Source organism: Oceanobacillus sp. AG, assembly GCF_009746545.1.
Classification (GTDB): Bacteria; Bacillota; Bacilli; order Bacillales; family Amphibacillaceae; genus Oceanobacillus; species Oceanobacillus indicireducens.
The window spans coordinates 1-82,281 of the sequence record NZ_WOWT01000019.1 but is presented as its reverse complement, the minus strand read 5'-3'; the positions used below and the strand labels follow the sequence as shown (position 1 = coordinate 82,281).

General features: G+C 39.3%; 81 protein-coding genes, 6 tRNA genes, 2 pseudogenes, 1 riboswitch and 1 other annotated feature. Of the genes and pseudogenes, 69 read left to right on the top strand and 20 right to left on the bottom strand.

Annotated features, from left to right (window positions below):
- Nucleotides 1–143: 143 nt before the first annotated feature.
- Nucleotides 144–278 (bottom strand): YqzM family protein, encoded by a 135-nt coding sequence (locus GN217_RS11580; RefSeq protein WP_156856836.1) that lies wholly within the window; start codon nt 276–278, stop codon nt 144–146.
- A gap of 781 nt (nt 279–1,059) precedes the next feature.
- Between GN217_RS11580 and holA the strand changes: the two genes are divergently transcribed.
- Nucleotides 1,060–2,070 (top strand): DNA polymerase III subunit delta, encoded by a 1,011-nt coding sequence (gene holA, locus GN217_RS11575; RefSeq protein ID WP_340454864.1) that lies wholly within the window; start codon nt 1,060–1,062, stop codon nt 2,068–2,070.
- A 45-nt stretch (nt 2,071–2,115) separates the two neighbouring features.
- Here the strand turns inward: holA and rpsT are convergent, their stop codons facing one another.
- Nucleotides 2,116–2,382 carry a 30S ribosomal protein S20 gene (gene rpsT / locus GN217_RS11570; RefSeq protein WP_156856834.1) on the bottom strand — a complete coding sequence of 89 codons (267 nt, stop codon included), beginning with the start codon at nt 2,380–2,382 and terminating at the stop codon, nt 2,116–2,118.
- 217 nt (nt 2,383–2,599) lie between these two features.
- On the opposite strand from rpsT, the gene gpr reads away from it, so the two are divergent.
- The 37 genes from gpr (at nt 2,600) to GN217_RS11385 (ending at nt 41,266) form a co-directional block, all read left to right on the top strand.
- Nucleotides 2,600–3,691, top strand: coding sequence for a GPR endopeptidase (gene gpr, locus GN217_RS11565; RefSeq protein ID WP_156856833.1), 1,092 nt, complete (start codon nt 2,600–2,602; stop codon nt 3,689–3,691).
- An 85-nt stretch (nt 3,692–3,776) separates the two neighbouring features.
- Nucleotides 3,777–4,922 carry a stage II sporulation protein P gene (gene spoIIP / locus GN217_RS11560; protein WP_156856832.1) on the top strand — a complete coding sequence of 382 codons (1,146 nt, stop codon included), beginning with the start codon at nt 3,777–3,779 and terminating at the stop codon, nt 4,920–4,922.
- A 14-nt stretch (nt 4,923–4,936) separates the two neighbouring features.
- Nucleotides 4,937–5,257, top strand: a complete 321-nt coding sequence (locus GN217_RS11555; RefSeq protein ID WP_156856831.1) for a hypothetical protein — start codon at nt 4,937–4,939, stop codon at nt 5,255–5,257.
- Nucleotides 5,258–5,570: 313 nt separating this feature from the next.
- Nucleotides 5,571–7,379: a translation elongation factor 4 gene (gene lepA, locus GN217_RS11550; protein ID WP_156856830.1), complete on the top strand. Its 1,809-nt coding sequence runs from the start codon at nt 5,571–5,573 to the stop codon at nt 7,377–7,379.
- A gap of 296 nt (nt 7,380–7,675) precedes the next feature.
- Complete coding sequence (hemW, locus tag GN217_RS11545) at nt 7,676–8,875, top strand: radical SAM family heme chaperone HemW (protein ID WP_156856829.1); 1,200 nt, start codon at nt 7,676–7,678, stop codon at nt 8,873–8,875.
- A gap of 57 nt (nt 8,876–8,932) precedes the next feature.
- On the top strand, nt 8,933–9,964 hold the full coding sequence (gene hrcA, locus GN217_RS11540; protein ID WP_156856843.1) for a heat-inducible transcriptional repressor HrcA: 1,032 nt from the start codon (nt 8,933–8,935) through the stop codon (nt 9,962–9,964).
- Nucleotides 9,965–10,065: 101 nt separating this feature from the next.
- Nucleotides 10,066–10,626, top strand: coding sequence for a nucleotide exchange factor GrpE (grpE, locus tag GN217_RS11535; protein ID WP_156856828.1), 561 nt, complete (start codon nt 10,066–10,068; stop codon nt 10,624–10,626).
- Between the two features lie 29 nt (nt 10,627–10,655).
- Entirely contained in the window at nt 10,656–12,488 is a 1,833-nt protein-coding gene (gene dnaK / locus GN217_RS11530) for a molecular chaperone DnaK (protein WP_156856827.1), read from the top strand.
- Nucleotides 12,489–12,642: 154 nt separating this feature from the next.
- Nucleotides 12,643–13,767 carry a molecular chaperone DnaJ gene (dnaJ, locus tag GN217_RS11525; RefSeq protein WP_156856826.1) on the top strand — a complete coding sequence of 375 codons (1,125 nt, stop codon included), beginning with the start codon at nt 12,643–12,645 and terminating at the stop codon, nt 13,765–13,767.
- 64 nt (nt 13,768–13,831) lie between these two features.
- Nucleotides 13,832–14,776 carry a 50S ribosomal protein L11 methyltransferase gene (gene prmA, locus GN217_RS11520; protein ID WP_156856825.1) on the top strand — a complete coding sequence of 315 codons (945 nt, stop codon included), beginning with the start codon at nt 13,832–13,834 and terminating at the stop codon, nt 14,774–14,776.
- Nucleotides 14,777–14,795: 19 nt separating this feature from the next.
- On the top strand, nt 14,796–15,560 hold the full coding sequence (locus GN217_RS11515; protein WP_156856824.1) for a 16S rRNA (uracil(1498)-N(3))-methyltransferase: 765 nt from the start codon (nt 14,796–14,798) through the stop codon (nt 15,558–15,560).
- 159 nt (nt 15,561–15,719) lie between these two features.
- Nucleotides 15,720–15,896 carry a 30S ribosomal protein S21 gene (rpsU, locus tag GN217_RS11510; RefSeq protein ID WP_156856823.1) on the top strand — a complete coding sequence of 59 codons (177 nt, stop codon included), beginning with the start codon at nt 15,720–15,722 and terminating at the stop codon, nt 15,894–15,896.
- A 19-nt stretch (nt 15,897–15,915) separates the two neighbouring features.
- On the top strand, nt 15,916–16,362 hold the full coding sequence (locus tag GN217_RS11505; RefSeq protein ID WP_156856822.1) for a GatB/YqeY domain-containing protein: 447 nt from the start codon (nt 15,916–15,918) through the stop codon (nt 16,360–16,362).
- A 225-nt stretch (nt 16,363–16,587) separates the two neighbouring features.
- Nucleotides 16,588–17,919, top strand: coding sequence for an NfeD family protein (locus GN217_RS11500; protein ID WP_156856821.1), 1,332 nt, complete (start codon nt 16,588–16,590; stop codon nt 17,917–17,919).
- 27 nt (nt 17,920–17,946) lie between these two features.
- Nucleotides 17,947–18,930 carry a flotillin-like protein FloA gene (gene floA / locus GN217_RS11495; protein ID WP_156856820.1) on the top strand — a complete coding sequence of 328 codons (984 nt, stop codon included), beginning with the start codon at nt 17,947–17,949 and terminating at the stop codon, nt 18,928–18,930.
- Nucleotides 18,931–18,963: 33 nt separating this feature from the next.
- Entirely contained in the window at nt 18,964–19,521 is a 558-nt protein-coding gene (locus GN217_RS11490; protein ID WP_156856819.1) for a hypothetical protein, read from the top strand.
- 113 nt (nt 19,522–19,634) lie between these two features.
- Nucleotides 19,635–19,922, top strand: a complete 288-nt coding sequence (yqfC, locus tag GN217_RS11485; protein ID WP_229782596.1) for a sporulation protein YqfC — start codon at nt 19,635–19,637, stop codon at nt 19,920–19,922.
- Nucleotides 19,923–19,933: 11 nt separating this feature from the next.
- Nucleotides 19,934–21,151: a sporulation protein YqfD gene (gene yqfD, locus GN217_RS11480; RefSeq protein WP_156856818.1), complete on the top strand. Its 1,218-nt coding sequence runs from the start codon at nt 19,934–19,936 to the stop codon at nt 21,149–21,151.
- Nucleotides 21,152–21,153: 2 nt separating this feature from the next.
- On the top strand, nt 21,154–22,122 hold the full coding sequence (locus GN217_RS11475; RefSeq protein WP_156856817.1) for a PhoH family protein: 969 nt from the start codon (nt 21,154–21,156) through the stop codon (nt 22,120–22,122).
- Nucleotides 22,123–22,167: 45 nt separating this feature from the next.
- Nucleotides 22,168–24,336, top strand: coding sequence for an HD family phosphohydrolase (locus GN217_RS11470; protein ID WP_232334414.1), 2,169 nt, complete (start codon nt 22,168–22,170; stop codon nt 24,334–24,336).
- On the top strand, nt 24,336–24,800 hold the full coding sequence (gene ybeY / locus GN217_RS11465; protein ID WP_156856816.1) for an rRNA maturation RNase YbeY: 465 nt from the start codon (nt 24,336–24,338) through the stop codon (nt 24,798–24,800). Before GN217_RS11470 ends, ybeY begins: the two co-directional genes overlap by 1 nt.
- Nucleotides 24,778–25,152, top strand: a complete 375-nt coding sequence (locus GN217_RS11460; protein ID WP_156856815.1) for a diacylglycerol kinase family protein — start codon at nt 24,778–24,780, stop codon at nt 25,150–25,152. Before ybeY ends, GN217_RS11460 begins: the two co-directional genes overlap by 23 nt.
- A gap of 629 nt (nt 25,153–25,781) precedes the next feature.
- On the top strand, nt 25,782–26,684 hold the full coding sequence (era, locus tag GN217_RS11455; RefSeq protein ID WP_156856814.1) for a GTPase Era: 903 nt from the start codon (nt 25,782–25,784) through the stop codon (nt 26,682–26,684).
- A gap of 96 nt (nt 26,685–26,780) precedes the next feature.
- On the top strand, nt 26,781–26,924 hold the full coding sequence (locus GN217_RS11450) for a YqzL family protein (protein WP_156856813.1): 144 nt from the start codon (nt 26,781–26,783) through the stop codon (nt 26,922–26,924).
- A gap of 34 nt (nt 26,925–26,958) precedes the next feature.
- Entirely contained in the window at nt 26,959–27,705 is a 747-nt protein-coding gene (recO, locus tag GN217_RS11445; RefSeq protein WP_156856812.1) for a DNA repair protein RecO, read from the top strand.
- 56 nt (nt 27,706–27,761) lie between these two features.
- Nucleotides 27,762–27,934, top strand: a binding site (T-box leader).
- A gap of 69 nt (nt 27,935–28,003) precedes the next feature.
- Nucleotides 28,004–28,891 carry a glycine--tRNA ligase subunit alpha gene (glyQ, locus tag GN217_RS11440; RefSeq protein WP_156856811.1) on the top strand — a complete coding sequence of 296 codons (888 nt, stop codon included), beginning with the start codon at nt 28,004–28,006 and terminating at the stop codon, nt 28,889–28,891.
- Complete coding sequence (gene glyS, locus GN217_RS11435; RefSeq protein ID WP_156856810.1) at nt 28,884–30,959, top strand: glycine--tRNA ligase subunit beta; 2,076 nt, start codon at nt 28,884–28,886, stop codon at nt 30,957–30,959. The genes glyQ and glyS overlap by 8 nt, the downstream gene beginning before the upstream one ends.
- Nucleotides 30,960–31,044: 85 nt before the next feature.
- Entirely contained in the window at nt 31,045–31,677 is a 633-nt protein-coding gene (ccpN, locus tag GN217_RS11430) for a transcriptional regulator CcpN (protein WP_156856809.1), read from the top strand.
- Nucleotides 31,678–31,694: 17 nt separating this feature from the next.
- Nucleotides 31,695–32,510 (top strand): pyruvate, water dikinase regulatory protein, encoded by an 816-nt coding sequence (locus GN217_RS11425; RefSeq protein ID WP_156856808.1) that lies wholly within the window; start codon nt 31,695–31,697, stop codon nt 32,508–32,510.
- A gap of 457 nt (nt 32,511–32,967) precedes the next feature.
- Entirely contained in the window at nt 32,968–34,785 is a 1,818-nt protein-coding gene (dnaG, locus tag GN217_RS11420; RefSeq protein WP_156856807.1) for a DNA primase, read from the top strand.
- 39 nt (nt 34,786–34,824) lie between these two features.
- The gene (rpoD, locus tag GN217_RS11415; protein WP_156856806.1) at nt 34,825–35,940 is read left to right on the top strand and encodes an RNA polymerase sigma factor RpoD; all 1,116 of its coding nucleotides are present in this window, start codon (nt 34,825–34,827) and stop codon (nt 35,938–35,940) included.
- Between the two features lie 140 nt (nt 35,941–36,080).
- The gene (locus GN217_RS11410; RefSeq protein ID WP_156856805.1) at nt 36,081–36,629 is read left to right on the top strand and encodes a hypothetical protein; all 549 of its coding nucleotides are present in this window, start codon (nt 36,081–36,083) and stop codon (nt 36,627–36,629) included.
- A 90-nt stretch (nt 36,630–36,719) separates the two neighbouring features.
- The gene (locus tag GN217_RS11405; protein WP_156856804.1) at nt 36,720–37,112 is read left to right on the top strand and encodes a c-type cytochrome; all 393 of its coding nucleotides are present in this window, start codon (nt 36,720–36,722) and stop codon (nt 37,110–37,112) included.
- A 69-nt stretch (nt 37,113–37,181) separates the two neighbouring features.
- Nucleotides 37,182–37,925, top strand: coding sequence for a tRNA (adenine(22)-N(1))-methyltransferase (locus tag GN217_RS11400; RefSeq protein WP_156856803.1), 744 nt, complete (start codon nt 37,182–37,184; stop codon nt 37,923–37,925).
- The gene (locus GN217_RS11395) at nt 37,891–39,006 is read left to right on the top strand and encodes a Nif3-like dinuclear metal center hexameric protein (protein WP_156856802.1); all 1,116 of its coding nucleotides are present in this window, start codon (nt 37,891–37,893) and stop codon (nt 39,004–39,006) included. The genes GN217_RS11400 and GN217_RS11395 overlap by 35 nt, the downstream gene beginning before the upstream one ends.
- Before the next feature lie 34 nt (nt 39,007–39,040).
- Nucleotides 39,041–40,357 carry a DEAD/DEAH box helicase gene (locus tag GN217_RS11390; RefSeq protein WP_156856801.1) on the top strand — a complete coding sequence of 439 codons (1,317 nt, stop codon included), beginning with the start codon at nt 39,041–39,043 and terminating at the stop codon, nt 40,355–40,357.
- Between the two features lie 18 nt (nt 40,358–40,375).
- Complete coding sequence (locus GN217_RS11385; protein WP_156856800.1) at nt 40,376–41,266, top strand: deoxyribonuclease IV; 891 nt, start codon at nt 40,376–40,378, stop codon at nt 41,264–41,266.
- 140 nt (nt 41,267–41,406) lie between these two features.
- On the opposite strand, the gene GN217_RS11380 is transcribed toward GN217_RS11385, so the two are convergent.
- Nucleotides 41,407–41,691 carry a DUF2624 domain-containing protein gene (locus GN217_RS11380; protein ID WP_156856799.1) on the bottom strand — a complete coding sequence of 95 codons (285 nt, stop codon included), beginning with the start codon at nt 41,689–41,691 and terminating at the stop codon, nt 41,407–41,409.
- 135 nt (nt 41,692–41,826) lie between these two features.
- Here GN217_RS11380 and GN217_RS11375 point away from each other — a divergent pair, with 135 nt between their 5' ends.
- Nucleotides 41,827–42,144, top strand: a complete 318-nt coding sequence (locus GN217_RS11375; RefSeq protein ID WP_156856798.1) for a hypothetical protein — start codon at nt 41,827–41,829, stop codon at nt 42,142–42,144.
- A gap of 20 nt (nt 42,145–42,164) precedes the next feature.
- Here the strand turns inward: GN217_RS11375 and GN217_RS11370 are convergent, their stop codons facing one another.
- A complete protein-coding gene (locus GN217_RS11370) occupies nt 42,165–42,503 on the bottom strand; it encodes a hypothetical protein (RefSeq protein ID WP_156856797.1) in 339 nt (112 codons plus the stop codon).
- Nucleotides 42,504–42,671: 168 nt separating this feature from the next.
- Between GN217_RS11370 and GN217_RS11365 the strand changes: the two genes are divergently transcribed.
- The 12 genes from GN217_RS11365 to phoU all read left to right on the top strand — a co-directional run bounded on the left by GN217_RS11365 (nt 42,672) and on the right by phoU (nt 50,562).
- Nucleotides 42,672–43,301: an NfeD family protein gene (locus tag GN217_RS11365; protein ID WP_156856796.1), complete on the top strand. Its 630-nt coding sequence runs from the start codon at nt 42,672–42,674 to the stop codon at nt 43,299–43,301.
- Between the two features lie 204 nt (nt 43,302–43,505).
- Nucleotides 43,506–45,134, top strand: a complete 1,629-nt coding sequence (locus tag GN217_RS11360) for a Na/Pi cotransporter family protein (protein WP_156856795.1) — start codon at nt 43,506–43,508, stop codon at nt 45,132–45,134.
- A gap of 189 nt (nt 45,135–45,323) precedes the next feature.
- On the top strand, nt 45,324–45,584 hold the full coding sequence (locus tag GN217_RS19540; protein ID WP_156856794.1) for a P-loop NTPase family protein: 261 nt from the start codon (nt 45,324–45,326) through the stop codon (nt 45,582–45,584).
- A 293-nt stretch (nt 45,585–45,877) separates the two neighbouring features.
- A tRNA-Asn gene (locus tag GN217_RS11350) sits at nt 45,878–45,952 on the top strand.
- A gap of 1 nt (nt 45,953) precedes the next feature.
- Nucleotides 45,954–46,027: transfer RNA gene (locus GN217_RS11345), tRNA-Met, on the top strand.
- Nucleotides 46,028–46,106: 79 nt separating this feature from the next.
- A tRNA-His gene (locus GN217_RS11340) sits at nt 46,107–46,182 on the top strand.
- Between the two features lie 18 nt (nt 46,183–46,200).
- Nucleotides 46,201–46,277 (top strand) — tRNA-Ile (locus tag GN217_RS11335).
- Nucleotides 46,278–46,298: 21 nt separating this feature from the next.
- A tRNA-Ser gene (locus tag GN217_RS11330) sits at nt 46,299–46,391 on the top strand.
- Nucleotides 46,392–46,603: 212 nt separating this feature from the next.
- A tRNA-Phe gene (locus tag GN217_RS11325) sits at nt 46,604–46,679 on the top strand.
- Between the two features lie 174 nt (nt 46,680–46,853).
- A complete protein-coding gene (sodA, locus tag GN217_RS11320; RefSeq protein ID WP_156856793.1) occupies nt 46,854–47,465 on the top strand; it encodes a superoxide dismutase SodA in 612 nt (203 codons plus the stop codon).
- Between the two features lie 175 nt (nt 47,466–47,640).
- Nucleotides 47,641–49,788, top strand: coding sequence for a peptidoglycan D,D-transpeptidase FtsI family protein (locus tag GN217_RS11315; RefSeq protein ID WP_156856792.1), 2,148 nt, complete (start codon nt 47,641–47,643; stop codon nt 49,786–49,788).
- A gap of 117 nt (nt 49,789–49,905) precedes the next feature.
- A complete protein-coding gene (gene phoU / locus GN217_RS11310; RefSeq protein ID WP_156856791.1) occupies nt 49,906–50,562 on the top strand; it encodes a phosphate signaling complex protein PhoU in 657 nt (218 codons plus the stop codon).
- A 172-nt stretch (nt 50,563–50,734) separates the two neighbouring features.
- On the opposite strand, the gene GN217_RS11305 is transcribed toward phoU, so the two are convergent.
- Complete coding sequence (locus tag GN217_RS11305) at nt 50,735–51,352, bottom strand: MltG/YceG/YrrL family protein (protein WP_156856790.1); 618 nt, start codon at nt 51,350–51,352, stop codon at nt 50,735–50,737.
- A gap of 28 nt (nt 51,353–51,380) precedes the next feature.
- The gene (locus GN217_RS11300) at nt 51,381–51,608 is read right to left on the bottom strand and encodes a hypothetical protein (protein ID WP_156856789.1); all 228 of its coding nucleotides are present in this window, start codon (nt 51,606–51,608) and stop codon (nt 51,381–51,383) included.
- Nucleotides 51,609–51,783: 175 nt separating this feature from the next.
- On the opposite strand from GN217_RS11300, the gene rpmG reads away from it, so the two are divergent.
- From rpmG to GN217_RS11275, 5 genes are all read left to right on the top strand, one after another.
- Nucleotides 51,784–51,933 carry a 50S ribosomal protein L33 gene (gene rpmG, locus GN217_RS11295; RefSeq protein WP_021291115.1) on the top strand — a complete coding sequence of 50 codons (150 nt, stop codon included), beginning with the start codon at nt 51,784–51,786 and terminating at the stop codon, nt 51,931–51,933.
- Nucleotides 51,934–52,576: 643 nt separating this feature from the next.
- Nucleotides 52,577–54,130: a rhomboid family intramembrane serine protease gene (locus GN217_RS11290; RefSeq protein ID WP_156856788.1), complete on the top strand. Its 1,554-nt coding sequence runs from the start codon at nt 52,577–52,579 to the stop codon at nt 54,128–54,130.
- Between the two features lie 352 nt (nt 54,131–54,482).
- Nucleotides 54,483–54,701, top strand: coding sequence for a YqgQ family protein (locus tag GN217_RS11285; RefSeq protein ID WP_156856787.1), 219 nt, complete (start codon nt 54,483–54,485; stop codon nt 54,699–54,701).
- Entirely contained in the window at nt 54,694–55,665 is a 972-nt protein-coding gene (locus GN217_RS11280) for an ROK family glucokinase (RefSeq protein WP_156856786.1), read from the top strand. The genes GN217_RS11285 and GN217_RS11280 overlap by 8 nt, the downstream gene beginning before the upstream one ends.
- 192 nt (nt 55,666–55,857) lie before the next feature.
- Nucleotides 55,858–57,786, top strand: coding sequence for an LTA synthase family protein (locus GN217_RS11275; RefSeq protein WP_156856785.1), 1,929 nt, complete (start codon nt 55,858–55,860; stop codon nt 57,784–57,786).
- A gap of 362 nt (nt 57,787–58,148) precedes the next feature.
- Here GN217_RS11275 and GN217_RS11270 read toward each other — a convergent pair whose 3' ends face one another.
- Complete coding sequence (locus tag GN217_RS11270; RefSeq protein ID WP_156856840.1) at nt 58,149–58,325, bottom strand: DUF2759 family protein; 177 nt, start codon at nt 58,323–58,325, stop codon at nt 58,149–58,151.
- Between the two features lie 167 nt (nt 58,326–58,492).
- On the opposite strand from GN217_RS11270, the gene GN217_RS11265 reads away from it, so the two are divergent.
- On the top strand, nt 58,493–59,116 hold the full coding sequence (locus GN217_RS11265) for an MBL fold metallo-hydrolase (RefSeq protein WP_156856784.1): 624 nt from the start codon (nt 58,493–58,495) through the stop codon (nt 59,114–59,116).
- Nucleotides 59,117–59,408: 292 nt separating this feature from the next.
- On the opposite strand, the gene GN217_RS11260 is transcribed toward GN217_RS11265, so the two are convergent.
- The 9 genes from GN217_RS11260 to comGA form a co-directional block, all read right to left on the bottom strand.
- Nucleotides 59,409–59,651, bottom strand: coding sequence for a DUF2626 domain-containing protein (locus GN217_RS11260; protein ID WP_156856783.1), 243 nt, complete (start codon nt 59,649–59,651; stop codon nt 59,409–59,411).
- 76 nt (nt 59,652–59,727) lie between these two features.
- Nucleotides 59,728–60,426 carry a helix-turn-helix transcriptional regulator gene (locus tag GN217_RS11255; RefSeq protein WP_156856839.1) on the bottom strand — a complete coding sequence of 233 codons (699 nt, stop codon included), beginning with the start codon at nt 60,424–60,426 and terminating at the stop codon, nt 59,728–59,730.
- 256 nt (nt 60,427–60,682) lie between these two features.
- On the bottom strand, nt 60,683–61,042 hold the full coding sequence (locus GN217_RS11250; protein WP_156856782.1) for a hypothetical protein: 360 nt from the start codon (nt 61,040–61,042) through the stop codon (nt 60,683–60,685).
- Nucleotides 61,032–61,487 carry a competence type IV pilus minor pilin ComGF gene (locus GN217_RS11245; RefSeq protein ID WP_198042641.1) on the bottom strand — a complete coding sequence of 152 codons (456 nt, stop codon included), beginning with the start codon at nt 61,485–61,487 and terminating at the stop codon, nt 61,032–61,034. Before GN217_RS11245 ends, GN217_RS11250 begins: the two co-directional genes overlap by 11 nt.
- Nucleotides 61,435–61,776 (bottom strand): type II secretion system protein, encoded by a 342-nt coding sequence (locus GN217_RS18705; protein ID WP_198042640.1) that lies wholly within the window; start codon nt 61,774–61,776, stop codon nt 61,435–61,437. The genes GN217_RS11245 and GN217_RS18705 overlap by 53 nt, the downstream gene beginning before the upstream one ends.
- On the bottom strand, nt 61,745–62,191 hold the full coding sequence (comGD, locus tag GN217_RS11240; protein ID WP_156856780.1) for a competence type IV pilus minor pilin ComGD: 447 nt from the start codon (nt 62,189–62,191) through the stop codon (nt 61,745–61,747). The genes GN217_RS18705 and comGD overlap by 32 nt, the downstream gene beginning before the upstream one ends.
- A 2-nt stretch (nt 62,192–62,193) precedes the next feature.
- Complete coding sequence (gene comGC, locus GN217_RS11235; RefSeq protein WP_255454386.1) at nt 62,194–62,496, bottom strand: competence type IV pilus major pilin ComGC; 303 nt, start codon at nt 62,494–62,496, stop codon at nt 62,194–62,196.
- A gap of 15 nt (nt 62,497–62,511) precedes the next feature.
- On the bottom strand, nt 62,512–63,567 hold the full coding sequence (locus tag GN217_RS11230; RefSeq protein WP_156856779.1) for a type II secretion system F family protein: 1,056 nt from the start codon (nt 63,565–63,567) through the stop codon (nt 62,512–62,514).
- Entirely contained in the window at nt 63,512–64,516 is a 1,005-nt protein-coding gene (gene comGA / locus GN217_RS11225; RefSeq protein ID WP_232334412.1) for a competence type IV pilus ATPase ComGA, read from the bottom strand. The genes GN217_RS11230 and comGA overlap by 56 nt, the downstream gene beginning before the upstream one ends.
- 144 nt (nt 64,517–64,660) lie before the next feature.
- On the opposite strand from comGA, the gene GN217_RS11220 reads away from it, so the two are divergent.
- Nucleotides 64,661–64,843, top strand: coding sequence for a YqzE family protein (locus tag GN217_RS11220; RefSeq protein ID WP_156856778.1), 183 nt, complete (start codon nt 64,661–64,663; stop codon nt 64,841–64,843).
- Here the strand turns inward: GN217_RS11220 and GN217_RS11215 are convergent.
- A complete protein-coding gene (locus GN217_RS11215) occupies nt 64,840–65,625 on the bottom strand; it encodes a YqhG family protein (protein WP_156856777.1) in 786 nt (261 codons plus the stop codon). The two genes, GN217_RS11220 and GN217_RS11215, sit on opposite strands and share 4 nt — an antisense overlap.
- 1 nt (nt 65,626) lies before the next feature.
- A complete protein-coding gene (locus GN217_RS11210; RefSeq protein ID WP_156856776.1) occupies nt 65,627–67,279 on the bottom strand; it encodes a DEAD/DEAH box helicase in 1,653 nt (550 codons plus the stop codon).
- Between the two features lie 137 nt (nt 67,280–67,416).
- Nucleotides 67,417–67,510, top strand: a riboswitch (glycine riboswitch).
- A gap of 193 nt (nt 67,511–67,703) precedes the next feature.
- On the opposite strand from GN217_RS11210, the gene gcvT reads away from it, so the two are divergent.
- Genes gcvT through gcvPB form a run of 3 tightly spaced genes read left to right on the top strand, consistent with a single transcriptional unit; the run spans nt 67,704 to nt 71,649 of the window.
- Complete coding sequence (gcvT, locus tag GN217_RS11205) at nt 67,704–68,825, top strand: glycine cleavage system aminomethyltransferase GcvT (RefSeq protein ID WP_156856775.1); 1,122 nt, start codon at nt 67,704–67,706, stop codon at nt 68,823–68,825.
- 12 nt (nt 68,826–68,837) lie between these two features.
- Nucleotides 68,838–70,187 (top strand): aminomethyl-transferring glycine dehydrogenase subunit GcvPA, encoded by a 1,350-nt coding sequence (gene gcvPA, locus GN217_RS11200; RefSeq protein WP_156856774.1) that lies wholly within the window; start codon nt 68,838–68,840, stop codon nt 70,185–70,187.
- On the top strand, nt 70,180–71,649 hold the full coding sequence (gene gcvPB, locus GN217_RS11195) for an aminomethyl-transferring glycine dehydrogenase subunit GcvPB (protein ID WP_156856773.1): 1,470 nt from the start codon (nt 70,180–70,182) through the stop codon (nt 71,647–71,649). Before gcvPA ends, gcvPB begins: the two co-directional genes overlap by 8 nt.
- A 64-nt stretch (nt 71,650–71,713) precedes the next feature.
- Here the strand turns inward: gcvPB and GN217_RS11190 are convergent, their stop codons facing one another.
- Nucleotides 71,714–72,085: a rhodanese-like domain-containing protein gene (locus GN217_RS11190; protein ID WP_156856772.1), complete on the bottom strand. Its 372-nt coding sequence runs from the start codon at nt 72,083–72,085 to the stop codon at nt 71,714–71,716.
- A 331-nt stretch (nt 72,086–72,416) separates the two neighbouring features.
- Between GN217_RS11190 and GN217_RS11185 the strand changes: the two are divergent.
- The 5 genes and pseudogenes from GN217_RS11185 to GN217_RS11165 form a co-directional block, all read left to right on the top strand.
- A pseudogene (locus GN217_RS11185) lies at nt 72,417–73,211 on the top strand (ribonucleotide reductase N-terminal alpha domain-containing protein); the annotation flags it as partial.
- Nucleotides 73,212–73,533: 322 nt separating this feature from the next.
- Nucleotides 73,534–75,303, top strand: a pseudogene (locus GN217_RS11180) (vitamin B12-dependent ribonucleotide reductase); the annotation flags it as partial.
- A gap of 467 nt (nt 75,304–75,770) precedes the next feature.
- Nucleotides 75,771–77,033, top strand: a complete 1,263-nt coding sequence (locus tag GN217_RS11175) for an MFS transporter (RefSeq protein WP_156856769.1) — start codon at nt 75,771–75,773, stop codon at nt 77,031–77,033.
- A 458-nt stretch (nt 77,034–77,491) separates the two neighbouring features.
- Nucleotides 77,492–77,914, top strand: coding sequence for a transcriptional regulator MntR (mntR, locus tag GN217_RS11170; protein ID WP_156856768.1), 423 nt, complete (start codon nt 77,492–77,494; stop codon nt 77,912–77,914).
- Between the two features lie 162 nt (nt 77,915–78,076).
- Nucleotides 78,077–78,964, top strand: a complete 888-nt coding sequence (locus GN217_RS11165) for a patatin-like phospholipase family protein (RefSeq protein ID WP_156856767.1) — start codon at nt 78,077–78,079, stop codon at nt 78,962–78,964.
- A 38-nt stretch (nt 78,965–79,002) separates the two neighbouring features.
- Here GN217_RS11165 and GN217_RS11160 read toward each other — a convergent pair whose 3' ends face one another.
- A complete protein-coding gene (locus tag GN217_RS11160) occupies nt 79,003–79,386 on the bottom strand; it encodes an SA1362 family protein (protein WP_156856766.1) in 384 nt (127 codons plus the stop codon).
- 419 nt (nt 79,387–79,805) lie between these two features.
- On the opposite strand from GN217_RS11160, the gene GN217_RS11155 reads away from it, so the two are divergent.
- The 3 genes from GN217_RS11155 (at nt 79,806) to efp (ending at nt 82,047) form a co-directional block, all read left to right on the top strand.
- Nucleotides 79,806–80,312, top strand: coding sequence for a YqhR family membrane protein (locus tag GN217_RS11155; protein ID WP_156856765.1), 507 nt, complete (start codon nt 79,806–79,808; stop codon nt 80,310–80,312).
- Nucleotides 80,313–80,402: 90 nt separating this feature from the next.
- The gene (locus GN217_RS11150) at nt 80,403–81,467 is read left to right on the top strand and encodes a M24 family metallopeptidase (protein WP_156856764.1); all 1,065 of its coding nucleotides are present in this window, start codon (nt 80,403–80,405) and stop codon (nt 81,465–81,467) included.
- A 19-nt stretch (nt 81,468–81,486) separates the two neighbouring features.
- On the top strand, nt 81,487–82,047 hold the full coding sequence (efp, locus tag GN217_RS11145; RefSeq protein ID WP_156856763.1) for an elongation factor P: 561 nt from the start codon (nt 81,487–81,489) through the stop codon (nt 82,045–82,047).
- The last annotated feature ends 234 nt before the right edge of the window (nt 82,048–82,281 follow it).

The window sequence follows — 82,281 nt, the reverse complement described above, 5'->3', positions numbered from 1 at the left end:
AATTTTATCAAAAGGTGTCCTTTTTGTTTACAAAAATAGCGACAAAAAAGGCGTGGGATCTATACTTTTTAGTGTAGATCCCACGCCTTAATTTTTTGTTTACTGGAGTTTTGTCCCAGCCTCTTTTGGAATGCTTTTATTTTTTAGTTACCGATAACGTTAAACACGACCCCAATCGCAAAAATTAGGAAAAAGAATAAAAATGAAAACACAAAACCAAATCCTGAATCGATCACGTCATTGTTTTTAGATTGTGGATTATTTTCAAATTCGTTCATCATACCCCTCCTTGTCATCCAACACTAGTATAAGATAAAAAGAATGAAAAATCCACTTGTAATATAAGTTGCTCTATTTTCGCATCTAAATACTAAAAGTAGTTTATCCTATCAAGCACTCGAAGGGATGGGGTATATCACAATCCATAAAATAAACCACAGAAGCTTTCATACGGCGTAAGTGCAACTCTTACCTGGAGGTTCGCAGTCCAGACACCTCTCGCTTTCCGCAGGCGGCTGGTGAGCCTCCTCGGGCTGTCGCCCTGCGGGGTCTCACCTATGCCTATCCTCCTGCAGGAGTCTCGAGGTGTCTGGACTGCTCCGAGGAAGGCCCTAGTTTGGAACACTATTTTTCATTTTAGGAATTAGATCGCTTATCATAGTGGTGGGTTAGTTTCCATTAATAATAACCCTCTCTACCAGTTCAGTTGCCCGGCGGACGGTGACTCCAACGGGAAAAGCACGAGTCCGAAGACCCCGCAGGAAGCGTTTTTCTTCCGAGGAGGCTGAGGCCGTGCCCGTGGAAAGCATCCGTCCGCCGGGCAACTGTACGGTAATTAGAACGCCAAAAAAACTGAAAGAGCTAGACACTTACGCTGTATGAAAGCGATTAATAGACTTTTTGGATCTTATAAAGGGAATTTCCTAGTTATTTCAGGCTGCGAAGGTTGAGTAAGTTGCTGGAAGAAATAAAATTAGTTCTTTGATATATTGTGCTTCATTGTTATGATACAATCAAAAGTAGTAACATACATAACTGGAGTGGTTCTGCGTGTCATATATGGATGTATTGAAACAAATTAAGAAAAAACAAATCGCACCAATTTATTTTTTCTATGGATCCGAAAGCTTTTTCCTCCAACAATTGAAACAGCAATTAATTGAAAAGGTAGCGGCAAATGACGAGGACAGTTTAGCTGTCTATGACCTGGAAGAAGTACCAATAGAGGCGGCGATAGGGGATGCAGAAACGTATCCATTTTTTAGTGAACGGAAATTGGTTATTGCTGAAAATCCGGTCTTTTTAAAAGCGAAACCTGATAAATTAACTTTCGAACACGATCTGCTTGCACTTGAACGGTATTTAGCAGCACCTGTTGATTATACGGTTCTTGTCATCATAGCTCCATATGAGAAAATTGATGAACGAAAGAAAATAAGTAAGCTGCTGAAAAAGCATGCAGCTGTTGCGGTTTGCAATCCAATCAAAGATAATGATTTAAAACAATGGGTAAACTCTATCGCAAGCCAATTGCAAGTGACAATTAAGGATGAAGCGTATGAAATAATGGAGGCTGAGCTATCGAACAATCTGCATCAATTGGAAAATGAACTGCAGAAGCTAGCGCTTTATGTTGGTCCGAACGGTGAAGTAACAAAAGATATTGCCGAAGAGCTTGTCTCTCATACGACGAATAGTTCGGCATTACGTTTAGTAGACGCAGTGATTGAAAAGGATTTACATAAAGCAATCAGGATTTTTAAAGATCTATTAAAAATGAAAGAAGAGCCGATTGCGATGATCTCTTTAATCGCGTTCCAATTTCGTTCGATATTACGGGTGAAATTATTAAAGCAGCAGGGATATAGTCAGTTTCAAATGCAAAAACAGCTTGGCGTGCACCCTTACGTTGTAAAAATTGCTCTAAACCGGGAACGTCAATTCACTGTAGATAAGTTAGAACGCATTATCATTCAGCTGGCAGACACAGATGCAACGATAAAATCAGGAAAAATGGAGAAAGAGATGGCATTTGAATTGATGCTATATGATTTAATTGAAACAGCATAAAGGAAAAATTAAAAAACGATCCAGCGCGCTTGGATCGTTTTTTATTTATGCACCTAGATTATTCACTTTTTTAATTAAACGAGTTTTATGACGCTCTCCATTATTTTTGTGAATAATACCTTTTTGGACAACTTTATCAATCTTCTTGATTGTTGCGTTTAGTGCTGTTTTAGCATTTTCCACATCATTTGCTTCTACATACTTTTCTACCTGTTTAATGGCAGTACGCATGTCAGATTTTTTTGCTAGGTTCAGTGAACGTTTCTTATCATTAGTACGCACACGTTTGATAGCAGATTTAATATTAGCCATGATGACACCTCCTATAGAAGAATTGGGTGGTTAATAAAAGCATTTTTATTTTTCAACCATCTCTTCGTATCGCTTTTTCATTAACAAAGTAATTTTACCAAACTAGGCTTAAGTTTTCAACAGAATTATTATATTATCTTTTGTGCATGAATCATAGCACTTTCGTTCATTCTAAGGATAACAGGAAAAATATTTGTAATTACTGGGAGGAAGCGGAATGGACGATAAGAAAAATTATCAAGTTCGTACAGACTTAGCGATAGAAGCAAGGGATATGTATGTAGAGCAAGAAAAACCAGCGAGTGAGATTCAAGGGATCATCGTTAAAGACAGAGACCAAGATGGGGTAAGGATTTCTTACGTGGATATAGATGCAGCGGGAGCAAAACAAATTGGAAAAAAAGAAGGTGCATATGTCACGATTTATGCGGATGGAGTCAAGACACAGGATACAAAAAGGCAAAAGGCAGCGGCAGATATTCTTGCGATGGAACTTCGTAACTTATTAAAGAAGAACGATGTTCCGCAAGATGCGGAAGGGTTAATTGTAGGTCTTGGGAATTGGAATGTTACACCAGATGCGCTCGGACCAATGACAGCTGAAAAAATCTTAGTCACAAGCCATCTTTTTAGGCTTGATTACGAGACTGTGACAGAGGGTTATCGCCCAGTCGCCGCCGTCACTCCTGGAGTCATGGGAGTGACAGGAATTGAAACGAGTGACATTGTGCAAGGGATTGTTGAGAAGTTTGATCCAGATTTTGTCATTGCGATTGACGCACTTGCCGCTCGGTCGATTGAAAGAGTAAATGAAACGATACAATTGTCTGATTCGGGGATTCACCCCGGCTCTGGGGTAGGGAATAAACGAAAAGAACTTAGTAAAGAAACACTCGGAATCCCGGTTATATCAATTGGAGTACCGACGGTTGTTGATGCGGTAACGATTACGAGTGATACAATCGATTTTTTATTGAAACATTTTGGAAGGGAATGGAAAGAAAAAGATTTACCAAGTAAAGCATTAACGCCGGGTGGACTTGCATTTGGTTCAAAGAAGTTTACGGAGGAAGATCTTCCTGATTCTGAACAACGTAAGACAGTACTTGGAATTGTAGGGGGGTTAACAGAGGAAGAGAAGAGGCAGCTAATTTCCGAGGTTCTGACCCCGATTGGTCATAATCTGATGGTTACGCCAAAAGAAGTAGATGGGTTCATGCTCGATATGGCTCATCTGTTAGCAGAAGGAATAAACCATGCCCTGCATGAGAATATTGATGGAAGTGAATCTGCGAGCTTTACAAGATAATTACTATATTTACTAGAAAACATGGTTCTACCAACTAGATTTCTGTCATAGAGTTAATTGTACAGGAAATCAGGGGGGTAGAATCATGTTTTATTCTAAAAATAATCGCTCATTTGGACGAGTACGAAAGCTTTTAGCTTTAGCAGCAAGCTTTTTCCTTATCTTTGTCATTGTTGGTTATATGACAACAACGCCACCTGCCAACCGATTATCTTCCAGTATGATTTCAAAGTGGACTAGTGATATTGACGGTTCCGTTTTTCTGAATTTATTAGGCATGGAAAATAGAGCGCTCATGCTTCATTACGAAGAACATAATCAACTACATACACTTTCCAAAAGTTTATTTCAATTAGTGACAAGTATTAAACCGCAAGATTTCCGAAGTTTACTTGGTAATGAATTACCCGGGTTTTCAAGATACGACAGAGAAATACTAATTGCGGGAGAAGGAACGGATTATTCCAATTTACCAGTTGAATCAAGTTTCCCACTGGAAGATGTATTAGAGGAGAGGCAAGCTGTTTATGAAGAAAAAGAGGAAACAGAAGAAGCGCCGCCGGAAGAAGCGGAAGATTTACAGGATACGGTGTTTATTTATAACACACATAACCGGGAAGCGTTCTTGCCGCATTTACCTGATGTGGATGATTCTAACCTTGCCCATCACGGGGAGATAAATATTACAAAAGTTTCTGAGCGAATGAAGGAAGATTTGGCTAAAAAAGGAATCGGAGCAATTGTAGACGATACAGATATTATTGGTGAGGTGCTTTTGGATAGAGGTTGGGAATACTGGAAGTCGTATGACGCATCGCGAGAAGTTGTAGCGGAAGCATTCTCCCAGCACGGAGACTTGAAATATGCATTTGATATCCACCGAGATAGCATGCCGCGAGATGTTACGACAAAAGAAGTGAATGGAGAAATCTATGCCCGTATTATGTTCGTTATTGGGCAAGATAATCCTTCCTTTCAAAAGAATTTCGAACTGGCTGAAAGTCTGCATAATAAACTAGAAGAAAAATATCCCGGGTTAAGTCGAGGAGTCGTTCCTCAAGGCGGGGCCAATAATAATGGCGTCTATAACCAAGACCTGTCAGAAAATCTATTGGTTCTTGAAATCGGCGGAGTTGATAATACATTAGAAGAAACATATCGGACGGTTCAAGCGCTAGTTGACGTTTTCAGTGATCATTACTGGGATGCCGAAGCTGTACAAGGAAACTAAGGGGGGGAGAGAAAATGCGTTTCATTACCATCTTATTATTATTTGCCGTTTGCTTTTTGGGGGGCGCTTTATATGGAGTCAACCAGGAGAGAAGCGCTTATGAGCAGCAACCAAGAGAGGTTGCAGAAGTGCGGGAAGAGCAACCAAATATTGAGGCAGAGGAACGGCGGGCGGTGGAAGTCGGAAACACATACGAACCTATCGAAGAAACTACACTCACCCCAACCGACTCCACTCCAGCCTATAAAGCGGCCTCAGCACTTGAAACAATCGTAAACTTCTTCTATGAAATCGTCGTCGAACTACTATACCAAGTATCGAGATTGTTTTACTGAAGAGTAAAAGCTTCTTTTCGACTTTGCAGGCCCATACACCGAGACTCTTAGGGGATGGAGGAGCAGCGATGAGAACGCGTAAGGGAGTAGGCTTATTAGGCTTCTTGGGATATGCGAAGGTAGTGTGTGGCGGATGTGGATTTCAGGAAAGCTGATGCATTAAAGTTTTGAGTGTAAATAGCGCTTGGCATACGTTTGTTCTTGAATATCCTTGTCTCTATTGCTATAATCAATGCTAGCATTTATCACCAAATTTATATGCCCGGTAAAGGAACAATCAAGCTAAATCGGGTTGTAGGAGTGAACAACAGGAATGGTGAAAGAACAAAGAAACGTACGTAATTTTTCTATCATTGCCCATATCGATCACGGAAAGTCGACGTTGGCTGACCGTATCTTAGAAAACACAAAGGCAATTTCCAAACGAGAAATGAAAGAACAAATCCTCGATGGAATGGACTTGGAGCGTGAACGCGGAATAACGATTAAATTGAATGCCGTTCAGCTCGAATATACAAGTAAAAAAGGCGAGGATTTTACCTTTCATTTAATCGATACACCAGGGCACGTCGATTTCACATATGAAGTATCGCGGAGTCTTGCAGCTTGTGAAGGGGCAATTCTAGTTGTGGACGCCGCACAAGGAATTGAAGCCCAAACTTTAGCAAACGTCTATCTTGCCATGGAGAATGACCTGGAGATCATTCCAGTCATTAATAAGATTGACTTACCGAATGCGGATACAGATAGAGTGAAGCAGGAGCTGGAAGATGTGTTGGGCGTCGATCCAGATGAAGTTATTCTTGCATCGGCTAAATCTAATATTGGAATTGAAGACATTTTAGAACGGGTAACAGAAGTAATTCCACCGCCAGCTGGTAATCCGGCTGACCCTTTGAAAGCACTTATTTTCGACTCGCTTTATGACCCTTACCGGGGTGTAGTTGCCTACGTTTGTATTAAGGAAGGTTCCATGAAAGTCGGAGATAAAATTAAAATGTTCTCGACAGATAAAGAATTCGAAGTGAATGATGTCGGTGTGTTTAAGCCGAAAATCACATCTACAGATGAATTAGTAGTAGGGGATGTTGGTTATTTTACAGCTTCAATGAAAAATGTTGGAGACACGCAAGTCGGGGACACTGTTACGTTAGTCAACCGTCCGGCAAAAGAAGCATTACCAGGATACCGCCGCTTGAATCCGATGGTTTTCTGTGGTCTTTATCCCGTAGAATCCAATAATTATAATGACCTGCGAGAAGCGCTGGAACGTTTAGAATTGAATGATTCTTCCTTGCAATATGAAGCTGAGACTTCCCAAGCTTTAGGCTTCGGTTTCCGTTGCGGATTTTTAGGTCTGCTTCATATGGAGATTATTCAAGAACGGATTGAAAGGGAGTTCGGCATTGATTTAATCACGACAGCACCTAGTGTTATTTTCGAAGTCATGAAGACGAATGGCGAGAAACTCGTTGTCGATAATCCCGCAGATATGCCAGATCCTCAAGTGATTGAGTCAATAAGCGAACCTTTTGTAGAAGCAACTATCATGGTACCGAATGATTTCGTTGGTGCAGTTATGGAAATTGCCCAGAGGAAACGTGGGCAATTTATTAATATGGACTATTTAGATGATATTCGAGTGAATGTTATTTATCATATTCCTTTATCTGAAATCGTTTATGATTTCTTCGATCAGCTAAAATCGAGCACAAAAGGCTATGCTTCCTTTGATTATGAATTTATTGGTTATAAAGAATCCCAACTTGTTAAGATGGACATCTTGTTGAACCATGAAACAATCGACGCACTATCCTTTATCGTGCACAGGGACTTTGCGTATGAACGCGGTAAACAAATTGTTGAAAAACTGAAGAAACTTATTCCTCGTCAACAGTTTGAAGTTCCGGTTCAGGCGGCGATTGGAAATAAAATAGTTGCTCGTTCGACGATAAAAGCCGTTAGAAAAGATGTTACAGCGAAACTTTATGGTGGAGACGTCAGTCGGAAACGGAAACTATTAGAGAAGCAGAAAGAAGGTAAGAAGCGGATGAAAATGGTCGGATCCGTGGAAGTACCTCAAGAAGCGTTCATGGCAGTATTAGAAATGGATGATGAATAGATGACATTAACAAAGGCGGAAGCGCCCGTTTAGCAACGTACAAACTGGAGCACTCCGGAATGAGATAAAGGAAACACAACGAACGGAGTGAGTTGATGTTGACTTATCGATTGGAGGAGTGTGAAGTTTGATAGTTGCTGGGCGCTGGAGCCGGACGTGGCCAGCCCTGGATATCTTATTTATCCACAGCATTTATGTTTTATAGTTTCCTATGTGATAAGAAAAGCTTGAAAGCGAAACGCTCTCAGGCTTTTCCTTTTTGTCCAGATTCTTCAAATAAAGAAAAGAGGTACATGATGAGTTCCATACAATCAGCATATATCCATATTCCGTTTTGTAAACAGATGTGTCATTATTGCAATTTCGTTAAATATTTTTATACGGAGAAACGTGCAACAGAGTATTTACAGGCACTAGAGAAAGAAATCGAGAGCTATATTCCTGGAGATGGGAATAAACTTCGTACCATTTATATCGGTGGGGGAACACCGACCGCATTGGATAAAGAGCAATTAATTTGGATGTTTGAGATGTTACACCGGAAGTTCGATATAGCCGGATTAGAAGAATTCACCATTGAATTAAATCCCGGGGATATAGACGAAGAGAAAGCGGATATATTAAAAGCGTACGGGATCAATCGAATTTCATTTGGCGTTCAAGTGATGGACGATGACATGTTGAAACAGCTGGGCCGGGCCCACCGAGTACAAGATGTTTATCAAACCGTAAATATTCTTTCGAAAAAAGAATTTACGAATATAAGCCTTGACTTAATTTATGCACTCCCCAATCAGTCGGTAGAACAATTTCAACGATCATTGAAGGAAGCGCTACAATTTAAGTTACCGCATTATTCCACTTACGCCCTGCAAATCGAACCGCAAACCGTTTTTTACAAACGGCATAAAAAAGGACTGTTGCATCGACCACGTGAAGAAGATGAGGTAACGATGTACCAAATGTTAAAAGAGTCGATGGCAGCAAACGGAGTGAAACAATACGAAATCAGTAATTTTGCAAAGCCAGGGTTTGAAAGTAAGCATAACTTAACATACTGGAATAATGAGTATTATTATGGATTTGGTGCGGGGGCATCTGGATATGTTCCAGGTAAGCGAATTGCCAACCTTCGTCCATTACCTATTTATATCGAAAAAGCAGGAAGTGGAGAAAAGCCGATCCTTGAAATTGATAAGATCGGAGTAAGGGAGGAAATTGAAGAGGAATTAATGCTCGGACTCCGGAAAAATGCCGGATATGATGAACGGATTTTCCAGCATAAATTTGGTCTTTCTTTAAAAGACTTTTACAGCGAACAGCTTAAGAAGTTGATAGGACAAGGATTACTCACCGTAAAACAAGGTGTTTGGAAATTAACGGATGAGGGGATGCTACTAGCAAATCTTGTATTTGAAGAATTTATCCTTGACGATCAAGAACTCGAAGAAAAAATGAGGAGAGCTAAGTTTATTGACAAAAACCTGCCGATTTGATAGTTTATAAATAGAATTAGCACTCGAGAAGTTGGAGTGCTAACAGAGGTGAACATCATGCTGACTGAGAGGCAACTATTATTATTACAGGTTATAATTGATGACTTTATAGACACTGCCCATCCTGTTGGTTCGCGGGTGCTAGCTAAAAAAGGAACCATTCCTTTTAGTGCTGCAACAATCCGTAATGAAATGGCGGATTTGGAAGAACTTGGATTTCTTGAGAAGATGCATTCATCATCTGGACGAATTCCATCTGAAAAAGGGTATCGTTACTATGTCGACCATTTAATTAAACCAGTTTCTCATAATAAATATCGTGGAATCGTCAGCAAGTTAGTGCAAGAAGGCATCTATGAATTTGAGCAAATTGTTCAGATGTCGGCTGAGATTTTATCAGAGCTGACGAGTTATACAGCAATCATTCTCGGTCCTGAAATTTTTGAAACCCAATTAAAGCAACTGCAGATTGTGCCACTTTCTTCGCAGACTGCTGTTGCGATATTGATTACAAATACGGGACATGTCGAACACCGAATGGTTTCATTGCCAGAAGCAATTAATGCTTCTGACTTGGAAAAGCTCGTAAATATTATTAATCAGAAGCTGGTCGGGATTCCGATTGTGAAGCTCCAAAATATATTTTATACTGAAATGGCGGACATTATGAAACGCTATCTGGATGATTACGAAAACTCTTTGAAGTATTTAAAAGCGATTTTTTTAACGGATTATCCAGTGAAGGTATATGTGAGCGGCACATCGAACATGCTGATGCAGCCTGAATTTAATGATATCGACAAAGTACGCTCTTTTTATACTTTGATGGATAAAGAAGATGAGCTCATTAAGTTACTTAAGGATTCGACCCCAGGTATTGAAGTGACGATTGGGAATGAAAATGAAGTAGAAGCAATTAAAGATTTCAGTTTGATCACTTCATCCCTCCGTCATGAGGAAGAGCAGATTGGTACAATTGCACTGCTCGGTCCGAAACGAATGGAGTATCGTAAAGTTATTTCGTTACTAAAAGGATTGTCGAATGAAATGACAAATACCTTATATATGTGGTATAAGGACAAAGAGTGAGCAGTTTCGATGCGTGGCAGGGGAAGGCACCTGTGTCTATAATTCCCTACCACCATTTCTGCTGGTTTTTTACGGAAATATAGTGAGTGGAGGTGTCGCTTGTGGCAGAGAATAAAGAGCAAGCACAAGCAAATGAAGAAATAAAAGCAGAAGAGGCGGATGTTGTCGAAGAAGCTGAGCAAGAAGTTATTACGGATGAAGAAACAGCTGCTAATGATGATGAATTTGCAGCACTTCAAAAAGAGAAAGATGATTTATACGATCGCTTACTTAGATTGCAGGCAGAATATGATAACTTCAAAAGACGTACGCAAAAGGAAAAAGAAGCTGAGCGGAAGTATAAGGCTCAAGATATCGTGAATGACTTGCTACCAGTGCTTGATAACTTTGAACGAGCCCTACAAGTAGAACAGACGGAAGCTACGAGTAATCTGATTGAAGGGATTTCCATGGTTTACCGTCAATTGCAAGATGTCCTGACAAACAATGGGGTGGAAGTTATTGAGACGGAGGGTAAAGAATTCGATCCAAACTTGCATCATGCTGTGCTGCAAGTTGAAGATGAAGCTCACGAATCAAACCACATTGTTGAGGAATTACAAAAAGGGTATATGTTAAAAGATCGCGTGATCCGACCATCTATGGTTAAAGTTAATAAATAAGTGATTCAGTCAAGGAGGAAATGAGAAGTATGAGTAAAATAATCGGTATTGACCTAGGTACTACAAACTCTTGTGTGGCAGTAATGGAAGGTGGAGAATCTGTTGTAATTCCGAACCCGGAAGGTAACAGGACAACACCATCTGTTGTTGCGTTTAAAAATGGTGAAAGGCAAGTCGGGGAGATTGCAAAACGTCAAGCAATCACGAACCCGGATACAATTCAGTCCATTAAGCGCCATATGGGTACAGACTACAAAGTAAAAATTGAGGATAAAGAATATACACCTCAAGAAGTTTCTGCAATTATTTTACAGCACATTAAAGCATATGCAGAAGACTATACTGGAGAAAAAATTGATAAGGCAGTTATTACGGTACCAGCTTACTTCAATGACTCAGAGCGTCAAGCTACGAAAGATGCTGGAAGAATCGCTGGCCTTGAAGTAGAGCGTATTATTAATGAGCCAACTGCAGCGGCTTTGGCATATGGAATTGATAAAGAAGATGAAGATCAAACAATTCTTGTATTCGACCTTGGTGGAGGTACATTTGACGTATCCGTCCTTGATATCGGTGATGGAACGTTCGAAGTACTTGCTACAGCAGGAGACAACCGTCTAGGTGGGGATGATTTCGACCAGGTTGTTATTGATTACATGGTGGAAGAGTTCCGTAAAGAAAACGGCATTGATCTTTCACAGGATAAAATGGCTACACAGCGTTTGAAAGATGCTGCAGAGAAAGCCAAAAAAGAATTATCTGGAGTTTCCCAAACACAAATCTCACTACCGTTTATTACAGCAGGAGAAGCTGGGCCATTACATTTAGAAATGACGTTATCTCGTGCGAAATTTGAAGAACTTTCTTCTAATTTAGTAGAACGTACAATGGTTCCGACACGTAAGGCATTATCAGATGCTGGATTCTCAGCAAGTGATATTGATAAAGTTCTTCTAGTTGGTGGTTCTACTCGTATTCCTGCAGTTCAAGAAGCAATTAAGAAAGAAATTGGTAAAGAACCTTCTAAAGGAGTTAACCCTGATGAAGTGGTTGCGCTTGGGGCTGCTATCCAAGGTGGGGTATTAGCTGGTGATGTTAAGGACGTATTATTACTGGACGTTACACCACTATCACTTGGAATTGAAACAATGGGCGGCGTAACAACGAAGCTGATTGAAAGAAATACAACAATCCCAACAAGCCACTCTCAAATATTCTCTACTGCTGCAGATAACCAAACAGCTGTAGACATTCATGTACTTCAAGGGGAGCGTGAAATGGCAGCAGATAACAAAACGCTTGGACGTTTCCAACTAACGGATATTCCGCCAGCACCTCGTGGTGTCCCGCAAATCGAAGTTACATTTGATATTGATGCAAACGGAATTGTAAACGTACGTGCAAAAGATAAAGGTACAAATAAAGAGCAATCGATCACAATCCAGTCTTCTTCTGGTCTATCCGATGAAGAAGTAGATAAGATGGTAAGAGAAGCTGAAGAGAATGCGGAAGCGGATAAACAGCGCCGTGAGGAAGTAGATCTTCGTAACGAAGCAGATCAACTCATATTCACAACAGATAAGACAATTACTGATCTTGGTGATAAAGTATCTGAAGAAGATAAAGCCCAAGCAGAGTCTGCTAAAGAAGAGCTTAAAAAAGCTTTAGAAGGTACTGATATTGAAGATATTAAAGCGAAAAAAGAAGCACTTGAGCAGCATGTACAGCAACTTTCTGTTAAATTATATGAGCAAATGCAACAGGAGCAACAAGCAGAAGGCGGTGCAACGGAAGCGTCTGGAGATGACGATGTCGTTGACGCAGACTATAAAGAAGTAGATGACGAAGAAAATAATAAATAGATTTTAACGAAAAAGTCAAAGTCAGGATTCTCTTGACTTTGACTTTTTTCAGGATAATTACAGCGAACTTAATTTATCCCCTTAGTTGCTATTACTTTGGGGAAAGTGATATGATGAAACGTATGTTAAAGTTCGGCAGGAGAGTGATTAAACTTTGAGTAAACGAGATTATTATGATGTTCTAGGAATAGATAAAGGAGCATCTAAAGATGAGATAAAGAAAGCGTACCGTAAGTTGGCAAGAAAGTATCATCCAGATGTGAGTAAAGAACCGGATGCCGAAGAGAAATTTAAAGAGGCGAAGGAAGCCTATGAAGTATTGAGTGATGACACGAAAAGGGCGCAATACGATCAGTTCGGTCATGCTGGTGCTTCCGGGCAAGGTTTCGGCGGATTTGGAAATGCACAAGACTTCGGAGGTTTCGGTGATATTTTCGATATGTTCTTTGGAGGCGGTGGAAGAAGCCGTGATCCGAACGCACCAAGACAAGGTGCTGATTTGCAATATACAGTAACACTAGAATTTGAAGAAGCTATATTTGGTAAAGAACTCGATATAACCATTCCAAGGGAAGAAGAATGTAGTACTTGTCATGGAAGTGGTGCCAAGCCTGGAACAACGCCGGAAACCTGTTCCCACTGTCATGGTTCAGGACAGTTAAACCAAGAACAGAATACACCATTTGGCAGAGTTGTTAATCGCAGAGTTTGTCATTACTGTAATGGGACAGGTAAAATCGTTCGAGAAAAATGTTCAACCTGTCATGGTGACGGCCGCGTGAAGAAGAGCCGTAAAATCCACATTTCTATACCTGCTGGGATTGATGAAGGACAACAGATCCGTGTTGCAGGAAAAGGAGAAGACGGTGTTAATGGAGGGCCACCAGGAGATTTATACGTTGTCGTTCGTGTGAAACCACATGATTATTTCGAGCGGGATGGCGACCATATTTTCTGTGAGCTCCCACTAACATTCACACAAGCAGCTTTAGGAGATGAAGTCGAAGTACCTACTGTTCATGGGAAAGTTAAGCTGAAGATACCTGCTGGTACACAAACAGGTAAAACATTCCGTTTACGTGGTAAAGGTGTCGCAAACGTTCGCGGTCGCGGTCAAGGAGACCAGCATATTCAAGTTCGTATCGTAACACCGACGAAATTAACTGAGAAACAGAAAGAACTTCTAAGAGAATTCAATGAAATCGGTGGTAATGATTCAACCGAAGAACAAGACACCAATTTTTTTCAGCGTTTTAAAAAAGCATTTAAAGGTGATTAATAGATGTTGCGGTTTCCCGCAACATCTTTATACATATCGAATCCAATAGGTTAGGATGGATAAAATGAACTGGACAGAAATTTGCATTCATACAACGAACGAAGCAATTGAATCCATTTCCTATATATTGCAAGAAACTGGAGCAAGCGGATTAGTTATAGAAGATCCACTTGACTTGGTAAAAGCGAAAGAAGCACAATTTGGCGAAATATATGAGCTGGATCCACAAGATTATCCGGATGAAGGTGTCCGGATTAAAACTTATTTACCTGTCAATAGCCATTTAAAAGACACGATTAATGAAATTACAAAAAGGATTAATGCATTAGCAACATTTCACGACCTAGGAAAAAATGAAATTGTCTTAACTGATGTTCATGAAGAAGATTGGGCAACGGCATGGAAAAAATACTATAAGCCTGTTCAAGTGACTGATACGATAACTATTAAACCGATTTGGGAAGAGTATCGACCTGCAAATGAACATGAAGTCATTATTGAAATGGATCCCGGAATGGCATTCGGTACAGGTACTCACCCGACAACTATCTTAAGTATCCAAGCACTAGAAAAGTATTTAAAGGCGAAAGACAAGGTTATTGATGTCGGCTCCGGTTCTGGAATTTTAACAATCGCTGCTGCTAAATTAGGCGCGGCAAAAATCCATGCATTTGATTTGGATGAAGTTGCGGTGAAGAGCAGTAAGGCCAATATTCAATTAAATGACTTGGCGAGCGAGATTACCGTGGAGCAAAATGATTTATTAAAAGGAATACACTTAGATGCTGACGTCATCGTTTCTAATATTTTAGCTGAAATCATTGTGAAGTTTATTAACGATGCATGGAATAATTTAAAGGCAGGCGGTTACTTTATCACTTCCGGAATTATTAAGGATAAGCAAGAAATGGTTCTTGGAGAATTAAGAAGACAAGGTTTTGAAGTTATAGAACAGAATGAATTGGAAGATTGGATTTCTATTATAGCAAGAAAGCCCAAGCAATCTTGATGGTCGGTAGGTGAAAGGCATGCAAAGATATTTTATCCTCGAAGATGAACAATGGTCAGACGAAGCGGTAACGATTATAGGAGATGATGTTCATCATATTTACAGAGTCATGCGGAGTCAACCGGGTGATCAAATTATTTGTACAGGACGCAATGGAGCTACAGCGATTTGTGCAATTGAAGCAATATCTAGCAACCAGGTAACCGCGAGGATTATGGAATGGGTTCGGCAAGATGTTGAACTGCCGATCAATGTGACGATTGCACAAGGATTGCCAAAAGGGGATAAATTTGAGTTGATTCTCCAGAAAGGAACTGAGCTTGGTGCAACTTCTTTTATCCCCTATAAGGCGGAACGCTCGATTGTTGTTTGGGATGAGAAAAAAATGCGCAAAAAACAGCAGCGTTTTGAGAAGATTGTCAAAGAAGCTAGCGAACAGAGTCATCGTTCCCTAATCCCAACCATTCAAGATTCTGTAACTTTGAAACAACTGCTTGAACTTAGTAAACAATATGATGCTTGTATTTTCGCTTATGAGGAAGAAGCTAGATCAAGTGATTTTCAATCTTTTGCAACAGTGTTAAAGAAGCTGCAACGGGGAATGAACCTTATCATTTGCATCGGTCCAGAAGGCGGCTTTTCCGAGAATGAAGCTAAAGCTTTAACGGAACGCGATTTTCAGGCAGTTCGTTTTGGACCAAGGATTCTTCGTACAGAAACAGCAGCAATATATGCTTTAGCTAGTATTTCTTATCATTTTGAGGAATTAGAGTGGGATACGTAAGTGGCAAAGGAATGACAGAACAAGAAATCTATTAAATCTTTTCTTTTCAAAACTTTAAGTTGACCAGCACGCCTGCTTATATTATAATTTAGGAAGCATGTGACTTGATTTTCATATGTAGAAATTTTTGTTTTTTGCTTCGGAGGGAGGGAAACAAGCATGTCAAATTCAACTCGCGTACGTAAAAACGAGTCTCTTGAGGATGCTCTTCGTCGCTTCAAGCGTAATGTATCGAAAAGTGGTACATTGCAAGAATATCGCAAGCGTGAACACTATGAAAAACCTAGCGTAAGACGGAAGAAAAAATCGGAGGCAGCAAGAAAGCGTAGATACTAAGAAGAGGGTGTTAGCGTAAATGACTCTACTTGAAAAGCTTAATCAAGATATGATTCAAGCGATGAAGAAGAAGGATAAAGATACCCTTACTGTAATTCGCATGGTAAAGGCTTCGATTCAAAATGAATTGATCAAGCTAGGAAAAGAACATCTTTCGGAAAATGAAGAACTAACAATTTTGTCCAGAGAGCTCAAACAAAGAAAAGAATCCCTCCAGGAATTTACTTCTGCGGATCGAGCAGACCTTGCTGACAAGGCTCAGTTTGAAATAGAAGTGTTAGAGCAGTATATGCCGAAGCAACTGTCTATAGAGGAAACGGAGAAAATTGTAGAACAAGCTATTCGAGAAGCCAATGCAACATCGATGAAAGATATTGGAAAAGTAATGGGGAAAGTAATTCCATTAACCAAAGGTAAAGCAGACGGCTCTCAAGTAAAGCAAATTGTTGAAGAAAAATTGAAATGAAAGACGAGTTAGCATGCTAATCAGTCTTTTATACCCTTAAAATGGTCCCGATCATCATCTTGGTGATATCGGGACCATTTTTTAGTTCTATACAAATTTTCATAACTGAAGGATATGTGGTAGTATTTTAGTAGGAAACGGTATCTTCTGCAAAAAAATTTAAAAAGTGAAACATATGATTGTTTTTATCCGTATAGTAAGATACCAACGAAGGGGGTGTTTAAATTGCCTGCCAAAAAGATCCTGCACTACATATTATTAACATTACTTGTAATCTTCATTTTTCTACCAACTTTTACGAACAAGGCTCACGGGGAAGGAACTGGAAAGCTTGTTTATGTTATTCCAATTGAACGCGAGGTGGAACGAGGACTTGAAGCGTTTTTAAAACGAACGACTAATGAAGCGATTGAGTCAAATGCCGACCATATCATATTTGAAATCAACACACCTGGAGGGAGAGTGGATTCTGCCGGACAAATTGCAGAACTATTACAAGGTCTGGAAATCCCGAACACTTCATTTATTGTAAACGAAGCACTTTCAGCAGGCTCCTATATTGCCCTTAACACCGATACTATTTATTTCAGGCCACATGCAACGATGGGGGCGAGTGGGGTAATTACCGGGGATGGAAATGCTGCCGATGAAAAGGCGCAATCCGCTTGGTTAGCAGCCATGAGAAGTGCTGCTGAATCAAAGGGGAGAGATCCGTTATATGCTGCTGCAATGGCAGACCCATCCATTGATTTGCCTGAATACGGGGCACCTGAAGGTAAGTACCTTACACTTGGTCCAAATGAAGCGGTGGAAGTAGGCTATGCGGAAGGAATTGTCAATCATCGTACAGAGTTATTGGCAGAGCTTGATTTGACAAATGCGACGATCGTTGAAACAGAAACGACGCTTGCGGAAGAAGTAGCAAGATTTTTAACTCACCCGACTGTCATTCCGATCTTGCTTTCAATCGCAAGTCTTGGACTCGTTCTTGAGCTGTATTCTCCTGGATTCGGTATACCTGGAACAATGGGAATTATCGCACTTATCCTATTTTTCTATGGGCATATTGTCGCTGGACTAGCTGGAATGGAAGCCATTATACTATTAGTTGTCGGAATCATTCTCATCGTTTTGGAATTCTTTTTATCAGGTGGTATTGCCGGTCTGTTGGGAATCAGTGCAGTATTAGGCTCCTTATTCATGTCAGGTTATGATCTCGGTCATATGGCACTTAGTATTAGTATTTCGTTTATTATTGCGGTTATTGCTGCGATATTCCTATACCGAAGAATTGGGGCGGATAAAGGCTTGTTCCGCCATATCATATTAAAAGACCAGACAACAACGGAACTTGGGTATGTATCAAGTGTAAACCGTCTCGAGTTGATCGGTATGGAGGGGGTGGCGCTCACTCCTTTACGTCCATCTGGAACCGGCTCATTCGGTGATGAATATCTCGATATTGTGTCAGAAGGCAGCTTTATCGACAAAGGGAAAAAGATTAAAATAACGAAAGTAGAAGGAATGCGAATTGTGGTTCGAGAGATAGTAGAATAAAAAATTATTGTTTTAGGAGGAGTTTTTATGGGTTTTGATGTTTTACCACTTATTATTATTGCCGTGATTATTATTGCACTTGCAATCCTATTCACGTTCATTCCAGTCACACTGTGGATCAGTGCACTCGCAGCAGGTGTTAAGGTGAGCATCTTCACACTAATCGGGATGCGTTTACGTCGGGTTGTGCCGAGCCGGGTGATTAATCCACTTATAAAAGCACATAAGGCAGGACTTAATGTATCAATCAATCAGCTGGAGAGTCACTATCTTGCTGGCGGTAATGTTGATCGTGTTGTAAATGCGCTTATCGCATCACACCGTGCGAATATTGAACTTCCTTTTGAAAGAGGAGCAGCGATTGACCTTGCTGGCCGTGATGTTTTAGAAGCGGTACAAATGAGTGTTAACCCAAAGGTGATTGAAACCCCGTTTATAGCAGGTATTGCCATGAACGGAATTGAAGTAAAAGCTTTGGCACGAATTACTGTAAGAGCGAACATTGACCGTCTAGTCGGTGGTGCAGGTGAAGAAACAGTAATTGCCCGTGTTGGTGAAGGGGTTATTAGTACAATTGGTAGTTCTAATACACATGAACAAGTACTGGAAAATCCTGATTCTATCTCCCACACTGTACTTGCTAAGGGGTTAGATGCAGGAACAGCTTTTGAAATACTTTCAATTGATATTGCCGATGTTGATATCGGTAAGAACATTGGTGCGACACTACAGACCGACCAGGCGGAAGCAGATAAGAAAATTGCTCAAGCGAAAGCGGAAGAGCGCCGAGCCATGGCTGTTGCTCTAGAACAAGAGATGGTTGCAAGAACTCAAGAGATGCGCGCGAAGGTTGTGGAAGCTGAAGCAGATGTTCCGCGTGCCCTTGCAGAAGCACTACGTTCAGGCAATATGGGTGTCATGGATTATATGAATTACCGCAATATTGGGGCGGACACGGAAATGCGCGATACAATCGGTAAACTAACGGAAGACAATGATGATAACAATTAATCACTTCTTTGTTTCCTGTAAAGGAGGGAAGTAATGGGCGAGATTTTCGAATTTATCTTTGAAAATATGTTCCTGGTTATTTTGATCATCTCAGGAATTATCGGAATGCTTTCAAGTAATAAAGAACAACAGAAAAAACAACAACAACAGCGCCCAAATCGGCCACAGCAGTCACAGACTAGACAGCAAGGGCAACCAAGACCAGCTACTCGGAAAGAAACCGTACGAGAGCGCCCTAAAGAGGTTGTGCCGACTAAAATAGAGCCAAAACCGAAAGAAGCAACGGTAACCCTCGCTACACCAAAGAGGATGGAAGAAGAACAGCCGGATCAAATGGAACGATTACAGGAAAGGTATAGGGGAGCCGCAGATATAAACATCACGGATGGGAATATAGATGACTTCATCAGCCGTCAACAAATGGAAGTATTGAAAAGCTTATCGGAGGAGCAGAAAGTATTAAAGAAAGATATCCGCCGGAGCTTGAAGAAGAAAGGTTTGATCAACGGAATTATTATGGCCGAAGTATTAGGTAGACCTCGTTCCATGAAACCTTACCAGAGTGTCACATCTGAACGTTATAAAAGATAAAAAAAGCCATTAGCACATCGATTTACTCGGTGCAAAGCTAATGGTTTTTTGTTTTTATCAAGGTCTTAATCATTTTAGTCGTTCATACATATAGAGAAGAGGGGGATGTATCCGTGAAAAAATGGCATCTGAAGTTCCGCAACTTAATGGTTAACTATTTAGCACTTCCTTCCGATATTTTGCTGGAGTTGCCGCGACTTACGATAATCGGCAACTTCCACCTGTATATTGAGAATCATAAAGGACTAGAGACATATTCCGAGACAGAATTGAAATTAAAAACGACGAATGGATATGTACAAATACTCGGTACTTCCTTTGTCTTGAAACAAATGCTCCCAGAAGAAATTTTGTTAGAAGGAGAAATTGAGGAAATAAAATATATACCTAGTTCATTGTAAAAGGAGGACATATGAAATCTGTAAAAGGATCCTATCTATCAGGAGTTGTAGAGATTCAAGTCACAGGTGACCACCCGGAGCAATTCTTGCAACAATGCGCGCGGAATGGAATTATGCTTTGGGAAATAAAAAAAGTTCATGTTAACCAATGTACAGCAAGCGTGTTGCTTAAAGATGTGAAGGAAATCCGCAAACTTCGGCGTGGAAGCAAATTTAAAATCCATTTTTTGAATAAACATGGATTACCTTTTTTTAAGAAAAGAGTCGGCAGAAAAAAACCTTTGTTAATCGGTCTTCTGCTTAGTTTATTATTATTCTTTATCCTCTCCAATATGGTATGGCAAGTAACGGTAACAGGAGTTCCGGAAGAATTGGAAAATAAAATCAAGGAACAATTAACTAGTTATGGTGTTTATCCAGGAGCGTTTACTTTCTCAATCGAATCTCCTAATCAAATCCAACAATTATTGCTCGAAGATGTGCCGGAATTGCTTTGGATTGGTGTGGATAAAAAAGGGACAAGTTTTTATCTTGAAGGGGTGGAAAAACTCATCATCGAAAAGGAAGAGCCAGCAGGTCCAAGGCATTTAGTTGCTGGTAAGAGCGGTGTTATCCAATATATGTATGTGAAAAAAGGAATGCCTGAAGTAACGGTCAATGATGTGGTCGAGAAGGGGGATGTACTTGTTTCTGGAGCAATTGAAAAGCTGAATATCATTGACGAGGAAGAAGATAAGCAGGAATTCGAATTGGTTGCTGCAGATGGTGAGATTATCGCAACAACTTGGTATAAAGCGGAAGTGAACGTCCCTTTAACAGCAGAGCATGTTGAATTAACTGGCAATACGAATGAAAAATACCGAATTAAATTCGGTTCATTATCTATTCCGATTTGGCCACCCACTCGTTTTGAACATTTTGAACATGAGTTGATAGAAACAGATGAATATCAATTAGATATTTTTGGATGGCGTCCTCCGATCTACTTTACAGCTGAAAAGAGGCTCGAGAGTACTCCTTGGTACAGTGAGAGAACACGAGAAGAAGCAATACAGGCCGGTATTCGCCAAGCTAAAAAAGATTTGCAAAGAAGGCTTGGGAAAGATGCTGAAATTATCACGGAAAAAGTTTTGCATGAAACCATCCGTCATGGTAAAGTAAAACTAAGCTTGTACATCACGGTAGAAGAAAATATAGCTGTTGAACAACCGATAAACCAAGGAGATTAAGTATGGCAGGAAATTTAACTGATATTGATTTACAATTACAAGATCCAACCGAAGCGCTAGCTTTATTCGGAAACAATGATAAGCATTTAAAACATCTGGAATCCCTTTTGGATATCCGTATTGTTTCACGCGGAGAGAAAGTACAAGCTTCAGGCAGTGTGGAAGCGGTTGAAGTACTAAAACAAGTGCTGTTTTCTTTACTTTCTTTAATTCAAAGAGGCATATCGTTTTCGGAAAGAGATATCGCCTATGCGGTAGAGATGGCTAGAAAAGGAACGATCAATCAATTTGAAGCATTATTTGAAGATGAAATTACGAAGAATATGAAAGGAAAGTCCATTCGTGTAAAGACATTAGGCCAAAAAGTATACGTGGACCGGATACGGGCAACAGACTTAGTATTTGGCTTTGGTCCTGCTGGAACGGGTAAAACGTATTTAGCCGTTGTGATGGCTGTCGATGCGTTGAAGAAAGGTCTTGTGAAGAAGATTATTTTAACAAGACCTGCTGTTGAAGCAGGTGAAAGCCTTGGTTTTCTACCAGGTGATTTAAAAGAGAAAGTTGACCCGTATTTACGTCCGCTTTATGACGCGTTGCACGATGTTTTAGGAGTTGAACATACGGCAAGGTTAATTGAGAGGGAAGTTATTGAAATTGCCCCGCTTGCTTATATGCGTGGAAGAACATTGGATGACGCTTTCGTTATTTTAGATGAAGCCCAAAATACAACACCTGCTCAAATGAAGATGTTTTTAACTCGACTAGGCTTCGGGTCAAAAATGGTGATTACTGGTGACATCACACAGATTGATTTACCAAAAGGAGTGCACTCCGGTCTTCGGATTGCGGAACAAATCCTCCAGAATGTAGAGGGTATTTCTTTTGTGTACTTGAAAGGATCCGATGTTGTTCGTCATCCGCTCGTTCAGCGGATTATCCATGCATATGAAAATAATGATACGAATCAGTAAGACCTGCTCTGTAGGTCTTATTTTCACTTAGGGGGTAAGAGGAAAGTGAAAAAGAAAAAGAATTTTTTCCAAAAAGTAGAGAAATGGCTGGGAAATAGAACAAGTTTATTTTTAATTGTCGTTGCAGTGTTCATACAAAGTATTTTCTTCTTTTTCATTTCCTTAAATAATGTCTATACGGAAACGTATGACTTACAACGATTTGCTACAGCGAATACGACGATCCGTTCACCGGTAACGATTGAAAATGAAGTGGAAACAGAGAGAAAGACAAGGGAAGCGGTCCAGCAAATCGGTGACAGATATTCGATATCCGAACAGGTCAATAACGAAAGAATCGGTTATAGTGAGGAGTTATTCGATGCAGTTCTTTCCTTAAACGATGAATCGAATAAGACCAAGGACAAAGATAAACAGGTGAAAGAAGGAGAAAGCGAAGAGGAAGCTGCCGAACTATCGACGGAGGAGAAAATTGACCGATTAAGACAAGTCCTCTCCGAAGAAATTGTACTAGAAGCGAGTGCCGATTCCTTTCGTACATTAATTAATCAACCGCGGGAGGAAATCGAAAAGGCTAAAAAGCTTTTTATCGCTAGTGTAAAAGAGGTAATGGAAGAGGGAGTCCGAACAGAGAATCTGCAATCGGCTAGAGGCATTGTCGAAGATGAAATAAAGTATTCAGAACTCGATCCTGTTCTTAAAGATGCGCTTATCGAGTTTGCAAACTTTATCGTAACAGAAAACTCATTTTTCGATTTGGAAGCGACGAATGAAGCACGAAAAATTGCTGCCAGCAATGTCGATCCGGAAATGATAAAAGCCGGGGAGATCATAGTCAGTGAAGGTCAAGTGATTACGAATGAAATATATGAACAGCTGCAACTTGTCGGTTTACTTGATGGGGAACGTAATTTTTTTCCCGTCATCGGCTTAGTTCTGTTGTTAATTATACTTGGCAGTATTTCATTCGTCGAGATTAATAAGTTGGCCAAGCGTGAAACAATGAATAAGCGCGTATTGGCTGCGCTATTAACGATAAGTTTCATTGTAGTTACATTAATGAAAGTTGTCAGCCTATTTTCGACGGATAACAACCAACTGTTCTATATTATGCCTATTGCCATGGGGGCCCTTTTATTGAAGTTATTCATCAGTGAACGGCTGGCGATCATTATGGCAGGAATTTATGCAATTATAGGTACAGTTATATTCAATGGACTTATTCCAGGGGCATTAAATATTGAAGCAGGAATTTATTTCTTCTTTTCCCAACTGGCAGGAATTATTTTCTTCCCGCAAGTGAAAGACCGTTTAGCTATTTTAAAGGCGGGATTGGGAATTATATTAGTGAATATCCTGACTGTATTACTATTTCTATTCTTGTCCTTTGAAAAATATACGTTAATTGACTTTTTCCTAAACTCAGCATACGGACTTGTTTCCGCATTCTTAGCTGCAGTGTTGACAATCGGTCTTTTACCGTTCTTTGAGACAGGTTTGGGTATCTTATCAGACACGAGATTGCTGCAGCTCTCAAGCCCGAATCAGCCCTTACTCAAGAAATTGCTAGTTGAAGCACCGGGCACTTACCACCATTCTGTCATGGTTGCGAACATTAGTGAGACGGCATGTGAGGCGATTGGTGCAAATGGATTGTTAGCAAGAGTCGGTGCGTATTATCATGATATTGGAAAAACCGTCCGTCCGCAGTTCTTTATTGAAAATCAGTTATCTAATCAGAACCCGCATGACCGGATGGATCCAAAAGAAAGTGCAAAAATAATCATTAGTCACCCTTATGATGGGGTAGAAATGTTGAAAGAGAACAAGTTACCGAAAGAAATTATTGAGATTGCAAAGTCACATCATGGAACTTCATTGCTCAAATTCTTCTATTATAAAGAGAAAGAGAAGAATCCAGATGTGCAGGAAGAGGAGTTCCGTTATCCTGGTCCCAAACCGCAATTGAAAGAGGCTGCTGTTGTCAGCATTTGTGACTCTGTAGAAGCTGCTGTGCGGTCGTTATCTGAGCCGACCGAAGAGAAAATTGAAGAGATTGTTGCAGCGATAATGAGTGATAAAATAGCGGATGGCCAATTGGATGAAAGTCCACTAACATTAACGGAATTAAAAGTCATTCAACGGACAATTTGTGATTCATTAAAAGGTTTTTTCCATTCAAGAATCCAGTATCCAAATAGGGAGGAAACATAATGCATATCGATTTTCATGATAAAACGAATTTATTACCAGCCGACCAGGTGGATCTATTGAAACGTCTATTGGAATTTGCTGCAAAGCGGGAGGGGGTCTCCAACGAAGCGGAGATGTCCGTTAATTTTGTCCATGATGGTGAAATCCAAGAATTAAACCGTAATTACCGGCAGAGGAACACACCGACAGACGTCATATCCTTTGCCATGCAGGACCGTGTGGATGGAGAGATGCATATCCAAGGAGTGGATATACCTATTATACTTGGCGATATCGTGATCTCCGTCGACCGGGCACAGGAACAAGCGGATGAGTATGGGCACACTCTAGAGCGGGAAATTGCTTTTCTGACCATCCATGGATTTTTGCACTTACTTGGCTACGATCATATGACAGAGACAGATGAAAAGGAAATGTTTGCGAAACAAAGAGAGATATTGAGTGAGTTTGGCATTGAAAGATAAGAGAGGAAAGGTCGGCTTTCATCATGCTTTTGCTGGAATCAGGGCCGTATTTAAATCGGAGTGGAACTTTCGTTTTCATGTAAGCACCATGGTACTGGTTCTTGCTGCTGGCTTACTATTCGAGCTGTCGCAGCTCGAATGGGCACTCATTATTATTGTAATCGGGCTGGTTCTTCTAACGGAACTTTTAAATACAGCGATCGAAAAATTGATTGATTATCTGCGACCGGAGATTCATCCCGATGCCCGCTTCATTAAAGATGCGGCTGCAGGTGCTGTTTTTGTCAGTTCCATTGTTGCTGTACTAGTCGGAGTAATTATTTTTCTCCCAAAACTCCTATCCATCTTCTAACGTACTCAGCTGATTACTTTCATTCAGCGTAGGTGTCTTTGCTCGTTTATTTAATTTGGTGCTCTAATCGCCGTTCAGTTGCCCGGCGGACGGATGCTTTCCACGGGCACGGCCTCAGCCTCCTCGGAAGAAGTTCGCTTCCTGCGGGGTCTTCGGACTCGTGCTTTTCCCGTAGGAGTCACCGTCCGCCGGGCAACTGAACTGGTAGAGAGCGTTATTATTAACGGAAACTATCCCAACTATGGTGAGAGTTCTAATTCCTTAAATGAAAAATAGTGCTCCAAATTGGACTTTTCCTAGGAGCAGTCCAGACACCTCGAGACTCCAGCAGGAGGATAGGCATAGGTGAGACCCCGCAGGGCGACAGCCCGAGGCAGACTAAGAACGCCACGTCCTGTGGCAACGTCTGCATTAGCACATCCTATGCGTCGAGGCTCACCAGCCGCCTGCGGAAAGCGAGAGGTGTCTGGACTGCGGACCTCCAGGAGAAGGTTGCACTTACGCTGAATGAAAGTGATTTATCCCCTGTCAATTCTTCGGAAGTTTTCAGAACCTTTGTCGAAAGTAGAAAAAGCGATTCGTTTTATAGTATGATAATAAAAAACAAGACATCTTGGAGGAAAAATTACATGAAATCCAATTATAAATCGGGCTTTATCGCGATTATTGGCAGACCGAATGTGGGAAAGTCTACATTCCTTAATCACGTAATCGGACAAAAAATTGCCATTATGAGTGATAAGCCACAAACAACAAGAAATAAAATACAGGGTGTACTTACAACCGATGATTATCAAATGGTGTTTATCGATACACCAGGTATCCATAAACCGAAACACCGCCTCGGAGATTTCATGATGAAAATTGCCGACAATACATTAAATGAAGTCGATGCAGTATTATTTATGATTAACGCAGACGAGGGTTATGGACGAGGGGATCAATTTATCATCGATCGTTTGGAAAACGTTAAAAGCCCTGTCTTTTTAATTATTAATAAAATTGATTTAGTTTCACCAGAATCTTTACTGGGTATTATTGATGAATATAGGCAAAAAGGTGATTTCCAGGAAATTATTCCAATTTCTGCACTTCAAGGGAATAATGTCAATCGCTTATTAACCGAATTACAGAATTATTTGCCGGAAGGACCACTTTATTATCCGCAAGATCAAATCACGGATCATCCAGAACGCTTTATTATTACAGAATTCATTCGGGAAAAAGCACTGCATCTTACGAGGGAAGAAGTGCCGCACTCCATCGCTGTCGCACTTGAAAACATGGAAAGACGAAAGGATGAAACCGTCTTTATTCAAGCGACAATCGTAACAGAAAGAAGTAGCCAAAAAGGTATTATTATCGGTAAGCAAGGTAGTATGCTAAAGAAAATCGGTCAAGAAGCCAGGAAAGATATTGAGCGTCTTCTCGGTTCGAAAGTATATTTAGAACTTTGGGTAAAAGTTAAAAAAGACTGGCGGAATAAGCAGAGCCAACTGCACGAATTAGGATTTAGACAAGATGAATATTAAACCATGGTAAAATTTAATACTTATTGTTTTCAGCTTCATGGTCAATCTAGAAATAGAAGCATTTTCAAAAGAAAAAATAGAAAGGCGGGGTTTCTTGTGCTTGATATTACGTGGAAAGTATTTAGTCAGACAGGAAACATTGAAACCTATTTATTATACAAAGAACTGGAAAATGTAGATAATGAAGAGAATGATGCAGATGAAGATGAATCAAATGAGATTGAGACAACCAAAATGTAACCTGGGATTATGAAAGGAAAAGAGCTGAACAGCTTTGCTTGAAAAAATTGAAGGGATTATTTTAAAGACGATTGATTATGGCGAAACGAATAAAATTATAACGATATTTAGTAAGAATATCGGGAAGTTCACCGCAATGGCAAGAGGGGCGAAGAAGCCTAGAAGCAGAATGGCTGCTGTGACGCAGCCATTCATTGCTGGTCAATTTTTTGTATATATCAATCCCGGTTTAAGTACAATTCGACAGGGGGAAATCTTAGAATCTTTTCGGCCACTGCGGGAAGATATTGAAAAAACAGCTTATACTGCTTATCTGATTGAACTGTCGGAGAAACTTCTTGATGATAAAACACCAGAGCCTTATTTATACGATCAGCTCTACCGTACGATGGAATGGATTGCGGAACACGATGAATATGATATCCCTATTTTGATGTATGAATTAAAAATATTTCAAAAAGGTGGCTTTGCGCCAACGCTTTCCCACTGTAGTAATTGTGGAAATAAAGAAGGACCTTATGCATTTTCAATAGGAGAAGGCGGCTTATTATGCAGACGATGTTTGTCGCTTGATGACCAAGCTGTCCAATTAACAGAAATACAGGTAAAATTATTGCAGATGTTTCAAGCAGTTGGGATCGAGCAAGTCGGTGAAATATCGGTGAAATTAGAAAACCGTCAGTTATTTAGGCGGCTTCTTGATGCCTATTATGACCGATTTGGTGGATATTTCTTGAAATCAAGGAGATTTTTGAATCAATTAGATCAGTTTAAAGGATGAACATTGACATTATCCGTTTTCTGGATTATGATGTTACATATTTACAAAATAATATTTCACATGTGTTGAAGGAGAAAGTACTTATCAATAATTCTTCTCAAGCGAGTCCAGGATGGTGTAAGCTGGATGAAGATTGAATAAGGAAGAGGCACTCCAGAGCATGATAATAAAGTGACTCAAGAAACTTGGGTAAATAGGGTGGAACCGCGGTATAAAAGCCGTCCCTATGCTTGTAATAGACTACAAGCATAGGGACGGCTTTTCTTATGATTAAAAGGAGTAAATGGAGGTACTGATAATGAATATTCAACAAATGATTCTAGAATTGCAAAAGCATTGGTCCGAGCAAAATTGTATTCTCGTCCAAGCTTATGATACGGAGAAAGGGGCAGGGACGATGTCACCGATGACGCTACTTCGGAGTCTCGGACCGGAACCGTGGAATGTTGCTTATGTGGAACCATCGCGAAGACCGGATGATGGCAGATATGGGGATAACCCTAACAGGCTGTATCAGCATCATCAGTTCCAAGTCATTATGAAACCATCACCTGATAATATTCAGGAACTATATTTGGAGTCATTAAAAAAGATTGGGATAGACCCACTGCAGCATGATATTCGTTTTGTAGAAGACAACTGGGAAAATCCTACGCTCGGTGCTGCTGGTTTAGGTTGGGAAGTATGGCTGGATGGAATGGAAATTACCCAATTTACCTATTTTCAGCAAATTGGTGGACTTGAAGCAAATCCGGTTTCAGTCGAACTGACATATGGAATAGAACGGTTAGCTTCATACATCCAGGATAAAGAAAATGTCTTTGATTTGGAGTGGACGGATGGTGTCACTGTAAGAGATATTTTTTATCAACCAGAGTTCGAACATTCGACATATACTTTTGAAGAATCGGATACAGCAATGCTGTTTGAATTATTTTCCATGTACGAGAACGAAGCAAAGCGGATTATGGAAAAAGGGCTTGTGTTTCCGGCGTATGATTATGTCTTGAAATGTTCGCACACCTTCAACTTACTTGATGCGCGAGGTGTTATCTCTGTAACAGAAAGAACAGGCTACATTACAAGGGTAAGGAATCTTGCGAGAGGTATTGCGAAAACATATGTACAAGAACGGGAAAGATTAGGCTTTCCAATGCTTCAGAAAGGGGAAGAAGTAAATGGCTAAACATGTTTTATTCGAGATAGGAATGGAAGAATTACCAGCTCGTTTTATAGATGACGCGGAGCTGCAATTAAAAGAAAAAACAGCCAAATGGCTAGAGGATTTAAGGATTGCGTATGACTCGATTACTTCTTTTTCCACCCCGCGTCGTTTAGCAGTACGAATTGAAAATATTGCTGACATGCAAACGACGATTGAAGAAGAGGCAAGAGGGCCAGCCCTAACCATTGCTAAAGACGAGAATGGAGAATGGACAAAGGCGGCAATAGGCTTTGCCAAAGGGCAGGGAAAAACGGTGGAAGACCTTGTGGAAAAAGAAGTAAACGGTAAAGCATATGTGTTTGTTACAAAAAGGATTGAGGGAAAAGCGACCAACGAACTGTTACCAGGGTTTAAAGATGTTATAACATCCATCTCGTTCAGTAATAATATGCGGTGGGGAACGAATACCTTGCGTTTTGCCAGACCGATTCGCTGGCTTGTTGCGTTGTATGGAAACGAAATTGTGCCATTTGAAATTACTAAAGTTGAAACGAGCAATGTCACTTACGGGCATCGTTTCCTTGGGAAGTCAGTGACTTTAGGTGATGCGATGGATTATGAGAAGAAATTAAAAGAAAACTTTGTTATAGCTGATGCCAAGGAACGGAAAGCACGTATCTTGGAAGGAATCGATGAACTGCAAAATGATCAATTTCAAGTGAGTGTTGATCAAGATTTGTTAGCCGAAGTGACTAACCTAGTCGAATACCCAACAGTCTTTAAAGGAGAATTCGAGGAAATGTTTCTTGATCTCCCGAGTGAAGTCCTAATTATCTCTATGAAGGAACACCAACGATACTTTCCAGTGAAGTCCAAAGAAGTGAAGTTGCTACCTTCGTTTATTGGAGTTAGAAATGGGGATGACACCGCTCTTGAAACAGTGATTCGAGGAAATGAAAAAGTATTACGCGCCCGGCTGCAAGACGCGGAGTTTTTCTATGACGAAGATCAAAAGAATACAATAGATCATCATTTAGAGAAATTATCACGCGTCGTTTTCCAAGAAAAACTAGGTACACTTGCTGAAAAGACGGAAAGAGTTACTGCTTTAACGGAACGGATTGCAGAAAATCTGAACTTGCCTGCTAATATGATAGAAGATGCCTCGCGGGCGGCAGAAATCAGTAAGTTTGATTTAATGACGAACATGGTTAATGAATTTACTGATTTACAAGGGATTATCGGTGAAATTTATGCCTTGAATTTAGGTGAGAAAGAAGCTGTAGCAGCAGCTATCCGAGAGCAGTATCTTCCAACACATGCAAATGGCGACCTTCCCGATTCAGAAATTGGGGCAATCCTTAGTGTTGCTGAGAAGATCGACACGATTGTCGGGATTATATCGGTCGGTAAGATCCCAACAGGGTCTCAAGACCCCTATGCGCTAAGAAGGCAAGCAATCGGCGTTTTACGTATTTTAGAAGCTGGAAAATGGGAAATGAAAGTAGAGGACCTCTTACAACTTGCCTATGACTTATACGATGAGCTAGAGATTGAAAAGATCAGTGATTATAAAGAGAAAATCCATGAATTCTTCAAGCTGCGTGCTTCTCATTTGTTAAAAGAAGCTGGAATAGAACAAGATGTTTTCCAAGCTGTCATGGATAAGGAAATGGGCAACTTTACTTATGCAATGGCTAAAGCTCGTCATTTATCGAAAAAACGTCATGAAGAAGCTTTTAAAGAAAAGGAAGAAGCGCTTGTTCGCATACTAAACCTTGCTGATAAAGCGGAAAATAATGAAATCAATCCACAGGCGTTTGAAACGGATTCGGAAAAAGCGTTATTCGAACAATTTGAGTTATCGCGTAAAGCATTTAGTGACCATGATAAAGCACACGATGCCGTGAAAGCATTTGAGCAACTGGAGGCATTAGCCGACCCAATCCATGAATTCTTTGACAATAATATGGTTATGGCAGATAATATGGAATTAAGGAATAATCGGTTAGCACTCGTTGCAGCTATTTCCAGTTTAATTTTAGACTATGCAGATCTTGCTCTAATTGAGTGGAAACAACATTTCTAAAAGCTTATAGTATAACATAATTCCTTTCCATCACCAAATAATGTATAATATATAGTGATTAGTATGTCCTATAGGTGGTGGGAAGATGGAATTATCGGATCGTCAAGAACAGATCATTGAGATTGTAAAACCAAATGGCCCGATAACGGGTGAGAAAATTGCGGAAAAATTAGGATTAACTAGGGCAACATTACGACCTGATCTTGCTATTCTAACGATGGCGGGGATTTTAGAAGCAAGACCCCGCGTCGGTTACTTTTTTACTGGAAAGACTGGGTCAGAGTTGCTCACTGAGAATATAAAAAAGTTGAAAGTTCAGGACTACCAGCAGATACCGGTTGCAATCAGGGAAGATGCTTCCGTCTATGATGCCATTACATCCATGTTTTTAGAAGATGTAGGTACGTTATTCGTTGTCGATGAACAGTCATGCCTAACAGGTGTTCTTTCCAGAAAAGATTTGCTGCGGGCAAGTTTGGGGCAACAGCATTTAAGCGGCGTACCTGTCCACATCATCATGACTAGGATGCCGAATATTACGGTCTGTAGGAAAAATGATTCCTTAATCGAAGCAGCACAAAAGTTGATCAATAAGCAAATTGATGGACTTCCAGTAGTAAAAGATACGGAAGCCGGACTTGAAGTTATTGGGAGAATAACAAAAACGTCAATGACGAAAGCACTAGTGGAATTAACAATGGATGAACGTTTTGATTGAATATAAGGGGGAAGAAAATGAGTACGAAACCGACCGTATTTATTTTATCGGATTCAGTTGGAGAAACAGCGGAACTTGTAGTAAAAGCGGGATTAAGTCAATTTAACGGGGATTATAAAATTATCCGCATTCCTTACGTTGAAGATCGGGGGACAATTCAGGAATACATACAAATTGCGAAAGAACAGCAAGGGATGATCGGATTCACTTTAGTCGATCCGGAACTCAGAAGTTATTTAAACGAAGAAGCGGAACGCGTTGGTGTTGAGGCAATTGATATAATGGGACCTGCGATGGACGCGATGGAGAAATACTTTAAAAAAGAACCTCGCTTAGAACCCGGTCTCGTACATAAGCTTGATGAAGATTATTTCAAACGGGTAGAAGCAATAGAATTTGCTGTGAAGTATGATGATGGAAGAGACCCAAGAGGAATTGCGCGAGCTGATATTATCCTAGTCGGAATTTCGCGGACTTCAAAGACTCCGTTATCTCAATATCTTGCTAATAAACGGATAAAAGTAGCGAACGTTCCGATTGTTCCAGAAGTCGAGCCACCTGAAGAGTTATTTGAAGTAGCAAAAGATAAATGTATTGGTCTCCGCATCAGTCCGGAGAAATTAAATGAAATTAGGAAAGAAAGGTTAAAAGCCCTTGGACTTGGTAATCAAGCAACCTATGCAACAATTAAACGAATTAACCAGGAACTGGAATACTTTGATAAAGTAATTGAAAAAATTAATTGTGAAGTAATTGATGTATCAAATAAGGCAGTGGAAGAAACCGCAAATATTATTTTACACATGATCAAAAATAAAGCGGAAAATAACTAAAATTCCTTAAAAGTCAAAAAAGGTTGGGTTTTCACCCAGCTTTTTTCCTGTTTTAATAAAAATGAGCAAACGAATAGAAATATTTGTCTAGATGTATTATAATAATTTTTCGTGCAAACCTAGTATTATTACTTAAAATATGCGGAGTTATATTCAGAAAAAAAAACATTCATTAAAAAGCAGGAATCTGCCCCCTGCTTATCGAAATTAAGAGTAAAGAAAAAGGCAAAATTAATTTTTTGGCGAAAACTGCATAGAATTCCAGCATTTTTATTTTCTTCATTCAGGAAAATAATGGTGGGGAGGTTAATATCATCATAGAGGTGAGCAGATACAGACAAAATAAGTGTGCTGCACTAAATCTGTATAATTAACAGTTCACTGTTTTTTTACGGTTTTATGAAGAAAAATGTCGTTTTTTGAAGGAGTTTCTAGATTTATCACGAATAAATAGAATATGGTGATTGAGTTGAGTCAAATACCAGAAGAAGTAATAGAAGAAGTAAGAAAAGCCAATAATATTGTGGATGTTGTTGGAGAATATGTACAACTAAAGAAACAAGGAAGGAATTACTTCGGTCTTTGTCCCTTCCATGGTGAAAAGACACCATCCTTCTCGGTCACACAGGATAAACAAATTTTTCACTGTTTTGGATGTGGAAAAGGTGGAAATGTCGTGACATTTTTAATGGAAATAGAAAGTTTTTCATTTTTTGAAGCAATGGAGGTGCTGGCCGGTCGCGCAGGAATCAGCCTTCCTACGACAGGAAATGAGAATAGGTCTTCCTATTCCGACGAAAACCAGCGGATACTGGAGGCTTCTGAATGGTTAACAAAGCTTTATCATCATTTACTCCGCTATACGAAGGACGGTAAGGAAGGATATAACTATTTCCAAGATCGGTCAATCCAAGATGAAACAATTGATGTCTTTCAACTAGGATTTGCTCCGAATACTAAAGATTTCATTGTGGAATTTCTTGAAAAGAAGGGCTTCAATAAGCAATTACTTATCAAAGCAGGGCTTGTTTCGGAAAGGGATGATGGAACTGTTACGGACCGGTTCCAGGGGCGGGTTATTTTCCCGATACGGAATCACCTCGGTAAGACAGTTGCCTTCGGTGGACGAGCTATTCACGATCAAGGACCGAAATATTTAAACAGTCCGGAGAGCGAATTATTCCAGAAAGGAAGGCTGCTTTATAATTTCGATCTGGCAAAAAGACATATTCGGAAAGAAAATGAAGTAATATTGTTTGAAGGGTATATGGATGTAATTGCAGCTTACCAGGCAGGAATAAAAAATGTTGTAGCTACATTAGGGACAGCGCTCTCGGAATCTCAAGCGAAAATGCTTAGAAGGTACGTCAATGATGTCATTATTTGTTATGACGGAGACGATGCTGGTCAAGAAGCAAGTTTTAAGGCAGCTGCAACTCTACGCCAAGCTAGTTGTAAGGTCAAAGTCGCTTATTTAAAGGACGGAAGTGATCCAGATACCTTTATTGAAAGACACGGCGGCGAAGCATTCCAAGACCAAATCTTACGCGCAAGTGATACGTATATGACGTTTTTAATGCGTTATTATAAAAAAGATTATAATCTTAGCCTAGAAGCCGATAAGCTGAATTACATCCAAAAGGTTTTAAAAGAGCTGTCTATGGTTGAAAGCTCATTAGAAAGGGAATATTATTTACAGGAGCTAAGCAAGGACTTCTCGATGTCTCTCGATGTTCTAAAAGAAGAATTAGAGACAATTCAAGCAAAATATGGGAATCAGCCGGATAAGACAACCGAGAACAGATATACTAGTAATACTGTTATTTTGCCCAAGAAGCGGAAACTATTACCAGCATATCAAAATGCAGAAAGAAAAATTATTTACTATATGATGCAGAACGATTGGGTGGCTAACCGTGTTCAAGAAGAACTCGGGGCAAACTTTAGAGTTGATGATCATAAAATAATTGTTACTTATCTTTATGCTTTCTATGAAGATGGAAACAAACCTGATATAAGTAAATTCCTCGAAAGTATAAATGATGATAGATTGAAACAGCTCATCTCGGAGATAGCTATGTCCCCTGAGGTGGATGAAATTAGTGAGGAGGCGCTCGGTGATTATATTCGAATGGTTGAAACCGAATCAAGTAATAAAAGTGTAATCCAATCTTTAAAAGAACAGTTAAAGGTAGCAGAACAGCAAAGTGATCCGATAAAGGCGGCTCAAATTGCCGAAGAAATTTTACAGATTCAAAGAAAGCTGAAACATTAATGTTAATGGAATTTTAATTTGTTGGAAGGAGGGGGACTCATGACCGATAAAAAGCCTACTCAAACAAAAGAAACTGAAATGACTTTAGAGATGGCTAAGGATAATTTAGTCGAAATTGGTAAGAAACGCGGTACATTAGCCTATGAAGAGGTGGCTGACCGACTTGCTAATTTCGAAATTGAATCCGATGAGATGGAGGAGTTCTACGAATACCTGAATGAACAAGGGATTGAAGTAATTGGAGAATCTGAGGATGATCCAAATATGCAGAAAATAGCAAAGGAAGAAGAAATAGATACGGATGACTTAAGTGTCCCTTTAGGAATTAAAATAAATGATCCAGTTCGTATGTATTTAAAAGAAATTGGAAGGGTGAACCTTCTATCTGCAGCTGAAGAAATTGAGCTTGCATCCCGTATTGAACAAGGTGACGAGGAGGCTAAGCGGAGACTGTCAGAGGCAAACTTGCGTCTTGTTGTAAGTATAGCAAAACGCTATGTTGGCCGGGGTATGCTGTTTTTGGACTTAATCCAGGAAGGGAACATGGGGCTTCTTAAAGCCGTCGAAAAGTTCGATTACCGAAAAGGTTTTAAGTTCAGTACGTATGCAACTTGGTGGATTCGTCAGGCAATTACACGGGCGATCGCTGACCAAGCTAGAACAATCCGGATTCCTGTTCATATGGTGGAGACGATCAACAAGCTTATCCGTGTCCAGCGTTCACTGCTTCAGGACTTAGGAAGAGAACCAACTCCTGAAGAAATAGGAGAGGAAATGGAACTATCACCAGATAAGGTGAGAGATATCCTAAAAATCGCTCAAGAACCAGTTTCACTTGAAACGCCAATTGGGGAAGAAGATGATTCCCATTTAGGCGATTTTATTGAAGACCAGGAAGCTATATCTCCATCTGATCATGCAGCTTATGAATTACTGAAGGAGCAGCTGGAAGATGTACTTGATACTTTAACAGATCGTGAAGAAAATGTACTGCGTCTGCGTTTCGGTCTTGATGACGGTCGTACAAGAACACTTGAAGAAGTTGGTAAAGTGTTCGGTGTAACTCGCGAGCGTATTCGTCAAATTGAAGCGAAAGCATTGAGAAAGCTGCGTCACCCTAGCCGCAGCAAGCGCTTGAAAGACTTCTTAGACTAAGACTATAATCCAGTCATTGTTTACACGATGACAAACGTGTAAACAATGACTATTAAATGACTATTTTACAGTATGGAAACAGGCTCTAAACAAAGATGCTGCCTCATTGAACGATCCTATAAAAAATGGGGTGATTACAGGTGGAGCACGAGCGTAAGATAACAATCATCAATGAAATTGAATACTGGAAACAACATAAACTACTGCCAGAGCATTACTGCGATTTCTTGCTTGCTTTATACACGGAAGGTGAAGAAGCAACAACCATCGAACAACAGAGGAAGGGTACTTCTTTTACGAAGGTGGTAGAGCGCTTTCAAATAGCTTTACTTTACCTGTTACTTCCCTTCTCGTTTATTGTCATCTATTTTACTGAATTTCATGTTAATTTGCAACTAGTTATTTTATTTTTGCTACTTAGCTATTCAGTTGCGGTTGCTATCTATTATAAAAATAAGCGAGCTGTATATTTTCATTCAGCTTTTATCATCAGTCTATTCCTGGGTTTATTACTCAGTTTATCAATAAGTAACTTATGGTTTATCCAACCAATCGCGGCTGCTTTAGTTATCGTATGTAATTTCATATTCTGGATTTTCGCGGGTTATAAATTAAAGAGTAAGTATATCGCTTTTATAGGTGCTTTAGGCGTAATATTTGTTTTTTTGTATTATTTTCTTTGGAATTAATATCATTTCCCTTTAAAATTGACACATTATAGAGTAAACTATATATAGTCTTTTATAGATAGAAAAGGGAATACATAAGGAGGCAATTAAATGAAGAATGCAGTAGTACCATACGCACTTATTGCTGTATTAGGAATTGTTGCTGTCATCATCATTTCAGTTATCGGCTTAAATAACCAAGCGGAAATTGCTGAAGGCGAAGACGAAGGTGAAGAAACAGAACAGGTTGAAAACGGTGGAGAAGAGGGCGGTGAAACAGCTGGTGGTGACGCCGATGAGATTTTCCAGAATAACTGTGCAATGTGTCACGGTGCAGACCTTACTGGTGGAGGCGGACCAGATTTAACAGCTGTAGGTGCATCTTATTCAGCGGATGACATAAAAGAAATAATTCAAAATGGTAAAGGCGCAATGCCACCAGTACAAGCAGTGCAAGGCGAAGAACTCGATGCCCTTGCAGAATGGTTGAGTGAAAAACAGTAATATCTATAAAAGGAAAAGACGAGCTTTCTGCTAGAACAGAAAGCTTTTCTTTTTCAAAAGGAGTAAGGGATGAAACAATTAAACTTTAAACTTTCCAAACGTTTAATTGATGTGGCAAATTTTTTACCAACAGGTGCGACATTTGCCGATATAGGATCAGATCATGCGTATTTACCTTGCTATGTGTGCTCGCATGACCCTACTGCAACCGCAATTGCTGGTGAAGTAAACCAGGGTCCATTTGATAGCGCACAAGCGAATGTCCGGCTGCATGGATTGGCGGGGCGTATTACAGTCCGGCTTGGCGACGGTCTAGATGTTGTAAGAGAGGCCGACGATATCCAGCAAGTGGTCATCGCAGGCATGGGCGGAGGATTAATCAAACAAATTTTATCGGATGGAAAAGATAAGCTTGATACGGTTAACCGTATGATTTTACAACCGAATGTCGATGCGAGAAAGGTAAGAATTTGGCTGCATCAAGAAGGCTTCTTATTGACAGAAGAGCGGATTATGGAGGAGAATGGCCATATTTATGAAATTCTTGTCGCAGATCGGGAAGGTAGTGACCCGTATAAAGACGAGATTATGGATAAACAATTTTTATTAGGTCCGTATTTATTAAAGGATAAATCTCCTGTATTTTATAAAAAATGGCGCAAAGAAGCGGATAAATTAAGCCTTATCATCACACAGATGGAGCAGGCGAACAACCCCGATTTAAAACGGATTAACCAATTTAAACGGGAATTAATTTGGATGGAGGAGGAATTAGTCCATGAGCAAAAAAATCATAGTAAAAACAATTTTTGAAGCACTAGAGGAGCTCGCTCCAATAGAGAAAGCTTATTCATGGGATAATGTTGGTCTACAAATTGGTTCCGCTAATCAAAAAGCAAGCAAAATTATGATTACGCTAGACGTACTTGAATCAGTTGTAGATGAAGCAATTGCAAAAAATGTCGATGTTATTATTGCCCACCACCCCCTATTATTTAAACCGCTGAAACAAATTAATTTTGATACTCCAGAAGGTCGGGTCATCACGAAACTGATTCGGCATAATATTACGGTCTATGCGTCCCACACGAATTTAGATGTTGTAAAAGGTGGAGTAAATGATATGTTGGCTGAACAATTGGAAATACGAAAAGGGAAGCCACTTGTTCAAATTGGTACGGAAAAGCTATATAAGTACGCAGTTCACGTTCCCGTTAGCCATCGAGAAACAATCAAGCAGGTGATTGGTGACGCTGGTGGCGGCGAACAGGGTGATTATACTCACTGTTCCTTTGAAATAGAAGGAACTGGCTCATTTAAGCCGGGATCACAAGCCGATCCATTCATAGGTGAAATCGGGGAGATTGCAAAGGTTGAAGAAGTAAAAGTTGAAGCACTTGTACCAGAACATTCTCTTAAGCGAGTTATAGCAGCCGTTCTGGAGGAACATCCTTATGAAGAACCAGCTTATGACATTATCGAATTAACCAATCCCGGTGCAAGCTTTGGACTCGGTCGAATCGGTGAAGTGAAAAATCAAACGAATCTCCAGCAATATGCAGAAGAAGTGAAAGAAAAGTTAGGTTTATCGCATGTTCGAGTTGTTGGAGATTTACAAAAGAATGTTAAAAAAGCGGCTGTAATTGGCGGCAGCGGGGAAAAGTATATTCACGCAGCGAAACGTGCCGGTGCAGACGTTTATATTACAGGGGATGTAGGTTTCCACCAAGCACAGATCGCGATGGAAATGGGACTTGCAATGATTGATGCCGGTCACTATATTGAATCTGTAATGAAAGATAGTGTTAAGGACTATTTAAAACAGAAATTAACAGAATTTGATGTAGAAATTATTACATCCGAACGTAATACCGACCCATTCCAATATTTATAACGGAATGAAGTTAACGGTAAAAAGGAGTACGACTATGACAAAAACTACATTTCAATCCTTAGGCATGCATCCTGCATTAATGGATGTCGTCCAGAAGTTGCAATTTAACCATCCAACTGAAATACAAGAAAAGGTCATTCCGCCGATTCTAAATGGGCAAAGTGTGATTGGTCAGTCGCGAACAGGATCAGGAAAGTCACATGCTTTTCTTCTGCCCCTATTTAATCAACTGGATTCAAGTAAAAGGGAAGTCCAATTTGTCATCACAGCCCCGACGAGGGAGCTTGCTATTCAGTTACATGATGAGGTTAAAAAAATAATCCATTATGCAGATAAAGACGGGATCTGGATAAGTAAGTTGCTCATTGGTGGAACGGATAAACAGAAAATGATGGAGAAATTAAAAACACCACCTCATATTATCGTTGGAACTCCCGGGCGGATTCTCGATATGGTGAAATCGGAAAGTTTATCGATTTATTCAGCGAAATCATTTGTCGTGGATGAGGCAGATTTAATGCTTGACTTAGGGTTTATTCAAGATGTCGACCAACTGCTTGTTCGGTCAAAACAGGATATTCAATTACTAGTATTTTCTGCTACAATTCCTGAAAGGCTGCGACATTTCTTTCAAAAGTATTTGGACCAACCAGTTTATGTTAAAATTGAAGAACATTTCTCACCTGAATTGATGGAACATCAATTTATTGCTGTAAAACATCGCGATAAGGGAGAAGTTATTCGTGATATTTCAAAAGTAATCCAACCATACCTCGCTTTAGTATTTACAAATGGCAAAGCAGAAGCAGACGCATTATTGGATAGCTTGCTACGTCACGGCTTAAATGCTGGTATTATTCATGGTGGTTTATCACCGCGTGAAAGAAAACGTGTATTAAAAGAAATCCAAAATTTACGTTATGAATATGTCGTTGCAACTGATCTTGCCTCAAGAGGGATTGACATAAAAGGTGTGAGTCATGTTATTAATGCTGACTTACCGAAAGAGGAAGCATTTTATATTCACCGCGTCGGCCGAACTGCAAGGGCGGGTCTGGAAGGTACAGCAATCAGTTTATACACCGAAGAAGATTTTGGTCTGATTGAGAACCTAGAGAAAAAAGGGTTGCAAATAACGTATATTGATGTTAAAGATAAGGAGTTCGTTACCGCAAAACCTTGGAATACACGAAAGTTAAGAAAAAACCAAGCGTCTGCGATTGAAAAAGAAGCATGGAAACGTGTCAAGAAAGCAAAGAAGGTTAAACCAGGTTATAAAAAGAAACAAAAACAAGAACAGGAAAATATAAAGAGAAAATTAGCTGCAAAAAAATATAACAAAAGAAAATAATCAGGAGAGGTGTACGTTTTGTTGAAGATTGGATCGCATGTATCAATGAGTGGCAAAAAAATGCTGTTAGGCTCTAGTGAGGAAGCTGTTTCATACGGAGCAAATACGTTTATGATTTATACAGGTGCCCCTCAGAATACGAGAAGAAAACCACTTGAAGAATTAAATATAGAAAAAGGAAAAGAACATATGAAGGAGCATGGGATTACAGATATTATTGTCCATGCCCCGTATATTATTAATATCGGCAATACGCAAAAACCAGCAACATTTGAACTTGGAGTAAATTTTCTAAGAAGTGAAATGGAGCGTACGGAAGTAATCGGAGCGAAACAAATCGTCCTGCATCCCGGGGCTCATGTCGGTTCAGGGGAAGACGCCGGTATTAAAAGAATTATTGAAGGTCTGAATGAAGTGTTGACAAGAGAACACGAAGTGCAAATCGCATTAGAAACGATGGCAGGAAAAGGTTCGGAAATCGGGAAGACATTCGAGGAACTGGCAAGAATTATTGACGGGGTCACATTTAATGAAAAACTTTCGGTATGTATGGATACATGTCACATTCATGACGCTGGTTATGACATTGTCAATGACTTTGACGGTGTATTGAATGAATTTGATAAAACCATTGGAGTTGACCGTATTAAGGTTGTTCATGTCAATGACAGTAAAAATCCAAAAGGCGCAAGAAAAGACCGTCATGAAAACATCGGTTTCGGCCATATAGGCTTCGAACCATTACATTACATCATTAATCATCCACAGCTGAAAGAACTGCCAAAAATTCTCGAAACACCATATGTAGGGGAAGACAAGAAAAATAAAAAAGCGCCATATAAACACGAAATTGAAATGATAAAAGACGGTAATTTCAATGCGGATTTAAAAGAAATTATTATGCAATAAATAGACCGGGGCATAACTACACGATATGGATTAAATAACGAACAGATCTACTCACCGGCCGCCTGCGAAAACGGGCGCCGGTGAGAATCATGATGATAAGTTCTGATGTTTACCATACACTAAAGTTATGACCCGTTTTTTTATTGAAATAAATGTTCTAGTCCATAGCTCTTAATAAGCTGTTCAAATAAAGCTCTTGCCTTTTGTGCAGTCTGGGGATTCGTAATTGCCGCTATTTTATCATGCGCTTCATCGATTCCTTTTTTTGAAAAAATATCAATATCATTTGTTTGGATATAATGGATAATTTTTGTTGCTTCATCCCTTGTTAACGAAAATCCGTATTGATCCGCATAATGTAAAATCTCTCCGGCTGTTAACTGTCTCAGCTTCGTTTTCACCATTTCTTTAATAAAAAATGACATCAGATTCCTCCTTTATTTATTGTGTCATACATAAGCTATGCAAAGCAGGTTCCAATCTTGCCAGTTAATAACATCATAAGTGTGGCCAGACTCCATAAACTAACGGTGAACACGATGAAAAGGAGGCAAAATAAAATGGATGATGATAAACGCAATATCCAACCAGCACCACATCGCGGCGGTGAAGACAGATATAGAAAGCGCCATGATGAAGAATTTGCTGAAGAGTTCGCAATGGATGATGCCGATGCCCGTCATGATGATGACGTTATCAGTACGTACGGGTGGATTGGTATTGTTCTATCCTTACTTTCCTTTTTGGTTTGGCCAGTCTTTTTTGGAGCGGTAGGTATCATCCTAGGCTTCGTTTCCCGGAGCAAGGGTGCTGATACACTAGGTAATATCGCAATCGGTATTGGGGCACTATCCATTATCCTGCGTATATTTATGTAGATAGGAGAGAGGTTGTTCACTCAACCTCTCTCTTGTTGTTTTTGCGGTTCATTGTATAATGGAAAGTAATAGAAAGAATTAGGTAGAAGTGACTCTGTATCAACACCTGGATTCAACTTTTCAAAATCATTGATAACTTGTTGGACATCTAAATAATCCAATTCATTAATTTCTTCTGTGACCGATAATACGGTATCTCCATGCTTGATTTTAATATGGGCAATTCCGGTATCTTTATCCTCTTGTACTTTTACAACGCTCTCTTCTTTCAGTGGTTGTTGTTTGGATAAATCATCAATGACACTTATTATCACTAAGATAAATAGTAATAATAAGGATAAACGTTTAGATGTTGACATAGTTTTCTCCTTTTTTCCACAGTAATCATCCCTAAAACTTCCAGTTCAGATGAGTCACTCATGATTTGCTCAACTAATCAGTGGAATGAAGCATTCTTCTGATTAAAGTTTTTTTATGAAACAAAATTTATACTTAATCCGTAGATATAAATGAAAGGGGAAATTATTATGGGCATATTTGATCTTGAATGGATTGGATTAGTTATTACATTCTTAGGAACGCTATTCCTTATTGGAGAAGTACTCGTTAATATGCGAGGTCTGTTTGCATTGTTGGGAATTGGCTTTATTACCGTTTATTTTAGTGCCTATGTTGGAACAGAATCCGTTATACTTATGATTATTATTTATTTTGTTGGTTTAGTACTAATTATTATAGATGGGAAATTACTAAATGATGGTACGCTTTCAACGATTGGGCTTGTAGCTATGCTAACCTCAGTCGGTGTAGCCGCTCCTAGTTTAACTGCTGCTCTATTTGCCATCATTGGTGTTGTGTTAGGTGCCGCTTGCTCGTTCTTTTTCCTGAAAGTGTTTAAGCGAAGGGAAATGTGGACCAAAATTGCTCTCAAAGATCAGCTCAGCAAAGAGGCTGGTTATAACTCGATGAATATGGAATATGAAAAATTAGTCGGAGAAAAGGGAGTTGCACTTAATGATTTACGACCAGTGGGAACAGTACGAATCAATGGAAAAGATTATAGTGCCCAGTCGGAGGGGAAATGGATCTCAAAAGATACAGAAGTAACTGTTGTTAAAGTAGATGGTACAAAGATACAGGTTGAAGAAATTGTATAGAACAATTGCTAATGCTTGCCTAATTAGGTAAAGCATTATTTTTTTGTCTTTTTGACATAAAGTTGTTCGTTAAGGGTAAAAACTACATTATAAAAGAGCGTTTGTAAAAAGTATGTAAATTTTATTAAAAAGGCTTTACAAATCATGGACTAAAATTAATAATAGATAAGTATGCGAATTTCAGGCTTGAAAGGATGAAAATAATTGGATATTGATGTGCAATCGCTCATATTTGATTTTATCGGCGGTATAGGAATATTCCTCCTCGGTATCAAATTCATGGGAGATGGACTTCAGCGTTCTGCTGGAGATAGATTAAGGGATATACTGGATCGATTCACAAGCAATCCATTTCTCGGTGTTTTAGCGGGGATTGTCGTCACGCTATTAATTCAGAGCAGTTCAGGAACAACGGTGCTTACTGTTGGTCTTGTCAGTGCCGGCTTTATGACGCTAAGACAAGCAATCGGTGTCATTATGGGAGCGAATATCGGAACGACAGCAACTGCGTTTATTATCGGGATTGACATAGGGGAATATGCCTTGCCAATTCTCGCTGTCGGTAGTTTCTTAATTTTCTTCTTTAGTAACCAAAAAGTAACTGCCATTGGACAAGCTCTCTTTGGATTTGGAGCTCTATTCTTCGGACTTGAATTAATGAGTAGTGGAATGAGCCCACTGCGTACACTTGATTCTTTCCATGAATTAACTGTCAGTATGAGTGAAACACCAATCCTCGGTGTTGTAATTGGAACAGTATTTACAATGGTTGTTCAAAGTTCTACTGCAACGATTGGGATCTTGCAAGGACTAATGTCAGAAGGGGCAATCAAGCTTGATGCAGCAATACCGGTTTTACTAGGTGATAATTTAGGAACAACGATTACTGCAATTATTGCTTCATTAGGGGCTTCGATTGCCGCTAAGCGAGCTGCATTAACACATGTGGTCTTCAATATTATCGGGGTAGTTATATTTATGATCTTATTAAGTCCGTTTATTTCTTTTGTAACTTATTTGCAAGAACAACTATCCTTGAACCCATCCATGACAATTGCGGTCGCACATGGTTCTTATAATATTATGAATACAGCAATTCAATTCTCGTTCATCGGTGCATTAGCATGGATTGTTACGAAATTGATTCCTGGAGAAGATATGGTTATTGAATATAAACCACAGCATTTAGATCCAATTGTTATTAATAAATCTTCTTCACTTGCACTCGAACAGGCAAAATTAGAAGTATTACGTATGGGGGACTTTGCATATAAAGGCTTGGAAGAAACGTTGAAATATGCTCAAACATTAGATACAAAACATTCGGAAATGGCAAGTCAAGTTGAAGGTGCAATTAATAACTTGGATCGCAAAATAACCGAATATCTTGTCGCTATCTCTGCAGAATCTATGACGAAGTGGGAAAGGGATAAACATACTCTCTTAATGGATAGTGTGCGCGATATTGAACGAATTGGCGACCACTTTGAAAACATCACTGAGTTGATTGACTATCGAATATCCAATAAGGTTGATTTAACGGATCAGGCAATGGATGACTTAAACAGTATGTTCGATTTAACTTTATTAACGGTGAAACAATCTATTGAATGTTTAGACAATCGTGATAAAGAATTAGCACTCGAAGTAATTCGTAAAGAGGAACAAATTGACCAGATGGAAAGAAAATACCGGAAGCGACATATTATCCGAGTGAATGAAGGATTATGTACTGCGTCTGCGGGAATTGTTTTTGTCGATATTTTAAGTAACTTAGAGCGTATCGGCGACCATGCGGTTAATATTGTAGAAGAAATTTTAGAACAACAATAAACTATTGAGGGGAAAGAAATAATATCTTTTCCCTTTTCAATTGATAAAGCAGAGTTTAACATGATGTATGATAAATTAGACAAATTAAAAGTAAATATTTTACCAGGTCGCTCGAGAGAGAAAAGAGGTAAGAAATCCATTTATTCTACAGACCCTGATGAGCACAAATTTGAATAAGGGGGCTTTTCCGTGAAAAGAATAGCTATTATCGGCTCTGCTGGAGCTGGGAAATCTACTTTTGCCAGACAATTAAGCACAAAACTAAATATTGAAGTCTATCATTTAGATGCTATTCTTTGGAAGCCAAATTGGACAGGTACCCCTAAGGATGAACGTTCCATCTTTAAATCGCACGGAAAAATTATCTTGCCTTTGGTGCTTGTGAAAGACGGTGTCTGGAGTTTGTCAGGAAACCGACAAAATATGAAATACAAGCCCCAAATAAAGTAGCTATTTACAAACTAGTCGAGAATACCTGTGATTTCAACTGTGGAATGAAGGGCATACTATATTAGGCAAAGAATTTAAATTAAAGTAAACAAGTTCGTTAAAATAAATGCATTTTCGGATAGAATGTTGTATAATGAAAACCTATGACTTGTAAACTTAATGTCGAATGAACACGAACAATTCATCAAAAAATTTCTTTGAAGAAAAAGTATTGCAAAAGGGCAATAAAAGTGTTGACATTTTTTCTAGGACATGGTAAATTATATCTTGTTGGTTAATCCACAGCAATTTATTCCACAGTAGCTCAGTGGTAGAGCAATCGGCTGTTAACCGATCGGTCGTAGGTTCGAATCCTACCTGTGGAGCCATGGCGGCGTAGCTCAGCTGGCGAGAGCGTACGGTTCATACCCGTGAGGTCGTGGGTTCGATCCCCTCCGCCGCTATACTAGGTTACAGTGTGCAAGCTGTACACTGTAACCCATTTAAATCATGAAATGTGCAGAGCTACATCTTTTACCGATGGCGGTCGTGGCGAAGTGGTTAACGCACCGGATTGTGGCTCCGGCATCCGTGGGTTCGATCCCCACCGATCGCCCCATCAATATATCATATGAACGGACCCTTAGCTCAGTTGGTTAGAGCTATCGGCTCATAACCGATCGGTCGCAGGTTCGAATCCTGCAGGGTCCACCATTTTGTTTAAGTTTAATAGTTGGAGGTATACCCAAGTCTGGCTGAAGGGGTCGGTCTTGAAAACCGAGAGGCGGGTCAAACCGCGCGGGGGTTCGAATCCCTCTACCTCCTCCATTTACATATCTTGTAAATAAATAGAAAAAATAGGCTCGGTAGCTCAGTCGGTAGAGCATAGCGTAAACATCCTCGAACTACTCCATTGTAGCTATGCGAGGAGTGCAACTTCACCGAATCAGCTTGCAACACGACGAGCAACTTCTTCGTTGACTATGCTTCGAAGCATAGCAAGAAATAAACACACTTAAAAGAAAACGACCACATCATATGGCTCGGTAGCTCAGTCGGTAGAGCAACGGACTGAAAATCCGTGTGTCGGCGGTTCGATTCCGTTCCGAGCCACCATTGTTCAAACAAGCAAACATGCTTGTTTTTTTATGCCCCCACCTTTGTACAACTCGATCCTTCTTAGTATAAAATAAAAGATTTACTTTCTATGAAGCATAAAATTTGCAACAAATATAAAGCTTTGATAATCTACAATTACAGGTAAGATAATATTAAGGGAGGAAGATTTTTATGGCAAAATTTGAACTACCAGAATTACCATATGCATATGATGCATTGGAAAAGTCTATTGACAAAGAGACGATGAACATTCACCATACGAAACACCACAACACGTACGTTACAAACCTTAATAACGCATTAGAGGGTCATGCTGACTTACAGGAGAAATCACTGGAAGAGCTAATCAGTAACCTTGACGCTGTACCTGAAAGCATCCGTACCGCTGTTCGCAATAATGGTGGGGGACATGCTAACCATAGCCTGTTTTGGGAAATCTTGTCACCAAACGGAGGCGGAGAACCGACTGGCGAATTAGCGGATAAAATCAATGCTAAATTTGGCAGTTTCGACAAATTTAAAGAAGAATTCAAAACTGCAGCGACTGGCCGTTTCGGTTCAGGTTGGGCATGGCTAGTAGTTGATAACGGCGAACTTGAAATCACAAGTACGCCAAACCAAGACTCTCCATTAATGGAAGGTAAGACTCCTATTTTAGGATTAGACGTTTGGGAGCATGCTTACTACTTGAGATATCAAAACAAGCGCCCTGATTACATTGATTCCTTCTGGGATGTAGTAAACTGGGATGAAGTTGCTAAGCGCTATAACGAAGCAAAATAATTATTCCATTACAGAAAACGTGAAGAAAATCAATCTTCACGTTTTTCTTTTGTCTTAATGGACTTCACCCTGACTTAACAACGATAAATTGCTAATAAATAACGAAATACATAAGGTTTTATGGTAGAATATAAGAGCAGATATTTCAGCATTACGAAAAATGAGGGGGCGTATAATGAAGGAAAAAAAGAAAAAAAGAGCACAGCTTCCCTTTCGAACAAATATAATCTTTTTCATCGTGTTCTTATTATTTTCAATGCTGATTTTTCAACTAGGTGTCGTGCAAATCCTGAATGGAGAAGAATTCCAAGAGGAAATTGACAAAACGATTCAAGATACGACTAAAATCCCGGTACCTCGGGGAAAAATATATGACAGAAATGAAAATTTAGTTGTTGATAATAAGGCGCTATATTCCATTACGTATACACCTCCCAAAGGTGTGCAGCCACAGGATCGTTTAGACCTCGCGGAAAAGTTAGCGAAGTTTATTTCGATGGACAGCAAAGAAGAGCTTAACAAAATAACAGATCGGGATAAGCGCGAATATGTCTATCTGAAAGATTTGGCAAAAAACGAAGGTAAATCAGCTGATGAAAGGGAAGAAACATACGAGGACTTGTTACCGGAAGAAAAAACGAAGGACATGTCCAACGCAGAAATTTACCAAGAGGTTTTAAAATCCATTCCAGATGAGCATGTGGCAGATAATAATTTTACAAAAGAAGAACTCGAAGTGATCCGGATTAAAAAAGAACTGGATAAAGCTTACTCCTTAACGCCGCAAATTATTAAAAATGAGGATGTTACACCGGAAGAATATGCACTCGTCTCAGAAAATCTTGACCAATTGCCAGGAATCAATGCAACAACAGACTGGGATCGTGAGTATATGTATGGCTCTACAATTCGAAGTCTTCTAGGAAGTATCAGTACCCATCAAACCGGGATCCCAGCAGAAAATATGCAATATTTCATGTCACGAGGCTACAGTAGAAATGACCGGGTTGGCAGAAGTGGATTAGAACAGCAGTATGAAGATGTTCTTAGGGGTACAAAAGAAAAAATTGAATATACAACGACGAAATCAGGTGCTATCATCGATTCCAAGACCCTTGTTAAGGGTGAGAGAGGGAAGGATCTCATCCTAACGATTGATATGGAATTCCAAGAAAAGGTAGATGAGATTCTGGAGGAAGAGTTAAGAAAGGCAATTCAATTAGACCCTTATAATAACCGTTACTTAAACGATGCACTAGCAGTTGTGATGGATCCGAAAACAGGAGAATTAATTTCAGTAGCCGGGAAAACATACGATCATAAGGAAGGGACATTTAGTTATAGTCCGCATCACACATTGCATGATGCTCATCGACCGGGTTCGGTTGTAAAAGGTGCTACTGTATTAGCGGGATTGCATTCAGGTGTTATTAGTCCAGGGCAAATTTTTAATGACAGGCCTATCAAAATAGCGGGCACCCCAGAAAAACGATCCTTATCAAGCACAATTGGTTTGGCAGATGATATCAAAGCATTGAAAGAATCATCGAACATATATATGTTCTATATTGCTCTACGAATGGCGGGGGATTATCGTACTCCATTTCCAAATGGGGCGAGTTCATCAATGGATCTTGCGGCATGGCAGGAAATGCGAAATTATTTCCTTCAATTTGGTTTAGGTGCTCCCACAGGTATAGATTTTCCATCTGAATCAACAGGGGTACTTGGTCAGTCTAAAAATGACGTTGGTCTACTGATGAACTATGCAATCGGCCAGTACGATACGTATACAACTCTTCAATTAGCTCAATACGTTTCGACTATCGCTAATGATGGTTACCGTGTGCGCCCGCATTTCGTAAAAGAGATACGAGAACCAATCGCTTCCAAGAAGGAATTAGGTCCACTTTATAAATCGATAAATACAGAGTACTTGAATCAAATTCAAGCGAGCGAATCGGAAATTGCTCGAGTGCAGGAAGGCTTTAGGCAAGCATTCCAAGTGCAGCGCGGTACGGCTTATAGTAACTTTGCAGGGAAAGATTATAATGCTGTAGGTAAGACGGGAACAGCGGAGAATACGGTTTATGTCGATGGGGTAGGGTATGATACAATCAACCGTGCGATCATCGGTTATGCTCCAATGGATAACCCAGAAGTTGCTTTTGCAGTACTGGTTCCAAATATCGGCATTAATGCAAGAGAAGATGGGAATGTCGCCAACCGGATTGCCGAGCGTATTCTTGATACGTACTTCGAAATGCAAGAAGAGCAGGATGATGGCGATGCTGAAGAAGCGGCAGAAGATGGAGAATCGTAAAAAAGCTCAATATTATTTACACAATAATTTAACACTCATTTAACAATCTTCCGGTATACTTAAGCTATACAATTCATACGTCTAGCAATGGATTGAAGATAGTTTGGAGGAGATTGGATGAGCCCGACACGTGAGCAGTTTCAAAGTGAATTAGAGCAGTTGAAAGAAGAAGTCATTAAAATGGCGAACTTATCCGGCGAGGCATTGTCGAAAGCTGTCGATTCATTAATTAATCAAGACTTGGAACAAGCGAAAGAAATCCTTGAAGAAGATAAACAAATTGATGAATTGGAAAGAGAAATAAATGAAAAATCGGTGCTGCTGATTGCAAAACAACAACCGGTAGCAACCGATCTACGGCAGATTATTATTGCTCTCCGCGTAGTAACCGATATCGAAAGAATGGGCGATAATGCTAAAAATATTGCAAAAGCAACAATCCATTTAGATAAGAATCTTTCTACTATTCCGGAAGGTCTGCGGCAAATGCATGAAATTGCAATGGATATGTTGAAAACATCGATGCATGCTTTTAAATATGAAGATATTACCGTTGCTGAGAAATTAGCGGAAACAGATGATAAAGTAGATAAGATGTATAAGCATATTGTTAGCGAGCTGATTGGAGAAACAGCAACAAATCCGGATAAAATCCAATATATTATGCAAGTAGCGTTTTGTGCCCGCTACTTAGAACGCTTCGCCGACCATATTACAAATATAGGGGAAAGCATACTCTACTTAGTTAAAGGAAAAAATTATAACCTTAATTGATTAATAGTGTGTCGAAAATGAGTCTGCGTCAGCAAGGTACATGTGGAGCGGAAAAAGTGAGCCAACGAGCTTCAAAGGTGCATGGGCGCACTACGAAGTATCATTTTTGCCAGACTTTCGGAAACAAAATCGAATTAAAAAACCAGCGCCTCCAATAGTAGGCACTGGTTTTTTAATTTGATGTCAAACGTTCGGCTATTTCGTATTCGGATAAACCACGTTCTAGTTCATGTTTACCCATTTGAACACGTAAAGAATAGTCGTTATCAATCAAGTATTTGTTAAAAGATGCTGCATCGTCGATAAGTCCTTCTTCTTCAAGAATATCGCTAATATATGAAGTTGCCATTCCTGGTTCAACTGTAATGACTACAGGGGAATTCTTATCTTTCTTTTTAGGCTTTTCATCTTTCTGCTTTTCCTTTTTCTTATCGTCAGCAGCTTTTTCTTTATTCTTATCCTTTTCTTTATCTTCTTTTGCGGCTTTATCTCCATCAGCTTTATCATCATTAGCTTTTTCTTTTTCTTCTTTGGATTCCTTAGCATCCTCTTCATCAGACTCAGCTACATCCGTTTCATCATCATTTTTCTCTTTATTACCTAAAGTAAAGCTAATATAGTCTTCTTCAGAAATAACGCGTAATCCTTTTTCTTCAATTTTCTCTATCAATTCTTCTGTTGTATCTTCTGCTGTACTTTCATTGCCATAACCAAATAAATAAAACACAGCAAGTAAAATCAATCCGGTAGTAATCAAGCCAACTGAGAATGCGCGTAGTGTATGTTTCATGCTTAACTCCTTTTCTGGCGTCTAGTAATCAAGATTGTTCCTTAAACTCCGAACTGGAGGATTGATTAATATTTCCTGGGAGCAATTCTTCTTCTAGTATTTTAATTTTCTTCTTCATTTGGTATGTATCCTGCATAGAAGTAATCGAAAGCTGTTCGACTTGACTTTCCAGCTCTTCCAATCGATCATTCATAAAATAAGACAGGATGAACAAGACCAGACCGATAATGAGTATGGTTACAATCGCAATTATCATTTATTTCCCTCCCTTTAACCACATATTAGTTATATCATATTATGAGTGTCATGAAAACCTTAAAATTACCTAGAGAATTGTTGAATCTTTTTGCAACATCTGTTATTATAATAAAGGTCTAATAAAATTGCTTATGTATTCTTAAAGATAGTTTGAAAAGTTTGGAGGGAAAATCATGCGCGTTAATATCACGTTAGCTTGTACAGAAACAGGAGATCGTAACTATATTACTACGAAAAACAAGCGTACAAATCCTGAACGTATTGAGCTTATGAAATATAGTCCACGTCTTAAAAAACACACTTTACACCGTGAAACTAAATAAAACAATAATAAAGCTCTTATCCTCGGATGAGAGCTTTATTTATTTTATATAAGGTTAATAGCTACTGAATGCTTTCATACAGCGTAAGTGTCTGCTCTTTCACTAATTAAGGCGCTCTAATCGCCGTTCAGTTGCCCGGTGGACGGATGCTTTCCGCGGGCACAGCTGGAGCCTCCTCGGGCTACCGCCCTGCGGGGTCTCCAGACTCGTGCTTTTCCCGCAGGAGTCACCGTCCACCGGGCAACTGAACTGGTAAGATGATTATTATTGAAAGCATTTATTCTAGCCCCATGTCACGATAGAAATTATATCTGTGGAATAATAAAGAGTGATCTAAATTGGGCTTTTCCTGGGAGCAGTCCAGACACCTCGAGACTCCTGCAGGAGGATAGGCATAGGTGAGCCCCCCCGCAGTACGCAAAGCGTACGAGGAGGCTCACCAGCCGCCTGCGGAAAGCGAGAGGTGTCTGGACTGCGGACCTCCAGAAGTAAGTTGCAAACACTTACGCTGTATGAAAGTATTCCGCAGTTTCACTTGATTTTAAAGTTATCCAGCTGTTTAGGTTGCGAAAATGGAGTGGGGATTATAATAATATATTTAGTAGAATAAATCTGCTATGATGAAGGGAAGGAAGGTGAATCCATGTCTTTAAATGAGCAATATCTTTTATATACCTTTGCAAATGATCTTGTGAAAAATCATAGATTTAACTTATTATATTTAAATGAGAAGACAAATGAAGTCTGGTTAGAGAAAAATGAAAACCGTACTTCAATCGTTGTGCGCCTCATACATAAAGGATTTGATTGGAAAAACCATTTAAAACAGGATATCTCATTTTTATTTCAACGGGTTCGAAACGTAAAACAATTATTAGGCAAGAATATAGAGGTATATAACCTTTATTTTACAAAGCATCAGCCTGTAGATACATGGGAAATACTGAAACAGCCATTGACCGCTGAAGGAAAACCGAAAGTAAGCATGAGAGTTTATTATTTGGATCAAGAAGAATATGTTCACGAAGCGGAACGGTTTGAACAAGATTTGCTGCCACACCAACCTATTTCCTATAACCTTGAATTACCAGATGAGAGAAAAGAAGAAGTTGTGGAAGAAACTAAATATGACTTTGTATCTTCATTAAAGAATAAACGGAAAGAAGTCGAAAATATTTTTAGCTTCGGAAGACCACTCTTTTCTTATGCATTTATCATTATTAATTTGCTTTGCTTTTTTTATATTGAATGGAAAGGGGATAGCACTTCGATTGAAACGCTTATCGAATTCGGTGCAAAGTATAATCCTGCGATGATAATCGATGGGGAGTGGTGGCGTTTGTTTAGCTCCATGTTTATCCACATTGGATTTATTCATCTCGCCTTAAACATGCTCGCCGTCTACTATTTAGGTACTGCAATTGAGAAAATCTTTGGAAGCAGCCGTTTTGTTCTCATTTATTTTATAGCCGGTTTAGGTGGTTCAATCGCGAGTTTCGCCTTTACGACAAGCGTTAGTGCCGGCGCTTCGGGGGCGATATTTGGTTTGTTCGGTGCGTTTCTTTATTTTGGTATTATACATAAACGATTATTCTTCCAAACAATTGGGTCAAGCATACTGCTTGTATTAGCTATAAATTTAGTGATTGGTTTATCCATTGATGAAATCGACATGGCGGCTCATGTTGGTGGACTAATCGCCGGATTCCTTGCTGCAGCAATTGTTGGCATGCCTAAGAATAAGCGGCCATTATTCCAAATCGGTACTGCAATCATTACCGCTGGTTTACTGTTTGGGGTTACATATTATGGCGTCCATGCAAATGAAAATAGCCAATCATTTCAATTATTACAGATCCAAGAGCATTTAGCTGATCATGATTATGAAAAGGTTGTTAATGTAGCAACGGACGCATTAGAGTTAAATGGGGATATGGAAAGCGCCCTTTTATTCCAACGCTCCTACGCTTACATCAAGCTTGGACGGTATGAAGAAGCATTGATTGATTTAGAAGAGAGTGTCACCTATGATAATCCTTTGCCAGAAGCATATCACAACTTGGCGATTTTATATGATCTCGAGGGAGATACTGAAAAATCTAAAGAAGCAATCGAACGAGCTTACCAAATGGACCCAACCAATGAAGATGTCATCGATCTATATGAAGAAATAATCGGAAACTCACCGACAAAGTAACGACTAGGTCCGATCTAAGGCGATAAATTTATTTGGTTGTCTCATCATGTTATATTGCTTTAGTAAGGAAGTAACTCATTTTTTCTCGGAACAGCCTCGTATTACCGAATGCCCCTGTGGGAAGAGAGGCTCATCAGCTGCCCACAATAAGTGCAGGTGTAAGGGGGCTGGTGAGCCGAGTAAAAAAGATTAATATTTTAACCTCTCGTAACAATAACATTAAACTACATCTCCCAGCCTATTTTCTTTTTTGGCAGTAAGACCCATTCTTACTGCCTTGTTTTCTAATAAAACTTCGCTATAATTTTCTTTACATTGATTCCTTTGGTATAATAGAGAGTGGTGAAATTTATTGAACTCTGTATATGACGTCCGAATGCTTTTAAAGCGATTCGGCACATTCGTTTATTCACGAGATCGTATCGGCGATCTTATATTAATGGAAAGTGAACTTGAAGAACTTTATAAATTGGGTTTTATTTCACAACAACTATACATTAGTGGGAAACTTGTTCTACAAAAAGAAAGAAATGCATTAGAAGAGGCAGAAAGAGGGCAAAGTCATGAATAAATATATGATTGGCATTGATATCGGCGGCACTTCCATTAAGTTTGGCTTATTCACGGCTGAAGGGGAACTCCTGCACAAGTGGAATATCCCAACAAGAACTGAAGACAATGGTTTTTTCATATTGCCGGATACCTGGGCATCTATAAAAGAAATTCTAGAAAAGAAGGATATAACAACGGATGAGATTCTCGGTATCGGAGCAGGAATTCCAGGCTTTATCAGTAGTGAAGAAGGTATTGTCCACTATGGAACGAATATAGGATGGAGAAATAAGCAGTTCACGAAAGAACTGAGTGATTTATCCGGCTTACCTGTATTTATCGAAAATGATGCAAACATGGCTGTGTTAGGTGAAAATTGGCAAGGTGCAGGGAATGAAGGAAAGCATGTTATTGCCGTTACGCTCGGAACTGGAGTTGGCGGTGGCATCATAGCTAACGGTTCAATCCTAAATGGAATAAGTGGCATGGCCGGAGAACTTGGACATATATTAATTGAAGAGAACGGAGCACCTTGCAATTGCGGAAAGAGTGGTTGTTTAGAAACAATCGCTTCAGCTACCGGCATAGTAAGGCTCGCAAAGGATTTAAGCATAAAACAGCCGGAATCAGAACTTGCTAAAATGTATAATGAAAAAAAGGATCTTACAGCAAAAGATGTTTTTCAATTGGCTGAGAAAGCCGATAAAGCTGCAATGGAAATAGTCAGTACGGTTGCAGCAACATTAGGGCGAACATTTGCGGATTTAGGTGTCATACTGAATCCGGAGAAAATCTTGATTGGTGGTGGGGTCTCTCAAGCTGGGGAACCATTTATCAATCAAATTCGTGATCATTTTGAAGCCTATGCTTTACCACGGGTAAAAGCTAACTGTGAAATCAAGCAAGCTGTACTTGGCAATGATGCGGGTATCATCGGAGCAGCTTTCTGTGTTAAGCAGAATGTGGAAAAAAGTTTACTCTAGATTTTTTTCTGTTTATCTAGTAAAATAAGATGTCAGAAAAACTATGAAGCAAATGTAAAAAAATGAAACCTTTATTAGTTGGTTTACGTCTAATAGTATAAGTGGATTGTAAAAAAACAGTTTACAAATTGCTCAAAGAGGGAATAGTGGAGTTTAACGCGTCTGTTCTCTTTATATTTGGGAGGATTTAGAATGAGGAAAAAACAAGCAAGAATACCGTTATATATTATTGCGTCCTTGCTATTCGGTCTTAAAACATATATTGTTTACCGTTTTATGTTTAATATTGAACTAGATAATAGAATGCAAGAGCTCATCTTATTTATTAATCCGTTTGTCTCGGCATTTCTAATTTTTGCAGTGTCCGTTTGGTTTAATAAACCATCAAGACAAATGAAATACTTGCGTTATACAGCATTTATTTTCAGCTTTATCGTATTTGCTAACTTAGTATTCTATCGTCAATTTACGGACTTTATTACACTTCCGCAATTATTTATGGGAAGCAACATGACGGATTTGGGTTCAAGTATTCTTACGTTGATTAAACCATATGACATTCTGTTATTTACAGATGCCGCAATTATTTGGTATTTGAGTAAAAAGAAAGAATCAACTTTATCTGTTCAGTATTTGAAGCGAGGAAAAGCTTTTGCGCTTTCCATGTCTCTATTGTTGCTTGCGGGTAACTTTTTCTTAGCTGAAATGGAAAGACCGCAATTATTTACACGTGCATTTGACAGGGAGTATTTAGTGAAGAATATCGGATTATTTAATTACCATGTCTATGACCTTGTTATACATTCGAAAACAGAGTCGCAACGTGTGTTCGCAGATGGAAATGAAATCCCGGAAATTAAAGATTATATTGAAGATAATGTAAAAGTGACCGAGAAATCGGATATGTTCGGGGTCGCTGAAGGTAAAAATGTTATATTCATCAATGCGGAATCGGTCCAAGGCTTTGTTGTAGGAAAAGAAGTGAATGGGCAAGAAATTACACCATTCCTCAATAAGCTTGTTGAAGATGAGGATACGTATTACTTCGATAACTTCTTTGAACAAACGGGTCAAGGGAAGACATCGGATTCAGAATTCCTAGTTGAAAATTCATTATATCCACTTTCAAGAGGGGCTGTATTTTTCACTCATGGAGGTAATGAATACCATGCTCTACCTGAAATACTGAAGGAAGAGGATTATTTTTCAGCAGTGCTTCATGCGAATAATAAGAGTTTCTGGAACCGTGATGGGATGTACAGAAGCTTGAACCTTGATCATTTTTATAGTGATGAAGCTTATGAAATAACCGATGAAAATTCAGTTGGCTGGGGACTCAAGGATAAACCGTACTTTGAACAATCAATTAAGTATTTACAAGCAATGGAACAACCATTCTATACGAAATTCATTACACTGACTAACCACTTCCCATTTGAATTGGATGAAGAAGACAAATCAATCGAACCATATGATTCCAATTCGAATACGTTAAATAATTACTTCCCGACCGTACGTTATGCGGATGAAGCGATTGAAGAATTCTTCGATCACCTAAAACAGGCAGGTCTTTATGAAGATTCCATCATCATTATTATGGGAGACCATATTGGAATCAGTGCTAACCATAATCGTGCTATGAGCATGTTCTTGGATAAGGAAGAAATCACACCATATGACCAGGTCCAGTTACTAAAAGTACCATTATTCATTCACATACCAGGTCATGGCAAAGGGGAAACAATCTCTACAGTTTCCGGTCAAATTGACTTAAAGCCGACAATTCTAAGCCTTCTTGGGATTGAACATAAAAACGATATTTACTTCGGTAATGATTTATTTGCAAAGAACCGAAAAGGCTATATCGCTTTGAGAAACGGTGATTTTGTGAGTGATGATTATCTTTCAACGGCAGGTATGTGCTATGATGTTCATACTGGTGAACTAGCTGATGTGGAGGATGAAGCTACATCAGAGGAAGAAGCTACTACAGGAACGAGCAGTCCTTGTGATGAAATTGCTGAAAAAGTAGAATTGGAATTAAGCTATTCCGATAACATTATATATGGAGATCTATTCCGTTTTGTAGATTTCACAGAAGAAAAACAGGTAGAGAAGTAATATTCTCTACCTGTTTTTTCGTATGTGTCTAGCATGGGATATAACTTGGTGGGGAACGTCCACTACAGGCTTGGCAGCAGGAATTGCTAGCGGAAGGGAAGGGCGTCCGAAGTGATAATGACAGAATGTTGCTGGCTAATACTCGCAAAGGATATTGGCGAGCTTTAATGAAGATACTATCCATCATGCCATACTAAATGAAAAGCTCATAAAATGGGGACTTAAAGATTTGTCCACACTCTATGAGCCTCGATATTTAAAAGGTTGAACCGCCGTATACGGAACCGTACGTACGGCGTGTAAGAGATTGACTAACCGACTAATGGTTAGTCACCTACTCGATTATATTAGATTATAGTTACTTAGAGGTTAGCTAGCTCTGAAATGATCGTAGCAATAGAAAAGAATCCAAAAGTTGCTGCTGTTAATACAGAAAAAATCAATGCAAAATAATTTTTAATTTTTAATTGACGAATTACTGAAACAACGGCAAGTAAAGCAACTAACAAAAATAAGATACCTAATATAATGTGACTCATCAAAAATTCACCCTCCTTATGTCTATTCTCCCTTAGAATAAAATACTAGCACTAAGGATCCCTTTATATTATTATGTAGATACTCTATAATCATTCTAATGCATATTAATATTTTTGTCGAGGCATAACCTAAAGGAATGCATCGGTAACTAAAGGGGACGAGAACAATGGAAATAAAAACGATGCCGGTCGGTATGATTGGAACTAACTGTTACATCTTATCAAAGGGGAAACATGCGCTTATTGTGGATCCAGGTGGTGACGCGGAGAAAATCATTCAATATATAGAGGAAAATGAACTGACACCCTTAGGAATCTTATTAACACATGCTCACTTTGACCACATTGGTGGCTTGGAGGCAGTGAGAAATAAGTTTCAGGTGAATGTGTATATTCATCAGGCGGAACAGAGTTGGTTAACAGATCCGATGCTTAATGGGTCCCATAAGTTAATGGGCGGGGAAATCACTGCAACAGAGGCAGAAATAACGCTGGAAGAAGGTGAGCTTACGATCGGGGAGTTTCACTTTACAGTTGCCCATACACCGGGGCATTCGCCAGGAAGTATGAGTTTTATCTTTACAGACTCGAAGCAAGTATTCAGCGGAGATGTCCTTTTTAATCAAGGGATAGGTAGAACAGATTTACCCGGAGGAGACTTGCCGACACTTGAACACTCTGTCACAAGGAAACTATATCAATTAGATGATGAGTATAGGGTATATCCTGGACATGGTCCAAGTACAACCATTGGTTTTGAAAAAGTAAACAATCCGTTTTTCCGTGGATGATGCAGGCATGTTAAAATGGGAACAAAAGTGCAAGCTCCCTTGCAGGAAGTTTCGCGATTCGTTTCATGTGTGCCTGGGTGTACGATTACTCATCCCACAGAGGGGCTTTGTACTAGTACATCCAGCAGTCGCAGCAACGTACAAACTTCGCCTACCTAGATGAGATGGGGGCGTTTGATGTTACCCGAGGACATGGCTAGCTTTGAAGCTTAAGTTATCACAGCATTTTTATTGTATAGTTTCTTATAATAGAAAAAACCATGCAAATACCCCTTGCATGGTTTTTTCGCGTTTAACCGCCGAACCCCGGTACAAGTATAAATTCAGAATACCATGTATAACCTACCATGAATACTGTTAAATAAGCTCCGAATAAATACATATACATCCGTTCTGATAATTTTAAGTAGCCTAATGTAAGGAAAAATACTGTTTGAATCAAGGATAGTACGGATGGAACCATCATGTCCCCAACGTAGAACATAACGGCAAAGATCCCTGTCCAAAAGCCCAGCATACGAAACACACGATCCATGTCTCTTTCCCCCTCCTTCTAGTTGACCTATCATAATTATTATAAACGAGGAAGCAAATATTGTAAACGATTGACATTAAACGATCGAAAGTTTTGCGATATATGCGCAATTACTGCAATTGTCGGTAAACATATTTTTTTCTTCAACCAATTCAATTGAGGTAAACAATGCTTCAAACATTCCTTTTAAAAATATTTGATGCATCTCGCATACCAGATGGTGATTATTGTTCGCAATCTCTTTAAATGGACAATTATTCACAGAGAAACTAATGGCTTTCATTTCTTCGTTGTACTTGAAAGAAGGGTACATGCCGAGCATGCGGCCTGTTCGTTCAAGCACGGTAATTTTTTCATAAATATTCGCATCATCCTCAAGATATTTGATATCCTGATGCATTACTTCTGTTCCATATTTTTTTCCTGTTTCGTAAAGTGCTTGTTTCCCTGGCTCTCCAAGTTCCATCAAAGCTTCAAGAGTAATGGATGAAAGGATTTTATAATCCCGCGCAGGGAAGTTCAATTCGACAACTTCATTCGATAACTGATAGCGTCTACCAGGACGGCCGCCTTTACCTGTTTTTTGTAAAAAAGAGGTAACAAGATTAATTTCCTCAAGTTTTGATAAATGGAGTCTCGCCACATTCGGGTGAATCTCAAAAACCCGGGAAATATCTGTGACACTCACGTCTTTATGGTTTTCCACTAAATGCTGATAAATATTAAATCTCGTAGGGTCGCTCATCACATTGGTAACTTTTAACATGTCTTTCATTGTTTTCACCCCATCATTCTAAATCGATTATCATGATGCATCCTCATCCTTCATCTCACTTTTATCTTTGAAAAGAAAGATAAATTAAATCTAGTGAGGCGAATGATAGCAGACGATAACACTCTAATTCACTCACAGAATATTCAGCGGGAAAATATAAAAAATCCCAATGAATAAAGTTCTTTTATACCTTAATTATATTAGAAAAATCGTGAGAAAGGGTGAGTATTGCAGCTTTGTTGAAAAGTGTACATAATTATTGATGAAATATATCGTTATGGATAAGGTGATTGATTGAAAAAGCGTAGTCCTGGTTAAACGGTTGAATGTTGAATTGTAACTTTCGGTAAGCCTCGGTAAAGTGGGAGATAGTAATTTCTACATGACCATTCGGAAAGTTATAGCTGACGGCTTGCAGTATCTCCTTATATTCCATTTGTTCCTCCACATACTTCAAACGGGCCATTTGAAATAAACTTTCGACTTGAATATGTTCTACTTGTGTAGCTGTTATATACACTTCATTTCTGTAAGAGAAAATACTGCCGGTAACAATGAGGAAGAGGATGGCGATGATAAATAATACATGAAGCAAAATAAATCCACTAGACTCCATTATAAAACGTGAAAATCTTTTCATATGTTGCACCTTCTTCAGTGGTGATGACTAACTTTATACCAAACGGTTCTTCCTTAAATCTAAGAGACTCCACCCCACGCAAGTAAATTTCATGCCCTCTGCCATTAACTTGTCTTCTTATTAGTGAATCATATTTACTGATTGTGACCGTTTCATCGTCTTCTTGAAGTAAATATAGTGCGTGATCGCGGATATAGTAATCATGAGACTTCAGGATATCATCTCGGATAAAACGGAAAAGTTCGTATACCGCCAACTCTTCATAATTATTAGTTGTCTTGACTGTTTGCAAAGCATAGGCTAAAAACGGTAATGTGAGAAAGATAATCGTTACCATCGTCATTAAGGAAATAAAATTAAACCCTTGCTCATTCTTTACGTAATGCGAATAGACAGATGGTTTCTTCAGACTCTTTTGCATTCTGCCAAGATACACATCCTTTCGTATAGATATCCTCCTTATTAAATTCAAAATGAAATAATGTATCATTTCTTGTTGTTTCAAGAACAGCGGGGAGCGGGGGAGGCTTCCCCCAAATAAATTGCTGCAATTCAGTTTGTAATTGGTTAGCCGCCCATCTTTTGTCACTGAGAGTATTGTAGGCCAGTTGAATATCCGCATAAATCGGTATAAATAGAATGAGGGCTTGAAAAAATATACTTGACGCGATCAGAACTTCAATCATCGAGTACCCGTTTTTCTTTTTCAATATAAAACCTCCCTTTACCGAGTGGGAATACGATAAATAACTTTTCACTAGGTGTATACATAACGAGCGTACGGGGCTGGAGTACGGTTCCCGATTGCACAAATCGGAGTAACCGTGTTTGATTACTGGCGACCAACGTCCAGTCCGCTGGGTAGTCCCGTTCTGCAAAAGGTTTATTTACTCCAGATAAGATACTGTAATGATTATCATAGAATCGGATGTACATCTCATCTCTCGTATGCTTGCTCGATTGATTTTGTATGAAAAGCACATCTTGCTTTAATGTCTCAATAAATTGTTCCTCCTGCTGTTTTCCGAGCAATTCAGACTGAACAGGAACGGTGAGTAGGAAAAGAATTGAAAGTATGCTTAGTGTAACGAGCATTTCGATAAGCGTGAAACCATTTTTCTTCATCGTTACGAGTCATCGTTTACTTTTCCATTACGGATAGTGATTGGAGTGTCCCCGCAACTTGTTTGATTGTCTTTTAAATAGCCTGCTGAAACGAGAGTTTGTATATTATTCACCTTCTCTTTGTTATCCAAATAATATGCTTCTGCTTGGGTTTGTACAATCTCCTTTAGTGCTTCGCAACCTTTATCATTCACACTTTCCGACTGATTTGCCAAGTTAGGGATAATCAGTAATAATAAGACGGAGATAACAAGCATAACAATCAGCATTTCAATTAGGGTAAACGCGCGTTCGTTGTTGAACAAAATAAATCGCTCCTTTTAAAATGAATTAATCAGTTGAAACATGGGCCACATAATACTTAAATAGATAAAAATTATAAATACCCCGAGCACTGTATAAAATACGGGTTGAATATACGTAATAACCCGAATCGTCACCCGCTCTATCTCTTCAAGCAGCATATCACTGTATAACGTCAGATCCTTCTCTAATACGGGAACGGTTGTATTCTTCTGGAAAATAACAGCTAATTGTTTTTCAATTAAGGGCAATTCTTCAAGCAAGCTGCTGATATGGTATCCGCGTTCTAGGTTATTCGTTAGTAATATTGCATAGTAAGAAAGGATAGGAAGTCTGTTTTGGTTTGCAAGTTCGGCAAGTATTTCCTTTAAAGTGAGTCCTGCTTTAAGCAAAGAGCTGAAATGTGTGGCGAGCTGGAGGCTTGTTTGCAGACGTAAGTAGTAGCGATAGCCTGGAATGCGCTGAACTACTTTCAATTGTTCTTCCATTGCCATTCTTGGCTGCACGTGCCGCCAGATAATTACAAACAAGATACCGACCACTACGATGGAAATAGCGGAAAACTGAATAAAGTCCATCAGCCATTTTAGAATGTTGATTGTTGTTTGCGTTTCGGGAGATGAAGTAAATAAGGTTTGAAATGCGGGTAGTACACGGTGATTAATAAAAAACAAAACAACAGAGAATATAAGCAGTAAAAATAGAGGGTAACGAATAATCTGCTTAAATTTGCGGACGTTTTGAAATTGATGCTCGACCAATTCCAAGCATTTTCTTATTGCCTCGTTCAAATCAGAATTCGCATGGACAAAATAAAGAAAGGAGCTGATAGCAGGGTGGAAGCCAGCGCTCTCGAAAATATTATCAAGCCGTGCACCTTCTTTTAATTTTACTAAAAAGTATTGTGAAATAGGTGCCAGGTCCTTATCCCAAGCTGTCGCTTCGAGTGCATCTTGTAAGGAATAACCATTTGTTAAAAAACGTTCTACACGTTTCAAAAATCTGATTTGAATTGTTTCAGGTAATTTTCGTTGTTTCTTGACGAAAAGCTTCAGGGGAGAAGCCATAAGCATATGCTTTCCTCCTTAAATGATCAAAAGAATTAGTGCCATGTTGTCCAATATCAAGACGTGTTTGGATTGCGTCATTTAACTTGTCGCCTTCAAGCAATTCTAATATCGCTGCCCGGCGAACAGTGCCTTTATGCTGAATTGGAATTAATTGAATAGATGCAACAGCTATTAGCGATTGAAGCAGGTCTTGTTGTTTAATGCCCATATCAAGCAGTCGGTAAATTGTTCCAACAGCATTTCGTGCATGGAGTGTACTAAGAACAAGGTGACCTGTCAGGGATGACTGTAATGCAAAATGTGCAGTTGATTCATCTCGTAACTCTCCAACCATCAATAAATCCGGGTCATGCCGTAATGCAGCCTTCAATCCTGCTTGATACGTAATCCCTGCTTGTTCATTGATTTGCACTTGAATGACATCATCCATTTGTCTTTCAACAGGATCCTCAAGGGTCACAGCTTGAAAGGAATGTTCTTTCATTAGAAAATGGATTAAGGCATAAAGCGTTGTCGACTTTCCGCTACCAGCTGGTCCGGTAATTAAAAATAAGCCTGAACGTGCGCTCGCTAATTCTTTAAGTTTATTCAATTGGTAAGGGAATAGAAATAATTCATCGAGTGGAAGGGAATCTTCTTGTGGTAAAATCCTAATCGCCAAACTTTCCGAATCGAGGAGCGGTAAGGTTGACAATCTTAATGTATGTTTACCGAGGTTCGGGAAAATATTGGCAATACTGCCGTCTTGGGGCTTTTTTGATTCTCCTATATCCATACCTGCCGTGAATTTAAAAAAGGTGAGTAAAAGCTCATATTGATTCGTTGGGATCGTACGAAAAAGTTTTCGTTTGCCTTGGATACGGAAATGGATGTTCGTTTCTTTTTGTGAGGGCAAGAAATGAAGGTCTGTAGCATGTTGCTTGATTGCTTGTTGCATTATCTGTTTAACCAAAGGTAATGCCGGGTTCAACTAGTCGTCACCTCCTTTAAATTATATGATTCGACATGTAATAAGATATTCCTGCTTTATTTTTTGTTTTTTTGTATAAATATAATTTAGTCGTAAAAGCTATTAAAAAATAGGAGGAGGTACAAAATGTCGACTAATAATTATTTGAAGTTTATAACAGAGGAAATAGTTAAATACATGAACAGCCCGCGGGAGGAGCGGAAGGAAAGGAGGAAAACCGACAAGCAAGAAGAATCCGTTGTGTTGAATCGCTGGTTCGGAATCCTTCCTTTCTCATTTAAATTGTTTATAAAAGGTAGGCGGGCTTAAACTTCGGGAAATTGTTGGAGCAGGTAGATTAATCCTCCGCTTGTTACGTCAATTGCTATCTCTGGAGTATACCGATTATGAATTTCTTCCAATTCCTTCTTAACAATATCATTCTCCAAATCGTCTTTATAAAATTGTTTTAAGAGGGCGATTTCTTCATTCCGTGTTTCAATCGCTTCATTGATCCACTCTTTCGGCTGGTTTTCAACATAATGTTGGATGATTTTTTCAATCCGTTTATAACCACTTGCGAGCGTAATGATTGGCGAGATCGTATAACAAAAATTAGATATTTGCTGTTTCAAATTGAGTTTATTTAATTCATCCATCATATTTACAATAACTTTTCCGGTGACAAGTTGAATTCCTAATGAAATAATCTCTTCCTTCTTTTGTCTGCCTCGATAACTTACTTTAAAGTTCGCGAGTAACCATGGGTAAAGAGGTGTATTTTTATCGGTATTCACTTCTTGGAAGAGCAATGTATACTTTTCGTGATGTGTGACATGGTTGAATATCTGTTGCAGCCTGGGACTGCCTATATCAATCCATTCCCCTTGTTGATCTCGTTTTTCCGGGTTCGTAATGAGTGTGAGCGTCATTGGTACTCCTTTTTGCCCAAGGTTTTGCATATAATGCCAATAGAATGGACGATTCATTAATACTTTATCCAATTCCTCTGTTAACTCTACTTGTAAGACACCATTTTCTTTATTCAAAAGCTTACATTGATATGCACTGAAAAAGTCGATCATAAATTGTTCGATGTTTACGATTGCCATTTTATTCACCTACACTTTTTTCATTCATGTCATCAGCCAATTTATGGACGATGGATGCTAAGTTCTCAAGTTTAATCTCTGCTTCTCCTAATGAGTCGGACTCTCTGTAAATGGTCTCTATTTCCTGTTCCATATCTTGAATATTCAAATCAGAGAGAATTGCATCAAGCTCGCCGATCACGTTTTCAAATAGTCTTATCTTCTCATATAGTACATTTAAAATATGTTCCTCAATCGTTTGCTTAACAGCAAGATTGTATACCTTCACATCATTTTCCTGACCAAACCGATGGATTCGACCAATCCGTTGTTCAATTTTCATTGGATTCCATGGTAAATCATAGTTAATCATATGGTGGCAAAACTGCAGGTTGATCCCCTCGGCTCCTGCTTCGGTAGCAATTAATACTTGTGCTTTTCCTTTAAAAAGCTGTAGCATCCAATCTTTCTTACTACGGTTAAAGCCGCCCCGAAATGGTACAGAACTAATCCCGTGCTGCTGCAGAATCCACTGTAAATACAATTGGGTTGCGCGGTATTCCGTGAAGATAATTACTTTTTCATTGCCAATTTGTTCAATTAATTCAACTGTTTTTAATGCTTTTGAATGGGCTGGCAATTCATTGATTTTTTGAATGATGGAATGGATTTCTTCATCTGGGGTGTTTGCTTCTTGTAATTTCTGAAGTGACAGAAAACAAGCCTCTCTAGAAGAACAGATCTCTCGCAGTAATGTAATCTTTGTAAATATATCTTGCCCCCGTTGCATATTATTTAACTGTTGATAGACTTCTGTTTCTTCCTTTGTAAAATCAACGAGAATGGTTTCGATAATCCGGTTCGATGGTTTTAAATTTGTATTTTCCCTCGTATTGCGAATCATGACCCGTTCAATAAGTTGTTTCAGATAGGCGTCAGCTTCTTGTTTTCCCTTATTTCCGGAATATTTCTCTTTAAACGAGGCAACATCTCCAAGATGACCCGGTTTTAAAATCGAAATAAGGTTGAATATCTCCATTAAATCATTTTGAATTGGCGTAGCAGTCAACAGCAGGCAATACTTCTTTTTAATCTGCCGTACAAATTGATAATTTTTCGTCTGATGGTTTTTAAGTTTATGCGCCTCATCAATTAAAACGAAGTCATACTCATTTGCTAGAATCACTTCTTGGTGTGGAGTTCGTTTAGCAGTATCAAGGGAAGAAACTAGAATAGTATTGCCTTCCCAGTTATGATGTTTCCGGTGACTGACAGCAGGTATATAGAATTTCGTATTCAATTCATTCACCCATTGGTTCACAAGGGAGGCAGGAACAAGGATTAGTGCATTTTTAACGAGACCCCGCAACATATATTCTTTTAAAATCAACCCTGCTTCAATAGTTTTTCCTAAACCAACCTCATCAGCAAGTATAACCCTGCCATTCATTTTTTCGATTGCTTCTAGAGCTGTTTCCAGCTGATGGTCAAGAAAAGACATATGCGGTAAAAAATCCAAACTTCTTAACCCGTGAAAAGAAGGGACGATCCTTGCCTGTTCTGCCTGATAGGCGAGCGAAAACAACTGAAAGGAACTAAACGGGCCATCACTGTCAAGCCGTTCCTCTAATTCTTTTATAAAAGTCTGATTACGATTCAAATGTACCAAATCCATATGTTACACCCCGAGTATCTAAATAAAATTTGGATTTCACTATACCTTTTTTAAATATTATGGTATATTCAATGCAAAGGTAGAGGATTTCTTATGATAGACTTAGTTTTACCATTATAAAAAAATATATGCTGTGGATGAAGATAAGGGGAGAGCTTACATGATCTTAATGTAACGCCGAAGGAGCAAGCTTAAGACGAATCTCTCAGGCAAAAAGACTCTTATCGGACACAACTCTGGAGAGCGTTTACATATCGTAAACCACCCAAGAAGCAAGTAGGAACGGAAGGGAAACCTGGCATGTTCTTGCGCAACTTTCTGGTAGAAGGACAGAGATTTCTTACACATAAGGAAATCTCTGTCTTTTTATATTGTTAATGTCAGAATATAAAATCTTTTATTGACTTCAGAGGGAGTGATGGAGATGGAACCATTAAAACGTACGCCGATTTTTTCGGAGTATGAAAAGTATGGGGCGAAAACAATTGATTTTGGAGGTTGGGATTTACCTGTACAGTTTTCGGGGATTAAAGAAGAACATAACGCAACTAGAACAAGCGCAGGCCTGTTTGATGTGTCCCATATGGGAGAAATTATTGTAAAAGGAAGTAAGGCGGTAGCATTTCTTCAAACGATGACGACGAATGACATAAGTAAGCTGGAACCGAAGAAAGCACAATACACATTTCTTTGTAACGAGAATGGTGGAGTAGTTGATGATTTACTCATCTACATGCTAGGAGAGGACCATTACATGCTCGTCGTTAACGCTGCTAATACTGAAAAAGATTTAATGTGGTTAAAGAAACATAATAATTATGCATCAAATGAAGTTGCGATTGTTGATGAATCGGAACGATATGGTCTTCTAGCCATTCAGGGACCGAAAGCAGAAGCTATTTTACAAGAACTCACCGACACAAACCTAGCTGCAATTAAAGCTTTTCGATTTGAAATGCATGTTGCAATACATGGGATTGAACAAGGGACGATAATCTCCCGTTCAGGTTATACGGGTGAAGATGGCTTTGAAATTTATGTTGCGCCTGAAGAGGCAGGAAAGCTTTGGAATCTTATCTTAGAGACCGGGAAAGAAGCAGGAATTGTACCAGCTGGTCTCGGGGCTCGAGATACACTCCGTTTTGAAGCAAACTTGCCGTTATATGGGCAGGAACTTTCCGAAACAATTACGCCTATTGAAGCAGGTTTGACTTTTGCGGTTAAAGTTGCTAAAGAAGCTAATTTCATTGGGAAGGATGTCTTAAAAGAACAGGTTGAGAATGGACCAAAAAGAGAAATTGTCGGTCTGGAAATGATAGACAAAGGGATCCCGAGAACCGATTATGAAGTTCTATCTGAAGACGGAGAAAAAGTAATCGGACATATCACGACAGGAACACAATCACCGACTTTAAAGAAAAATATTGGCCATGCATTACTCGACACGGATTATACAGAAATTGGAACAGAACTGTTGATTCAAGTAAGGAAACGGCAACTGAAAGCGAAAGTAGTACCTACACCATTTTATAAAAGAGATAATTAGGAGGGATTGGAGATGGGATTTCGCTATTTACCAATGACGGAATCAGATAAATTAGAAATGCTTGATGTAATCGGTATTGATTCAACAGATGAACTGTTTTCGGACATTCCAGAGGAAATTCGTTTCAAAGGGGAACTAAACGTAAAACCTGCTAAAAATGAATATGAACTAATGAAAGAATTAACTGCCATGTCCAATAAAAATGTAAATCTAAAGGATTATACGTCTTATTTGGGAGCAGGAGTCTATGATCATTATATACCTTCTGTTGTAGACCATGTCATCAGTCGTTCCGAGTTTTATACTGCATATACACCATACCAGCCGGAGATATCCCAAGGGGAACTGCAAGCGATTTTTGAGTTTCAGACAATGATTGCTGAATTAACCGGCCAACCGATTGCAAATTCCTCTATGTATGATGGTGCGACAGCGCTAGGTGAAGCAGTTAATTTAACTGCCGCTCGTACAAAAAGAAAAAAAGTACTCGTTTCAAACGCAATTCATCCCGAATCACGGGAGGTAGTGAAGACATATGCTACCGGCCAACATGTAGAAGTTGTTGAGATAGATCATAAAGATGGTTTAACGGATCTAGAAGCACTTGAAAGAGAACTCGATGATGATGTAGCTGGTGTCGTCATCCAATATCCGAACTTCTTTGGTCAAATAGAACCTTTAGCAAAGGTGCGTGAATTGCTCAACTCCAATAAAAAAACAATGATGGTTGTTTCTAGTAATCCACTTGCGCTCGGATACTTGACACCACCTGGTGAATTCGGAGCAGATATCGTCGTCGGGGATACGCAAGTGTTTGGCATACCAGCCCAGTTTGGCGGCCCGCATTGTGGATACTTTGCAACGACGAATAAGTTAATGCGAAAAATTCCAGGACGTCTTGTCGGACAGACAATAGATGAAGATGGTGTCCGTGGATTTGTACTTACACTTCAAGCTAGGGAGCAGCATATCCGGAGAGATAAAGCAACGTCAAATATTTGCTCGAACCAGGCACTGAATGCGCTAGCTAGTTCAGTTGCAATGAGTTCAATTGGAAAGCATGGTTTGAAGAAAATGGCAGAACTAAATATGAAAAAAGCCCGCTATGCCAAACAACAATTCGCGGAGATAGGAATTCCTGTCTTATTTGATCAACCATTCTTTAACGAGTTTGTCATCCAGCTGAATAAAACGGTAAGCGAAGTGAATGAGGCATTACTTACCAAGGGAATCGTCGGCGGATATGATTTGGGTCGAGATTATCCAGAATTAGAAAATTGTATGTTAGTTGCCGTAACGGAAATCCGTTCCAAAGAAGAGATTGATCAATTGATTAAGGAAGTGGGGGATATCAATGGCTAAAAATGAATTTCCATTAATCTTTGAACGCAGTAAAAAGGAGCGAACAAGTTATAGCTTACCGGATCTTGATGTACCAGACATCGATTTGGATGCGGAATTTGAAACGCCGTATGTTCGGAAGACTGCTCCGGAATTACCTGAAGTAAATGAACTCGAAATTATGCGGCATTATACAGGATTATCGAATCGAAACTATGGAGTGGATTCCGGGTTTTATCCGCTTGGCTCATGTACCATGAAATATAACCCGAAAATTAATGAAGATGTAGCGCGGCTCCCGGGATTTACCCATATCCACCCATACCAAGATCCGAAAACCGTGCAAGGTGCACTTGAAATGATGTATGATTTGCAAACCTCACTTAAAGAAATTACTGGAATGCATGAAGTATCCTTACAATCGGCAGCTGGAGCACAGGGCGAATGGGCTGCGTTAATGATGATCCGTGCTTTCCATGAGGCGAACGGGGAGCATCACCGGACAAAAGTCATCGTTCCGGATTCCGCTCACGGGACAAATCCAGCATCTGCTGCAGTGGCAGGCTTTGATGCTATAACAGTGAAATCCAATGAAGACGGTCTTGTTGATATTGAAGATTTAAAGCGGGTTGTAGATGAAAATACAGCTGCTTTAATGCTTACGAATCCGAACACACTTGGTCTCTTTGAAAAAGAAATTATGGAGATGGCCGAGATTGTTCATGGTGTCGGTGGGAAGCTTTACTATGATGGTGCAAACCTAAACGCAATTATGGGTTATACAAGACCAGGAGATATGGGCTTTGATGCTGTTCATTTGAATCTCCATAAAACATTTACGGGCCCTCATGGTGGCGGTGGACCAGGTTCAGGACCAATTGGGGTATCAGAAGAGCTTGCACCATTTTTACCTAAGCCATTAATTGTGAAAGAGAATGATGAATATAAATTAGAACATGACCGTCCGCAGTCCATCGGCCGTATTAAGGCATATTATGGAAACTTTGGAATCAATTTGCGTGCCTATACTTATATTCGTACAATGGGTGCAGAAGGATTAAAGAAAGTTAGTGAATACGCGGTTTTAAATGCGAACTACATGATGCGCAGATTAGAGCAGATATATGATTTACCTTATAAGCAACATTGTATGCATGAGTTTGTTCTATCTGGGAAAAAACAGAAAAAACTCGGTGTCCGTACACTCGATATTGCAAAGCGTCTGCTAGACTTCAACTATCATCCGCCAACAATCTATTTCCCGTTAATTGTTGAGGAAGGGATGATGATTGAACCGACGGAAACAGAGTCTAAAGAGACGCTGGATGGTTTCATCGATGCTATGATAAACATTGCAAAAGAAGCAGAAGAAGATCCTGAAATCGTTCAAGAAGCACCACATCACACAATTGTAAAGCGAATGGACGAAACGACCGCAGCAAGAAAACCAATTCTTCGTTACACACGTGAAGACAATTCATAATGGATAGGGAAAATAAAAAAGCCGACAGACTATGAGTAAAAAAGTCTGTCGGCTTCTCTCTTACCTATTTTGCTTTTATTTTTCCAGTCCAGTTTTTGAATCCGCCTTTTAATTGGTAGAGTTCTTTATAACCTTGTTTGTGTAGAATTTGGGCAGCGCGACCTGAACGGCTGCTTTTTTGACAATATAAATAAACTGGCTTGTCCTTTCTGATTTCTACTAGACGCTGTTTCAGTTGTGTTACTGGGATATTCCGTGCCCCGAGGATATGACCAGCATCATATTCTTGTGGCTCACGTACATCAATTAATTGGGCTTTTCGGTAGCCCTCAATCCACTGATCCTGATTGAGTACATTCAAAATCATTTTCTGTCTGTAATACCGGAATATCGAAAAAACAAGCAATGCAACTAAAACAATTAATAAAACTGACATATTTTTTCCCCCGTCTTTCTCATATCTCAACTCATATTATAAAATACTTTTAACCGCTTTAAAAGCATTTCGAATAGCCGGTCCTTTTTTATAAAAAAATAATTTATATAAAAGTCGATACTAAGGTCGATACCTGTAAGCTTTTCGGTATTTTTCCGCAGGTTTGTGTAAACTTATTCTCTTGACAAAAACTCACATATATTGTTTAATACACAATATATAGTGTGTTCACTCGTTAATTGATACCATATATTGTTTTAAATATTATAAAACGTGGTACTACATAATTATAACACATTACACATAAAAAGATGAATAAAGGAGTGGTTTCGTGTCGACGATATTAGAAAAAGTGAATGGAATTGATGTTGTTTCATTGAATAAGGATATTGAATTATTTGATGCAGTACATCCGATTACTAGTGATATGAAGCTCACACATAGTGGAGTCTCACGCTTAGTTATGCTCGACAGATACGCTTTTAAAGATACAGGAAAAGCTACATTAAAAACTGGTGATTTTGTTGTTTTAACAGTGAAATCCGATCCTAAATTCCCAGCTAGAGGGTTAGGATTTGTACAAGCAATCAATTGGGAGAAAAATGAAGCAGATATTAAAGTTCTGGATGAATTTGTATCTACCCTCGATAACGAAGTAGAGATGGAAACAGGTATTATCACGCGTTCGCTTGATGTAATTGATAAACCGCTTGAAGTCTTTTATGAGCAAATCGCTAAACGAAATGCGACCGGCTTAGCAGTAGTGGAGGAAACGGAAGAAAAACGTAAAGAATCATTTGAAATGTTTTATAAGGAACTAGCTGATCTTAATTTCGTGCCAGCAGGACGTGTGTTATACGGTGCAGGTGCAAATACGGATGTAACATACTTTAATTGCTATGTGATGCCATATGTAAAAGATTCCCGGGAAGGTATTTCCGATCACCGGAAGCAAGTAATGGAAATCATGTCCCGTGGTGGAGGAGTAGGGACAAATGGTTCAACACTTCGTCCAAGAAACACATTGGCACGCGGAGTAAACGGAAAGTCATCCGGATCCGTATCCTGGCTTGACGATATTGCCAAACTGACTCATTTAGTAGAACAAGGCGGATCGAGACGTGGTAAATCTGCTTAAGTGCCTCGTCTATAAATAAACCTCGTGAATTGCTGGAAACTCTTTTTATGACTTGCTGGCTACAACGTAACTGGAAACGGTAAGCGTGAATGCTTGAAAACAGCAAGTGGTTAAAGACAATCAGCAGCCAAGCACCTGCTCGAATGGTGAAGGTTCAACGACCATCGAAAGCACACTTAAATGTGGAAGCGAGTAGAGTAGGAGTCAAGTGACTCCGAAGTGCGAGGACATTCGAAAGGGAATGTAAGATATGGTCTGAACTTCAGGGTGACCTGGAGAGTTGATGTAACGGATCAACGCAACATAATTGGCGCAAATGATTATGCTTGTGGATTCTCACCCGGATATTATTGAGTTCATCATCTCAAAAATGCAGAATCCGCGTATTTTAAGATATTTAATCGAAAATACAGAAGATGAACAAATCAAAACGCTGGCAAGAGAAAAACTGAACTTCACTCCACTTACAGAGACGGAGATTGATTTATATACAAGTGTACAAAACTATAAAGGTTTCCCAGGTCTTGGAGGATTTACAGAGGCCTCCATGCGTGAGGCTGGGCAGAAGTTAAGAGATGGCGGTTCCTATAGTGTTCATAATCCAGATTTCCTAACAGGAGCTAATATTTCCGTATGTATTACAAAAGAATTCATGGAAGCTGTAGAAAATGACGAAATGTATGAACTGCGCTTCCCGGATGTGGAAAATTATACACCGGAAGAAATGAAAGCATATAACGAAAAGTGGCATGAAGTTGGAGACGTTCGTAAGTGGGAAGCAATGGGTTATGGTGTTCGCGTTTATCGCCGCATCCGAGCTAAAGAACTATGGAACTTAATCAACGTTTGTGCGACCTATTCCGCAGAACCTGGAATTTTCTTTATCGATAATGCGAATGATATGACAAACGCATCAAGCTACGGACAGCAAGTTGTCGCAACAAACCCATGTGGAGAACAGCCACTCGCACCCTACAGTGTATGTAACTTGGCTGCTGTAAACTTAGCGGTAATGGCTGACAAAGTAAACAAAACAGTGGACTATGAGAAACTAAAAGAAACAGTCCGCACCGGAGTTAGAATGCAGGATAATGTTATTGATGCAACACCATATTTCCTTGAAGAAAATAGAAAGCAAGCCCTCGGTGAACGTCGGGTTGGCCTTGGGGTAATGGGGCTGCACGACCTGCTCATCTACACGGAAACGAGATATGGTTCAGAAGAAGGTAACGCACTTGTTGATAAAGTATTTGAAACAATTGCAACGAGCGCCTACCGAGCTTCCATTGAACTTGCAAAAGAAAAAGGCAGTTTCCCGTTCTTGATCGGTGAAACAGATGAAGAAACGAATCGGTTGCGTCATGCATTTATCAATACTGGTTATATGAAAACAATGCCGGAAGATATTCGCGAAGGTATTTTGAAACACGGTATTCGTAACTCCCACTTGCTAACAGTTGCTCCGACTGGAAGCACTGGAACAATGGTTGGGGTATCGACTGGGCTTGAGCCATACTTCTCCTTCTCCTACTTCAGAAGTGGTCGCTTAGGTAAATTTATTGAAGTGAATGCAGCAATTGTTGAGGAGTATTTGGAGAACAATCCAGAAGCAGATAAAGAAAACTTACCAGAATGGTTCGTATCTGCGATGGATCTTTCAGCTGAAGAACATGCGGATACACAATGTGTCATCCAGCGCTGGGTAGACAGCTCTATTTCGAAAACAGTTAACGCTCCAAAAGGCTACACGGTTGAACAAGTAGAAAGTGTCTATCAGAGATTGTACAAGGGAGGAGCAAAAGGCGGAACCGTATATGTTGACGGAAGCCGTGACTCTCAAGTACTGACACTGAAAGCCGAAGAAAATACAGTTGGCGAGCAGACAGAATTGTTCGAAGATGAAACTGATAAGCCGAAAGTTGTTTTAATGGACACAATTCAAGAACTGGATTCTACAAATGTAAATATCGGTTCTGAAATTGGGGATACATGCCCGGTATGTCGCCAGGGAAGCATTGAGGACATTGGTGGATGCAACACATGTACAAACTGTGCTGCCCAATTAAAATGTGGTATATAAAAGTTAAACTAGAAATGGAATTTGATAAAACAACCTCTTAGGTATATAGCCATAAGAGGTTGTTTTTTGCTATTGTATGGGCTAACTCTGCATTTGTCACGTATTAACGCTCTGTAATACCCCTACCTTTAAACAAGAGGGAAAACCAAAAAGGTAAGGTGGGGGATATACAGCCCGTAAATACCTGATTCTGTTCAACTAACATTCAGTGGGGGAGGTAAGGAAACCCCGACTGAATGAAGTTTCACTTTATTTCAACGCGTTTCGTAACAAGTATTTTCAAAAAATAATAAAAATGGTATAGTATGTAGAACCAATATTAGAAAGAGAGTGATAGATGATGACAGTCTGCATCGATAATCCCAATATTAGCAAAAAAAGAGCGGGAGTAGAACGGAGCATTGTCTATATTAATTAATACAGTGTAAAAAAAATTTGCTTCCGCATCAATGAGCGGAGGATAAAAGTTGAATTTTTCAAAACAGAATACTTTTTACGTTTTTTTATGGATAATTGTAAGTCAATTTGTTTCTTTATTGGGATCATCAATGACCCGGTTTGTGTTAGGTATTTGGGTTTATCAGTCTACAGGCCAAGTGCTTAACTTTGCAATGGTTTTGGTTGCAAGTTATTTACCGAGTGTTGTGGTCTCTCCATTTGTTGGTAACTACATTGATCGTAAAGGACCTAGATTGGCTTTGGCTGTCGGTGGGATTTTAGGAACTGGAGTACTCGCGATTGGAACGGTTGTTGCGATGGCTGATGGGCTCATGTTGTTTTTTATTTTTCTTCTGACAATAACATTATCTGTTGTAAGTGCGCTAGAAACGCCTGCCTTACAAACGCTGACACCGATGCTAGTTTCGGAAGAACGCTTGTCACAGGCAAATGGAATGCTTGCATCTGCAACCTCAACAACGAATATTGTTGGACCAGTACTTGGCGGTGCGCTTTATGCCTTTGGTTCAATAGACTGGATTATAGGAATCAATTTTGTCACCTACTTGCTAGGATTAATTGTTGTTCTTATTTTATGGGAACGTCTAGATAAAAAAATTGAGAACGACGATAAAAAGCAACAGACCAGCTTTTGGTTAGATTTAATCAATGGATTTCACTATACATACAGTCATAAAGCATTATTTTCAATGATTATGTTCCATACTTGGCTTAATGTTGCACTAGGGGTAAATAGTGTCATTCGCCAACCTTATATTTTAGACTTTGGTTCAGAAGAGCAGTTTGGGCTTGTGACTTCTTTATTTGGTGTTGGCATGGTGCTTGGTAGTATTGTTATGTCAACCTTGAAAGTAAAAAACAAGATGATTAGGTATGTTCTTTTATCTTCACTGGGGATGGGACTTGCTGTACTCCTAACAGGGCTAACCGAGCGCATTTGGTTGATCGGCTGCATATGGATTGTGATGGGTTTTTTATTGCCGATTACGAATACATTAAGTATTACGCTTATTCAGCGTAATACAGATCCTGTATACCTAGGTCGAGTATTTTCAATTTCCAGAATGCTTTCATGGGCAACACTTCCGTTAGCTTATGTCATTGGAGGATTAGCAGGAGACTGGCTAGTAAGTTATCAAGTTACATTTATGTTTTTAAATCCGTACGGGTTCTTACTTGTAGTGGCAGGAGTATCTATTGCGGTCATTATTGCCTACTACTCCCTTTTTAGCAGCATTGAAGAGCTAGAGAAAAAACAAAAGACCATATAACGTTGTAAATGAAAACCGGCCTTCTTTAATAGATTGCCGGTTTTCAGGGTCTTTTGAAAAATATGGTAAGAAATTGGGTGAAGTTTAGCAAAATTGATGGAAAGAGGGGGAATGAAACAGAGTGAGTACCCACAATAATAAGATTTAGTACGTTTATTTGTTTTCTACTCTTTTGGATTTTGTTTGATTGTTAGGATATAATCCTCAATCAACGCTTTCTGTAAGCGAAAATATAGCTTTGGAAAATAAATTGGAGGCTTATATAGAAGAACATGGGAGCAGGCAAAACTTTTCCAGGCGATTATCGATAATTCGCATGTAACAGGAATCTTGTTGACTTATCTTTATTCTTTTTAGTATAATTACTTGTCTCCTTCGTGTTTTTAAGGTATTCTAAAAGTGAAAGAAAAAATTTTGCGTTGGATAAACTTTGATGTACGATGAAATGAGGTGAAGATATGCCAACACCGAGTATGGAAGATTATATTGAGCAAATATATATTCTCATCGAAACCAAAGGATATGCCCGTGTATCGGACATCGCTGAAGAGCTAGATGTTCATCCGTCATCCGTAACGAAAATGATCCAAAAGCTTGATAAAAGTGAATTCGTTAATTATGAGAGATACCGTGGTTTTATGCTGACAGACAAGGGAAAAAAAGTTGGCGAGAGGCTACTATATCGCCATGATCTTCTTGAAGATTTCCTTGAGATAATTGGGGTAAAAGAGGAAAATATTTACGATGATGTCGAAGGTATTGAACATCATTTAAGTTGGAATTCCATCGATCGAATTGATGATTTAGTGAGATATTTTAAAGAAGATGAACAGCGAGTCAAGGATTTAAAAGCACTACAGCAATCGAAGCTAAGTAACTAACACGCGAGCATGCCAACCTATGCCGCGTGTTTTTTCGCATAAACCGGCATGTAGATTGTGTTCAGCCCCTACTGTATTTTGATAACAAAATTCAAAGTAAGTTCTAAATACATCCCCATCTTTCGTAAGTATTAATACTACGCAAAAATCAGGGGGAGGATTATGCGAATAGACGCGGTGTTTTCGGGTGGTGGGGTAAAAGCATATGCTTATATAGGTGTACTGGAAAGTATTGAGAAACACCAATTGGAGCTTGAACGTGTCGCCGGGACATCGGCAGGTGCAATCATTTCAGCATTAATAGCAGCTCGCTATACGTATACAGAAATTGAACAAATTATTCGCGAACTCAATGTGAAATTATTTATGGACCCACCGATACTAACGAAATACTTTCCTTTTATGAAATGGGGGTTTCTCTATTTTCAAATGGGAATTAACAAAGGGGACAAATTGGAAGAATGGCTGACCGAAATATTAGCAGCGAAAAATATTCGGACGTTTAAAGATTTGAAAGAGGGTTATTTGAAGATCGTTGCAAGCGACTTATCGCTTGGGAGGCTCGTTGTTTTTCCTGACGATCTTATGCCGCACTATGGTCTTGATCCGAACCTTTTCCCAGTAGCAAAAGCGGTACGGATGAGTGCAGGCTTTCCGTATTTCTTCATGCCGAAGAAACTTCCAGGTAAAACAAATAATAAAAGCATTATTGTGGATGGAGGATTGTTAAGTAATTTTCCACTTTGGATTTTTGGACGCAAAAAGCAATTACGGCCCGTTCTTGGTGTGAAATTGACAGAGAAAGATGAAATGTTGAACGAGCCACAAATTATTACAAATGCGCTTAATATGTTTCACGCTCTATTTCTTACGATGAAGAAGGCGCATGATATGCGGTATATTTCGAAAGCAGAGGAAGATAAAATATTATTTATACCTGTACATGATCTTGCGGGAACAGATTTTAACCTGTCAGAAGAGAAAAAATTGGAACTTGCTGCTATAGGGAAAGAGGCAGCAGATCAGTTTCTTAGGGGCTGGTCAGGCTAGAAGCGGATTTAAAAATAAAAGAAGCCGGACCGAGTTACTTAGAAAGTGGCTCGGTCTTTTCCTTTTGTTTTCGATTTATTTCCTTCAATTACCCGTAAATGGGTAGGACGCCTTTTACCTTTCCGTGATCGGTCAGTTTTTCGATTAGCTAAAGGGGCCGGAGTTGGTTTCTTAGGTGCAGCTTGTTGGTATTTTGATTGGGATTGTTTCACTGCTTGTTTATATTTCTTCATTTCATCGGACGAACCTCTTGAACGGTTAACAATAAAATAGAGCAACGCAAAAATAGCGACGGCAAAACCGAGCATCATAGCCATTCCCATTAGAAAATTACGAGTATTTCCGAACAGCTGTGTAATCAATCCGAATACAGCAAGGGCGATAATGATGTAAAAAAGATAAGCTATTTTATTACGCTTCATGAAGAAGTCCTCCTTTCCTTCATAAAAATACACTCTACTAGCTATATACCACAATTAAGCATCGGGAAACTTAGAAGTTACGGAAAGAACTGCACCTGATAAAGTGAAACTTCATTCAGTGGGGTTTCCTTACTGTATACCCCCCACTTTCACATGTTGCGCTTCCCTCATGTATAGAAGTGGGGGTTACAGACCGTTAATGCGTGATAAACTATTAACAGTTTTGACCAGTAACATAAAACTATACGTGATAATTCATGTTTCTTATTTGTCTGATATCACTAATGTTTCCCTGCTTTAATTGTACTAAAAATAATAACATAAGACTATTGGTTAAGCTTATTATTATAATGAATTATTGTTTTCCGAGTGAAAGAAAACTTTAGGATTGGTCATACTACTGGTTGAGGTGATCAACTATGGCGGAAAATAAAGATAAGAAGCAAGATACAGCTTCTAACTACTCACTTGGTCGAGCACTTATAATTGGAGCGGTTGGCGGATTTCTATGGAGCTTGTTTCTCGCAGTTTCTTATTTTTTTAACTTGACAGAAGTTGCTCCAAAAACATTTTTATTGAAACCGTGGATACAAGCAGGGTGGTCTGATCGTTTAGTTGGTCATATTGTTGCTATTATTATAGCGAGCATCTTATCTCTTTTCCCGGCGGTTATTTATTTTGGCTTATTCCGGAAAGTAAATTCAATCTGGATGGGGGTTGGGTATGGTATTTTACTTTGGGGGATTACCTTTTTCCTCATGCAACCGCTCCTTCCCTATACAAGACCAATGGCGGATCTCAACTTGGAAACATGGGTTACGACCGTGTGTATATTTATATTATATGGTCTGTTCACCGGTTATTCCATTTCCTATGATTATCATGAAACAAAGATACGTAAAATCAGACAAGAGCCGGAAAGTTAGTCTTTAAAAATTACCATTCAAGGTAACATTATGATACACTAAAAAAACGATGAACTATATTGAAAAATTTGATGGGGGAAGAGATGAACGATGGTTAAATTACAGAAACTGCGGGAAAAATTACTAGAAAACAAATTAGACGCTTTTATTATTGCTAGCCAAATCAACAGAAGATATATTAGCGGTTTTACCGGTACGGCAGGCGTTGCAATTATATCGGATAAGGACGCTCGGTTTATCACAGACTTCCGTTATACTGAACAAGCAAGTGCACAAGCTGAAGGTTTTCAAGTGATTGAACATAAACAGGGTCTGGATGCCGAAGTGAAAAAGCAATTAAACGATATGAATGTAAACCGGGTAGGCTTTGAAAAAGATTATACTACATATGGGCAATTTGAAACGTATAAAAAAATGTTGGATGTGGAGCTAGTTCCAGTCAGCGGTCTTGTGGAAGCTTTACGGATGATTAAGACACCGGAAGAGCTTGCGATTATGAAGCAAGCAGCCGAGATTGCGGATGATGCGTTTGTGCATATCCAATCTTATATCAAACCGGGAGTAAAAGAAATTGAGGTCGCTAATGAGCTGGAATTTTTCATGCGCGGTAAAGGGGCCACATCCTCAAGCTTCGATACGATTGTTGCTTCTGGACACCGTTCTGCCATGCCGCATGGGGTAGCTTCTGAAAAAGTAATCCAAGCAGGGGAACTGGTTACATTAGATTACGGCGCCTTGTACAAAGGATACTGCTCGGATATTACGCGAACAGTAGCAGTTGGTGAAGTTAGTGATGAACTTCGGAAAATTTATGATATCGTGTTAGAAGCGAATATGCGTGGGGTAAGAGAAATTAAACCGGGTATGACCGGAGTTGAAGCGGATGCCATCACAAGAGATTATATTACCGAAATGGGTTATGGGGAGAACTTTGGACACTCGACAGGGCACGGTCTCGGTATGGAGGTTCATGAAGCGCCAGGAATCTCCACACGTTCTAAACAAAAATTAGAACCGGGTATGGTCGTAACAGTAGAGCCAGGAATCTATGTAGCTGGGGTTGGCGGCTGCCGAATTGAAGATGATATTGTCATTACAGAAGAAGGAAATAAACGGTTAACCACCTCATCAAAAGAATTCATTCAATTAGGATGACACATAAGGAGGAAAATTAATGATTTCAGTAAACGATTTTAAAACAGGTCTTACGATTAAAGTAGATGGAGATATTTTGCAAGTAATTGAGTTCCAGCATGTTAAGCCAGGAAAAGGAGCTGCATTTGTCCGTTCGAAATTACGTAACTTGAGGAATGGTAATATCCAAGAAAAAACATTCCGCGGCGGTGAAAAGGTAGAACGTGCTCATATTGAAACGAATAAAATGCAATACTTGTATGCTTCAGGTGATTCCCATGCATTCATGGATACAAATACGTATGAACAAATTGAAATTCCAGGAAGCCGTCTCGAGCATGAATTAAAATTCATCGTGGAAAATATGGAAGTTACAGTTATTTCGTATGAGGGCGAAATTCTCGGAATCGACCTTCCTAAAAACGTGGAGCTTGAAGTTACGGAAACCGAGCCAGGAATTAAAGGCGATACCCAAAGCGGCGGTTCCAAATCAGCTACATTAGAAACAGGTATAACCGTACAAGTTCCATTATTTGTGAATCAAGGGGATAAACTAGTCATTAGTACCGACGAAGGTAAATACGTTTCCCGTGCAAACTAAAATTTATCACGTATTAACGGTCTGTAATACCCCCATCTTTAAACATGAGGGAAGCCCGAGATGGGAAGGTGGGGGATATACAGTCCGTAAATACCTGATTCTGTTCAACTAACATTTGTATGAAAATACTTACGAAATAACGCTAAAAATGGCAATAAGAAAGTAGATCCCTTAAATCCTGATTTTTTAAGAGATGAAGTTAGTTATTCATATTTAGTTTAGAACTTAAGCTAT

Excerpts from the sequence above, each read along its gene's own strand:
- GN217_RS11250 (WP_156856782.1), bottom strand. The coding sequence starts at position 61,042 with ATGGAGTCTAGTGGATTTATTTTGCTTCATGTATTATTTATCATCGCC.
- dnaG (WP_156856807.1), top strand. The coding sequence starts at position 32,968 with ATGGTGATTGAGTTGAGTCAAATACCAGAAGAAGTAATAGAAGAAGTA.
- GN217_RS11230 (WP_156856779.1), bottom strand. The coding sequence starts at position 63,567 with ATGCTTATGGCTTCTCCCCTGAAGCTTTTCGTCAAGAAACAACGAAAA.
- GN217_RS11215 (WP_156856777.1), bottom strand. The coding sequence starts at position 65,625 with ATGGCAATCGTAAACATCGAACAATTTATGATCGACTTTTTCAGTGCA.
- spoIIP (WP_156856832.1), top strand. The coding sequence starts at position 3,777 with ATGTTTTATTCTAAAAATAATCGCTCATTTGGACGAGTACGAAAGCTT.
- GN217_RS11375 (WP_156856798.1), top strand. The coding sequence starts at position 41,827 with ATGGATGATGATAAACGCAATATCCAACCAGCACCACATCGCGGCGGT.
- GN217_RS11300 (WP_156856789.1), bottom strand. The coding sequence starts at position 51,608 with ATGATAATTGCGATTGTAACCATACTCATTATCGGTCTGGTCTTGTTC.
- gcvT (WP_156856775.1), top strand. The coding sequence starts at position 67,704 with ATGGAACCATTAAAACGTACGCCGATTTTTTCGGAGTATGAAAAGTAT.
- hemW (WP_156856829.1), top strand. The coding sequence starts at position 7,676 with ATGAGTTCCATACAATCAGCATATATCCATATTCCGTTTTGTAAACAG.
- GN217_RS11475 (WP_156856817.1), top strand. The coding sequence starts at position 21,154 with ATGGCAGGAAATTTAACTGATATTGATTTACAATTACAAGATCCAACC.
- hrcA (WP_156856843.1), top strand. The coding sequence starts at position 8,933 with ATGCTGACTGAGAGGCAACTATTATTATTACAGGTTATAATTGATGAC.
- GN217_RS11390 (WP_156856801.1), top strand. The coding sequence starts at position 39,041 with ATGACAAAAACTACATTTCAATCCTTAGGCATGCATCCTGCATTAATG.
- GN217_RS11555 (WP_156856831.1), top strand. The coding sequence starts at position 4,937 with ATGCGTTTCATTACCATCTTATTATTATTTGCCGTTTGCTTTTTGGGG.
- GN217_RS11160 (WP_156856766.1), bottom strand. The coding sequence starts at position 79,386 with ATGAAGCGTAATAAAATAGCTTATCTTTTTTACATCATTATCGCCCTT.
- ccpN (WP_156856809.1), top strand. The coding sequence starts at position 31,045 with ATGGAATTATCGGATCGTCAAGAACAGATCATTGAGATTGTAAAACCA.
- GN217_RS11400 (WP_156856803.1), top strand. The coding sequence starts at position 37,182 with ATGAAACAATTAAACTTTAAACTTTCCAAACGTTTAATTGATGTGGCA.
- mntR (WP_156856768.1), top strand. The coding sequence starts at position 77,492 with ATGCCAACACCGAGTATGGAAGATTATATTGAGCAAATATATATTCTC.
- gcvPA (WP_156856774.1), top strand. The coding sequence starts at position 68,838 with ATGGGATTTCGCTATTTACCAATGACGGAATCAGATAAATTAGAAATG.
- GN217_RS11270 (WP_156856840.1), bottom strand. The coding sequence starts at position 58,325 with ATGAGTCACATTATATTAGGTATCTTATTTTTGTTAGTTGCTTTACTT.
- GN217_RS11245 (WP_198042641.1), bottom strand. The coding sequence starts at position 61,487 with ATGCAAAAGAGTCTGAAGAAACCATCTGTCTATTCGCATTACGTAAAG.
- rpsU (WP_156856823.1), top strand. The coding sequence starts at position 15,720 with ATGTCAAATTCAACTCGCGTACGTAAAAACGAGTCTCTTGAGGATGCT.
- floA (WP_156856820.1), top strand. The coding sequence starts at position 17,947 with ATGGGTTTTGATGTTTTACCACTTATTATTATTGCCGTGATTATTATT.
- GN217_RS11365 (WP_156856796.1), top strand. The coding sequence starts at position 42,672 with ATGGGCATATTTGATCTTGAATGGATTGGATTAGTTATTACATTCTTA.
- sodA (WP_156856793.1), top strand. The coding sequence starts at position 46,854 with ATGGCAAAATTTGAACTACCAGAATTACCATATGCATATGATGCATTG.
- GN217_RS11220 (WP_156856778.1), top strand. The coding sequence starts at position 64,661 with ATGTCGACTAATAATTATTTGAAGTTTATAACAGAGGAAATAGTTAAA.
- GN217_RS11425 (WP_156856808.1), top strand. The coding sequence starts at position 31,695 with ATGAGTACGAAACCGACCGTATTTATTTTATCGGATTCAGTTGGAGAA.
- GN217_RS11265 (WP_156856784.1), top strand. The coding sequence starts at position 58,493 with ATGGAAATAAAAACGATGCCGGTCGGTATGATTGGAACTAACTGTTAC.
- dnaK (WP_156856827.1), top strand. The coding sequence starts at position 10,656 with ATGAGTAAAATAATCGGTATTGACCTAGGTACTACAAACTCTTGTGTG.
- GN217_RS11395 (WP_156856802.1), top strand. The coding sequence starts at position 37,891 with ATGAGCAAAAAAATCATAGTAAAAACAATTTTTGAAGCACTAGAGGAG.
- GN217_RS11380 (WP_156856799.1), bottom strand. The coding sequence starts at position 41,691 with ATGTCATTTTTTATTAAAGAAATGGTGAAAACGAAGCTGAGACAGTTA.
- GN217_RS11255 (WP_156856839.1), bottom strand. The coding sequence starts at position 60,426 with ATGAAAGACATGTTAAAAGTTACCAATGTGATGAGCGACCCTACGAGA.
- GN217_RS11315 (WP_156856792.1), top strand. The coding sequence starts at position 47,641 with ATGAAGGAAAAAAAGAAAAAAAGAGCACAGCTTCCCTTTCGAACAAAT.
- GN217_RS11490 (WP_156856819.1), top strand. The coding sequence starts at position 18,964 with ATGGGCGAGATTTTCGAATTTATCTTTGAAAATATGTTCCTGGTTATT.
- phoU (WP_156856791.1), top strand. The coding sequence starts at position 49,906 with ATGAGCCCGACACGTGAGCAGTTTCAAAGTGAATTAGAGCAGTTGAAA.
- GN217_RS11290 (WP_156856788.1), top strand. The coding sequence starts at position 52,577 with ATGTCTTTAAATGAGCAATATCTTTTATATACCTTTGCAAATGATCTT.
- efp (WP_156856763.1), top strand. The coding sequence starts at position 81,487 with ATGATTTCAGTAAACGATTTTAAAACAGGTCTTACGATTAAAGTAGAT.
- yqfD (WP_156856818.1), top strand. The coding sequence starts at position 19,934 with ATGAAATCTGTAAAAGGATCCTATCTATCAGGAGTTGTAGAGATTCAA.
- GN217_RS11150 (WP_156856764.1), top strand. The coding sequence starts at position 80,403 with ATGGTTAAATTACAGAAACTGCGGGAAAAATTACTAGAAAACAAATTA.
- GN217_RS11370 (WP_156856797.1), bottom strand. The coding sequence starts at position 42,503 with ATGTCAACATCTAAACGTTTATCCTTATTATTACTATTTATCTTAGTG.
- GN217_RS11515 (WP_156856824.1), top strand. The coding sequence starts at position 14,796 with ATGCAAAGATATTTTATCCTCGAAGATGAACAATGGTCAGACGAAGCG.
- GN217_RS11190 (WP_156856772.1), bottom strand. The coding sequence starts at position 72,085 with ATGTCAGTTTTATTAATTGTTTTAGTTGCATTGCTTGTTTTTTCGATA.
- GN217_RS11505 (WP_156856822.1), top strand. The coding sequence starts at position 15,916 with ATGACTCTACTTGAAAAGCTTAATCAAGATATGATTCAAGCGATGAAG.
- GN217_RS11275 (WP_156856785.1), top strand. The coding sequence starts at position 55,858 with ATGAGGAAAAAACAAGCAAGAATACCGTTATATATTATTGCGTCCTTG.
- GN217_RS11305 (WP_156856790.1), bottom strand. The coding sequence starts at position 51,352 with ATGAAACATACACTACGCGCATTCTCAGTTGGCTTGATTACTACCGGA.
- GN217_RS11210 (WP_156856776.1), bottom strand. The coding sequence starts at position 67,279 with ATGGATTTGGTACATTTGAATCGTAATCAGACTTTTATAAAAGAATTA.
- GN217_RS11155 (WP_156856765.1), top strand. The coding sequence starts at position 79,806 with ATGGCGGAAAATAAAGATAAGAAGCAAGATACAGCTTCTAACTACTCA.
- rpoD (WP_156856806.1), top strand. The coding sequence starts at position 34,825 with ATGACCGATAAAAAGCCTACTCAAACAAAAGAAACTGAAATGACTTTA.
- GN217_RS11405 (WP_156856804.1), top strand. The coding sequence starts at position 36,720 with ATGAAGAATGCAGTAGTACCATACGCACTTATTGCTGTATTAGGAATT.
- prmA (WP_156856825.1), top strand. The coding sequence starts at position 13,832 with ATGAACTGGACAGAAATTTGCATTCATACAACGAACGAAGCAATTGAA.
- era (WP_156856814.1), top strand. The coding sequence starts at position 25,782 with ATGAAATCCAATTATAAATCGGGCTTTATCGCGATTATTGGCAGACCG.
- lepA (WP_156856830.1), top strand. The coding sequence starts at position 5,571 with ATGGTGAAAGAACAAAGAAACGTACGTAATTTTTCTATCATTGCCCAT.
- GN217_RS11580 (WP_156856836.1), bottom strand. The coding sequence starts at position 278 with ATGAACGAATTTGAAAATAATCCACAATCTAAAAACAATGACGTGATC.
- GN217_RS11165 (WP_156856767.1), top strand. The coding sequence starts at position 78,077 with ATGCGAATAGACGCGGTGTTTTCGGGTGGTGGGGTAAAAGCATATGCT.
- glyS (WP_156856810.1), top strand. The coding sequence starts at position 28,884 with ATGGCTAAACATGTTTTATTCGAGATAGGAATGGAAGAATTACCAGCT.
- holA (WP_340454864.1), top strand. The coding sequence starts at position 1,060 with ATGGATGTATTGAAACAAATTAAGAAAAAACAAATCGCACCAATTTAT.
- rpmG (WP_021291115.1), top strand. The coding sequence starts at position 51,784 with ATGCGCGTTAATATCACGTTAGCTTGTACAGAAACAGGAGATCGTAAC.
- GN217_RS11260 (WP_156856783.1), bottom strand. The coding sequence starts at position 59,651 with ATGGATCGTGTGTTTCGTATGCTGGGCTTTTGGACAGGGATCTTTGCC.
- gcvPB (WP_156856773.1), top strand. The coding sequence starts at position 70,180 with ATGGCTAAAAATGAATTTCCATTAATCTTTGAACGCAGTAAAAAGGAG.
- gpr (WP_156856833.1), top strand. The coding sequence starts at position 2,600 with ATGGACGATAAGAAAAATTATCAAGTTCGTACAGACTTAGCGATAGAA.
- glyQ (WP_156856811.1), top strand. The coding sequence starts at position 28,004 with ATGAATATTCAACAAATGATTCTAGAATTGCAAAAGCATTGGTCCGAG.
- GN217_RS11280 (WP_156856786.1), top strand. The coding sequence starts at position 54,694 with ATGAATAAATATATGATTGGCATTGATATCGGCGGCACTTCCATTAAG.
- rpsT (WP_156856834.1), bottom strand. The coding sequence starts at position 2,382 with ATGGCTAATATTAAATCTGCTATCAAACGTGTGCGTACTAATGATAAG.
- comGD (WP_156856780.1), bottom strand. The coding sequence starts at position 62,191 with ATGAAGAAAAATGGTTTCACGCTTATCGAAATGCTCGTTACACTAAGC.
- ybeY (WP_156856816.1), top strand. The coding sequence starts at position 24,336 with ATGCATATCGATTTTCATGATAAAACGAATTTATTACCAGCCGACCAG.